Here is a 115,203-nt window from a genome sequence, read left to right as displayed (position 1 = left end):
CGAGGCACCGGGCGCCCGGCCGGAGGCGCCGCCCCGGGGCCGGACGGCCGCGTACCGGACTCCGGTCGGCGAGTTCCGTGCCCTGCTGGCGCACGCCGACACCGTTCTGGCCGCCGTACGGGGGGAGTTGACCGGCGGGCCGTACGACCCCCTGGACGCGCTACGGCGGATCGCGCGGGCCGTCGAGCCGGTCGGCGCGGGGCGCTTCGGCGCCGTACCGCTCGCCGGATTTCTCGCCGCCCGCAGCGCCACCGCCGCCGCCGAGGACTTCGTGACCACGCACCGGGCGGCGGTGGGCGCCGAGGCCCGCACCCTGCTGGCGGAGGCGGTACGGCTGCTCGCCCAGGGCGGGACCCGGGACGCGGACGAACTCGCCCGCAAGGCAAGGGAGTTGGCCGAACTGGACGTGCGCACACACGGAAACCCGTACACCGGCGAGGCCGGGTACGCGGTCGGCCTCGCCGGTGCCGTCCTCGGCGGCGTCCTGCTCGGCGAGGCCCCCGACGGGGGCCCTCCCGCCGGCTTCGGCGGGCCACACACCCGGGGCCGCCACGGGCCCGCGCGGGACTAGGCCCCGGGCGGCGCGGTCAGAACAGGCTGAGCAGCGCCTCCGCCGGGTCCGCCAGGGCGTTCTGCCCGTCGGGGAGCGGGAGTTCGAACCAGACGGTCTTGCCGCGGGGCGTCCGCCGGGAACCCCACGCCGCGCTGAGCAGGCCGACGAGTTGCAGCCCCCGGCCGCCCTCGTCGGTGTCCCGGGCCCGCCGACGGCGCGGCTGGACCAGGCCGGAGTCCCAGACCTCGCAGACCAGGGTGCGGTCCAGCAGCAGACGGAGCCTGATCTCCCCCTCGCCGTACCGCAGCGCGTTCGTCACCAGCTCGCTGACCAGCAGCTCCGTGGTGTCGACCAGCGGTTCCAGGTGCCAGCCGAGCAGTTGACGGCGCGCGTACTCACGGGCCCGGCCCACGCTGCGCGGCTCACGCGGCAGCGTCCAGTCGCCGACGGACTCCGCGGGCAGCCCCTGCACCCGTGCCATCAGCAGCGCGATGTCGTCCTCGCCGTGATGCGTGTCGAGGGTGTTGAGAACGTGGTCGCAGACGTCCTCCAGTGCGCTGCTCGGGTCCGTCAGCGCGCCCACGAACGCCTGGAGTCCCTCGTCGAGCGGATGGTCGCGGGATTCCACAAGGCCGTCCGTGTAGAGGGCCAGCAGGGCGCCCTCGGGCAGTTCGACCGTCACCTCCTCGAAGGGCTCGCCGCCCACGCCGAGCGGCATGCCCGGCGGCACGTCCAGCATCAGCGCCGCCTCGCCCGGCTCCACCAGCACCGGCGGCAGATGACCGGCGTTGGCGAACGTGCAGCGCCTGGTCACCGAGTCGTACACCGCGTATACGCACGTCGCCAGGTAGACCTCGGACAGGTCGGCGTCCCGGGGCTGGCGGGCCGTGCGGGTGGCCTGCTGGACGCCGCCCGGTGTGCCGAGGCCCCGGGCGATCTCGTCCAGCGCGGACAGCACCTCGGCCGGTTCCAGGTCGAGCAGCGCCAACGTGCGTACCGCCGTGCGCAGTTCACCCATGGCCACCGCAGCGCGCAGCCCGCGGCCCATCACATCGCCGACCACCAGCGCCGTGCGGTGGCCGGGGAGTTCGATGACGTCGAACCAGTCGCCGCCGACCTCCGTGGCCGCGTTGCCGGGCAGATAGCGGCAGGCGATGTCCAGGCCGGACGCCTCCGGGTCGCCGGGCGGCAGCAGGGACCGTTGCAGTATCAGCGCGCGCTCGTGCTCGCGCCGGTACAGACGGGCGTTGTCGATACAGACCGCGGCGCGCGCGGCCAGCTCCACGGCGAGCTCCCGGTCGCGGTCGCCGAACGGCTCGCTGCCCTTCGTACGGGAGAACTGCGCGAGGCCGACGACCGTGTCGTGGGCCATCATCGGAACGGCCAGCGTGGACTGGACGAGGCCGCCCTCCTCGGCGGGGACCCGCTGCGGGCGGGCGGTGCGCAGGGCGTCCGCGCAGGGCGAGTTGAAGGGGTAGTGGTGGACCGCGCCGACCTCGACCGGAGAGCCGCCGCCGACGATCGGCGCGCCGGAGACCGCGCTGGCGAAGGCGACGCGGCGCAGTTCGGCGCTGCCGTCGGCGAGGCCCGGCGGGGTCTCGTCGCCGGCCAGCAGCCCCTGGTAGAGGTCGACGGAGGCGAGGTCGCAGAAACCGGGCACGACCACGTCGAGGAGTTCGCGGGCGGTGGTCTCCAGGTCGAGGGAGTTCCCTATCCGGGCGCCCGCCTCATTGAGTAGGGCGAGGTTCCGCCGGGCGGCCGCGGCCTCCCGGGCCGCCTCCCGGCGGGCCGTGATGTCCGTGCCGAGCCAGGCGATGCCGAGCGGGCGACCGCTGCCGCTCTGCACGCGGTAGAGGTTGACGGACCAGTGCCGACGCTCCTCGGAGCCCGGGACGAAGCCCGTGACATGCATGTCCGTGATGGACTCGCCGGTCGCCAGGACCCGGCGCAGGGTGGCCACGATCCGCTCCGCCTCGCCCCGTTGCAGATAGTCGTGGACCCCCCGGCCGCGATGGTCCTCGGGTACGCCGCCGAAGATCGAGGCGATCCGCGCGTTGACGCGGCGCACCCGCAGATCGGTGTCGATCAGGAAGAAGCCGAACGGAGATTGCCCGAAAATCGCCTGCGAGGCGGCGAGGTCCGTCTCGATGCTGCGCAGGGTACGGACGTCGACCACGATGCAGACGGCGGCCCGTTCGCCCTCGGCGGTCCGGGTCGGCATGACGTACACCTCGGCGAGGCCCTCCTCGCCGCGCCCGCCGGCCATTCCACCCGGCACCCGGAAGGGGACCACTCCGGTCCATTCCCGGCCGTCGAGGACCTCGGCCATCTTGCGCTGGCCGCGCTCACGCTGGTCGGGGTCGACGAACGCCTCGATGGGGTCCATGCCCACGGCGCGCTCGGCGGGGATCCCGAAGAGCTGCTCGGCCCGCAGGCTCCACTGGTCGACGAGCCCGCCGGGGCCGATCGAGAAGGACGCGACCTTGATGTAGTCGTAGATGGAGCCGGGCGGACTGCTCTGCCACATGGCGTCGCCGGGCGCCATGGCAGCCGCCACCCCGCGACCCCGCGCGCCGCCCGACGGGTCCTCCGACTCCGTGGCCTTCGCTGGTATCTCGCTCACGCGAACCGTCCCCTCCAGCTCACCGCGCCCGGCACCGGTCACCGGGGGCGGCTGCCCGCAGTATCCAGCACTACGGGGCCGCACGACACGGTGTTCACGATCACAGCCTGGTCCAGGCGCTGTTCGGACCGGGCCGTGACAACATTTCCAGTCTTCTAACCAGGGAACACGCCGTCGAATCACGTCCCGCGACAGCCGTCGCCGAACGGGCGCCGAGAGTGGACGGCACGGCGGGGTGTGTACACCCCTTACTCCCGCCTTCCGCACACCGCCACACCCCGTTCAGCACCCTGCCGCCCCACTCCCCGCCCGGCCCCAACGCCCCACTCCCTCGCACTCCGACGCCCCGTTTCTTTCGCACTCCAACGCCCCACTCCCCCGGCACTCCATCACGCCCCTTCCCATATACCGACGCCCGCCCTTCGCGCACCGGCGCCTTCTCTCGCGCCGACGCCTCACTCTCCGCGTCCCGCGCGCCGCGCGGGAGCGGGCGGCAGCGGCGGCGGCAGGTAGGTGTTTCAGTTCGGCACCGTCAGTTCGAACCAGACCGTCTTGCCCCTGTCGGCGGGCCGGGTGCCCCAGCGGTGCGAGGAGTTGGCGACCAGTTGGAGACCGCGGCCGCTCTCGTCGTCGGGGCGGGCTACGCGCTCGCGCGGCGGGTCGGGGAGCGGGTCGGAGACCTCCACCCGCAGGGTGGTGCCGAGGTCCGCGGAGCGGACCAGGCGGACCCCGATCGGGCCCGTCGCATACCGCAGGGAGTTGGTCACCAGCTCGCTCACCAGGAGTGCCGAGAGGTCGGCGAGACTGTCGAGCCCCCAGTCCCGCAACTGGTCGCGGACCACGCAGCGGGCGGTGCGCACGGCGCCGGGGTGCGCCGGAAACGCCCATTCGACGCAGTCACCTACGGTGTCGATCACGCCGATCACTTCCCAGGCCAGCCAACCCACCCCACGTCCGGTTTCATGGGGTTAATAGGCACATACCCGATATCCGGGACCCAGTACCGCTCGAGAAGGCGCACAGTGGCACAAACGGCTTACGGGATGCTCAGCGGGCTTCCGGGGCCAGTCGGCCCACTACCTCGCGCACCGCGGGGACGTCCTGGTCGAGCCAGTCCACCTGCCAGATCTCGCCGGGAGCGAGCAGGCGCAGCGCGTCATGGTCCTGGAGGGGTTCGGGGGCGGCGGAGCCGGGGCGCAGCCGGGCGGTCCACACCTGGAGCACATACGGGGACTTCAGGGGCCATTCCCCCGGGATGCGCGCGACGAGGTCGGCGTCGACGCCGAGTTCCTCGCGCAGTTCGCGCACCAGGGCGTCCTCGGGACGCTCGCCGGGTTCGACCTTGCCGCCGGGCAGTTCCCAGCGTCCGGCCAGCTCGGGGGGTGCGCTGCGGCGCGCGGCGAGCAGCCGGCCGTCGTCGAGCAGGGCGGCTCCCACCACCACGATCCGTTCCGTCATGCGCCGGAGCTTACGGGAGCGCACGCCGGGTGGGCTGAGAGCGCACGCCGGGTCAGGCGCGGGCGCCGTCTCCGAGCTGGCCGACGCGCTCGACCCAGTAGAGCTGTTTGTGTCCTCGGCCGTCGAGGCTGTCGGCGATCTTCTGGGCCTCGGCGCGGGTCGCGTATCTGCCCACGCGGTAGCGATTGCCGTTGTCGTCCTGTCGTATGACGAGCCAGGGGAGCCAGACCGTGCCGTCGCTCATTGCGCCCCTCCGCTGCCCGTCGACCCGCCCTCTAAGGAAACCGCAATCCGCATATGCCCGAGCGTACGCCTAACCTTCACTCAGCGAATACGGCTTTTCACAAGGAGGTATGCAACCGGCCAGAACACCGGGGCGCACGATGACGAGTGCGCCCTTGGTGCGTCCCGGTGCACGGGGCCGCGGGCATGTCGAGGACAGCGGGGGCCACCTGCGAAGACGACCGGATTCCAACGGCCCGCCGGCGCACGCCGATCCGAGCGTTGTGAGTCGGAACACCCAGGGGGTGTGCGCTACTTCACCGGCAGGTGGTACGAAACCCGGTAGCGGTCCGCGGGGATCACCACGTCGGCCGTCTCGACCGGCCGGCCCGAGGCGTAGAACGTGCGCTGGACGACCAGGACGACATGTCCGGGGACGCCGCCCAGGATGTGCAGTTCCTCGGCGAGCCCGGGACGGGCGCCGACCTCCTCGGTGACGTTGTCCACGATGACGTCGATGGCGCGCATGCGCTCGACGACGCCCATGCCGCCGAGCGGGCCCTCCTCGGGGAGCATCACCGGCGTGCGCCCGGTGACGGCGAGGGGTTCCCAGGAGGTGGAGAGCATCATCGGCTCCCCGGCGTCCCGGAAGAGGTACTTGGTGCACATCACGCGGTCGCCGGCCCGGATGCCGAGCCGCTCGGCGATGACACCGCTCGCCTCGGTCTGCTCGCTTCTGGACTCCCAGGTGCCGCGGGCGGTGTTGTCGGCCTGCTCCTGCCGGAACGGCGTGGCACCACCGTCCGGCCGGAACCCGGAGCGGGCCACGTGCCGGGGCACGGGCCGCTCGCGCACATACGTCCCCGAACCGGAGCGCCCCTCGACCAACCCCTCCGCCATCAGCACCTTGCGCGCCTCCAGCGCGACCGTGTCCGAGACGCCGTACTCCTGGCGGATCCGGGCCTGTGACGGGAGCCGGGTGTGGGGCGGCAGCGAACCTTCGACGATCTTCTTGCGGAGATCACCCGCGACACGCAGGTACGCCGGTTGCTCACCGAAAGTCACTGGCCGCTCCCATCAGGTTGTACAGACAGCAAGAGCCTGGCAACCGTGGGTTGGGACGTGCAAGCAAAGGCCAGAGAATCACTCGATGTGATTACTTACGGCCGGGGAAGGCCCGTGCCCAGGCATTTTTTCTCCCCGCTCCCGACGCGATCACACCTCCATGCCGGCGCCGCCTCCGCCGCCACCCGTACCGCCACCGCCGTCCGGCTCCGACGGCGGGGTCGCGGCCAGCCCCAGAGCCTTGCGCGCCGTGACCGACCCGCTCGGGTCGAGAAGGTCGTACCCCTTCTCGTAGTGCTCGTAGAAGGTGTCCACGTCGCCGGACCCGGCCGCCTTCGACCACTCCGCCCGGGCCTTGTCCAGATCGCCCGCCAGTGCCGTCACCGGCCCGCTCGCGCCCTTCGGCCAGTCGTGCCCGCGCAGCATCCCGGACTGCTTGCTCAGCGCCGTCGAGACACGCCGCGCCCATGCCCGGTGGCCCGGCAGGTCGTCCTCGACGTACTCCGCGTCGGGCGCGGTGTCGAGGGCCGCGTTCAGGACGTGTGCGGCCTTCAGATAGGCGACCTGGTCGGCGTCGAGAACCGTCTCGTCGTTGCGCAGCGAGCCGGTCAGCGGCTCGCCCTCGCTCGTGTTGCCGAACAGGCAGGTCACCGCGCGGTCACCGACCGCCCAGCTCTCCATGGTGGGCACGAGGTAGTACACGTCGACGTCGTCGAGCACGGCCCAGGCGTCCATCGCGTAGTCGTCCTGGAGTGCGTAGCAGCGGTCTCCGGCGGTCTCGTCCAGCGACTTCCGGCCCGGGTAGGAGCCGTCCGGCAGATCGAAGGAGGCGAACACCTCGGCGTCGTGCTTCTCCGCGCAGGCGACCTTGTCGAGGTCGTAGGTCTCGCCGCGCAGCGAGCCGCCCGGCGCGTTGAAGCACTCGCCCTTGGACAGCGTGAAGACCGCGTTGTCGCGCGCGCCCTCCTTGAACCCCTCCCAGAACTCGCCCGCCCCGCCCGTGGCGAGCATCAGCGTCCACAGCGCGAGCCCGATCCCGGACAGCACGGAGCCGCCGATCGCCAGCCCCTTGCCGCGCTCCCCGCGCCGTTTGATCTGCCGCAGCGCGACCAGCCCCAGCACCAGCCCCACGCCCGGCAGACAGCACAGGATGCCGAGCACGAGGGAGGAGATGGCGAGCCCGTTGACGGACGCCGGCTGCGGGTAGGGGTTGTAGCCCTGACCCCACCCCGGGTACGGCGGCTGCCCGTACGGACCTTGCGGATACGAACCCTGCGGATACGAACCCTGCTGATGCTGGCCCTGCGGATACTGCTGATACTCCGGATGTGGACTTGGCCGGTACGGATCCTGCGGATACGGCCCCTGCGCGTACGGACCGGGCCCGTCCGCGTACGGACCTGGCTGTTGCGGAGACGGACCGGGCCACGGAGAGTGCCCTTCGGGCTGGTGGGGGCCGGGGGGCGGGGGTATGGACACCGGTTACCGTGCTCCTGGGTTCGGACGGCGGCAGCGCTGAACTGACGTACGACTTCGCGCATGGTATGCGCGTTATGGGTGGGGGTGGAATGCGGGTCACACGTACGACGGTTCGCGCGGTGCACGGTCCGGCTCACGGGCCCCCGCCTCGCTTCGAGGACGAGTGGGAGAACGACGAGTGAGCGAGCTGACGCCCGAGACGGTCCGCGCGGTCAACGCGCTGACGGCGAGCTGGGCCGGGTCCTTTGACGAGGGCACCGTGCTCTCGGCCGCCGGAGTCTGGCCCCTGCTGGCCTTCCTTGTGGACGGGGCGGCGGGCCCGGCCCGTACCGAACTGGCCCGGGCCCTCGGCGTGCCCGCCGAACAAGCGGCAGGCGCGGCACGGGAGTTGCTCGCCGCGCTGAACGCCATGCCCGGCCTGGGCGCCGCCCTCGGCCTGTGGACCGGCCGCACGCTGGACGTACGGGACGAGTGGCGGTCCGGGCTGCCCGCGGACACCCACGGGGCGCTCGACGACGACCCGAAGGCCGCGCAGCGGATCCTCGACGCCTGGGCGGCGCAGCGCAGCGACGGGCTGATCGAGCGCATGCCCGTCACGCTGACGCGGGACGCCGGAATGGTGCTCGCCAGCGCCCTCACCCTGCGCACAGACTGGCCGCGCCCGTTCACGGAGGAACCGCGCCGACCGGACGTCGGGCCCTGGCGGGGGCGGACCCTGCTCGGACTCCACCGCAGGGGCGTACGGCCCGACCGGATCGGCGTGGTCAGCGCCCCCGAGGGTCTCGTGACCGCGCTGAAGGTCCCCGGGGACAACGGCATCGACGTCCATCTGCTGCTCGGCGAGGAGCGGATGACCCCCGGGCAGGTCCTGCGGGCCGGCATCGGAGCCCTGGAGCGCGCGCTGCCGGTGGTCGGGGGCGGCCGACTCCCCTACGGGCATGTGGGACCGGGTCTGAGCGTCGAACGGCAGCCGTCCGTCACCCCCGAGCCGGTCACCCTCGACGTCAGCACCGTCGCCTTCGACGTGACGGCCGACCACGATCTGCTCGCCCTGCACCACCTGTTCGGGCTCACCACCGCGCGGGACACCGGCCGGGGCCACTTCCCCGGCATCAGCGGCTCCCCGCTCGCCATCGGGGCGGCCGCGCAGTCCGCGGTCGCCCGGTTCGGCGCGCTCGGCTTCCGGTCCGCGGCCGTGACCGCCGTCCTGGCCGCGCCGGGCGGCATACCGCAGTACCGCCACGAAACCACCGTGGTCCGCGCCCTCTTCGACCGCCCCTTCGCTTTCCTGGCCACCCACCGCCCCACCCGGCTGACCCTGGTGGCGGGATGGGTGACGGAGGCGGTGGCGTACGCCCCGGGCCCGGGCCGGGCGTAAAGGGCGGGACTCGGCCTTTGACCTACGACGGCAGGGGGCGGCGCCGATGCGGTCCCTTGCCGGCCCCGCGTCCGCGGCTCACGGGCCCTCGCTCACACGGGACTTCCCCGGCCACGGTCGCTCCACCTTGATGCAGCCACTTGATACAGCCACGCCGGTCGGCGGGACGCGTACGCGACGCCTCGCGGGCCGTGCGCAGCATGGACCTCAAGCAGCTCCGCAATTCCACAGGCACTCACGAGGTAAGAGACCTCAAGGCACCACGGCTATTGGGGTTGCCACGCCCGTACCAGGTCCTCCGGGCCCCAGTTCGCGGTCAGCGGCAGTTCCTCGGCCACCCCGCAGCGGGAGACCGCGACCAGCGGAGTGTCCGGGGCAGTACCGGGGACAGCGAGCATGTCGCGTACCAAGGCGTCGTACTCATGACGGCCGAAGGGCTGGGTATCCAGCCACTTGATGGACCCGACGAAGTGCACCTGCCGAGCCGCAGACTCGCGGTCTGCACCGATGAGGTCGATCTCGGGGTTGTTCTGACGGTTCCACCAACCGCCGATGGCCTCGGTCTCGGGCCACTCGTCATTGGGCATCAGGCGCAGCAAGGACTCGCGGATCAGTGGCTCGACCGCTCGACCGCGCCAAGTGGTCCATGACCGCTCGATACGCTCCAGCGCCAAGTCACCCCGGCCACGCTCGATCAGTGGGATCGCGCGTGCCAGGAAGGCCAGCCAGAACCGTAGATACGGGTCGGCGATCCGGTAGCGCTTGTTCTTGCCATCCGGCTTGACGGACAAGGGGAGATCAGCGGCCAGGACTCGCTTGGCCTGCAGCATGGCCAGCAGCGGGGAGAGCGTACCGGACGGCAGCGCGCCGGCGCCGCCGGCCTGGGCTGCGATCGCGCTGAACGTGCGCTCACCGCTGCCGACCGCTTCCAGTACGGCCCGTGAGTGCGAAGCCTCGGGGAATTCGCCCAGCAGTGACAGCTCGCCGGCCACCAGCAGGGGCGAGAGCGGATTGGCGACCGAAGCCTGCAAGAACGCCGTACGTCCCATACCCGGCCGCCATGACTGCACGATCTCGGGGAACCCTCCAGTGATCAACTGGGCGTCGACGGCTCCTGCAGCGTCGAGTTCGGTCATGGCCTGCACGTCGGCCAAGTTCAGGGGACGGACGGTCATTCTCGCCGCCCGACCGAAGAACGGGCGCCCATACGACTGCAGTGCCTCCATGACCGATGTATCGCTGCCAACCAGCAGCAGAAGTACGGGCTTGGAAGACAGGTGGCGATCCCAGACAGTTTGGAGTGCGCCCTCGAATTCCTGATCCTGCTCCACCAGCCAGGGCACCTCGTCAATCACCGCGATGCTGGGTGAGTCATCGGGTACCGCGAGCGCCAGCGCGCGCAGGGCCTGGTTCCAGTCCTGCGCCTGGAGTCCGGCGACCAGCTCCGCCCCCGGCAGTGGCGACTGCGCGAGGGTCGCAGCGAAGTCGGCACGCTCCGTCACAGGGTTACGTCCCCGGGTGGCCTGGAACACCACGTACGGCGCCCCCGAGCGGTCGCAGAACTCCTGGACCAGTCGCGACTTCCCCACCCGGCGCCGGCCCGTCACGATCACAGCCCGCCCGCGAGTGGCTCCACCACCCTCTGCCACTGTCCGGTACTGCTCGGCCAGCAGTTCAAGATCTCCGACCCGACCTTGGAACTCCACAACACCTCCCGAGGGGAATTAACGTAGATAGATTATTACGTAGATTGAATCTTACTTCACCTGGGGGGCCTGGATGATGGTCCAGCACCTCCGAGCACAAGCGACGCGAGGCTCAGGCCGAGCTCCGCAAGGTCCCGCCAAGCGGTCATGACCGCGGCCAACGGACTGCTGGCCAAACAGGGACTGTGCCGCGTGCAGCGCAACGGCACTACCGCACGCCTTCCACACCTGCCGCTTTCCACAAAACTGACATATCAGCCGAAATCCCCTGCGGTTCTCCATGCTTCCGCTGATACTCCCACCCCGCAGGGGAATGGAATTAGTGACGGAAATTCCCCCCTGAAGCCGGTCGCGGGCGCTCGCGAGGATATCGTTGAGCGGCGCTTTGGAAACCTTCGATACGGGCAGCAGCACTTCGGTTACTTCAGTTATTTGGCGGCGTCATTCAGGCCGATTCCGGTGAATGCCCGGGGTCAGTTCTCCGTTCCCGCGGCCCAGAGCACGGTGTCGCCGGACTTGATCAGAACGTTTCCGTCGGCCTGGAACACAAGGACCGCTCCTTGGTGGACATTGGTCTGTGAGGCCCACAGGGGCTGCCCGCCGTTGTTGTAGACGACCAGATTGCCGTCTGTCTGGAAGCGGGCTGAGTTGCCCTCGCCCTCGGTCATCGCAGCCCAGCGCGGCTTGCCGTCCTGGTCGTAGATCACCAGGTTTCCGTCCTGCTGCATGACCAGAGTCCTGGCTCCGGCCACCACGGACTCTCCTGTGGCCAGCTCGAACGTGGCCTGTATGACCTTGAGTGCCGCGCTCTTCTCCTGCGGCTCCTGGGCCGAGGCGGACGGCGTCGCGTCCGCGCTCGCCGAGGCAGACGGTGTCCTGTCCGCGCTCGCCGAGGCGGCCGAGGCGGACGGCCGTCCCTGCGCGGACGGGGCGGACTCGGCCGAGGAACGCTGCGTACCGAAGTGGACGGCGGCCACCACGGCCACCACGACCGCGACCGCGGCGATGGCCGTGGTCAGCAGCCAGGCGGGCCGACGCCGCCGGCCGGGCTCGGCCGAGGCGTCGAGGACGGTGTCGGACCTCATCGTCCTCGGTACCGATTCCTGAACGGCAGGGGCCGTGCCGGAGCCGGTGTGGTGTGCAAGGTCGACCACGGTGCGCGCCGCGTGCTCGGCCTCGGTCAGTCTTCCGGCCAGGGCCGTGGGGCATTCCTCGGGCCAACGCCCGATCCGGCCGTCGGCCTCCGCCAACCGTCCGCCCAGCTGGGCCGCGGTCGGGCGCGCGGCCGGGTCCTTGGCCAGACACTCGGTGAGCAGCGGCACCAGCGAGGGGGCGACACCGGCAAGGTCGGGTTCCCCATGGACCACTCGGTACATCAGCGCGGCCGCGGGGAGCTGCTCCCCCGCGCGCGAGAAGGGGCCGCGGCCGGTCGCGGCGTAGACCAGCAGGGCGGCCAGCGAGAACACGTCCGCGGGTGCGGCGGCGACACCGCCGATGGCCTGGTCCGGTGCGAGAAAGCCGGGGGAGCCCACGGAGACACCGAGGCGGGTGTGCCGGTCGTCGTCGGCGGCCCGGGCGACACCGAAGTCGATCAGCCGTGGACGGTCGCGGGCCAGCAGGACGTTCCCGGGCTTGATGTCCCGGTGTGCGAGGCCGGCCTGGTGCACGGCCTGCACGGCCCCGCACAGTTCGGCGGCGAGTGAGAGCAGCGCGGGCTGCGGCAGCGGGCCGTGGGCCGTGACCCATTCGGCGAGCGACGGCGCGGGCACATACTCGGTGGCCAGCCACTGCGGGCGCCGGCCCGGGGCGCTGTAGTCCACGACGGTCACGGTCCACGGCGAACGGACGCGGTCGCTGTTGCGTATCTCGCGGGCGAACCGCTCCTCGAACCCGGGCTCGGAGCTGAGATCGTCACGGATCGTCTTCAGCGCGAGCAGCCGACCCGAAGCCGTACGGGATAAGAACACCTGCCCCATGCCGCCCGCACCGAGCCGGCCGAGCAACGGATAGCCGCCTATGGACGTCGGGTCCGAAGATTGAAGGTTATTCATGACGACTGTTCCCCGGAAGTGTACTGGAGTGCTCGAATTACGCGGTGGGCCTTGGCTTGCATACGGGCGAGCAGGACGGTCCGCGCCCGCAAGTATGCCGGATGGGTTCGCCCTACGCTTTTCCTTCCGGCTCATTGGCGAGGTCGGAAAGGGCTCAGTAGCTGAGTGGTCCCACAGATATCTGGGGCAGGACGGTGCCGTCGCCCACTTCGTACCACTCCGCGTCGGCCTGGTCGACATCCACTTCGACGCCCGCCGGTTCGAGCGCTTGGCGTATGCGCTGCCGGAGGGGCTCGCTGAGAAAGTTGTGGTGCAGGTCCAGCTTCTTGAGGTGGGTCAACGGCCGGCCACCGAGGAGGGCGGCGGCGCCCTCGTCGCTCAGGGTGCCCATGGACAGGTCGAGCACCTGGAGCCGGGCGGTCAGCGGGGCGGACGCCACGGCGGCGGCGACCTCGTCCTGGATCTCGCTGTTGCGCAGGGCCAGGTGCCGCAGCCGGGGCAACCGGGCACCGGACAGAATCGGCTCCAGGTCGGCCGCCGTACCGTCCGCACCGTCGTCCGAGCCGCCCAGCCACAGTTCGAGGTGCTCCAGCACGGGCAGTTCGCTCGTCCCCACACCGCGTACGACGTCAGCCGGCAGACCACTGCTTTGCACGGTCAGCTTGCGCAGCGCGTCGTGACGCAGGGCGGGGAACCTCAGTTTCAGGGTTTCACCCAGGCTGATGCCCTCGCCCGCGCGCACCCCGAATTCCTCCAGTGCGGGGAAGCCTGCCAGCAACGGTGTGACGTCGGTCTGACTGATCCGGGAGAGCTTGCACTCCTTGTCCGTGATGTCCCCGAGGAACACCGAGCGCAGGGCGGGCAGCCGGTCACGCACGGCCAACAGCGCTTCGATGACCTCGGAGGGATCGGTGTCTTCCACGTCGTCCCAGCTGCCGACGATCAGGGCGCGGACCCGTGCGATGTCAACTTCGGTGCAGAAGCGGTCGAATTCATCCGCCCATCCCCCGCTGGATGTCCCTCTCTCGTGGCCGATCCGCCAGGCCACGGCGTCGGGCTCAGCCGGCGTTGTCGTCTCGCCGGACCCGGGAAATGTGAAGGCGGGGAGACCGGCCAGCTCCTCAAGATGGCGGTCCTGGGTTCTCATTCGGACTGCTCCCGCCGTACGACGTGTCAGGGGCGATGCGCGCACCAGTTCTACCAGCGGCGACTGACAACACGCCGGTCGGACCGGTGACGGTTCATCAAGTTCCGAAACAGCATCCCTCAACGCCAGTTGATGCCGGGCAGGCGGACGTCGTAGAAGTCCAGCATCGTCAAGGTACGCGCCCGCGTCCGTTCCTGCATGTAGGGCCAGGCGGCCTCCACCAGGCCGCTGTCGATCAGGAGCTGATCCAGCACCTCGAAGTAGACGGCGCCGCTGACGTGCCGCGTGGAGTGGGCCACGATGCGCTCCACGAAGTCCCAGCACCGGGTGAGCAGTTGTGTGTCCGGGCCGTCGCTCCTCAACTGCGGCATCAGCACCGGTGTGGTGAAGCATCCGGCCAGCAGTTCGTACAGCATCACGGCCGCGTCCTCGGTGAGGACAGCCTCTTCCGCGGGCCGGTGGAACAGCTCGGCGATGGAGTCGGCGGATTCCGGGATCATACGCAGCAGCAGCGGGGCGATCTCCTCGGTGGGGACCTCCTGGTCCGGATTCTCCCCGGTGGGGACGTCGCTCATGTCTTCCTCAGCGGGTGTGCGGTGGTCGTGCTCATGGCCCTCAACGCCAGTTGATCCCGGGCAGGCGGACGTCGTAGAAGTCCAGCATCATCAGGGTCCGCGCCCGCGTCCGTTCCTTCATATAGGGCCAGGCAGCCTCCACCAGGCCATCGGCGTTCAGGAGTTGTTCGAGCACCTCGAAGTACACGGCGCCGCTGACATGTTCCGAGGAGTGGGCCACAATTCGCTCCACGAAGTCCCAGCACCGCTCCAGCAGTTCGACATCCGGGGTGTCGCTCTCCAGTTGCGGCATCAGCACCGGCGTCGTGAAGCACTCGGCCAGCAGCTTGTACAGCCGCACCACCGGTTTCTCGGTCACCACGGCCGATTCTGCGGGTTGGTGGAACACCTCGGCGATGGAGTCGGCAGTTTCCGGAATCAGGTGCAGCAGCAGCGGGGGGATCTCCTCGGTGGGGACCTCTTTGGACGGGAGTTCGCTCATGTCTTCCTGTCAGGTGTGCGGTGGTAGCGGTCATGAGCGCCAGGCCCGCCGTGCGAGATGCGCGACGGGCCCGTCCTCATCTTCAGGCTAGCTCTCGGGACTCGTACTCAGGCGCAGCTCTCAGGGGGGCAGATGCCTCCGCTCGTCCTGGGCGGCTCCACGGCCTCGTGAAACCCGAACGGGTCCACGACGTCCTTGAACAGCTCCCACCCGCCCTTCTTCCAGCCGTACTCGTGTACATAGGAGGGAGCCTCAGCGGCCGTCGCGACTCCGCCGACGACGCCAAGGGCTCTGGAGAATCCGCGCAGTCTGGTGGGCTGACCGACCGGCTGAGGGCCCTTGAACTGGGTCGGCTTGAACTCCGTGCCGGTGAGGTCCTTCACGGCGGGCGTCTTTGCCACCTCATCGAAGTTCGTCTTGATAGCCGACTTCATCTCAGCGTTTCCATCCATCCTCTTTTTGATGTTTCCGGTGACGTCGCGCGAGTTGAGGGCATCCCACAATTCTCGTGCCTCTGCCTTGGCGACCTTCAGATCGCTATCGGACAGGATATTTTTGGTTTTCTTCCCCGTCTCCCTGGCCTTGCGGTCGTTGTCCAGCACCTCTGAGAGCGCATTCATCGTCTCCCAACCCTTTTGGACATGCAGTTGAGTCTTACCCGGCAGGGACTTACCCGTGTTGAACTCGTGGATGATGGCCGTCGACATCTTGCCATTGCCGAAGACCTGCTTGGCCTTCGCCTTGGGGTAGATCTGCTGGAGCGCTCCGCGCAGCTTGCCGCTGCTCACCGCTGGAGCCTTCGCCCGGCGCTGCATAAAGCCCGGGTTCTTGTTGGGAATCTTGTTGAGGAGCAGGTCGATGGCCTTCTTCAGCAGCTTGAGCATGGCGAGGAAGCCGAAGAACTTGCCGTCCGGGTCGGCGTACACCAGCGGGTTGTTGTTGCCGTAGGTGTAGCCGTTCATCTGCTGAGGGTCGGCCAGGTCCATCACCGGGTCGACGGACAGGAACCGGCCGGTCCGGGGGTCGTACTCGCGGGCGCCCAGATGGGTGAAGCCGGTGTCCTTGGTCTCGTCGATGCCGCCGACGAAGCCCTTGGTTCCGGGCCATGCGGCCGGTGCCGTGCCGCGGGTCTCGCCGAAGGGCGTGACCCGGCGCTGGGTGAGGGCCAGGTCGGTGGCGGCGACGGCCAGCAGGCCGGTGCCGTGGTGGTCGGCGAGGGTGAAGGAGAAGCTGCCGTCGTCGGCGCGGACGGCCTGGTGACCGCTGCCGAGGTCGATGTAGCGGGTCGCCTTCGCCTTGGCCGCCCCCTTGTCGAGGGTGACGTCGGTGTGCCCGAGGTGCAGGGTGGTCCGGTCGCCCGTGCGGTCGATGAGCCGGTTGCCGTTGGCGTCGTACAGGTACTCGGTGACCTTGTCCGGCTTGCCGTCGACGGGTTCGGTGACCTTGGCCAGGAGCCCCTCTGCGTCCCAGTCCAGGTGCTGCGTGCCGCGGTCGGTGGTGTTGCCGGTCGCGTCGTAGCCGTAGTCGGTCCGGCTGGTGCCCGCAGGTCCCTGCGTGGTGAGCGAGGTCAGCTGATGGGCCTTGGGCTCGCCCGCAGGGGGGTATGCGTAGACGTGCCTGACGTCCTTGGCGGTGTCGCCTCCGATGTCGTGCCCGGTGTCGGTCAGCCGGTTGCCGGCCTTGTCATAGGTGTACGACTGCCAGTACGGGGCGGGGCCGCCCAGCTTGGCCGCGGACGGGGAGTCCGCGCAGGTCTGGTCGCCCTGGGCCCATGCCTCCGTCAGCCGGCGCAGGTAGTCGTAGGTGAAGCACTGGTTGTCGGTGCCGGTGCGGGAGACGTCGCGCAGGGAGAGGACGTTGCCGGCCTCGTCATAGCGGAAGGTGACGTTCTGGTCGACGCCCGCCTGGTCCTCGCGGTCCACGCGGGTGCTCGACAGCCGCTGGGTGCCGAACTCGTAGGTGTTGGTGACCTGGGTCTTCTTCCCGCCACTGGACAGGCCGAAGGTGTAGACGAGCGGTTTGCCGGTCTGGCTGTAGATGGCGGTCGAGGTCATGCCCTGGCCGAAGACCGAGATCGGCCGCAGGGTCTGGTCCTCGTAGGTGTAGTTGATCGATCCGCCCGGCAGGGAGCCGGCCGCGGAGTAGCTGAGCGACGCGACCAGGCCGGAGGGCCGGTAGGTGGTGCCGGACTGGTAGGTGCCGGCCAGCGCACCCTCGGACGCCGGGATCACGGTCGCCGTCCTGCTGGGCCGGTACAGCTTGTCGTAGGCGGTCACCGCGGTGGTGTACGCCTGGCCGTCGACGTAGCGGGTCGACTCGGCGAGCTGGCCCTTGGCGCCGGTGACGGTGTCGTAGGTCCACTTGACCCGGAGATCGCCGGTGGCGGAGCCCTCGCGCAGCTCGGTCTTGCGGCCCAGTCCGTCGTAGGTGTTGAACAGGGAGGTGCCGCGCTGGTCGGTGCTGGAGATCACCTGGCCGTGATCGTCGTACGCGGTGTCGGTGCGGCCTCGGTCCGGGTCGTTGAAGGAGATCTGGTGGCCTAGCTGGTCGTAGGTGTAGCTCCAGCTGTTGCCGGCCGGGTCGGTGACCTTCAGCAGGTCGCCCGAGGGGGTGTGGTCGTAGGTGGTGGTGTCGTAGGCCGACTGGGGGTCTCGGGTGTGGTGCTGGCGCAGTTCGGTGATGCTGCCGCGCGCGTCGACCAGGGAGGTGACGGTGGTGTCGCCGACCGGTGGTATCAGGGTGGTGCGGTCACCGCCGTAGATCGTCTTCGTGGTCGACAGGACGGTGCCGCCGTCGCCGTTGCCGGCGATCTGCCGTTCCTCGACCTGGCGGCCCAGACCGTCGTAGAAGGTGCGGGTCTGGCTCTCCACGCCCAACGCGTCGTCGGGCTTGAAGAGTTCGGTGACGGGGCTGCCGGTGGCGAAGTAGGGGGCGAAGGTCTTGGCGGTCAGGCCCCGCTCGTCGTAGAAGATGTCGGAGATGATCCGGCCGCCGTCCGGGCCGGGCGCCTGGGACTGCCGTTCCCGCAGAAACCCGTCGTACAGCTTGTACGACGTGATCTGGCCGCCCTCGTTGTTGAGCAGCTTGGTGGCCACGGTGACGGGCTTGCCCTCGGTGACCGAGTAGGCGTACTCGTACGTCGGCGTACTGCTCGTGGCGCGGTCGGCGAGCCACACCTTGGTGGAGCGGCCGAGGGCGTCGTAGGCGTAGTGGGTGAGGTTGCCGTTGGTGTCGGTCTGCTTCAGCAGCAGTCCGCGCAGCGGGTCGAGGTCCTTGGTGACGGTCTGGGCGCTCGCCGGGTCTTTCGGGTCGGCGGGCGGTGTGGTGGTCCTGGTCTGGGTGGGCAGACCGGTCGCCGGGAGGAAGGCCGTCGTGGTGGTACGGCCGTCGGTGCGGGCGGTGCGCACGGGGTCGGCGCTGCCGGACACGGTCACGTCGGCCGTCAGGTCGGTGACGGTGAGTTCGCGTCCGTAGTCGTCGTAGCCGGCGCCGGCCTCCAGGTAGGTCGCCTTCGTGCCGTTGTCGCTCTTGAGCGGCGCGGTGGCCGTCGGGTCGCCCTTGGTCGGGGCCGCACCGTAGGCGCCGCCGTCGTAGGCGGTGCGGACGTCGTCGATGACGTCCTCGGTCCGGTCGACCGTGGCGTCACACGCCTTGGCGACGGTTTCCACTCGTGCGGGCAGCAGGAGGATGTTCTTGTCGGCGTTGGTGGCGTAGGTCGTGCGGGTGCACTGGTCGTCGTCCGCCGTGGCGGTGTCCCCCAGGTCCTCCTCCTGGGTGACCCGTCCGGCGACGGTGTCGTAGCTGGTGGAGGTGGTGGTGGTGCGCCACTTGTCACCGGCGCCGTCGTCCAGGGAGGTGTAGTTCTTGGTCTCGGAGGTGCCGGTGAAGTTGGCGGTGACGGTGCCCCAGTCGCGGACCTTCTTGGCCGTCTCATGGTGCCAGGGCCGGTTCACGGTCCTTTCCAGGATCTTGCCGCCGGGCCGGTCGAAGGTGACGGTGCGGTACTGGAAGCCCGCGGCCGACTCGTGGTCGGTGAGCGGATCGCCCTCACCGGCGCCGAGCGCGACGGTCACGGACTTGGTGCCGCCCGTCGGTGTCTTGCGGTCGCCGTCCATGCCGCGCAGGAAGTAGTGGTCCTGCTGCGACTTCATGGCGGCGGCGCCGCCCTGGCCGCCGCCCTCGACCCGCACATGCCCGTAGCCGCGCCACTGCGACCAGGTCTTGTACTTCTCCTTGGTCAGGCCGTCGTCGTCATCGAAGTGCCAGGCGGCACCGTCGAGGTACTCGTACGCGGTCACCTCGTCCGGGGCCCCGCCCGTGCGGTCGGTGGCCGTCACGGAGGTGACGACGTACTTGTTGAACCACTCGCGGTCCGGGGCGTCACTGCTGTCACCGCCGATGAACTGCGGGAAGCAGCGGGTGGTGTTGGTCTCGGGGGTCGGCAGCGCGTCGGCGTCGCACGCCGGAGCGGAGTAGTTGACGTCGATCTGCCCGCCCGACTCGTCCGCGACGGTGGACAGCCGCTCCTTGACGAAGGGGGCATAGCCGTCGCCGATGCGGTCCAGTCGGTTGGCGAGCTGGGTGTAGGCGAAGGTGGTCCTGGGCAGCGTGAGCGACGGGGTGGCGGTGTGGCCGGTGTGCTGCACGCTGTCGAGGAGCAGTTGGTAGTCGGTGTCCGCCATGCCCCAACGGTGGCCGAGCTGCCAGGAGTCGACCTTGCCGTAGGTGCCGTCGGACCGCAGGAGCTGGGTGGTGACCGCGGTCAGCCGCTTGCGGGTCCAGAACGACGGCGTCAGCCGGCCGTTGTCGCACTTGGTGCCGGCCGTGCAGTTCAGGTCCCAGGGCGTGTCGTACCAGTAGAACGACTTGCTGTCGATGGTGTCGGCGGCGCAGGTGACGCCGTCCTGGGGCAGGCAGCGCTCGGCGCTGTCGAAGACGACCTGGGCGAGCGGCTTGTCGGCGAACATGCGTGAGGAACGCAGCCCGTAGTCGATGCGCCGCACGTAACCGGCGCGGGTGTAAGGGGTGTCGGCGTCGGCCTTGAGGTTGCGGCCGTAGGAGTTGGTCTCCTTGGCGTAGTGGTAGCCCATGGCGTTGCCGTGGGTGTCCACCACATAGTCGAGGTTCCACCGCCATGCCTGCTGGCACCAGGATCCGGCGAAGTCGGAGGCGTGACACGGCTCGCCCGTGTTGTTGCCGAAGACCGGCACGGTCCACGTCGAGTCGGTGGTCTCCTTGCCGTCCGTCCAGCCGGGCAGCCGGTGGTAGCCGAAGTAGTAGCGCGTACCGTCGGGGGTGGTCAGCCGCCAGTACTCGCCGTCGTCGTCGCCGTTGCCGCGCTCGGTGCTGGTCAGGTGGGCGACGCGGGTGCCGTCGTCCTGTTGCAGCTTGAACTCGTCGTTTCCGGCGGGGACCAGTTCGCCGCCCTTGCCGTTGAAGGTCAGGTAGGCGTTGTCGTACGACCAGCACAGGTCGCCCGGCTTGTTGCCGTCGGCGTTCTTCTCCCCGTCCTCGGCGCACGGCTTGTAACGGCGCTCGATGAAGCCGGGTGACAGCTCGAAGCCGTCGCCCACCCAGGAACCCTGGTTGTTGGTGGTGCCGGTGCGGCCGTCGATCGCTCCGGAGGAGTAGTCCAGGCCCACCTCCGGAGCGAGGTCACCGGGGACGTCCGGCACCGGCATGTCGTAGGACCAGGTGAAGTCGCCGGTGTTGAGTTCGGTGCTCCAGGTCGCCGACGGTGACAGGGAGGTGGCCTTGAAGTCGCCCTTCTCACCGCCGGTCTCAGGCACGGCGGCCAGGACGGTCACCGCGCCGGAGCGCAGGGTCACCGTGTTCGCCGTCAGGGTGTGGCGGTCGGTGTCGTTGCGCGTGGCGAGCGGGGTGCTCCTGCGGCAGGCGTCCTCGGCGGGGGTGGCAAGGGCGCAGGCGGGCAGTTCGACCAGGTGCAGCCGTGATGCGTAGCCGCCGCCGTATGCCTGGGCGAAGCCGGCGTAGTCGACGGTGACGGCGACCTCGCCTGGGCCGGCCGGGGCGGACACCTTCCCGGATCCGGCCACGGCTGCCTTCTGCGGACGGTCCTTGGCTTCGAGGGTGAACAACACTCCGTCGACGCCTGCGCGTTCGGCTTGTCCGCGGCTTTGCAGGCGGGCCTCGACGGCGCCTCGGGCGGCGTCCTTCGGTGTCTTCGGCGGGGCCAGGCGCAGCGGGAGGTCACCGGCCCGGCTGGAGCCGTGCTCGGGTATCTCCACGGTGGCGGTGCCGGGCTTCGGCCAGGCGCGCCGGGGCGGTTCGGCCGGTGTCCGCGGGCCCTTGGTGAGCTTGCGGGGCCGGGGCTTGAGGCCGTCGGCACCGGCCACGGGCTGGTCGGCCTTCGGTACGCCCGGCAGGGGGTGGCCGGTGGCGGCCGCGGCGGGTGAGGCGGCGGCCTGGATCAGTCCGCCGACCATAAGCGCGGACATGACCAGGGAGACCGGCTTGTACAGCGCTCTGGAGGAAAGACGTGGTGGTCTGCGTCTCATGCGTGATGCCGTCCAAGGCTGAGTGGCGTGCCGGTGCGCGCGTCGTGGAGCACCGGCGTCGCCGAGAAGGGGTGAGTTACGGAGGTGGACAGGACTGAGGTAGCCGGCCGCAGCCGTCTGACCGTGCGGATAAGGAGTGATCCGGGCATGACATTTCCGGTTCGGGCGCGCTGCGTGTTCGGCAACCGGGACGAACAGGAAGATCAGGAAAGACCGGGAAGATCAGGAAGGACCGGGTCCGGGGCAGCCGCCGCCCCGGACCCGGCGGGTCAGGAACCGGCAGGGACCTCGGTGGGGATGTCGAAGAAGGAGCCGGCCAGTTCGGTGATCTGGCTGTCGTTCAGTGCGCCTTGGAAGGTCCACACGTCGTCCACCAGGCCGGGGAAGTATCCCCCGGCGCTGCTGCCGGTGCCGCTGCGGCCGATCTGCAACGACGTGGCCTTGAACGACAACACGTTCTCCGCCCGGGAGACCTGATCCGTGCAGGTAGCACTGTCGCTGGTGCCGTCGCCGTCGGTGTCCGTGCAGGCGACTTCTGCCAGGCCGCCGTTGACGTAGAGACGGGCCTCCTTGGCGAAGCCGTCATAGACCAGGGCCAGATGGTTCCACTCGCGGGCGTCGTAGAACTCGCCGTTGTCGACCTGCACCACGGTGGCGTCCGTGTCGTTCTTGTCCGCCACGGCCAACTGCCAGCGCCCGGGGCTGTTCTCGGGGTCCTTGGCGTCGGGCACGAACCGGACCGTGAAGGCGCTGCGCGCGCTGCCCTCCGCACCGGCCAGGGCCACCGCACCGCCGGGCATCGCCGCGGCCTGCGCCCAGCCGGTCAGTGTGAAACTGCCCGAGGTATCCACCGGCATACTCTTGGCAGCGGCGTAGCCGGTGGTGCCGTCGAGTTGCAGGGCACCGAAGTCGATGAATCCCGCATCCGCCTTGCTTGCGCCGCCGTTCAGCGTGAGGGCGTTGCCGGTGCCCGCGCCGTCCGGGACGGTCACCGGAGCTGTGCCCGTGGTCTCCTCGAACGTCCAGCGGCTCTTGACCAGTGCACGCTGCTTGAACAACTGCTGCACCTCGTCGTCCGACACGGCACGGTCGTACAGCCGCACGTCGTCGATGTCACCCTTGAGCGGGGAGCTGACCGTGCCGTCCGGCTTGAGTCCGCTGCCGATGCTGAGAGTTCCCTCGGACGACCAGCGGCCGGCGAACGGCGTACTGGCTTGAAGGACACCGTTGACATAGAGCAGGAGCCGGGAGGTGTCGGCGTCGTAGACGCCCACCACATGGTTCCACTCGCCGAACCGTCCCGCGGCACAGTTGGTGTTGGCGGGGCAGACGGACTGGGTCGCGCGGATCAGGGTGGCGTCCGCGGTGTCGCTCTCGGGCCGGGTGAAGACCCAGCCGCCGAGGGCGGAGGAGTGGTACAGCTCGAAACTTCGCCGGGTGGAGCCGAGTTGGGAGACGGCAACGGTCGCGACGGGTTGTTTGTCCTCGGGCAGGCGCACCCACGCCGAGACCGCGAAACTCTGGAATGTGTCCAGCACGGGGCGTTGTGTCGTGACGTAGTCGTCGGTCCCGTCGAACGACAGGGCCCGGCCGTTGACACCGCTGGTTCCGGCCGAGGCGCCGCCCTTGAGTATGGCCTCGGCGCGCTGACCGCGTCCGACCACCTTCGAAGCTTCGGACTTCTCATCCAACGGCCAGACCAGCTTGGCGGGGCGGCCGGTGTCCACCGGCCGCCGGTCGGCCAATGTACCGACCTGGGCATCGGTGAGCTGGTAGTCGAAGAGCTGGACCTCGTCGAGCGAGCCGGGAAAGAAGTTGCCCATGGTTCCGAGGTGCTGGGCGGCACCCAGAATGGTGCCGCCCCGTGCGTCCCAGGGAGTGGTGAACTCGGCGGTGCCGGACAGCGTCCCATTCACGTACAGCTTGAGCTGGTGATTGGGGTTGTCGAAGACTCCCACCAGATGGGTCCAGGTGCCGAGGCGGGCTGCTTCGCATTCGGTGCCGCCCGAGGGGCAGGCTGGTTGCACGGCCCGGACGGCTGTGGCACCGCCGGCGGCGTCGGAGCCGTGTCGCAGGAACACCCAGCCGCCCAGTGCGGAGGAGTGGTAGATCTCGAAACCGCTGTTGTTCTGTCCCGCCTGGGCGAGCGCGACGGTCGGCCTGTTGGGCTTGTCCGTAGGCAGCTTGGCCCACAGTGACACGGAGTAGCTCTTGGCCGTGTTCAGCACGGGAGAGACGGTGGCGGCGTAGTCGTCGGTTCCGTCCAGTGCGAGACCGGTGCCGTCTTTGCCTTCCCCTCCAGGTGCGGCCCCTCCGTGGAGTTCGGCCGGCCAGTCCCCGCCCTGCCCGGTCACGCTGGTGGCGCCGGTGTTCTCGTCCATCTGCCAGGACAGCCGGTCAGGCTGCCCCGCACGTACCCGAAAGGCGTATGTGGTCGGCTCCGAGCCGTTGCCCGCGGCGTCGAACGCCTGGGCGGTGATGAAGTTCAGGCCCGGCCTGGTCGGCATGAACTTGATCGTCTTGACGCCGCCGCCGGTGGTGGTCAGCGTGTTGGCGCTGCTGGGCAAGGTGTTGATGCCGAACCAGTACTTGGTCACATCGGTGGACGTGGTGCCCACGGAGAAGGTGCCGTACCGTCCGACGCCGTCCCACCAGGGGTCGTTGGGGTTCTCGGAGTCGGACTCGCCGTACTGTGCGGAGCTGATCACCGGCCCGACCGGCACGCTGGTGTCGTACATGAAGTGGCAGCCGTGGGAACCGGTATAGCTCCAGGCCGACCACTGGGCCCCGTCGTAGGAGCGCGCGTGCCATTCGACGTGCTTGTCCTTGGGAATGCTGCCGGGCAGCACCATCGAGAAATCGGAACCGCTCTTCTTGCTCGTCGTCCTGGCCGAGGTCCAGCGGGCCTTCCAGCCGGCGCCGTCACCGGCGTCCCAGGACGCCTGGAACTGGACCGAGACCGTGTCCCCGTCCGGATCGGTGACGTCGTTCGCGCGGACCGTCGCAGTGGAACGGATGCGGACCATCTTCTCGGAGGCCACACAGGGACCGCCCGGGCTCATGGTGAGCTGCGACAGCTTGATCTGGGACGGCGGACGGTTGTACTTCACCCGCAGATACGCCTTGTCCGAGAACCGCTTCCAGCCGTACCCGTCGCTCTCGCTGGCCGCCTGCAGTCCGAAGGTCATCGTGGCGCTCTTGTTGTCGGCGGCCGTCTGCACCGCCGACTTCACGTTGAACTCCGCGTCCTTGGCCGCACAGCCCGAGTAGCCGTACGCAAATGACGCCGACGCCAACTGCTTGATCCAGAAGCCGGATGCGTTCTGACTGTTCCACGTGGTCGACGAGGAGATGTCCTTGGTCTGCCACAGCTCCACCGTGCGGGCGTCACACGACGCCGACCAGGTGTTGCGCACCACGAATTCCGCCGACAGGATCGACCGCCCCGCGAACGTGGACACCGGGATGCGGTAGAAGAGACGCTTGGTGTCGTTCGGCTGGCAGTAGGACCAGTTGCAGTAGCCAAGCCCGGCATCGGAGTCCCCGTTGAACTTCCACTGCGGTGACGACGCCCAGTACTTCGACGCCATCGTCCACGCCGACGCCCGGGGCGAATACCACTGCGGGTCGATGTAGACGGGATAGGTGGTGCCCCGGCCCTTCAGCACACCGGCATCCGGAGTCAGCACCAACTCCTTCTGCCCGGCGGGAACTTCCACCCCCACCGGCGCCAGCTTGCCCGACTCCCCCGCACCCGGCTCCTCCGCCGCGCCCGCAGCCGCCCTCGGCCCAGCGTTCTTGCCGGACGCCGCTGTCGACGACCGTGCCGTGCCCGCCGCATCCGTACCCGGGCTGGAGTCCCACATCATCGGCTTCGGCGCCTCGAAAACAGCACCCTGGGCCCCCGCGTCGAGCGCCTGCAGACCACCGTCCGGGGTCTCCTCAACGGACAGACCCTGCGCGGACAGCTTCAGCCGTAACTCGGCCAGTTCAGGACTCGCCGCAGCCGCGGCCGTCTTCACCACCAACAGCTGAGTGAAACCATCCGCCTGGGCCGTCATCCTCAGATCAACGTCCGGAAGCACCGACGGATAGGTCGCCACCGGCCCCGCGAGCCGAGGCTCAGGCAACCGCGTGGGCCACGACAGGCTCAGCTCCCGCCCCGCGCGCCACATCCGCACCAACGGGGCCGCGCCCCCACCGGAGAACTCCACGCCCACCGTCGACACCTTGGGAGCGACCATGCCCGACCCGGTCTCCACCAGGTCGGAGTCGACACGCTGCCAGCCACCCGCCGCGCGGGCCCACACCGGACGCAGATACTCCCGCGCCTCCAGATTGCCGTCCGGCATCGCGAAGACCTCACTGGACTCACCACGCAGCGCCGCAACCTCCGCCGGCTCACCGGTCTTTGCAGCTTTCGCCAACGCGTCAGCCTCCGACAGGCCACCGGCATCATCGGCCGGTGACCCGCTCCGCGTGGCCGGCGACGCCGTAGCGTCGGCCGACACATCGGTGGCCAACGCCGGCACTGACCCGACGGCCAAGGCCAGACCCAGCAGGACCCCGATCGTCCTGGGCCCAACCCTCCTCATCCGGCTCCACATTTCCGCTACACCCCGCCCACAGTGATCTCACAACTGCCTGCAGTAACTAACCCCGCACACCAACAACACGTCAACGGACGGGAAAACGACAATGACATGACAAGTCTGACTTTGCACTTGTGGTGATCATTACGTTTGCGAGGGGTTGTGCAGACTTTGATGATCATTCGGCAAAGAAGTGCGGCACACCTGCCCCATGATCGTCAATTTCTTCCCGTAACGGTCCAAAAATCCTTCAACGGTGTTGACCTGGGCATTGACCTGGGCCCTGTCCGCGGTCGGGCCCCGCACACTTCGAACAGGCCACCGGCGCTCCGACGGCCACCGTCGGCAAGGACGCGTCGGCCTCGGCTCAGTCCGCCGCGACCTGTGCGCGGACCCGGTCGCGGATGTCGCGCACCACACCGGAGTGGGTGAACGCCCGCGCGACACGCACCAGCCAGGCCGCCTCGTCCTCGACGGTCTCCAGGCGCGCCGAGGACGTCGGCCCGGCCTGGCCGGGTGTGCCGCCGTACAGCCGTCCGGCCCGTTTGTTCTCCAGTGCCGCGGCGATGAGCGCGGCTTCGAGGACCGCCTCGCGGTCGCCGGCCGCGGGGCCGGTACGGTCCAGTGCCCGCACGGCCCAGTCGAGGGGTTCCGTCCGCTGGTACGGCCGCAGCGCCAGGATGCCGTCCCGGATCTCGATCACCCGGCGGTACCGGGCGAACTCCGCCTGGCGCAGGCCGGGACGGCGACGTGCGGCATCCGGATCCAGCGCGATCTCAGGTAGCTCGGCATGAAGCGCCGACCACAGGGGTTCCAGGTCGCTGTGGGCACGGAGGGCATGCAGCCGACGCAGCGGGGCGGTGAGGTGTTCGCCCCAGAAGGTGGCGGTCGCGCCGGAGGCAAGCAGGACGGCGGTGACCATACCGAGAGTCGTGGACAGAAGGTCCTCGCCCAGCCCCTGGCCCCCGTCGGTGAGATTGGCGGCGGCATCGTCGAGGGCCCACAACGTCCACACCACCGCTGTTGCTGTGGCCAGCGCGGTCAGTCGCAGCCCGGTGCGCAACGGGCCCGGCGGGGTCCGGAACGCGTGACGGATCAGGGCGCGCGCCAGGGCGTACAGACACCAGCAGAGGTAAGCGGCGAAGAGCACGTTGTACGCGGCCAGAACCCAGCCCCGGCCGGGCGCAGCCACGGCCCGCTCGCCGTCCTCGGTGACTCCGGCGGCGAGAAACAGGCCCAGGGCGACCGCCTGGACGACGACAGCGGCACCGATCCGGCGACGGCGCCGGATCCGCACCGGTCTGGACCCCGGCGGATCGAGAGCCAGTGCGACCAACGCGAGGAAAGTGCCCGCGGCCGCCTTCAGTTCGGACGTGAGCAGCAGTTCGGCATCGGGCGAGGGGACGAACCGGTCCAGCGTGTCCAGCACAGCCGGGGCGTTGAGGAGCATCGCCGTTCCCATGAACAGCGCGAACCCGGCCACGTCACGCTGAACCGGATCCGCTCCCCCGCCGCGGGCGATCACCAGCCGATGCCCGGCGAACACCAGGAAGACCAGGGCGGCGAGACACGCGGTCAGGTTCTCCACGAACGCCGCCGAGCGTCGGGCCGACCCGGGTTCTGCCGCTCGGGCGAGCCGAAGAGGGACCGCAGTCGGACCTCTTCCGGCCCGGCCGGTGCGGGTACGGCGGCGTCGGCCCGGTCGAGCTGTGCGGCACGGTTCAGGATGAGGGAGGCCACGAGTTCGGCCTCCTCCTCCTGCGGCTCGGTGTAGACGGTACGGCCCAGGACCCGCTGGACCAGTGACGCCGGGAGGTGCGGCAGCAGGACCTGGGCCGCGGAGGACGCGGCGGGTGAGGTCTCGTGGTGACCGCACAGCAGGTGCGCGATCTCGTGCAGTTGAATGTGCTGCTGGTGCAGGGGCGTGGTGTCGGCGGGGTAGAGGATGCGGTCGGCGTGATCGGTGGTGACGAGCAGTCCGCACGGGAGGTGGGGTCGGGCGGCGACCGGCACGAGCTCGATCGGCCGGCCCCGGGTCCGCGCCAGCACGTCGATGAACCGGGCCGTGTCGAAGGGGGTCGGCAGATCGAGGTCGTCCACCAGGCGCCGACATCGCTGCCACAGGCGCTTGTCGCTCCGCACGCGCTGTACCTCTTCCCCGTGGTCGCTGTGCGTCCACCGCCGTGCCAGGTCAGCCGTCGGCCCGGGTGTCGCCCGTCGCCGTACGGCCCTGCGCGCCGCCGCCCGCGCCTTCCCGCCGGGCAAGGACGTCGATCATGTCGCTGATCGTACTCACCCCCTCGGGCGAGAGGTTCACCGCACGCAGCGCCACACTCCGGACGTCGGCGTCCCGCAGGGCTCCCAGCAGTTCCAGCTCCCTGGCGATGACGGCACCCTTGTCGTCGTCGAAGAAGTAGGCGACCGGTACGTCGAAGAACTGGGCGAGCGCTTCGAGGTGCCGCTTCGTCGGGTTGTCCCGGCGGCCCGTGCGCAGCTGCCACAGGTAGGTGGCGGAGAAGCTCTCCCCGGTGGCCTCCCGGCACGCCCGGGCGACCTCCTCATGGCTGAACTGCTCACGGCTGGGACGCCGTACGATGCGGAACAGCGCGTCGATCTTGTCCGCGAGGGTGGTCGGCGAGGACGCGTCGGCGGTGCTCACGTGCGGGCCTCCCCTCTGGTACTGCCTCAACTTTGGCGGAACCATCCTAGGTTTTCCGTCCTAGGTTTTCCGCCCCAGGTTTTCCGATCCCAGAGTTTCCATCCGCCTCATCCGCCTTGGCTTACGCCCGCGGTGACGGTCCGCCGGTGTCAGGACGAGCGGGTCAGCCTGGAGGGGTCTCCCGAGGTTCCGATGCCGTCCTCCCGGAGGGTCAGCGTGTCGGCACCCTTCTTGGTCAGGGTGTAGATGTTGCCCCGAATGCACAGCACGGTGACAGAAGGGTCCGTCGCGGTGCTCGTCACCGCCTCGAAGACCATGGTCGTTCCGTGCGTCTCCCGCAGGCGCAGCGCTTCGGTGCACCCGATGTCCTCGCCGGTTGTGGCGTCGGTGACATGGCTGACCTGCCTGCCGGCGATATCACCCCGAGCCGCGGCGTGGAGGGTGAGAGTCACGGACGACGCGGTCGTATGTGCGTCGAGGATGCCGTCCCCGGAGATGCTGCCGGGCCCTGTGCCCTGCCAAGTGCCCACCCAGGACGCGGGTAGGGCGGCCCCGGCCGTGTTGCGGGACCGAGAAGGGGAGGGCGGCGGAGACGTACGGTCACCGCCGTTCGGGGCTTTGTCGGTGCCGCCCGGCCACACCAGTGCCGTGACGACGGCTGCCGCCGCCACCGCGCCCGCGACCCCGCCGGCCGCGAGGACCCGCGCCGACCATCGTCCGGTTGCGGGGCCGGCAGCCGGGCCGGGCGGGGCGAGGGACACGGGCCCGGTACCGGCCGGGACGGCGGGGGGATGGAGGTACGCGGCCGGTGGCCCGTACGGGCCGGACAGTTCATGCCCGGTCCCGGGCACCGTCCCGCTGAGATCGACCGGTGGCCCGAATCCCGCCGTCGGCACCGTCCGGTCGAATCCCACCGGTGGCCCGAACCCCGCCCCGGGCACCGGGCTCACCGGCAGACGGAGGGCATCCGGCCGTTCCAGCAGCACCCCTGCCTCGGCTTCCCGCGCCGCGATGTCCGCCTCCAGGCCCGGGGTCAGCGCCGGGTCCCAGCCGTCGGGCCCGGCGGCGAGCCGCTCCAGCAACTCGTCCGCGGTGGGACGGGCATCCGGCGACTTGTGCAGGCAGGCGGCCAGCAAGGGCGCGAGCGATTCCGGTACTCCGTCGAGCACCGGCCTGTCGTGGACGACGCGGTAGAGCAGTTGTGCCGCCGACGACTCCTCGTCCGGGCGCAGGAACGGCCCCGTTCCACACGCCGCGTACACCAGAACCGCCGCCAGGGAGAAGATGTCTCCGGGTTCGCCGGAGATCCCTCCGGTGGCCTGCTCCGGCGCCATATAACCGGGCGAGCCGATGACTCCCCCGGTATGGGTGTGCCGGGTGGCGTCGGCGGCCCTGGCGATACCGAAGTCGATGAGCAGGGGGTGCCGCCGGGCCAGCAGCACATTGGACGGCTTCACGTCGCGGTGTGCGAGGCCCGCCCGGTGCACGGCCCGCAGCCCCTCGCCGAGTTCCGCCGCCAGGGCCCGGACCGCGGGCTCAGGCAGCGAACCGTACCGTTCCACCCAGTCGGTGAGGGAAGGGGCGGCAACGTACTCCGTGGCCAGCCACTGCGGCCGGTGTCCCGCGGGACTGTAGTCGACGACCGAAACCGTCCACGCGGAGCGCACCCGGTCACTGCTCGCGATCTCCCGGGCGAACCGCTGCTCGAAGCCGGGATCCAGGCCGAACTCGGTGCGTACGGTCTTCAGCGCGAGTGGGCGGCCGGACGGAGTGCGGGACAGAAACACCTGTCCCATGCCGCCGGCCCCAAGTCGCGCCAGCAGGGGATAACCACCTATGACCGAGGGATCCCCGGGATCCAGACTCCTCATGAACCTCTCCGGGCATCACTCGGGCCGCAGGAAGTCGGAGTCGGAGCATGCGGCACGCGGGCACGCCACACCACTCGCGATTCATCTAGGCTCACATTGCGCACAGAGCATTCATATCAGCATCGGCTCCTCGTGGGCTTCGAACAGGAGGGCGCGACCGTCGCACTCCCTCACCATCCGCCAGAAGGCACCCTGGCCGGCCGTCGGCGACTTCCGCTTCTCAATGCCCGGCAGCAGCATCGAGCCGTGACGGACCCGGATCCACCCGGCCGACACCGCCTCGGACCAATCGACGGGGCGCCAGCCCCCGAAGCGACCGCCACGGGGGCCGGTGCGCGCCATTCCAGCGATTCGGACGGCACGGCCTGGCGCTCGCGAGCGACCCGCAACTCGCAACCCGCAACCCGCAACCCGGGGAACGGCAGCGCCATCCGCAGGCCCTGGCCCACCCATCGAGGCACGCGCCGGCACGGCATGCGGCGTTCCCAGCTCAGTCGGCGGTGCCAGGCTCCACGACCCACTCGGCTTGCAGCCCGCTCACCGAGGCGATCACGTCGAAGTCGCCGTCGTAGTGCAGGACCGTGGCCCGGTGCCGTTCGGCGGTGGCCGCGATGAGGACGTCGGCCAGCGACAGCGCCCGGTGAAAGCCGGCGTTCAGCGCCAGCGCCTGGATCGCGAGTGCCCGCTCGAACTCCTCGTCATTGCAGGGCAGGTAGTCGAAACCGCGGAGCAGACTACCCAGGCGCAGCGCCTCGGGCTTTCCGCGCGCCGCGTACAGAACCTCGTACTCGGTCGGGGCGCACACCGCTCGGAGCCCGTCGCGGTCCAGCGCATCCAGCCGCGCCCGCACCGCCGGCTCGCCCCGGCTCGCCCCGGCGGGCCAGCGCGGACTTGTCGATGAGGTAGCGCCCCTTCACACCGCCGAGGCCCCGCCTTCACGGCCTTCACGCTTCAGCGAGCCGTCCGGATTCCGCGGCCCCGTCTGCGACCGGATCTCCGCGAACGCGTCCTCGAACTCACCCTCGTCAATAGCATCGAACAGCTCCCGGCGCAGCCGCAGCCGCACCCCCTCCTCCATGGCCGCCCGCACTGCGGCGGCCTTCGTCTTCACCCCGTACACCCGCATCGCCTGCTCGACGATCTCCTCGTCCAGATCGATCACAGTCCTGGCCATCAGTTATCCCTCCTCAGCCCGACGACCCACCAGCGATATCAATTCAGGCTTAGAAATGACATCAGGATGCTGGGGCGCCCCGAGGGCACCTCGATCAGGGGCAGGGGTACGGCGCCGGAGATGGATCACCAGCCGGAGCGTTCGTTGCTGCGCCGAGTCGTGCAGGGGGCAGGCCCATATCGCGCGAGAGCCGCGACCTCACGGTGCCGACCGGGATACCCAGCGCCTCGGCGGCCTGCTGGTAGTCCAGCCCGGCACCGACGCACAGAGCGATCACCTCACGGTCTGGGCGACTCAGTTGACGCAGGGCGTCGTAAACCAGCCCGAGACGGCGCGCATCGTCGATCCGGCCGGCCGTCTCGTCCGCGAAGTCCGCCACCGGCCGGGGCTCCGGACTGCGAGTCAGGAAGGCGAGCCGCCCGCGCAGCCCGCGGTTGGCGTTGTGCGCCTTGTGCGTCGCGATGCCGAGCAGCCACGGTGTGAGTGAACCACCCTCCGGATCCACCGCCCCCCGGGGTGCAGACAGCCACAACACAGCCGGGCATGGTGGAGGACTGCAGCCTGCTCACCGGGCAGAGCAACCCGCCGGCCCGGACGGACAAAGTTCCCGGGGTCCGCCGGATCGGATTCCACCAGGTAGCCCACCTCCGCTCTGACTGACCGTCACCGATCTTCAGGGCCCGACGATCTGACGGTCGCCGAGCCCTCAGCAAACCGCCCTCGTCAGGCAGACGGCAGGGCTGTCTCGGGCTTACCCGCCACACCGGCGACCGCGCGATGCAAGGGGAGCACGGACGCGACGACGGGCACTCCGAAGATCGTGAGGGGCAGCAGCCGCATCAGCTGTGAAGGATCGTCGCGAAGCCAGTGCCAGTTGCCCCACCCGTTGCCGCACATGTCCAGCACCATCACGGCGCCCGCCAGTGGCGATGACGCCGATGCGGGCTCGACCTTGGCTGCGGCGGTGGTGTAGTAGCGGCCGCGCGGAAGAGGAAATTCGACCCTCGCCTTCCGCCCGAGCGTCTTCGCCATCACCCGCTACGACGCCGAGATCCCGCTTGAACTCGCCGGGATACCGGGCGGCACCCACCACGATGAGCCAAGAACCGCGCCCGTCTTCGACTCGCCACATCGGCTGGATGACGGCAAGGTACGGGGGCGCGACGCCTGCCCGGCCGCTCATGGGCAGCCGGGCAGACGTCGCGCTATTGGTGCGAGAGGTTTACTACCACCCGCCGGCGCCGGAGTCGCCGAAGCTGGCGCCGGCGTCCCAGCCGGAGCTGTCGCCCCAGCCGGAGGTGTCGCCCCAGCTGGCGCTGGTGTCCTGGGTGCTGGCGCTGGTGTCCCAGCCGGAGGTGTCGCCCCAGCCAGTGCTGGTGTCCCCGGTGCTGGCGCTGGTGTCCCAGCCAGAGGTGTCGCCCCAGCCAGTGCTGGAATCCCCGGCGCTGGCACTGGTGTCCCCGGCGCTGGCATCCCAGCCAGAGCCCCAGTCCCAGCCCGTGCTGGAATCCGAGGCGCTGGCACTGGAGTCCCCGGTGCTGGCGCTGGTGTCCCAGCCGGAGGTGTCGCCCCAGCCGGTGCTGGAATCCCCGGCGCTGGCACTGGAGTCCCCGGCGCTGGCACTGGTGTCCCAGCCGGAGGTATCGCCCCAGCCAGTGCTGGAATCCCCGGCGCTGGCACTGGAGTCCCCGGCGCTGGCACTGGCATCCCAGCCGGAGGTATCGCCCCAGCCAGTGCTGGAATCCCCGGCGCTGGCACTGGAGTCCCCGGCGCTGGCACTGGTGTCCCCGGTGCTGGCATCCCAGCCAGAGCCCCAGTCCCAGCCCGTGCTGGAATCCGAGGCGCTGGCACTGGAGTCCCCGGCGCTGGCACTGGCATCCCAGCCAGAGCTGTCGCCCCAGCCAGTGCTGGAATCCCCGGCGCTGGCACTGGCGTCCCCGGTGCTGGCACTGGCGTCCCAGCCAGAGCTGTCGCCCCAGCCCCAGTCAGCGCTGGAGTCCCCGGTGCTAGCGCTGGAGTCCGAGCCGGAGTCGTCGCCCCAGCCCCAGCCGGTGCTGGTGTCCCCGGCGTTGGTGCTGGAGTCCCCGGCGTTGGCGCTGGAGTCCGAGCCGGAGTCGTCGCCCCAGCCCCAGCCGGTGCTGGAGTCCCCGGCACTGGCGCTGGAGTCCCCGGCGTTGGCGCTGGAGTCCCCGGCGTTGGCGCTGGAGTCCGAGCCGGAGTCGTCGCCCCAGCCCCAGCCGGTGCTGGAGTCCCCGGCGCTGGCGCTGGAGTCCCCGGCACTGGTGCTGGAGTCCCAGCCGGAGTTGGAGTCCCCGGTGCTGGAATCCGAGGCGGAGCTGCCATCGCCGTCGTCCGAAGAGGTGTCGGCCGACGAAGACGTGTCCTCTCCACCGGCGGGGGTGGAGGAGGCCGAGTGGTCCTCCCCTCCCGTGCCGGTGCCTGCCCCTTGCTTACTACCGACCAGCGCGCCCCAGGTTTCCGGGCCCACCTCACCGTCGACCGTCAACCCGTGGGCGCGCTGGAAGTCCTTCACCGCCGCCTTGGTGGCGGGGCCGAATTCGCCGTCGACCGTGAGGCTGCTCCCCTGGCCGTTGAGCAGATCCTGGACGGTTTTGACACTGGTGCCCGTGCTGCCGAAGCTCAACTCCGGCTGCGACGAGGTGGTCGGACCCTGCGACGAGGTGGACGGGCCCTGCGACGAGGCGCTCGGGGCCTGCGACGAGGTGCCGGAGCCGCTGACGTTCACCGGGTGGTACGGCTTGTACTCACTGCCGGCGTTCAGCCCGTAGGTGAGCACACGGTGGTCGGTCCCGTGATGGCCGCGCTGCTCGTACGCGCGATACGCGGTGTGCGTGGAGTCCGTCCACCCATCGAAGATCACCACGTGGCGCGTGTTGTTGTTGCCCTGGGCGTCGATCAGGAGATCGCCGGGCTGCAGGTCCTTGAGGCTGATCGGCGTGGTGAGGCTCCGATCGTTCGCCAGCCCCACGGTGTTGGGAGAACCCTTTAGCCCGAGAGCCATGGAGGCGAAGCCGGAGCAGTCCTGGCGGTAGCCGTCGGACCAGTTCTTGGCCTGGCTGTAGGGCACCTGGGAACCGTGGTTGGCGGTGAGCCAGCTGGCCGCGCGGTTCAGGACCTCGGAGCTGCTGATGGGGGCTGCGGCGGCTGTGGCCGGGGCGGCGGTGAGGGCCGTGATACCGGTCAGGGCGATGCTACCGGCGGCCGCCGAGGCCAGGACTAAGCGTGTTCTGCGACTCGTTCGTGAGCGCAGCGACATGTGATGCCTCCTGCAATTGTGGGGGATTTGTGGTGGGGCAGCCGGTGAGCGCGTTCAGCAACGGCAGATATCCCTCGCAGGGCTCCTGGCTCCCACCACGATTAGTCGGTGCAGAATCCGATTGCGGGTGTGGGGGGTTGGGCGCTAGTTCGGCGAAACATACTCGGAGTGACGCGTACACGTCAACCGCACCAGCTGTTGAATCCCGGATAAGATTCAGGAACTTGCGCCGGGGTGACGCTTCTCGCAATTCCGCCGGATCGGATCCGATGATCGGCTGCAAGGTAGCGTCGACCTGGAGGGGGCTTCTTCTCTATGGGTTTCGGGACCAGTCCGAGGGGGGTGATTGTATGGCAAGGGACCGTTACGCAAGGAGGGGCGACCGTCTATGTATCGCGCGCGTCAAAGGGCATGAAGGGCGATGAATGCGAATTCATGTGAATCACGAAAGCGCATTCATACGTGGGCACTCCGGGCGAACCAGGGCGTTGTGAAGGGATGACGTCAATTAACCTGTCCGCGACACGATGGGCCCTTTCCCATCCGATGGTGGCGCTGTCGAGGCGGGCTGCTGCACAACGCGACGAAGCTCCTGGTAGACGGGTTCACGACCAAGATCCCCCGCGTCCACCCGGAGCATCGCGCGCTTGTCCACCGATCGTCAATTGATCTATCCAGCCACACTCTGCGCTACCTGACGGGACGGCAACATCCCCGCCGACGCGAGACCGCACGCGATGACAGCGATTGCCGGTGGGCCGACAGGCCCTGCCCGCCCTACAGCACCCACGCCAAGATCCGCCGCCTGGGCGAACAAGCCATGGCCACCCTGAAGGTCTGGCCTCTCCTCCGGAAATTCCGCTGCCACACCAACCGGATCACCGACAACGTGAAGGCCATCGTCACCCTTGATCACACCTCAACCCGATGTTGAAAAAGGCTCAGTTGTGTCTTGAACCAGTCATCCCAGTTGTCAGTGATCAAGTACGCCTGGGAGTTGGCCCCTTGCGGCAGCCGAGCGCCAACAGGCAAAACCACGAACTGTATCTAGCCTCAATACCGGTAATAGTGTGCTTTTGTTCGCTTGACCCGTTTGGGTGTGGTGGCATTGATGATGGTGATGAACTGGGGCGAGTGGGTGGTCTGCAACGCGGTGGGCTGCGCTTTTGAGAGGCCGGCCGGCGATTTTGCGTTTGATGACGCGGGGGTTGGATCGACGGCGTCGTGGCGGCAGGAGGCGTTCGAGGAGTTCAGCATGGGTGGCTTTGATTGCGTAGGTGAGTCTGCCGGGCGGGAAACGCCGCCTGGTCGGTGACCTGGCGGCGCACGACGCGCAGTGAGCGGGTGAAGGAGATCCGGTCGGGATCACGATCGCCTTGTCGCGCGGCCTGGTCCACCGCGTGTGCACCCATGCCGCACACCCTCGGCTCGCCAACGCCATGCTCATGGACACGCAGGGCGAGACGGCGTGGTCCCCGCAGCGACAGACTCGGCGGTCACCTCTTGAGGGATGCGGCGGCCGGAGTGACCACCGGCGGAATCAATACGACGGAGAGCGCGCCGCCGAAGGCCCGCGCCGGTCACGGTCACCACCAGGACGACCGCGCCTGCCAGACCGCCGCTGATCAGGTAGCCGGCCGACCGCCAGGGCCAGGAGGACAGCGGACAGCGGCTGCCCTCGGGAGTGGCTCGCTCCCGGGGCCTGTTGTGCGGTCAGCGGTTGAACGACGATCCCAGCGTCGCGGCCGTTCCGACGGTGCCCAGCGTTCCGTGGCCGAAGGTGAACGAGCCCTTGGCCGTCACGCCCGTCGCCGTGGTCGGGAAGACCCACAGGGAGCCGACGTTCGTGTTCTCGCCGGGTGCGCCGACAGCCAGTTCACTGCGGCCGTCGTGGTCGGCGTCGACCAGCTTGGCGGCGGCGCCGAACCGATCATCGGCCTCGGCCGCCCCGGGGACGTCCGCCGTGTCCTGGTTGAAGCCGATGGTGCCGGTCCCGGTGGGGCCGGAGGCGGTGCCGGGGAGGACCAGGACCGAGCCCGCGTCCTTCTTCGTGCCGATGTCCTCGTTGGGGACGCCGACGGCGATGTCGCCGTAGCCGTCACCGTTCATGTCACCGACCGACAACGAGGCGCCGAATCCGTCGTGCACCTCGGCGGCACCGGGGACACCGGCGCTGTCCTGGTTGAAGACCTTGGCCCGGTCGCCCCGCGGGCCGATGGCGCTGCCCGGTACGTAGGTGATCATGCCGCCAAGGGCGAGCGGGTAGTCCAGGTCGCTGTCGTAGCCCTCGACCGTGCGGCCCACGACGAGGTCGGCGTATTTGTCCCCGTTGACGTGACCGGCCGTGATGGTTTCGCCGCCCTGGAGGCGGTAGCCGTTGGGCCGGTTGACAGTGCTGTAGTCCTCGGCGAGGCCGGTGGCGCCGCCGTTGCGGATGAGGATGCGGCGGGCGTCGTACTCGTCGCCGTCGTGCACGACAGCGGCCAGGTCGTCGCGGCCGTCGCCGTCGAAGTCGCCCGCGGCGATGTCCATGTAGCGCAGATCGTCCATGTCGGGGATCTTCCGGGCGGGGGCCGCCGCGCTGCCGTCGCGCTTGAACGAGCCGGACAGGACACGGATGTTGTCCACCCCGAGCGTGACGACGTCCATGGCGCCGTCGCCGTCGAAGTCGCCCACGGCGGTCTCGGCGCCGACCCCGTCGTACGGCTGATCGCCCATCAGGAGGGTCGCGCCGCCGGACAGTCCCTTCTCACCGCCCCAGATGACGGTGAGCGAACCGGCCTCCTTGAACGTGCCGATCTGCTCGTTGCCCGCGCCGACCACGAGGTCGCTGTAGCCGTCCTTGTCGAGGTCGGCGGAGACCATGGAGCTGCCGAACGCGTCTCCGCTCTCGGCGGAGTCCGGTATTCCGGGCGAGTTCTGGGTGAAGACCTGCTTGGTGGAGGTCTGCGGTCCGTTCTTGGAGCCGTACACCACACCCACGTATCCGGCCTTGGTCCTGCCGTCGACCGTAGCGCCCGGCGCGGTGAACGCCAGGTCCGGGTAGCCGTCCCCGTTGAAGTCGTCGCGTCGCGGGGCCGGTGCGGGCACCGCCCCGTTCGCGGACGCCGACACCGAGGACCCGGCGCGGGCGGGAGTCGCGGCCTGGGCGGTGGGGAAGGTGGTCACGGCGGTCGCCACGGTGATGGCGAGGACCACGGTGGTTCCTAGGGCACGGGATGCCACGTGGACTCCTTCGTTCAGGTTTCGGACGGTTCGGGTGGGCAGTGCGGTGTGTCGGTGGAGCACCGCGCTGTGCAGACTCAGACCGGCCGCGGCGGGCGACGGTTGCCTCCCCGAAACGACTGTCACAGCTCTTCCACTCGAACGACCGGCGAACAGAGGGTGACGAAAACCGTTCGCCGCAGCCCGAGTCGGGCGTCAGGACGTACGCCCTGACGGCGCCGGCGGGCTGTCGAGCCCGGCCCGCCCCATGCCATGGTCGGCCCCATGAACGCTTCCGGATCGCAGCCGCCCCGCGATGTCGTCTTCGGCAAGCCGACCGTCTTCGACCGTAGGAACATCGAATCGCGACTTGCCCACCCGGCGCCGACCACGCAACATCACGCACCGACCGGGCCGGTCGCGCAAAGCTGGGCCGGGGCCGGGCATCCCGGACGAACGCGACGTCACCGAAGGTCATGCCGACGCCGTAGGCGACATTCACACCGGACGAAGAACAACGGAGAACAGAAGAGGCAACAGGCAACCCCGCCGAACCCCGATCCCCAAGGCACGCCTCGTGCCAAACTCGCTCTCGGATGCGAAGCGAAACGACTCCGTCACGATAAGTGTTCGCCGTCGGTCTTCGTGTCGGCCAGTGAGCGTTGAACGAAATTCCCCGTGAGGGCGCACGACTCTCACGGTCACTGTTCAAGGGGAGGTCAATGATGAGTGCACTTTTACGTTTCGGCCCGGAACTTCGCCGTCTGCGACAGGAAGCGGGGCTTACTCTGACCGAGTTCTCCGTGGCGCTCAACTACGACAAGGGGTACCTCAGCAAGGTCGAGCGCGGGGAGCGTTCCGCGTCCCCCGAACTGGCCCGGCGGTGCGACGCCTTCCTCGGCGCGAACGGTGAGCTGCAGCGCTTGGTGGTCCGCCCCGAGACCGACTCGGACACCACCGAACCCCCCGCCACCCCGAGCCTCTGGCGCGTCGGGCGCCGGGCGGTCCTCGCGGCGGGTACGGGGTCGCTGATCGACCTCGGCCTGAAACTCGGCGGTCGGGTGCCCGCTGCCGCCGATCCCCTTCTTCCCTCCTTCCGCATGCAGTTCGACCAGCTACGACAGCTCGGCCAGTCCACCGCGCCGAAGGTCCTGCTTCCCCTGCTGGAGACGCAAACGCGCACGGTCGCCGGGCTGGCCGCCGACACCCCGTCCGCCACTCGGGCCCCCGCACTCCTGCTCGCATCGCGGTTCGCGGAGTTCACCGGCTGGATGGCCCAGGAGGCCGGAGACAGCGGTGCGGCGCTCAGCTGGACGGGGGAGGCCGCCGAACTGGCGCGGGCCGGGGGCGATCCGTACCTCGGTTCCTACGCGCTCGTGCGACGCGCCCTGGTCACGCTCTACGGCGGGGACGCCGCGGGCACCGTCGCCCTGGCCCGCCGGGCCCAGAGCGACGAACTCCCGCCGCGCATCCGGGGACTCGCGGCCCAGCGGGAGGCACAGGGACACGCGCTCGTCGGCGACGAACGCGACTGCCTCCGCAGCCTCGACAGGGCGCGGGAGCTGCTCGACAGCGACGACGCCCGTAGCGGCTCCGAGCCCGTGATCGGCACCACCCACGTGAGCGATCCAGCGGCGATGACGACCGGCTGGTGCCTGCACGACCTCGGTCGCCCCAAGGCCGCCGCCGAGGTCCTCGACCAGGAGTACCGCCGCCTCCCGCCGCACGCGCTGCGCACCCGTGCGCGGTACGGCTTCCGCAGGTCCTTGGCCCACGCCGCCTCCGGAGAAGTCGAGCACGCGTGCACGATCGCCGGGGAGCTCCTGGCGGTGATGCCGGCCGTGCCCTCGGCGACGGTGAACAGCGATGTCCGGCGTCTCGCGCGGGAACTCTCCCGGTTCCGGAGCAGCCGGGCCGTACGCGATCTGCAGCCGGCGCTGGCCGGGGTACTCGCCCCCGCGCACGACTGACACCGGCTCCACGACCGGCACCGGCTCGAACCGCCCGGTTCGCCGGACCACCCGGTCCCTCCAGCCCTCCGGATCCCACGATCCCCGGCGGAACCTCTGATCCCCATCCGCTGCGTCGTACCGCGCCCCGGCTTCTTCGGGCTGCCCGCGACCAGTGACGCGCCGGACGGCGCCCTCCATCCGTACGCCCTCCCGTGGACGCGCCATGCCGTCACACGGTCGGGACCTCTTGGCTCGGGCGGACCGGGGCCTCGGAGCCCAGGTCCACAGCCTCCGAGCCGACGCCCATTCACCGGCCCCCGAGCTGGTACCCATTCACCCCGCCTTCCGTCTTCCTCTCACGAAGGGAACCTTCATGCCCGACGTCTTCGTCAACTACCGCACAGGCGACGAGGAATCCGCCGCGACCATGATCGCTCGGGAGCTCACCCGGCGGTTCGGCACCGAGCGGATCTTCTTCGCCGGCAACTCGATCGAGCCCGGACACCGCTTCCCGGTGGAACTGGTCAGGGCGGTGGAGGAGTGCGAGGCGCTCCTCGCCGTGATCGGCCCGCGCTGGGCGGAGGTACGGGGGGCCGACGGCCGCCCCGCCCTCGAAGCCGAGCAGGACTGGACCCGACGTGAGATCAAGACCGCGCTCGACCGCGGGGTCCTGGTGATCCCCGTGCTCGTCGGAAAGGCCACGCGGATCGACCACGCCGTCCTCCCGGACGACCTGCGGGAGCTGGCGGACTGCCAGTACAGGCGGTTCGACCACCGCAATGCCGAATCGGACCTGACGGCGCTCGGCGACGCCCTCGCCCGGCTGCTGCCCGACCTGGGCGCGGTGGACCGCGACGCCCGTGCGGCGCGCGAGCGGGCGGAGGCGAAGCCCCGCAAGAAGTCGGCCCAGGATGCCGGGCACATCAGGATGCGGACGCGCGACGTCGAGCAGCGCGTGCGCGGCGGCATCGGAAACCTCAACGGAGACCTGTCCGGCTCCTTCGTCAACGAGCCGCAGGGGCCCGTGAACACCGGTCGGGGGCACCAGTACAACGCCCCCCACTTCGAGGGCGACAACACCGGGGTCCAATTCACCGCGGGTGACAACAGCGGTACGGTCCACCAGCGCTTCGAGCGCGAGCCCCGGCGCTCGGACGACGGACGATGACCGAGCAGGACCACGTCACCGTCAACGATCCGCGTGGCCCGGTGAACAACGGCGCGGGGCCCCAGTACGTCTTTTACAGCGCCGGCGCGGATTGGATGATCCGCAAAGGGGTCGAGTCTCTCCGGATCGTCCGCGAGGACCGGATACGCCTGGCCGACCGGTTCGTTCCGCCAGCGGGCTACCGCGTCGCCGCCGACCGCCTGGAAAAGCCCGGATCAACGGTGCTGCTGGAGGCTCCGCCCGGCAGCGGCCGCCGCGCCGCGGCGATCATGCTGCTGCACGAGCTCGGTGCGGACGGGGGCGCCGACGACGAGGGGGTCCGGTTCGAGGAGCGTTCCGCCACGGACAAGGACGAGGCACCGCTCGCCCCCGGTGAAGGGGACCGCTTCCTCCTCGACCTCTCCGGGATCACCGACGAGGAGGCGTACGCCAAGGCCCAGCGCCACCTGGCCGTACGCCGGTCACAGGTCCAGGAGGCGGGGGCCCACATGGTCGTCGTCCTGCCGTCGGGCATGGAGCACGCCCGCGCGCCGGACCTCGAACCGCACACGGTGACGCTGGGGCGCCCCCGGGGCGTCGCCGTCGTCACCCGGTACCTCCGCATGGACCGGATGGCCTTCCGCCCCGCGGACCTGGGGAGCCCCGACCTCCAGCAACTGTGCGCCGGCTCCCCCATGCGGGAGCTGGCGCGGTTCGCGGGGCTGGTGAGGACCGCTCGCGACAGCGGCCGGTTCGGCGCCGACTTCGCGGGATGGCTCGACCAGGCGATGCACGCGGTGACCGACCGGGCCGATGAGGTGGGCCGACAGGTGGCCACGGTCCGCACCGCACCCGAGCGGGCCCTGCTGCTCGCGACGGCGGTGTTCGAGGAGGTCCGCGCCGACACCGTCTACGAGGCATGGCACGGCCTGATGAGGACGGTGCGGCACGAGGAAGAGGCGACGACCGAGCTTGCGCGGACGGATTTCAGGACGCGGTTGGCGGACCTTGAGATCGAGCGGGACCCGGACGGACGGCTCCGCTTCGGGCGGCTGGCCTACGCCGACGCGGTACGGACGTACTTCTGGGCGAACTTCCCCGGGGTGCGCGACGATCTCAGGGACTGGATCGGCCATGCCGCCGGGCTCCGCGGTCTGACCACCGACGACCGGGTGAACGTCGTCATCCGCTTCGGCGAGCGGTCCCTGGCCGTCGGGCGGCCCGACCACCTCTTCGACCTTGTGGTCCGCTGGGCGGACAGCGCGACCGGGGCGTCCTGCGACCCGCGAGCCGTGGCGGCCCTCGAACTCGGTCTCAGCCACGAGAGGTTCGGGGGATGGTTCCGCAGGCGGGTGTACGAGTGCGTGAGGTCCGGCGCCTTGTCGGACGGCCTCGTCCGCGTCCTGACCCTCGCATGCCGACAGAGCCTTGGCGCGACACACCCGAATCAGGCGATGGTGCGACTCCACTACCTCGCCGTACGGAAGGGGGAGGCGGCGCGCGAAGCCCGGGAGGCCCTTCTCGACCTCGGCGGTCACGACCGTCGGCTCTACCGGCCGCTGATCGACCGCCTGCGGGACCGGACGCGTCGGGAGCCGCACGGGGCGGAGCCCCATCTCCGGCTGCTCACGGAGCTGTTGAGGACCGACCGGGCACCGGACCCGCCGCCGTGGCCGGACCTGTTCCTGGGCTGGGAGACGGTTTTCTCCCAGCCGCCGACGGAACTCTGGAAGCCGCTGGTGAGCAGTTGGCTGACCGCCGCGGCGGTCAACAGCACGCGGGAGATGGCGCTGGGCGTGATGGTCGGTGCGACGCGCGGCCGCGCGGCCGCTCTCCACCGCCTCTACGCCATCGCCTGCGACTGGGCGGGGACCGCGCGCCGCCCCTCCCGGGCCGCGGCCGTCGCCGCCCTCTTCTGGCAGCACATCGACCACGCGCAGTACGCCCGCACGGAAAGCACGGAAAGCACGGAGCGTGCGGGCGCCGGACCACGGACCACGGAAGAGGCACGATGAAACACCGCTTTCACAGCCTGCTGTCAGTCGCCCTCTGCGGCCTCGCACCGGCTGTTCTCGGAAACCTCCTGCACTGGTCGGCGTGGCTGTGGGGCTTCATGTCCATGGTCACGGCCTCTGGCTCCCTGCTGCTCGTGATGACGATCCTCAGCGGTGGCCGCGCGTCGGCCGACCCGTACGAGCCCGGGGACCCCGAGCCGCCCGCGGCGCCGACGGAGCAGCCGTACCAGGAGACGCGGGTGGTCGACGCGGCACTGCCGAGCGCGGCGGACGGCTACGACTTCCTCTTCTCCGCCACCGTGTGGTGGAGGCCGGCCCTCGACCACGCCGAACGGTCCAACGGCGCCTCCCCGGCCCTCGCCGTGTCCTCGATCGTCAGCCGGGCCCTGGAACTCGTTGGCCGCGAAGAGCCCGGCCGGGCGAGCTTCGCGCGGTATCTCCTGGAGGGGGAGCTGGGCGTCCCGCTCCCGGACCGGAGCGGACGGGTGAAGGCCCTGGCGGCCGATGTGACCCTGACCCTCGCCCCCGCCGACCGTGAGCGCCTGCGGAAGTTGAACGACCTTCGCAAGGACGAGGAGATCTGGGAGTACGAGCGTCAGCACGAGCGCAACAAGCGGCGCTACCTCGGTGACGACGTGCTCAAGAGCGCGGGCAGCGCGGTGGTGTGGTGGCTGGCCCGTCACGAGAACGAAATCGAGAAGGCGGTCGACATGATCGGCCCGCTCGCCCAGATCACGGCGGCGGCCAACGACGAGGAGGTGCCCGAGCTCTTCCGCCACCTGCTCGTCCCGCCCGTGGGCGCGCGGAGCGAAGCGACCGTCGGGGGCCCGCTGTGGGACGGTCACGGCCAGGGAGGAGGGACGTTCGACCGCGAAGAGGAGGTAGGGGTTTCGGATCGGCTGCTCCTGTTGCTGACGGCGGTGGGCCTGAAGCCGGACATGGACGAGTACACAGTGTTTGTGCACCGTGTGGTGCGGAGCCTGGAAGCGGCCGGGCTGGACGAGGCCGCCGAGGAGATCCGGCGGGACCTTCTCCAGGCACCCGACGAGTACGGGGGTGAGGGGACGGAGGGTGGCCCTTCCGGCGAGGGGGGCACCACGGGGCCTTGGCCGGCGGACTTCCCAGCCCCCGAGGACTCGCCGTTCAGCGAAGCGGCCGCGGACCCGGATGCCGACGCGGGCGCGGGCACGTTCAGGCCGGGGGCGGCGGAGAGCGGCGCGGGCGAACAGAACCAAGGCTGGTGGGAGACAGGCGAGGACGGCATGACACCTCCGCACCTCTGGGACGCCCCGCACCGGCCCACCGCACCTCGCGCAAGTGACGAGGACGGGAGCTGATCCGGTAGACGGTCGGCTCACCGGGGCTCCCCTCACCACACACCGCGGCCGGGGGAGCCCTTTCCTGTCCCGAGACCTGGGCAAGGGCGGGGAGAAGGGGAGCGGGAGACGAACGAACCCAGCACGGTGGGGCTGAGCAGGGGTGATGACAGGTGATGACAGGTCAGGTTTCCCAACACCATCCCAGCCCGGGAAAAAACCAGGGGCCCGACCCCGAAGAGCCAGACCCCTCCTGACCTGCATGTTTACCAGATCAGCGAAGTGGTGCCATGCCACCCGCTACACATTGAACCGGAACTCCACCACATCCCCGTCCTGCATCACGTAGTCCTTGCCCTCCATCCGGGCCTTGCCCTTGGCGCGGGCCTCCGGGACCGAGCCGGTTTCCACCAGGTCCGTGAAGGAGATGACCTCGGCCTTGATGAAGCCCTTCTGGAAGTCGGTGTGGATCACGCCGGCCGCCTCGGGGGCCGTGGCGCCCTTCTTGATGGTCCAGGCGCGGGCCTCCTTGGGGCCGGCCGTGAGGTACGTCTGCAGGCCGAGGGTGTCGAAGCCGACGCGGGCGAGGGTGGCCAGGCCGGGCTCCTCGGCGCCCACGGACTCCAGGAGTTCCAGCGCGTCCGCCTCGTCCAGCTCGGCGAGGTCCGCCTCCAGCTTGGCGTTGAGGAAGATCGCCTCGGCGGGGGCGACCAGGGCACGCTGCTCGCCCTTGAAGTCGTCGTCGGTCAGCTCGTCCTCGTCGACATTGAAGACGTAGAGGAACGGTTTGGTGGTGAGCAGGTGCAGGTCGTGCAGCGGCTCGGCGCGCTCGCCGCCCTGGACGACGCCCTGCGAGAAGAGGGTGTCGCCCCGCTCCAGGATCTCCTTGGCCTCCTCGACCGCCTTGACCTTGGGTGCGACGTCCTTCTTGATCCGCGACTCCTTCTGCAGGCGCGGCAGGACCTTCTCGATGGTCTGGAGGTCGGCGAGGATCAGCTCCGTGTTGATCGTCTCGATGTCGTCCTTGGGCGAGACCTTGCCGTCGACGTGGACGACGTTCTCGTCCTTGAAAGCGCGGATGACCTGGCAGATCGCGTCGGACTCACGGATGTTCGCGAGGAACTTGTTGCCCAGCCCTTCGCCCTCGGAGGCGCCGCGGACGATGCCCGCGATATCGACGAAGTCGACGGTCGCCGGGAGGATGCGCTGCGAGCCGAAGATCTCGGCCAGCTTCGTCAGGCGCGCGTCCGGGACACCGACCACGCCGACGTTCGGCTCGATCGTGGCGAACGGGTAGTTGGCCGCCAGCACGTCGTTCTTGGTCAGGGCGTTGAACAGGGTCGACTTGCCGACATTCGGCAGGCCGACGATTCCGATCGTGAGCGACACGTTGCGACTTCCCGTACATGAGGAGGAGGGCCAGGGGGCCAGCAGACCGGCCGATCCCCCAGTTTACGGCGTGCCGGACACCGCCCCCGCTGAAGCGTCGAACACCTGGATACGCTCGCGACGGCGTGTCTCTAGGGCCATTCGGCACATAAGCCGACCTAGGTTGGTCCAGTGGAGCAACACAGGACGCGACCCCCGCAGCACGGACCGCGACGCGGTACGCCACCGGCGCCCCTTCCGCCGCAGGCCAGGCGCCAGCCGGGGGACATCCGGGCGCCCGCCCGGCAGCCGGTTCGTGCGCGTCCGGCACATCCGCCGCGGCGGATGCCGGGTCCCCGGCTCACCGGGCTCGGCGGTGGCCTGTTCTGCGGGGCGCTGATGTTCCTGCTCGGCCTGGTCGACCAGCTGCTGTTCGGGGCGTCCCTCACCGTGTACGGGGTGCTGTTCCTGCCCGTGTGCGTGCTGACCGCGCTGTGGGTGCGCGGCGGCGATCTGCTGACGGCGCCCGTCGTGGTGCCGATCGCCTACGCGGTGGGGCTGCTGCCCGTCGCCGACGACGGCGGCGGGCTGGCGGGCCGGCTGATGGGGCTGGTCACCGCGCTCGCCACCCAGGCCGGATGGCTGTACGGGGGGACGCTGATCGCGAGCGTGACCGTGATCGTACGGCGGATCCGGCTGGTCAGGCACCGGCGGCAGGGCGGACCTGCCGGACCCGCGGGACGGGCCTGACCACGTCGGCCAGGCCCGCACGGTCAGCCCCGCACGTCCAGGCCCACATCGGTCGGGCCCGGGGCACTGATCGCTAGCCGTGCGTGGACGCATGCATCGCCGCGCCCACGATCCCCGCATTGTTCTGCAGTTGCGCGGGAACGATCTCCGCCCTGACGCCCTCGATGAGGTGCAGGAACCTGTCCGCCTTGCGGCTGACGCCGCCGCCGACGATGAACAGCTCCGGGGAGAACAGCATCTCGACGTGCGCGAGGTACTTCTGCACGCGGCGTGCCCATTGCTCCCAGGTCAGCTGGTGGTCCTCCTTGGTCTTGCTGGAGGCCCGCTTCTCCGCCTCGTGACCGTCCAGCTCCAGATGGCCCAGCTCGGTGTTGGGGACCAGGGCGCCGTCGATGAACAGGGCGCTGCCGATGCCCGTACCGAAGGTGAGCAGGATGACCGTGCCGCCGCGGCCGCGGCCCGCGCCGAAGCCCATCTCGGCGACGCCGGCCGCGTCCGCGTCGTTGACGACCGTGACGTCATGGCCGCCCAGGCGCTCGCTGAACAACGCCCGCGCGTCCGTGTCGATCCAGCTCTTGTCCACGTTGGCGGCGGTACGGATGGTGGTCCCGCCGGTGACCACGCCCGGGAAGGTGAGCCCGACCGGGCCCGTCCAGCCGAAGTGTTCGACGACCTCCTTCACGCCGTCGGCCACCCCGTCGGGCGTCGCCGGGTGCGGGGTGAGCACCTTGAAGCGCTCCTGCGCGAGGTCGCCCCGCTCCAGGTCCACGGGTGCGCCCTTGATCCCGGATCCGCCGATGTCCACACCGAAGATCTGCATGGCCCCACGTTACGACGGACGGCTGACAGTCACGCGCCGGGCGATCCGCAGCCCACGCATCCGCCGCACTCGAACCGCAGCTCACACGTCCGCCGCACTCGAACCGCAGCCCACGCATCCGCCGCACTCGAACCGCAGCTCACACGTCCGCCGCACCCGATCCGCAGCCCACGCATCCGCCGCACTCGAACCGCAGCTCACACGTCCGCCGCACCCGATCCGCAGCCCACGCATCCGCCGCACCCGATCCGCAGCTCACGCGTCCGCCGTACCCGAACCCCCGCGCTCGGCGACCAGGGCGGCCGCCTCCTCGCGCAGATCGCGGCGCAGCTCCTTGGGGAGCGAGAAGGTGATGGACTCCTCGGCCGCCTTGACGATCTCGACGTCCGCGTAGCCGCGCTCGGTGAGCCATTCCAGGACCTGCTCGACCAGGATCTCCGGAACGGAGGCGCCGGAGGTCACGCCGACCGTGGTCACGCCCTCCAGCCAGGTCTCGTCGATCTCGTCGGCGAAGTCCACCAGGTACGCCGCGCGTGCGCCGGCCAGCTTGGCGACCTCCACGAGCCGCTTGGAGTTGGAGGAGTTGCGGGAGCCGACCACGATGACCAGGTCGGCCTCCTCGCCCATCTGCTTCACGGCGAGCTGGCGGTTCTGCGTGGCGTAGCAGATGTCGTCGCTGGGCGGGGAGAGCAGCTGCGGGAACTTCTCCTTCAGCGCGTCCACGGTCTCCATGGTCTCGTCCACGGAGAGCGTGGTCTGGGACAGCCAGACCACCTTGGCCGGGTCGCGGACCTCGACCTTGGCGACATCCTCGGGGCCGTCGACGAGCTGGATGTGGTCCGGGGCCTCGCCGGAGGTACCGATGACCTCCTCGTGGCCCTCGTGGCCGATCAGCAGGATGTCGTAGTCCTCGTTGGCGAACCGGACCGCTTCCTTGTGGACCTTGGTGACCAGCGGGCAGGTGGCGTCGATGGTGGCGAGCCGGCCGCGCTCGGCCTCCTCGTGGACGACGGGGGCCACGCCGTGCGCCGAGAACATCACGATGCTGCCCGGCGGCACCTCTTCGGTGCGCTCTACGAAGACGGCGCCCTTCTTCTCCAGGGTCTGGACGACGTACTTGTTGTGGACGATCTCGTGCCGGACATAGATCGGGGCCCCGTACTGCTCCAGGGCCTTCTCGACGGCGATCACGGCGCGGTCCACGCCCGCGCAGTAGCCCCGGGGGGCGGCGAGCAGGACACGGCGGCCAGGCAGGGCAGTCATGGCACCCATCGTAAGGCCGCCTGCGGCGGCCCGGAGATCGCGTTCGCGTACCGTTCACGGGAAGACCGGGCGATCGGCCGGGTGGGGCCGGGCAGGGCCGAAGGGGGCAGGGGGCGGCTCGACACGCGGAGGAACTGATGACCGAGACCGGCACGGCCGCACCACGGACCGACGAAGGGCACCGGCTGCGGCGCAGCCTCGGCTTCCGTGACCTCGTCGTCTACGGACTGCTGTTCATCGCGCCCATGGCACCGGTGGGGGTCTTCGGCACGCTGGACGCGAAGTCGCACGGCGCGGTGGCACTCGTGTACGTGGTCGCCACGGTGGCGATGGCGTTCACCGCGTACAGCTACGCGCAGATGGTGCGGGTGGTGCCGCTGGCGGGGTCGGTGTTCGCCTACGCGCGCGCGGGGCTCGGCGAGGGCGCCGGCTTCATCGCGGGTTGGATGGCGATGCTGGACTATCTGCTGATCCCCGCGGTGGCCTACCTGTTCTCCGGGATCGCGATGAACGCACTGGTCCCCGAGGTGTCGCGGTGGGTGTGGACGGCGCTCGCGGTGGTCGTGACGACGCTGCTCAACCTGTGGGGCGTACGGGCCGCCGCGCGCGTGGGTTTTCTGGTGCTGGCTTCGGAGATCGTCGTCCTGCTGGTGTTCCTGGTGTCGGCGGTCGTGGTGCTGGCGCGGGACGGGGCCGCGCGCGGATGGCTTTCGCCGCTGTCCGGGGACGGTACGCAGGGGGCGTTCGCGCTGTCGGCGGTGATCGGCGCGGTGTCCGTCGCCGTGCTGTCGTACCTGGGCTTCGACGCGATCGCCGCGTTCGCGGAGGAGGTCACCGGCGGGTCGGAGAAGGTGGCGCGGGCGCTGCTGTTCTGTCTGGTGCTGGCGGGCGTGCTGTTCGTCGCGCAGACGTATCTAGTGGCGCTGCTGGAGCCGGCGACGTCCGCACAGCTCGCGGCGGATCCGGGGCGGCAGGGCACGGCCTTCTACGACGCCGTGGACGCGTCGGTGGGGACGTGGCTGCACGACCTGGTGGCCGCGAGCAAGGCGATCGGGGCGGCGTTCGCGGCGCTGGCCGGGCAGGCCGCGGCGGGGCGGCTGCTGTTCGCGATGGGACGGGACCGCCGGCTGCCGCGGGCGCTTGCGAAGACGGATTCCGGGGTGCCGCGGGCGGCCCTGCTGTGCGCGGCCGTGATCACCCTGGTCGCCGCGGTGTGGGCGGCCCGGCGGGACGACGGGATGGACCGTCTGGTCTCCGTGGTGGACATCGGGGCGCTCACGGCGTTCACGCTGCTGCACGCGAGCGTGGTGGGGTGGTTCGCGGTGCGGCGCAGGGGCGGGCCGGTGAGCTGGTGGCGGCATGGGGCGGTCCCGGTGGTGGGCGCGGTGATCACGGTGGCGGTGATCGTGGAGGCGTCGGCGGCGGCCCGGGTGGTGGGCACGGTGTGGCTGGCGGCAGGCCTGGTGGTGCTGGCCGCGCAGCGAGGGCGCGGGATTGTCGGAGGGGCCCGTTAGTCTCGCGGCATGGCTGTGAACACGTCCGCGCAGACCCCGCTGCCCGTCGGCGAGGTGTCGCGGCTCATCGGGGGATGGATCGACCGGCTCGGGGCGGTCTGGGTCGAGGGGCAGATCACGCAGTTGTCGCGGCGGCCGGGCGCGGGCGTCGTCTTTCTGACGCTGCGCGACCCGTCGTACGACATCTCGGTGAGCGTGACCTGCTACCGACAGGTGTTCGACGCGGTCGCCGATGTCGTCGGCGAGGGCGCCCGCGTCGTCGTGCACGCCAAACCGGAGTGGTACGCGCCGCGCGGGCAGCTGTCGCTGCGGGCCGCCGAGATACGGCCCGTGGGGGTCGGTGAGCTGCTCGCGCGGCTGGAGCAGCTGAAGAAGGCGCTGGCGGCGGAGGGGCTGTTCGCGCCCGAGCGCAAGCGCCCGCTGCCCTTTCTGCCGCAGCTCATCGGCCTCGTCTGCGGCCGTGCCTCCGCCGCGGAGCGGGATGTGCTGGAGAACGCCCGGCACCGCTGGCCCGCCGTCCGCTTCGAGGTGCGCAATGTGCCCGTGCAGGGCGTGCACGCGGTGCCCCAGGTCGTGCAGGCGGTCAAGGAGCTGGACGAGACCGACGCGGTGGACGTGATCATCGTCGCCCGCGGCGGCGGCAGCGTGGAGGATCTGCTGCCGTTCTCCGACGAGCAGCTCGTCCGCGCGGTCGCCGCCTGTCGTACGCCCGTCGTGTCCGCGATCGGTCACGAGCCGGACCATCCGCTCCTGGACTTCGTGGCCGACCTGCGCGCCTCCACCCCGACCGACGCGGCGAAGAAGGTCGTACCGGACGTGGGTGAGGAGCTGGAGCGGGTGCGGATGCTGCGGGGCCGGGCGCGGCGGTGTGTTCAGGCGCTGGTCGAGCGGGAGGAGCGGGGGCTGGCGCACGCGCTGGCCCGGCCGTCGATGGAGGACCCGCACCGGATGGTCGACGAGCGGGCGGACCATGTCGCCGCGCTGCTCGACCGGAGTCGTCGCACACTGGGCCACCTCCTCGACCGCGCCGACTCCGAGCTGACGCACACGCACGCGCGCGTGGTGGCCCTCTCCCCCGCGGCGACGCTGAAGCGCGGGTACGCGGTGCTGCAGCGGGCCGACGGGCATGTGGTGCGGGATCCGGCGGAGGTGACCGCGGCCGAGGTGCTGCGGGCGCGGGTCGCCGAGGGCGAATTCACGGTACGAGTCGACGCTTAGGGTGAACGGATGACCGGCAAGGCGGAAGAGGCGCTCTCGTACGAGCAGGCGCGGGACGAACTGATCGAAGTCGTACGGCGGCTGGAGGCGGGCGGGACGAGCCTGGAGGAGTCCCTCGCGCTCTGGGAGCGCGGCGAGGAGCTGGCCAAGGTGTGCCGACGCTGGCTGGAGGGCGCGCGGGCCCGGCTGGACGCCGCCCTGGCCGAGGAGGAAGAAGGGCAAGCGGAGGCGGCGGACGCGGAGGGCACGGGGAAGAGCGGCGCGTAGCGACCGGCCGGACGGATGGGGCCTGCCGGACGGGGCCCCGGCGGACGGATGGGGCCTGCCGGACGGCGGTGGCCGACGGTGCCCGGACACAGCCACAGACCACGGCGGGCGACCGCACGCTTCCGGATCTGTGAAGCGGATCACCACACCCCAGTTTTTGTTGAATCTTGAAACTTCCCTCGCGTACGGTCATGCCCGTCAGCCGGTCCGGCATCCGGACCCGGACGCGCATCTGAGGAAGATCACGCATGTCTCTCGTTCTTGACCCCACCGCCCAGGACCTCCTGTTCCGCGAGGCCCGCACCGCGAACACCTTCACCTCCGAGCCGGTCACCGATGAGCAGGTGCAGGCGATCTACGACCTGGTCAAGTACGGCCCCACCGCCTTCAACCAGACCCCGCTGCGCATCACCCTGGTGCGCTCCCCCGAGGCCCGTGAGCGCCTGGTGCGGCACATGTCCGAGGGCAACCGGCCCAAGACGGCCACCGCCCCGCTGGTGGCGATCCTCTCCGCGGACAACGAGTTCCACGAGGAGCTGCCGACCCTGTTCCCGGCCTTCCCGCAGGCCAAGGACTTCTTCGTCGAGCGTCCGGTGCGCAAGGGCTCCGCGGCGCTGAACGCCGCCCTCCAGGCCGCGTACTTCATCGTGGGCGTGCGCGCCGCCGGGCTGGCCGCCGGCCCGATGACCGGCTTCGACGCCGAGGGCGTGCGCAAGGAGTTCCTCGACGACGACCACACCCCGCTGATGGTCGTCAACATCGGCAAGCCGGGCGAGAACGCCTCCTACCCGCGCTCGCCGCGGCTGGCGTACGACGAGGTCGTCACCACCGTCTGAGCCGACCCCGAAGCCGTGAGGGACCGTCGCGACGGCCCCTCACGCTCGTGCGTGGCCCCACCCGCGCTCGTCCGGGGCACCACACGCGGGTCACAACGGCTTCAGTTTCAGCGAGCCCGCCATCCTCGCCAGCCCCTCGAACGACGCCGTGCCCGCGACCATCGTGGTGGAGCCGGGCGTGTCCTCCAGCACCAGGGCGTCGTAGCGGCCACCGCTGTAGCGCGTCCAGGTGCGGTCGCCGATCTTCTCGGTGACGTCGGTGGCCTTCGCTCCCTGGCTGGCCTGGTCGATGAACTCGGCGCGACGCTGAGTCGACTGCTCGATCTGCACATACTGGCCGTCGGGATCCTGGAAGCCCAGATGCCAGTGTGCGGAGTCCCCTCCCTGGAAGCGGACCGAGGTCGCCTTCCAGGAGTCCGGCAGGCCCTCGGGCGTGGCCACCGGGTAGGGCGCGACGCGCTGCGCCGTGAGCAGCTCGACACGGTAGTCGACCCGCTTGAGCTCGGGAGCGTGGTCGTCATGCGGGATGAAGACGTAGATGACGGCCGCTGCCATCCCGATCAGGCCCAGGGAGAGGATCATGTCCCGGACCGTTTTCTGCTTGCCGTTCGAACCTGCCACGCACCCCATCGTCGCAGGTGCTCTGCGCGCTCATCCGTGGGGGCCCCTGCTCATTCTGTACCCCTGGCGGTAGAGTCGGGACGAACACCCTCATCCGGCCGTCGTCGTATCAGAAAGGTGCGCTCCGATGACCGAGCATCATCACTTGCCGTCCGAGCTGGACGTCCCCTCCGAGGCTCCCGACCGGAACCTGGCCCTGGAACTCGTCCGGGTGACCGAGGCCGCGGCGATGGCCGCCGGCCGCTGGGTCGGGCGCGGTGACAAGAACGGCGCCGACGGTGCCGCGGTCCGCGCCATGCGCAGCCTCGTCTCCACCGTCTCGATGAACGGCGTGGTCGTCATCGGCGAGGGCGAGAAGGACGAGGCCCCGATGCTCTTCAACGGGGAGCGCGTCGGCGACGGCACCGGGCCCGAGTGCGACATCGCCGTCGACCCGATCGACGGCACCACGCTGACCGCCAAGGGCATGCCGAACGCGATCGCGGTCCTCGCGGCGGCCGAGCGCGGCTCCATGTTCGACCCGTCCGCCGTGTTCTACATGGACAAGCTGGTCACGGGGCCGGAGGCGGCCGACTTCGTCGACATCGACGCGCCCGTGTCGGTGAACATCCGCCGGGTCGCCAAGGCGAAGCGGTCCACGCCCGAGGACGTCACGGTCGTCATCCTGGACCGGCCGCGGCACGAGGGCCTCATCAAGGAGGTTCGGGAGACCGGCGCGCGCATCAAACTGATCACCGACGGCGATGTGGCCGGCTCGATCCTCGCCCTGCGCGAGGGCACCGGCATCGATCTGCTGCTCGGCATCGGAGGCACCCCCGAGGGGATCATCTCGGCGTGCGCCGTGAAGTGCCTGGGCGGCACCATCCAGGGCAAGTTGTGGCCGAAGGACGACGACGAACGGCAGCGGGCGCTGGACGCCGGGCACGACCTGGACCGCGTGCTGACCACGGAGGACCTGGTCACCGGCGAGAACGTCTTCTTCGTCGCCACCGGCATCACGGACGGCGAGCTGCTGCGCGGGGTGCGCTATCGCTCCGAGACGGCCACGACCGACTCGATCGTGATGCGTTCGCGATCCGGAACGGTCCGCCGGATCGACTCCGAGCACCGGCTGAGCAAGCTGCGCGCCTACAGCGCGATCGACTTCGACCGGGCGAAGTAGCGCAAGGTTCACAACGCAAGGGTCAAAGAACTCGGACCAGGTGGCGCCCCCGGTGCGGAGGGGGCGCCACCGGCGTTGGCAGAGCCCGGCCGTGGGCCGTGACGGTCCCGCCCGCCGGTGCGCGGTGCGACGTACGAGGTACGACGTAGGGGGCACGGGGCACCGGGTACGGGGTTCGTGGCGAGCGCCGTCGCGAGGACTCGGGCGGGCCCGAGGCTGGCCCGGAGCGTGCGGAGTCGGCACGAAGGCCCGGCGCTGGATGAGTCCATGGCCACGCAAGACCCAGGGCTGGAGTTCAGGGCACAGACACGGCCAACGCAAAGGCCAGGGCGACGGCTCGGGGCGCGGCGCATGGCACGCAGCACCAGCCCAAGAGCGCGGGCCCGGCACGACGCGGGGAATCGGGGCGAAGCCCACGGCACGCGGCACCAGGACATGGGCCCGGCGCGACGCGACGCTTCGGGGCGAAACCCACAACACGCAACAGGGCGCGGGCCCCGTGCGGTGCGCGGGTTCGTTGTGGAGTTCGGGCCGCGTGGAGTCCGCGCGTGGGCTCGGAATCGGGGCTCAGAGTCGAGGCTCGGAATCTGGGCTCGGAATCTGGGCGGTGGGGCGGGTTCGGGGTTGGGGGGGCGGTCAGCCCGCCGCTGCTATGCGGCCCGCCGCCCCCGCCGTCTTCTTCAGCTCCATGTCGCGACGTCGGCGCCGGGCCAGTACCACGCGGCGCTCCGCGGCGGTGAGGCCGCCCCAGACGCCGTACGGCTCGGGCTGGAGCAGCGCGTGTTCGCGACACTCGACCATCACCGGACAGCGCGCGCAGACCCGCTTGGCCGCCTCCTCGCGGGACAGCCTGGCGGCGGTGGGCTCCTTCGAAGGGGCGAAGAACAGGCCGGCCTCGTCCCGCCGGCACACCGCCTCGGTGTGCCAGGGGGCGTCCTGGGCCCGCTCCCGCGCTGGCACCCGCTGGGCCGGAACGGCAGCTACCTGCAGGGACGAATGCGGCGGTTGCAGCACGGTCTACTCCTGACGACGGCTTCGCGAGCGAGACACGATGCAGCAAGCCCTACCCGCTGTGCGCGCGCCTATGCACTGCGTTCCGATCCACGGGGAGCCCGACGGCCGGTTCACGACCCCCGCGCCGGGCGTGGCGGAACCGCTTCCGTTCAGGATCCGGCCCGGTGCGCGGCCGTCAATGTCCGAGATGCTTGCGCAAAGTCCTGTCGACCTTGTGGTGAACGCGGTCGAGAATGTCCGCGACGAGTTTCCCGCGTTTCGGCCGCGCCTCGACGTTGCCCAGCACCGCCCACCCGTCCACATAGACCACGGGCGCCTCGGACTCGGCCGAATCCAGCGTGTGCACCTCGAAGTTGCCGAGCACGCCGCCGCCAGTGCCGCGCAGCGACACGTTCTCCGGCACTCGGATCGTGACGTCTCCGAACACCGATACCGCCTTGATCACGACCTGCTGATACTCGAAGATCGCCTCGCTGAGGTCGATCTCGACGCTGCCGAAGATCGCGTACGCATGCATTCGGCGCCCGGCGCGCCAGCGGCCCTTGCGCACGGCGCTGCTGAACACGGCGACGATGTTGGCGTCCGCCTCGGCCGGTATCGCGCCGGGGGCCGGGCGGGGCGGCGCGTACGCCGAGGCGGCCGGGCGGCCGTGGGCGGCGGGCAGGTCCCGGATGAAGACCTCCAACTCGCCGACCGTCTTGGCGTTCAGCACCCCCTCCACGCGCTCCGCGTGTTCGTCGGCGGTCAGGCGCCCCTCGGCGAGGGCCTCGCGCAGGATGTCGGCGATTCGGTCCCGGTCCGCGTCCGAGGCGCGCAGTTCGGTGACGCGCGGCGCCGCGTCCTGCCGCTGGGCGTGCTTCTGAAGGTCCACGACAGCAGCGTACCCAAACGCGATAGATCGCGACCAGGGGTGTGGACAACTCGGGCGTGGCGCACCGAGCCCAGGTAGGACGGACCGACCCCTGACATGGCGCACCGAACCCGAGCATGGCCGACTGAGCCCGACCTCACAGCCTCGCCGTCGCCGCCAGGTTCTACGCTGGTGAGGCCCGCCGACGCCGGTGGGCCACAGGCGCCCCCCTCGGCCAGCGCGCCCAGGAGGCGAGGCGCCTGGACACGCTGCCTGTCGAGTGAGGAATGGGCGAAGATGCCGCATAGTTCCCCCCCAACCCACCCTGCGTTCGCATACGCCGATCTGCTCCCCCAGGGCGAGGACACCACCCCGTACCGGCTGGTGACCTCCGAAGGTGTCTCCACCTTCGAGGCCGACGGGCGGACGTTCCTCAAGGTCGAGCCGGAGGCGCTGCGCAAGCTGGCCGAGGAGGCCATCCACGACATCCAGCACTATCTCCGCCCGGCCCACCTCGCGCAGCTGCGCCGGATCATCGACGATCCCGAGGCATCCAGCAACGACAAGTTCGTCGCGCTGGACCTGCTGAAGAACGCGAACATCGCGGCGGCGGGCGTGCTTCCGATGTGCCAGGACACCGGCACGGCGATCGTCATGGGCAAGCGCGGGCAGCACGTGCTCACCGAGGGCGAGGACGAGAAGGCCCTCTCGCACGGCATCTACGACGCGTACACCAAGCTCAACCTCCGGTACTCGCAGATGGCGCCGCTGACCATGTGGGAGGAGAAGAACACCGGCTCGAACCTCCCGGCGCAGATCGAGCTGTACGCGACCGACGGCGGCGCCTACAAGTTCCTCTTCATGGCGAAGGGCGGTGGCAGCGCCAACAAGTCGTTCCTGTACCAGGAGACGAAGGCCGTCCTGAACGAAGCCTCCATGATGAAGTTCCTGGAGGAGAAGATCCGCTCGCTGGGCACGGCCGCCTGCCCGCCGTACCACCTGGCGATCGTGGTCGGCGGCACCAGCGCCGAGTACGCGCTGAAGACCGCGAAGTACGCCTCCGCGCACTACCTGGACGGCCTGCCCGCCGAGGGCTCGCCGCTCGGCCATGGCTTCCGGGACAAGGAGCTGGAGCAGAAGGTCTTCGAGCTGACCCAGCGGATCGGCATCGGCGCGCAGTTCGGCGGCAAGTACTTCTGCCACGACGTCCGTGTGGTCCGCCTCCCCCGGCACGGCGCGTCCTGCCCGGTCGCCATCGCGGTCTCCTGCTCGGCAGACCGCCAGGCGCTCGCCAAGATCACCCCCGAGGGCGTCTTCCTGGAGCGGCTGGAGACGGACCCGGCGCGGTTCCTGCCGGAGACGACGGACGAGCACCTGGACGACTCCTCCGACGTCGTCAGGATCGACCTCAACCAGCCGATGGACGCGATCCTCGCCGAGCTGACCAAGTACCCGGTCAAGACCCGGCTGTCCCTCACCGGCCCGCTGGTGGTGGCCCGCGACATCGCGCACGCGAAGATCAAGGAGCGGCTCGACGCGGGCGAGGAGATGCCGCAGTACCTGAAGGACCACCCGGTGTACTACGCGGGCCCGGCGAAGACCCCCGAGGGCTACGCGTCCGGCTCGTTCGGCCCCACCACGGCCGGCCGTATGGACTCCTACGTCGAGCAGTTCCAGGCCGCGGGCGGCTCCAAGGTGATGCTCGCCAAGGGCAACCGCAGCAAACAGGTCACGGACGCGTGCGGTACGCACGGCGGCTTCTACCTCGGCTCCATCGGCGGCCCGGCCGCCCGGCTCGCCCAGGACTGCATCAAGAAGGTCGAGGTCGTCGAGTACGAGGAACTCGGCATGGAGGCCGTCTGGAAGATCGAGGTCGAGGACTTCCCGGCGTTCATCGTCGTCGACGACAAGGGCAACGACTTCTTCACCGCACCGGAACCTGCCCAGCCGACCTTCACCAGCATCCCCGTCCGGGGGCCGGGTCTGGGCTGACCTAGCCGCGTAGACACTCGCTGAGAGCCTCTGGCCGTCGGCTGGGGGCTTTGTCGTTGCCGCTTTCCTGTTCTGGAAAGCCGAGAGTCTTGACCTTGATCACGGCCACTCGGAACCATCGAACCTGACAAGGGCTGTCGAACTGAGGGGGAAGCCATGAGCGGACCGCTGCGGAAGCTGTCGGACGGCCCGGAGTGCAAGAACGGCACATGCCCGACGCTGTGGGGCACCGAGGACGGTAAAGGTTTCGTCGTCCAGGGTTACGTGATCATCGATCCGGAACGACTGGCGCAGCTCGATCTACCCGAGGGTGAGAGCGCCGTCATGGTTCCGGCCGCAGTGCTGGAGGAGTACTTCCGTGCTCAGCGGTGAAGAGTTCGGCCGGATCTTCGAAACCTTCGAGCGGACGGCGTTCCGTCTGGAGACGTTGGACGAGTACGACGTAGAAGAGGAGCGCGACGAAATCGCGCGGTTCCTCGCAGGTGAGGACATGGGTCTGGAGTGGGACGACAACCCTTGGGTGCGGTCCATGACCGACGAGGGTAAACAGGTTTCCCGCGTTCATGTCCTGAGTTCTCCCCTGACCGACTATCTGAGGTACGAACTGGCCGCATACCCCGGCAACATCAAGGCCGGGGAGTCCATCGGGATCATCGACCTGGCCGAGCAGACCGTGACCGGTCTTCCTGATCACGATTTCTGGTTGATGGATGACCGTGACGTCTACCGCATGCACTACACCGCTGAGGGCAAGTTCACGGGGGCAGAACTTCTGCCTCCGGACAGGCTCACGGAGTACCAGGGTTACCGCGAACGTGCCCTGATTGCTGCTACGCCCTTCGCTAGTTACTGGGAGCGGCACCACTGACCAGCGACTCACTTGGGACAGCCCTGCGGGCGCTACGGGAAACATCGGGGCTCACCGGTGACGTAGTGGCCCGTAGGGCTTCCATGTCTGCTGGGAAGCTCTCCAAGATTGAGAACGGGAGAGTGAGGCCGACGATCCAAGACGGCGGGGCACTGACCTCACCCCGCCGCCCCCACCCGTCCCGTCCCCAGGGGCTCATTGCGACGCAGGTGCGTCCGTGCCGTGATCGTGCGTGACCGGGAGGCCTGATCAGCGAGGTGGCAACAGGCCCCCAACCGCGGCCCTGGCTCGCGCGGTTGGGGGCGTTGCCCGTCCCGTCGGGGGTAGCGGGACGGGGTCATGGTCCCCAGGGTCTTTCACGGCCCAGCGCTGGGGGGCGCACTCCGCCTGCTCGGGGTCGAGCCCGTTTCGGGCGGCACTCCGGAACGGCGCGTCATCGGGTGTGGTGCCGGTCTTGCCGCGGCATACGCCGGGTCAGGCTTTCGGCTGCATTTTCGCTGCCCAGATCCGGAGCGTGATCCGCAAGAGGGTCGGATCGATGATCTCCACCATGTCGACGTGTTCCGCGTGCGCGTACACATTCCGCCCCGGGCCGCTGTTGCCCATTTCGTGCCACAGGAGAACAGCGTCTTCCGGATCGGTGATCAGTCCGTCGCACGCCCGACAGACGTGCAAGGGCGGGGTTGTCACGACTGCCCACCCCCGAGATTCACGTAATGGTCCGCCAAGGCACGGACCGAACGGGCCAACCGCTTTGCGTGCGCCACACGTTGGGGCAGGTAGCTGCCTGGTTCCAGCCGTAGCCGCATGTGTGCTTCGCCGATGCACGCGCGTGCGCACGCGCGGGGAACGTCGTCTTCGGGAAGTTTTCCGGCGGCTTCCTCGACTTCGGGGATGAGCAGCATCATGTGCCCCCGCAAAAGCAGGGTCAGCGTGTCGAGTTCCTCGGCGCTGGGAAGTTCCGCGTCCTCATCGAGCAGACGGGCCACGTTTTCACGCAGGAGGGCCATATCGATCGGTGACTGAGTGGCTGCGCGTCCGGCGCTTTCCTGGGCGCTCATCCGGCCGCCTCCCAGGGGTGCGCCTGGACGCCCGCGCGGGCCGCCCCGGGTACCCCGCCCAGGTGCGCGACGTAGGGGCGGACCATGGCGCCCGCGTGTTCCCAGGCTTCCTCTGCCTCCCAGTCACGAGGCACGCGAGGCTGCGCCTGTGGGGGCGCCGGGTGCTGTTCCCTACGGGCCCTGCGGACCGTGACCGGTCGGGCGCCCCACACTTCCGGCGAGAGGCCCGAGGGAGACGCCTGGAGCGATTCCCGGACCGCTGCCGGTCGGCTGTGCCTGCCTGGGGTGCACGGTCCGAACAGAACCGTTCTCATCCATTCGAGTGCACGTGATAGGAACTCCATGTCAGCGCTCCTCCGAAGCGTTGGCCGTGCCCCGGGGCCGTTCGCGCGGTCGCCGGGGTCTGTCGTCATCAGTCAACGCCCGTACCGGCACAACGACTTGCACACTCCTTGCACAGATGGCAGGTGCGTTGCACGCAGGCTTTGGGACCATGGGTCGTAAGGACGTCGCCGAGCGGGGAAGACGCAAGGTATGAGCGCGAACCACGTACCCGGACCGGGCGCCAACGTCGCTGCGCGCCGGAAGGAACTCGGGCTGAGTCAGGTGACCCTGGCCCGCAGGGCGGGGGTGTCGGTTTCCCTGCTCAGCAAGATCGAGGTGGGGGATCGGGCACTCACGCAGGGGGTAGGCGCTTCCCTTGCCCGCGCGATGAACCTCACCCTTGATGAACTCCTGGGCAGTGCGCCGGAAGCGAACTTGAATGAACTCAACTGGGCTCTCCGGAGATTCGATATCCCAGGAGAACCCCCAGAGCATCCCGAGAGGCTTCAACAGGAAGTCGACGAACTGAACCAACTCCGATGGAATACGGCGCTGTCCAAGGTTCTCCAGAAACTACCTGGAGTGCTCACCAGGGTCACCAATCATGCCCATCTCACGGAAGAGCCAACAGCATGGGGATTGGTTGCGGACGTATACGGGGTCATTTATTGGCTGGCCGCTCGGCACAGGTGGACGCACCTTGCCGAATTGGCGACACTCAAACAACGCATGGCAGCCGAGAGGGCTGACCCGATTGCGGCTGTCGTCGCAGCACGGGACGACGCCGGTACGTTCCTCAACTCCGGTGATTTCGTGGGCGGCTTGGCCATTGTTGACCGCGCCATCGCCCAAGCGGAATCCACACTGACGGGACAGGACCGCGTATTCGGGCTTGGAATTCTTCACCTGCGAGGCTTGACCCTTGCGGGACGACTGAAAGACAAGCAGACCACCCAAAAGCACATTGACGCCGCCTGGCGAATGACCGAGGAAATCCCGGAAGAAATGGCGAAGCATGGGATGCAATTCGGCCCCGAGCAGACGGCAACGCACGTAATCTCTACGGCGTCCGACATGGAACAGCACCGCAGGGCACTGGAAACCGCCGAAGATCTGATTCGGGCAGGCATGACACTTCCGGCTAATCGGGTCGCTCCCGTCTTCATGAACCTTGGCCGTTCCCAGCTGGCGCTGGGCGACCAGGACGGCACCCTTGAAAGCCTCGAAAAGGCTTGGGCTACGTCTCCGGAAATGGCAGCAGTTCACCCAACCACGTTGGAACTCACCCGAGTCCTGATCTCCAAGCACAAGCGAAGCAACGAGCGGCTCACCAGGATCGCCCGCAGGGCCGGGATCGCTCTCTAGCCAGAAACAGGTAAAACGCCGCCGAAACGCTGAAAGTAGATGAGGAAATGCTTTGGCCCCAGGTAGTGAAGGACCGCGTAAAGACGGGCGGAGACCTGGAGATCGTGCGGACTTACCCCTACCGGTCGGCCTGTCCATCGACGGTTTGGGGTGAGCTTGTAGCCAGCACGAAAGAAGACCTGTTTTTCGCTGGATACACGAACTACTTCTTGTTCATCGACCAGCCGAACTTTGTTGTCACGCTGCGCAGCAAACTGGAGAGCGGCTGCCGGATCCGCTTCCTACTGGGCGACCCTGAAAGCGACATCACGCGCCAGCGTGAGGCTGTCGAGGACGTAACCCTGTCCGTCTCCACACGCATTCGCATCACGCTGGAAAACTTGCGAAAGCTGGACGGCGCTGAAGGGTTGGAAGTGCGGTACAGCGCTCCGGAAGACGCAACGAATCACGTGAGTCTTTCGGTGTTCCGGTTCGATGCTCAGGCACTTCTGACGCCTCACCTTGCACGACTTGTGGGCCACGATTCCCCGCTGTTGCACCTGCGTCGGCGCGACGAGGGCGGCCTGTTCGACCGCTTCACCGAGCACGCGGAAGAACTATGGGCCCGCGCAACGCCCGTCAGCGCTTGACCCCTTGACCGTTGCACGCCATACAACGCGAAAAGGCCCCGGTAACGGGGTGCTGGGGTAGCTGACGGGCTCTTCCCGCGTGCGGGCGTCGCACTCCACGCGCGCGTGGGGCCGTCCGCGTTCGGCGCCCTCGTCCCGCCCGCCACGCGCGCGTGGGGCCGTCCGGTGGTGTGCTGGGCGAACCCTTGCGGATCACCCGTCGGGACGGGAACAGCTGTCACGTCCGGAGTGCTGTGACTGACGGAGGTGATCGGCAGTGGCCGACAAGGAGCAGGGGTACCGGATCGAGCACGACTCCATGGGTGAGGTGCGGGTTCCCGTCGCTGCGAAGTGGCGGGCGCAGACACAGCGCGCCGTGGAGAACTTCCCGGTCTCCGGGCAGCGCATCGAGCGCGCCCATATCGAGGCGCTCGCCCGGATCAAGGCGGCGGCGGCGAAGGTGAACGCCGAGCTGGGAGTGCTGGACCAGGACGTCGCCGAGGCGATCCAGGGCGCGGCCCGGGAGGTCGCCGAGGGCGGGTGGGACGCGCACTTCCCCGTCGACGTGTTCCAGACCGGGTCCGGGACCTCGTCCAACATGAACGCCAACGAGGTCATCGCGACCCTGGCGAGCGAGCGGCTCGGCCGGGACGTGCATCCCAACGACCACGTCAACGCCTCGCAGTCGTCCAACGACGTCTTTCCCTCCAGCATCCACATCGCGGCCACCGCGGCCGTCACACACGACCTGATCCCCGCCCTGGAGCACCTCGCGGACGCGCTGGCCCGCAAGTCCGCGGACTTCGCCGACGTGGTGAAGTCCGGGCGTACGCATCTGATGGACGCCACCCCGGTGACCCTGGGCCAGGAGTTCGGCGGGTACGCGGCCCAGGTGCGTTACGGGGTCGAGCGGCTGCGCGCCACCCTGCCCCGGCTCGCCGAGCTGCCGCTGGGCGGCACCGCCGTCGGGACCGGCATCAACACCCCGCCGGGCTTCTCCGCCGCCGTCATCGAGGAGGTCGCCCAGGCCACCGGGCTGCCGCTCACCGAGGCCCGGGACCACTTCGAGGCGCAGGGCGCCCGGGACGGGATCGTGGAGGCCAGCGGCCAGCTGCGGACCATCGCCGTGGGCCTGACGAAGATCGCGAACGATCTGCGTTGGATGGCGTCCGGGCCGCGGACCGGGCTCGCCGAGATCCGGCTCCCCGACCTCCAGCCGGGGTCCTCGATCATGCCCGGGAAGGTCAACCCGGTCGTCCCGGAGGCCGTTCTCATGGTCTGCGCGCAGGTCATCGGCAACGACACGACCATCACCACGGCCGGCGCCGCCGGGAACTTCGAGCTGAACGTCATGCTGCCGGTGCTGGCCAAGAACGTGCTGGAGTCGGTCCGGCTGCTCGCCAACGTCTCCCGGCTGCTCGCCGACCGGACGGTCGACGGCATCGTCGCCGACCGGGAACGGACCCGCGAGTACGCCGAGTCGTCACCCTCCGTGGTCACACCGCTGAACCGGTACATCGGCTACGAGGAGGCCGCGAAGGTGGCCAAACGGGCCCTGGCCGAACGGAAGACGATCCGTCAGGCCGTCCTGGAGGGCGGGTATGTGGAGCGCGGCGAGCTGACGGTCGAACAACTCGACGAAGCGTTGGATGTCCTGCGGATGACTCATCCGTAACCGAAGGTTTCGGGTGTGAGAACCGTGCTGCCCGACGCAGCGTCGTATGCCCCGGGCACCTAATATCTGTGCATGGCAGACGGCGGAGCGGTGAGACGCGTGACAGGCGGAGGAGCGAGCGGTTCGGCGGGCTTCTGGGCGCCGGGCAGTCACATCCTGTGGCGGTACCGGGAGAACGGCGGTGAGCACTTCCACATCGCCCGCCCCGTCACCGTCGTACAGGACGACGCGGAACTGCTCGCGGTGTGGCTGGCGCCCGGCACCGAGTGTGTGAAGCCGGTGCTGGCCGACGGCACGCCCGTGCACGTCGAGCCGCTGGAGTCCCGGTACACCAAGCCCCGTACCGTGCAGCGCGACCGCTGGTTCGGCACGGGCGTGCTGAAGCTGGCCCGGCCCGGCGAGCCCTGGTCGGTGTGGCTGTTCTGGGAACCGGGCTGGCAGTTCAAGAACTGGTACGTCAACCTCGAAGAGCCGCTGGTCCGTTGGCGGGGCGGGGTGGACTCCGAGGACCATTTCCTGGACATCTCCGTGCACCCGGACCGGAGTTGGCACTGGCGCGACGAGGACGAGTTCGCGCAGGCCCAGCGGGACGGGCTGATGGACCCCGGCCCGGCGGAACGGGTGCGGCGGGCGGGGCGGTCCGCGGTGGAGCTGATCCACGCCTGGGGTCCGCCGTTCTCGGAAGCCTGGCAGCACTGGCGCCCGGATCCATCCTGGGCGGTACCGTCACTGCCGGAGGACTGGAACCGTACGCCCGCGCATGTGTCCTCATGAGACTCTTGATGCGCCCCGGGGCCACAACCGTAGGATCGTCCTCCGCAAGGGCGCACAGCAGCAACTCCGGGTACAGACGCCGAGTCTGACCGAACGTCACCGAGGGGCGGCAGGACGTGAGCGAGGGGTACGAGGGGAACACCGGTGCGGACCGGAAACGGTTCGCCGGTGACATAGGAACAACCTCTGACCACGCGGCAATTCCGTTCCCGGGGCACATATTCCGGGTATCGGGATTTCTGCGGGACGAACCGCGCGCGCTGTGCGCGGCCCCGGACGGATGGATGCGACAAGCGTGACGGAGCACCCCACCTCCTGCGAACGCCCCCAGCCGGGCGCCGACCCCGCGGATCCCCGCGGGGCGCTCCTGCGTTCCCAGAAGCCCTACGGCGCCACCGCCCTGCCCGCACAGGCCCGCACCGGCGAGACGCCCTCCTCGCCGGGTGCCGCGACATCCCGCGGCAAGGAGAAGGAGCCCCCAGTCAACGGCCCCGAGCACGCACAACCCACCGCCGCCGAGAGCGACCCGCACCGGCCGCGTCCCGCCCCGGCGCCCGAGGGCATCCCGCCCCAGCCGGGCGCCGAGCAGGAGCGGGCGGCCGACGGCCAGGAGCGACGCAGCGGACGCGGGCTGCCGCCCGGACGGCCCATGCCGATGCGGCGGGACGGGGACCGGCTGCGGTTCGTGGGCGCCGCGACCCGGCGGATCGCCCGCGGCATCGATCTGGACGAGATCGTGATGGGGCTGTGCCGGGCCACCGTGCCGACCTTCTCGGACGCGATCCTGGTGTATCTGCGCGACCCGCTGCCCGTCGGCGACGAACGGCCCACCGGCCCGGTGGTGTTGCGGCTGCGCCGCACCGACCGGATCCCGGAGGAGCGCGACACCGAGGGCGGTTTCCTGCCCGTGCCGCCGGAGCTGGAGCCGCCCGAGCTGTCGGGGCTGTCCACGCTGACGGCCGAGCTGTGCGAGGTGCGGCCCGGCGGCGCGCTCAACGAGGTGCTGCGCGGCGTCCGGCCGGTGTTCGCGGACGCGCCGGGCGCCCGCGCCGCACTGCCCGAACTGCTCGGCGAGAGCGGCGAGTCGGTGGTGCCCGGCGGCCGGCACGCCATCCTCGCCCCGCTGCGCGGCCGCCGCCGCGTCATCGGCGCCGCGCTCTTCCTCCGCCGCCCGGAACGCCCGGCCTTCGAAGCCGACGACCTGCTGGTCGCCGCCCAGTTGGCCACGCACAGCGCCCTGGGCATCGACAAGGCGGTCCTGTACGGCCGCGAGGCGTACATCGCCGACGAGCTCCAGCGCACCATGCTGCCCGAGACCCTGCCCCGGCCCACCGGCGTCCGGCTCGCCTCCCGCTATCTGCCCGCCGCCGAGACCGCCCGCGTAGGCGGCGACTGGTACGACGCCATTCCGCTGCCCGGCAGCCGGGTCGCCCTCGTCGTCGGCGACGTCATGGGCCACTCCATGACCTCCGCGGCGATCATGGGCCAGCTGCGCACCACCGCACAGACCCTCGCCGGACTTGACCTGCCACCCCAGGAGGTACTGCACCACCTGGACGAACAGGCCCAACGGCTCGGCACCGACCGCATGGCCACCTGCCTGTACGCGGTCTACGACCCCGTCTCGCACCGCATCACCATCGCCAACGCGGGCCACCCGCCACCGGTCCTGCTGCACCTGGGCGGACGGGCCGAAGTGCTGCGGGTACCGGCGGGCGCGCCCATCGGCGTCGGCGGAGTGGACTTCGAGGCGGTCGAGCTGGAAGCACCCGCCGGGGCCACGCTGCTGCTCTACACCGACGGCCTGGTCGAGTCCCGGCTCCGCGATGTGTGGACCGGCATAGAACAGCTGCGGGAGCGGCTCGCCGCGACCGCTCAGCTGACCGGAGCCGATCACCCGCCGCCGCTGGAGGCGCTGTGCGACGAGGTGCTCGACATGCTCGGCCCGGGCGACCGGGACGACGACATCGCGCTGCTCGCCGCCCGCTTCGACGGAATCGCCCCGAATGATGTGGCCTACTGGCTCCTCGAACCGGAGGACGCCGCGCCCGGCCGGGCCCGCAGACTCGCCCGGCGCGCGCTGTCCCGCTGGGGCCTGGAAGAGCTGAGCGACTCGGTCGAGCTGCTGGTCAGCGAGGTGGTGACCAATGCCGTGCGGTATGCGTCACGCCCGGTCACGCTCCGTCTGCTCCGCACCGACGTGCTGCGCTGCGAGGTCGGCGACGATGTGCCGCAGCTGCCACGGCTGCGGCAGGCACGGGCCACGGACGAGGGCGGGCGCGGCCTGTACCTGGTGAACAGGATGGCCCGGCGCTGGGGCGCGACCCGGCTGAGCACCGGAAAGGTGGTCTGGTTCGAACTGAACCGATCTTAGACCCGGTCCAGAAGTTGCCGATGTCATGGTGACGGAGTTGACTGGCTGAGGTGAGCGAAGCGACCTGACGGAATCCCCATGCGCGACGGGAGGACGCTCGTGACGCAGGCACCTCGGCAGGCACCTCAGCAGACTCCGTACACCACGAACAACGCCGGCATCCCCGTGGAGAGCGACGAACACTCGCTCACCGTCGGATCCGACGGTCCGGTCCTGCTCCAGGACCACTACCTCATCGAGAAGATGGCCCAGTTCAACCGGGAACGGGTCCCCGAGCGGGTGGTCCACGCGAAGGGCTCGGGGGCGTACGGCGTCTTCGATGTCACCAACGACGTCAGCCAGTTCACCAAGGCCGATCTGTTCCAGCCCGGGAAGCGCACGGAGATGCTGGCGCGGTTCTCGACGGTCGCGGGTGAGCAGGGCTCCCCCGACACCTGGCGCGATCCGCGGGGCTTCGCGCTCAAGTTCTACACGGAGTACGGCAATTACGACCTGGTCGGCAACAACACGCCGGTCTTCTTCGTGCGGGACGCGCAGAAGTTCCAGGACTTCATCCGCTCCCAGAAGCGCCGGCCCGACAGCGGGCTGCGCGACAACGACATGCAGTGGGACTTCTGGACGCTGTCCCCCGAGTCCGCGCACATGGTGACCTGGCTGATGGGCGACCGCGGCATCCCGAAGACATACCGCCACATGAACGGGTACTCCTCGCACACCTATATGTGGGTCAACGGCGGCGGCGAGCGGTTCTGGGTGAAGTACCACATCAAGACGGACCAGGGCATCGGGTTCCTCACCCAGGCCGAGGCGGACGAACTGGCCGGCACCGACGGCGATGTGCACCGCCGCGACCTGTTCGACTCGATCGCGTCGGGCAACGCGCCGAGCTGGACCATGTACGTCCAGGTCATGCCGTTCGAGGACGCCCCGGACTACCGGTTCAATCCGTTCGACCTGACCAAGGTGTGGCCGCACGGCGACTACCCGCTGATCGAGGTCGGCCGGATGACGCTGAACCGGAACCCGGACAACTACTTCGTCCACATCGAGCAGGCCGCCTTCGAGCCGTCCAACATGGTGCCGGGCATCGGCCCGTCGCCGGACAAGATGCTGCTCGGCCGCCTCTTCTCCTATCCGGACACGCACCGCTACCGGATCGGCCCCAACTACGCCCAGCTGCCGCCGAACCGGCCGCACTCCCCGGTCCGCTCGTACGCCAAGGACGGGCCGATGCGGTACGAGGCCGCCGGCACCGGTGCCGTGTACGCGCCGAACTCGTACGGCGGGCCGGCCGCGGACGTCGCCCGGTTCGGCGACATCGCCGGCTGGCGGACGGCGGGTGAGATGGTGCGCGAGGCGTACGCGCTGCACCGCGAGGACGACGACTGGGGGCAGCCCGGCACGCTGGTCCGCACCGTCCTCGACGACGCGGCCCGGGACCGACTGGTCGCCAACGTCAGCGGTCATCTGAAGCAGGGGGTCAGCCGGCCGGTGCTCGACCGTGCGCTGCGGTATTGGCGCAGCATCGACAAGGAGATCGGCGACCGGATCGCTGCGCTGGCTTGAGCCGAACCAGCGTCGCGTCGGCTGGGGCCGGTGGTGGACTGCGCGTCCACTGTGGCTGGTCGCTCCCCCAAGTTCTCGGCTTCGCTCGAACAGGGGGGACCCCCATCGCGGCGGAGCCGCATATCAGGCACAGCCCCGCGCCCCTATCGGGGCGCGTCCGCCTTGGCCGTCAGGGTGTTGCTGTTACTGCTGGTCGGCGGGGTTCAGAGGGTCGGGGGACGTGGGGGTTGTGGGGGTTCCTGATGAGGAAGTGGGGGGTTGGGGGGTTGTGGGGGTTGGTGCGGACAGGGTCGGGGAGGGGGGTGGCGAGGATGGGGTCTCGGACGGGGTGTTGGACGGCGTCGGGGTGGAGGACGGGGTCTCGGACGGGGTCTCGGACGGCGTCGGGGTGTAGGTCGGGGTGGGCGGCGGCTCGACGGCCGCGCCCTGCGTGGTGTCGAGGTCGAACTTCGCCTTGTCCGTGACGCCGAACGTGTAGGCCGCCCAGATCTCGGCCGGATAGCCACCACCGTTGATACGGCCGCTGCCCGGTATCAGCCCGGTCGCGCCCGTCAGCGTGGTGTGCTTGCCGGTCTTGGCCTCCTCGCCGAACAGACCGACCGAGGTGACCAGGTCGGGCGTGTAGCCGGTGAACCAGGCGGACTTGTTCTCGTCGGAGGTACCGGTCTTGCCGGCCACCTGCTGGCCCTTGCGCAGCGGGTTGTCCGCCACCGATGTCTTGGCCGTACCGTCGTCGACCACGCCGGTCAGCACCGAGGTCACCGTGTCGGCGGCCGTCCGGCTGATCACCTGGTCGCCGATCGGGTCGGGCATCTCGACCGTGCGGTTCCGCTTCTCCGCCGACTTGACGATCGACGGCGTCACCTTCTTGCCGTGGTTGTTGAGGGTGGCGTAGATCCCGGCCATCTCCAGCGGGCTGGCGCCCATGGAGCCCAGCGTCTGCGCCGGCACCGCCTGCATGCCCTGGGTGTCCATGCCGAGTTCCTTGGCGGTGCTCATCACCTTGTCCATGCCCACGTCGACGCCCATCTGTGCGAAGACCGAGTTCACGGACTTGTTCATCGCCGTCTGGACCGTGACGTCGTGGTAGCTCTGGTTGTCCTCGTTGGGCGGGGCGAAGCCGACCTTGGCGCCGTTGTCCGTGACCTGGTGGCGGCTGGTGCCGTCGTAGACCGTGTCGGCGTCGATCTGCTTGCCGTCCTGGGTCTTGGCGTCGTTCTCCAGCGCGGCGGCGAGGATCACCGGCTTGAACGTCGACGCGGGCTGGTAGTCGCGGCGGCTGGCGTTGCTGAGGTAGTGCTTGTAGTAGTCCTTGCCGCCGTACAACGCGACGATCCCGCCGGTCTTGGGGTCGACGGAGACGGCGCCTGCCTGGACGTCCCCGTCGACCTTGCGCTTCTTCGCGTCCAGCTTGCCGGTCAGTTCGGACTTGACCGCGTTCTCCAGCTCGGCCTGCTTCTTCTTGTCGATGTTCAGGGTGATGGTCCAGCCCTGGTCGACGACCGCGCTCTCCGCCTGGGACTGGGTGAGCCCCTCCTGGTCCATCAGCTGCTGCTCCAGCTGCTTGTTGGCCAGTTCGACGAGATAGCCCTTCTGCCCGTCGAGTCCGGGGGCGCCCTTGGGGGCGTCGGGCACCGGGAACTTCATGGCCTCGCGCTCGGTCTTGCCGAGCCAGCCCTCCTCGACCATGTTGTTCAGGACATAGTTCCAGCGCTCCTTCACCAACTTCTTACCGGTCTCCGAAGCGACCGCCCAGTCGTACTGGCTCGGCGCCTGGAGCAGCGAGGCCAGATACGCGCCCTGCTCGACCGTGAGGTCCTGGGCGTCGACCCGGTAGTAAGCCTGGGCCGCGGCCTGGATGCCGTAGGCGTTGCGGCCGTAGTAGCTGGTGTTGATGTAGCCCGCGAGGATGTAGTCCTTGGACTTCTGGCGGTCCACCTTCAAGGAGATGACCAGTTCCTTCAGCTTGCGCGTGACGGTCTGGTCCTGGTTCAGGTAGTAGTTCTTGACGTACTGCTGGGTGATCGTCGAACCGCCCTGCTTGCCCTTGCCGGACAGGGTGTTGAGCACACCGCGGGCGGTGCCCCTGAAGTCGACGCCGGAGTCCTTGTAGAAGCTCTTGTTCTCGGCCGCGACAAAGGTCAGCTGGACCTTCTTCGGCACCTTCGACAGGTCGACGATCTCACGGTTGACCTCGCCCTTGCGGGCCAGGATGGTGCCGTCGCTGTACTTGTAGACGTTGCTCTGGCGCTGCGCCGCCGCGTTGCCCGCGGGGACGTCCACCATCAGGTACAGCACGATGAAGGAGCCGATGCCGAGCAGGCACAGTCCGAGGAACGTGCCGAGGATCTTCTTCCAGGTGAACAGCCTGCGTATGCCGCTCCTGCCGGACCCGCCGGCCGCTCCCGACGAACGGCGCCTGGGCGCCGCGCGGCGGCCACCGCGCTGTCGCGCTCGTCTTTCTTCCGCTCGTCCCATGGATCAGCTCGCTCCGCTTCCGTCTCGGTCAGCTCAGAAAGCTAACACCCGTCCTTCTGACCAAGAGCCTTCGATCCGCGCTTTCGCGGACGTGACAATCAGCACCGGCCCTACCGGAACCGACGGCCGAGGGGCGTGGAGGGTTGCTCAATTGGGTAATGTGTTATCAGTTTGCTAGGACACTGCAAGCACACGAGAACGGGGAGACCATCTATGTCTGTACATGACACGTCCGCCACCGCCGACATCCCGGAGATGCCGGCCCCACGGGTGCGGGAGTTCGCGGCGCACTGCATCGGCGGCGGGCTCGCCCTGCTGCTCGGCCTGGTCGGCCTGCTGCTCGGCGTCGGGATGACCGTGAGCGCGACCGCGGTCGACGGGGCCGGACCCAAGGCCGCCCTGATAGTCGTCGGCATCCTGGTGGCGCTCGGCGCCTTCCTCGCCATGTGCGGTCTGAACATGGTCGCGCCGGGCGAGGCCCGGGTCGTCCAGCTCTTCGGCCGGTACCGGGGGACGATCCGGCGGGACGGGCTGCGCTGGGTGAACCCCTTCACCTCGCGCACGAAGATCTCGACGCGCGTCCGCAACCACGAGACCGCGGTCCTCAAGGTGAACGACGCCTATGGCAACCCGATCGAACTGGCCGCGGTCGTGGTCTGGAAGGTCCGGGACACCGCCCAGGCCGTGTTCGAGGTGGACGACTACAGCGAGTTCGTCGCCACGCAGACCGAGACGGCCGTACGGCACATCGCCATCGAGTACCCCTACGACGCACACGACGAGGACGGGCTCTCGCTGCGCGGCAACGCCGAGGAGATCACCGAGAAGCTCGCGGTCGAACTGCACGCACGCGTGGAGGCGGCCGGAGTGCACATCATCGAATCGCGCTTCACACATCTCGCCTACGCCCCCGAGATCGCCTCGGCGATGCTCCAGCGGCAGCAGGCCGGCGCGGTCGTCGCGGCCCGGCGGCAGATCGTCGACGGGGCCGTGGGCATGGTGGAGGCGGCGCTCTCCCGGATCGCGGAGCGCGACATCATGGAGCTGGACGAGGAACGGAAGGCGGCGATGGTGTCCAACCTGATGGTGGTGCTGTGCGGGGACAGGGCACCGCAGCCCGTCCTGAACACCGGGACCCTCTACCAGTGACGGACTCCGCCGAGACGCCGGGGCGTCGGCCGCCGCAGCGCAAGCAGGTGCTGCTGCGGCTCGACCCGCATGTCTACGAGGCGCTCGCCCGGTGGGCCGGGGACGAACTGCGTTCCGCCAACGCCCAGATCGAGTTCCTGCTGCGCCGGGCGCTGGCGGACGCGGGACGGCTGCCGAAGGAGACCGGGCCGCTCCCCCGGCGGGGCCGTCCGCCTGTAGCGGAACCGTGACAATCGGCTCCCACCTGCGCACGCATACACCTCGCCACGATCACTGCACTCCGCGTATACATGCGGCGTATACACCGTGTGTAGAGTGCCTGGCATGTCCATCGGTCACACCCTTCTAGGGCTCCTGGAGTCCGGCCCCCGACACGGCTACGACCTGAAGCGGGCCTTCGACGAGAAGTTCGGTCACGATCGGCCGCTGCACTACGGCCAGGTCTACTCGACGATGTCCCGGCTTCTGAAGCACGGGCTCGTCGAGGTCGACGGGATCGAGTCGGGCGGCGGTCCCGAACGCAAGCGGTACGCCATCACGGACGCCGGGATCACCGACATGGAGCGGTGGCTGGCGACACCGGAGAAACCGGCGGAGTACCTCCAGTCGACCCTCTACACCAAGGTCGTCCTCGCGCTGCTGACGCACCGTGACGCCGCCGTCGTCCTCGACACCCAGCGTGCCGAGCACCTGCGCAGCATGCGGATCCTGACCGACCGCAAGCGCAAGGGCGACCTCGCCGACCAACTGATCTGCGATCACGCGCTGTTCCATCTGGAGGCCGATCTGCGCTGGCTCGAACTGACCACCGCGCGGCTCGACAAGCTCCGTGAGGTGGTGGTCCGATGACCCCGCCCCCCGGTTCCCTGCTCGCCGCCGAGGACCTGCGCAAGGCGTACGGGCCGACCCTCGCGCTGGACGGCGCCTCGTTCTCCATCCACCCCGGCGAGGTCGTCGCCGTCATGGGCCCCTCCGGGTCCGGCAAGTCGACGCTGCTGCACTGCCTCGCCGGGATCGTGCCGCCCGACTCCGGTTCGATCACCTACGCCGGCCGGGAACTCGCGACGATGAACGACGCCGAGCGCAGCCTGCTGCGCCGCTCCGAGTTCGGGTTCGTCTTCCAGTTCGGCCAGCTCGTACCGGAGTTGACCTGCGTGGAGAACGTGGCGCTCCCGCTGCGGCTGAACGGCACGCCGCGCAAGGCGGCCGAGCGGGTCGCGCTCGGCTGGATGGAGCGGCTGGAGGTCGACGAGCTGCGGGGCAAGCGGCCCGGCGAGGTCTCCGGCGGCCAGGGGCAGCGGGTCGCCGTGGCCCGGTCCCTGGTCACCGACCCGCGTGTGCTGTTCGCCGACGAGCCGACCGGCGCGCTCGACTCGCTCAACGGCGAGCGGGTGATGGAACTGCTGACGGAGGCGGCCAGATCCACCAACGCCGCCGTCGTCCTCGTCACCCACGAGGCGCGGGTGGCCGCCTACTCCGACCGCGAGATCGTCGTACGGGACGGTAAGTCGCGGAACATGGAGCGCGCCGTATGAGCGCCCCGCCGGAGCAGCCGCCCGGCGGCGCGCAGCCGAGGCGCCGGGGCGGGCTCAGGGAGCTGGCCCTGGGGTTCCGCTTCGCCGTCGCCGGCGGACGCGAGGGCTGGGTCCGGCTGCTGCTGACGGCCGTCGGCGTCGGGCTCGGCGTGGCCCTGCTGCTGCTGACGACCGCGGTACCGAACGCGCTGGCGGTACGGCACGACCGCGAAGAGGCCCGCCTGGACTACACCTGGGACAGCACCGTCCGGCCCCGGGCCGACGACACCCTCGTCATCGCCGACGTCGACACGACGTACCGGGGCAAGGAGGTGCGCGGGCGGCTGGTGGAACCGGAAGGGCCGCGGGCGCCGCTGGCGCCCGGAGTGGCCAGGTACCCGGCCAAGGGCGACATGGTCGTCTCCCCCGCGCTGCGGGATCTGCTCGCCTCCGACGACGCCCGGCTGCTGCGGGAGCGGCTGCCGTACCGGATCGTCGGCACCATCGAGGAGAGCGGGCTCATCGGCTCGCGCGAACTCGCCTACTACGCGGGCGCCGACGGGCTCGCGGGCCAGATCGACGGCTCCCGGGTGAGCCGCATCGCCGCCTTCGGCAACCCCAGGCCGACGGAACAGCCGACCGACCCGGTGCTGGTCCTGCTCGTCCTCGTCGTCTTCGTGATCCTGCTGACGCCGGTGGCGGTGTTCATCACCGCGGCCGTACGGTTCGGCGGCGAGCGGCGCGACCGCAGGCTGGCCGCGCTGCGGCTGGTGGGCTCCGACAGCCGGATGACCCGGCGGATCGCCGCGGGCGAGGCGCTGGCCGGTGCGGTGTTCGGCCTCGTCCTCGGCGCGGTCTTCTTCCTGATCGGCCGGCAGATAGCGGGTTCGGTCGAGATCCTCGGCATCAGCGTGTTCCCGAGCTATCTGAACCCGTCCCCCGTGCTGGCCGCGCTCGTCGCGGTCGTGGTCCCGGCCGCCGCGGTCCTGGTCACCGTGCTCGCCCTGCGCGGTGTCGTGATCGAGCCGCTCGGCGTGGTCCGCACGGCATCGCCCGCGCGCCGACGCCTGTGGTGGCGGCTGCTGCTGCCGCTGGGCGGCCTTGCGCTGCTCTACCCGATGATCGGCCAGGGCCGGGAACACGGGCACTTCAACAAGTACCTGGTCACCGGCGGTGTCATGCTGCTGCTGGTCGGCATCACCGCGCTGCTGCCATGGATCGTGGAAGCGGTGGTGGCCCGGCTCGGCTCCGGGCCGGTGGCCTGGCAACTGGCCGTCCGAAGGCTCCAGTTGAGCAGCGGCGGCGCGGCCCGCATGGTCAACGGCATCGCCGTGGCGGTGGCCGGCGCCATCGCCCTGCAGATGCTGTTCGCCGGCGTGGAGGGCGACTACACCAAGGAGTCCGGCAAGGACCTCACCCGGGCGCAGATGCAGGTGCTCGTGCCGAGGGAAGTCGACCTCTCCGCGGCGGCCCAACAGTTGGCGGCGACCCGGGGCGTGCACAGCGCAACGGCGCTGGCCGCTTCCATGCTCGGCGACACGTCGTGGCGCAAGAACCCGGAGCGCATGGCCGAGCTGACCGTCGGCGACTGTGCCGCGCTGCGCGAGGTAGCGGCGCTGCCCTCGTGCCGGGACGGCGACGCGTTCTCCGTGCGCGGCGTGGAGTACGACACCGATACCCCGAAGCTGTCCAAGCCCGGCACCAAGCTCTACCTCGATCCCTCGTACGCCGACCGGCCGAGCGAGAAGGACATCCTGCTGACCGTGCCCGCGGGCCTGAAGCAGGCACGGGCGATCGAGCGTCCGAACGGCGCCCTCACCGGCGGCTTCCTGATGACCCCGGGCGCGGTGCCCGCGCAGGCCGCGGGCATGATGAGCGGCACGGTCTATCTGTCCTTCGACGCGTCCGTGCCCGACGTCAAGGAGTACATCCGCAACACGACCGCACGGATCGACCCGCGGAGTGATCCGATCGTCTGGTCGGCCACCGAGGAGTCCCGGAGGTTCACCTCCATCCGTACCGGACTGTTCGTCGGCGCCGCCTGTGTGCTCGCGCTGATCGGGGCCAGCCTGCTGGTCTCCCAGCTGGAGCAGTTGCGCGAGCGCAGAAAGCTGCTGTCGTCCCTGGTCGCCTTCGGCACCCGGCGCCGCACGCTGGGCCTGTCGGTGCTGTGGCAGACGGCGGTCCCGATCGCGCTCGGCCTGCTGCTGGCCTCGGTGGTGGGCCTGGCCCTGGGCGCGGTGCTGCTCCGGATGACCGACACCGCGGTCAGCGTGGACTGGGCGAGCATGCTGTCGCTGACCGGCATCGGCGCCGCGGTCGTCCTCGGTGTGACGCTGCTCAGCCTGCCGCCGCTGCTGCGGCTGATGCGCCCGGAGGGGCTGCGCACCGAGTAGCGGGCAGCTCGCCGGACCGGGCCCCTTCCCGTGGGAAGGGGCCCTCAGCCTGGGGCCCTCAGCCAGGGGCGAGCAGCCGCACGGGCAGCGGTCGCAGCGCCTCCCGCAGGACGGTCGCGAGCTCCCGGTACTCGGCGCCGCGGGCCGCGCCGGTGCGCATGGCAAGGGCGATCCGGCGGCTCGGGGCGGGGTCGGCGAAGTAACCGGTGCGGAGCCGGCCGGTGCGGGCCGTCTCGACCTTGACGGCGGTGCGCGGCAGCAGGGTGCAGCCGAGCCCGCCGGCCACGAGTTGGACGAGGGTCGAAAGACCCGCGGCCGTGGTCGCCACCGGGGCGTCCGCGCGGCCGGCCTCCCGGCAGATGTCCAGGGCCTGGTCGCGCAGGCAGTGGCCCTCGTCGAGGAGCAGCAGGTTCAGCTCCTTCAGCGCCTCGCGAGGAATGCCCTCCCGGCCGCCGAGCCGGTGGTCCGGAGGCATGACGAGCACGAAGTCCTCGTCGAAGAGCGGCAGTTCGGTGATGCCGGGGATGCCGAGGGGGACGGCGAGCAGCAGCAGGTCGAGCCGGCCGGTGGCCAGTCCGTCGGTGAGACTGGCGGTCTGCTCCTCGTACACCCGCAGGTCGAGGTCCGGATACCGGTCGTGGACCATGCGCAGTACGGTCGGCAGCAGATAGGGCGCGACGGTCGGGATCACCCCGAGCCGCAGCGCGCCGGTGAACGGCGCCCGCACCGCCTCCGCCTCCTCCAGCAGCGCGCCGACCTCGGCGAGCACCGCCTTCGCCCGTACCGCGAGCCGCTCACCGGCGGGCGAGAGCAGCACCTTGCGGGTCGTACGCTCCAGGAGGGTGACGCCGAGGGTCTCCTCCAGCGTCGAGACGGCTCCGGACAGGGCGGGTTGGCTCATGCCTATGGCGGTGGCCGCGTCCCGGAAGTGCAGATGCTCGGCGACGGCGGCGAAGGCACGCAACTGGGACAGGCTGGGCTGCCTTCGCTTTCCTGCGGCCACTGATAACTACCTCCGATCAACACGACCGAGTGTAGCTATTTCCCGGATCAATGCCGTCTGTGTCACGATCAACTCCGTCCAACCCATGGGAAACGCCCGCGACCGGGACGTTTCCGCGCTGCTAGGAGAGCACGTGCTCACTGTCGGTGACAAGTTCCCCGAGTTCGACCTCACGGCCTGCGTCTCGCTGGAGAAGGGCAAGGAGTTCGAGAAGATCGACCACAAGACCTACGAAGGCAAGTGGAAGGTGATCTTCGCCTGGCCCAAGGACTTCACCTTCGTGTGCCCGACCGAGATCGCCGCCTTCGGCAAGCTGAACGACGAGTTCGCCGACCGTGACGCCCAGGTCCTCGGCTTCTCCGGCGACTCCGAGTTCGTCCACCACGCCTGGCGCAAGGACCACGACGACCTGCGCGACCTGCCGTTCCCGATGATGGCCGACTCCAAGCACGAGCTGATGCGCGACCTCGGCATCGAGGACGCGGACGGCTTCGCCAAGCGCGCGGTCTTCGTCGTCGACCAGAACAACGAGATCCAGTTCTCGATGGTGACCGCGGGCTCGGTCGGCCGCAACCCGAAGGAGGTTCTGCGGGTCCTGGACGCCCTCCAGACGGACGAGCTGTGCCCCTGCAACTGGACCAAGGGCGACGAGACGCTGGACCCGGTCGCGCTGCTCGCCGGAGAGTGACGCCATGTCCCTCGACTCCCTCAAGTCCCGCGTACCGGACTACGCCAAGGACCTGAAGCTCAATCTGGGCTCGGTCATCGGCAACTCCGACCTACCCGCGCAGCAGTTGTGGGGCACGGTGCTGGCGACGGCGATCGCCGCCCGCTCCCCCATCGTCCTGCGGGAGCTGGAGCCGGAGGCGAAGGCGAACCTCTCGCCGGAGGCGTACACGGCCGCCAAGGCGGCCGCCGCCGTGATGGCGATGAACAACGTCTTCTACCGCACCCGCCATCTGCTCTCCGACCATGAGTACGGCACCCTGCGCGCGGGCCTGCGGATGAACGTCATCGGCAACCCCGGGGTCGACAAGGTCGACTTCGAGCTGTGGTCGTTCGCGGTGTCCGCGATCAACGGCTGCGGCATGTGCCTGGACTCGCACGAGCAGGTGCTGCGCAAGGCCGGACTGGCACGCGAGGTCGTCCAGGAGGCGTTCAAGATCGCCGCGGTGGTCCAGGCGGTGGCCACCACCCTGGACGCCGAGGCGGTGCTCGCCGAGTAACTCGGCGCAGGGCAACTCGGCGCAGGCCGCCGCGAGTACGACGGTTCCCCGCGCTCCGGGCCCCGTTCACCCTGGGTGGGCGGGGCCCTCCGCGTCCGCCGGCACCGGCTCCCGCTGGACCGCGGGCCTGGCCTGGCGCCCCCGGCCGGCGCTGCGCAGGGCCTGCTCCTCGGAGTACGCCCGCAGATAGCCGACCACCGTGTTGGTCACCGCCACCAGCGGTACGGCGACCACGGCACCGCCGATGCCGGCCACCATGCCGCCCGCGGTGACGGACAGGACGACGGCCAGCGGATGCACCCGCACCGCGCGGCCCAGGATGAAGGGCTGCAGGATGTGCCCCTCGATCTGCTGGACCGCCAGGATCACCACCAGCGTCATACCGGCGGTGAACACGCCCTGCGTGACCAGGGCGACCACCACGGCCAGCGCGCCCGAGGCGACCGCGCCCACGAGCGGGATGAACGAGAACAGGAAGATGAAAACGGCCAGCGGGACGGCCATCGGGACGTTCAGGAAGTAGATGCCCAGGCCGATGAAGATCGCGTCGATCAGGGCGACCAGCACCGTGCCGCGGACGTAGGCCGTCAGCGTGCGCCAGGCGCGCGGGCCCGCGCCGGCCACGCCGGGCCGGGCCGCGCCCGGCACCAGCTTCAGCGCCCACTGCCAGATCCGGTCGCCGTCGTAGAGCAGGAAAAGCGTCGAGAAGAACACCAGCAGAATGCCGGTCAGCGCCTCGACGACGACCTGAACGCCCTCAAGTCCGGCCGACGTTATCTGGTCGGTGTTGGCGCCGATCGCCTCCCGCAGGCTCTTGGCGATCTGGTTGATCTGCTTGTCCGTGACATGGAACGGGCTCTGCAGCAGCCATCGGCGCAGATCGTCGATGCCGCTCTGGACCTGGTCGGAGAGCGTGTCGATGTTCTCCATGACCTGCCAGGTCACGAACCAGCCGATCAGCCCCATCACGATGAAGCCGAGGATCGCGGTCAGCGCGGTGGCCGGGCCGCGCGGCACACCGCGCCGTTTCAGCCGGGCCACCGTGGGCTGGAGCAGCGCGGTGACCAGCAGCGCTATCACGAAGGCGAACACGACGAGTTGCACGGAACTGATGACGCGCATCAGCACCCACACCGTGCCGGCCAGCACCAGCAGCCGCCAGCCCGCCTCGGCCGCGACCCTGACGCCCCAGGGCACCGCCAGCGCGGGGTCGGGGCGGACGATCCGGACCTCGGCCGGATCCCGGTGGCCGTCGGGCAGCGGCTCCTCGGCCGGCGCCTCCGGCTCCTCCTCGATGTGCTGCTTCTGCGCCGCCACCCGCCGCTCGTCCAACCGCTCGCCCATCTGCGTCAGTCCGGCTCCGAGCCGGCCGAGCCATCCTGGCACTCGCGACATGATTCGTCCTTCTCCCGCATGTCCCCGGGTGCGGCCCACCACTCCTCCCAGGATTCGTCCGTCCGACCGTACATGGCAACAGCCCCTCCCCGTAGGACGGGAAGGGGCTGTGCGGGGTTGAGAGGGGGGCGGCGAACCGCCGTTCGTCTCAGTACCAGTGGTTGGCCTGCCAGAACGCCCAGGCGTCGCACGGGCTGCCGTAGCGGCTGTCCATGTAGTTGAGGCCCCACTTGATCTGGGTGGCGGGGTTGGTCTGCCAGTCGGCGCCCACGGAGGACATCTTGGAGCCCGGCAGCGCCTGGAAGAGGCCGTAGGCGCCGGAGGAGGCGTTGACGGCGCGGTAGTTCCAGCTGGACTCGTGGTCCACGATGTTGCTGAAGCACTGGAACTGGCCGCCCGCGACCATCTGCCGCGCCATCGCCTGGATCTGCGCGACCGAGTAGGAACTCTGGACGGGGAAGCTGGCGGTGCCGGCGCTGGCACTGGCGCTCTTGCTGCGACTGGCGGCCTTCGCGGCCTCCTCGCGCTCCTTGGCGGCCTTCTTCGCTGCCTCCGCCGCCTTCTCGGCGGCCTCCTTCTTGGCGATCGCCGTCTCGGCGGCCGCCTTGCGGGCCGCCTCCTCGGCGTCCTTCTTGGCGCTCGCGTCCGCGGCGATGGCCTGTGCGTCCGCCTGCTGTGTCAGGGACGCGGTCTGTACCTGGGCCTGCTGACCCGCGGGTATGTCCGCGAGAAGCGTCGCGTCGGTTGCCGTCGCCTCGGCGTCGTTGTTCTGCGCGACGCTGCCCGAGGCAACTCCGACGACGCTTCCGACGGCGGTGACCGCGGTGGCCGAGGCCACTGCGAATCCCCGGACCGAAATCCGGCTCACACGGTTTCCTTCCAGCGTCGCCCGCTTCGGTGACCCTGGCGGACGCAATCGTGCCCCTGACGCTGGCCTCCCCACTGCGGGGTCACGGAGGCACGGGCCCGGTGGGCAACTCCCGGCAAAGGAGCGCCACATGATGCTCGGGCGGCATACGACGACGCTATGGAGTTGACCGTGGCACCTATGTGATGCCGTATCTCCCCCACAGCCTCAAGAGCGCGGGAGGTGCCCCCAGGGGGAACAGTTGTGTCGTATGCGGAGCCTGACAGGACTGAGACTCTGCCGTAACCCGACACCGGTCGGCAATTCTGAGTTGCGTGTGAAAGCTCACATCACTTTTGGCCCAGATGCTTTCAAGAAACGCTCACACTTCGCGACGCCGCCCGGCTAGGCTCAAGCCTTTGCCGGGCGGCGCCAACCAGCGAGTAACCGACCCAAGTTGAACAGTCGGGTCAGATGTGTCCGTCCTCCAGCATTTCGGTCACAAGCGCGGCGATCTGGGACCTCTCGGACCGGGTCAGCGTGACATGCGCGAAGAGCGGATGCCCCTTCAACTTCTCCACCACGGCGACGACACCGTCGTACCGGCCGACCCGCAGATTGTCCCGCTGCGCCACGTCATGCGTCAGAACCACCCGCGAATTCGCGCCGATCCGGGACAGAACGGTCAGGAGGACGTTCCGTTCGAGTGACTGCGCCTCGTCCACGATCACGAACGCGTCGTGCAGGGAACGGCCCCGGATGTGGGTCAGCGGCAGGACCTCCAGCATCCCGCGCGCGGTGACCTCCTCGATGACCTCACGGCTGGTGACCGCGGAGAGCGTGTCGAACACCGCCTGCGCCCACGGGCTCATCTTCTCGGCCTCGGTGCCCGGCAGATAACCCAGTTCCTGCCCGCCGACCGCGTACAGCGGACGGAAGACCATCACCTTCTGGTGCTGACGGCGCTCCAACACCGCCTCCAGGCCCGCGCACAGCGCCAGCGCCGACTTGCCGGTGCCGGCCCGGCCACCCATGGACACGATGCCCACGTCCGGGTCGAGGAGCAGATCGAGGGCGATCCGCTGCTCGGCGCTGCGGCCCTTGATGCCGAACACCTCCCGGTCGCCGCGCACCAGGCGGACGGTGCCCTCCGCCGTCACCCGGCCGAGCGCCTTGCCCCGCTCCGACTGGATCGTCAGGCCCGTGTGCACCGGAAGGTCGGCGGCCTCGGGCACCTGGGCGTGCCCCTCCTCGAAGAGGATGTCCACCTGCTCGGCGGAGAGCGCCAGTTCGGACATTCCGGTCCAGCCCGAGGAGTCCGTGATGGCCAGCTCGGCGCGGTACTCCTCGGCGAGGAGACCGACGGACGATGCCTTGATCCGCAGGGGCAGGTCCTTCGAGACGACGGTGACGTCGAACCCCTCGGCCTGCAGATTACGGGCGACGGCGAGGATGCGCGAGTCGTTGTCCCCCAGGCGGTAGCCGGTGGGCAGCGCGCTGGGGTCCGAGTGGTTGAGCTCGACACGGATGCTGCCGCCGAGGTCCCCGATCGGGATGGGGGCGTCGAGACGGCCGTACCGGACCCGGTAGTCGTCGAGCAGACGCAGCGCCTGCCTGGCGAAATAGCCGAGTTCGGGATGGTGCCGCTTGGCCTCCAGCTCCGTGACCACCACGATCGGCAGCACGACCTCGTGCTCCTCGAAGCGGGTCAGGGCGTTCGGGTCGGCCAGCAGGACGCTGGTGTCGACTACATAGGTGCGCCGGTCGGGCTTGTGGCGCTTTGTGCTGGTCACCACGGAAGGACGTACCCCCTCGGATGAGGTCGGGGAGCGACGAGATGGAAGCGGGGCCGGGAGCGTGGGGAAAACCAGGCCGGTCGTCGGCCGCGATACAGACGCGCGGGCCGAGAACCGGCCCTCCGCGGCTGCTTCCGTGCGGTGACGGCACGGTCGGGCTGGTGCAAAGGGCCTCCCGGGCGAGCGGCCCCGTGCCGCCCGCTGAGATCCGACACCCGTGGTTCGGGTGTCGACCTGCTTGGCTTATGCCCTGGAAGATGCATTGCCATGCAAATGCATGGGACGGCGGGCGGATGAACTCCTCACCGCTTCCACCCCAACGGGGGCGTACGGACTGTCTGCCCTGCGACGCGGGTGCCCGGGGGTCTGGTACGGCGCTGGTTCAGCCGCCGTAACGCCGGTGTCGCGCCGCGTAGTCACGCAGCGCACGCAGGAAGTCGACCTTGCGGAAGGCCGGCCAGAAGACGTCACAGAAGTAGTACTCGGAGTGGGCCGTCTGCCACAGCATGAAACCGGACAGCCGCTGCTCGCCGCTGGTCCTGATCACCAGGTCCGGGTCGGGCTGAGCGCTCGTGTAGAGGTGGCGGCCGATCATGTCGATGTCGACGGACTCGGCGAGGTCCTCCATGGCGACGCCCTTGTCGTGGGCGTCCAGGAGCATGGAGCGCACGGCGTCGGCGATCTCCTGCCGGCCGCCGTAGCCGATGGCGACGTTGACCAGTATCCCGTCGACGTTAGCCGTGGCCTCCGCGGCCTCCTTCAGCGCCAGTTGCATAGGGGAGGGCAGCAGGTCCGGGGTGCCGACGTGGTGCACCCGCCAGCGGCCGTCGGCGGCCAGAGTGCGCACGACGTCCTCGATGATGCCGAGGAGCGGGACCAGTTCTTCCTGGGCGCGGTCGAAGTTGTCGGTGGACAGCAGCCACAGGGTGACGACCTCGACGTCCGTCTCGGAGCACCAGCCGAGGAATTCGCCGATCTTGTCCGCGCCGGCCCGGTGGCCGTGCACGGTGCTGGATCCCGCGGCCTTCGCCCAGCGGCGGTTGCCGTCCATGATGACGCCGATGTGCTTGGGCACCTGAGCGTGGTCCAGGTGGCCTTCCACCCGGTGCGCGTACAACCTGACCAGGAGGCCGCGCAGTTTGTCGCGCAGGTTCACGTGATGTCAGCCCCTCAGTACGGTGCGGGTGCGTTCCCCGCGGGCCCGAAGCCTACTCCTGCGGGACCCGGCACGGTTTCCGGGTGCGCGGCGCGGTGGGTCGCACGCACTCGTGCGATCAGGCGCACGCACTTCATACAGGGAGACGGCGTGCGACCACCGAACGGTTCCACTCGGGGAGGCGTCGCGCAGGCGCATGGCGGGCGCAACAAAAAAACGGGCCGGTCCGTGGGGGGGGAGACGGACCGGCCCGAGGGGGGGTTTCCACCATAACCCTTCGTGAGGGATCCCGCGCGCATCGGCGTGCCACAACTACTCTCCGGAGTCGCCCGACGACGCCCCGATGGCTGCGGAATCCCTTGTTCAGGGGCTTTTCCTGGCCGATTCGCAGCGGATTCCCAGGCGATCGGGCCGCGTAGGAAATGATCAACAGGTGCGGGGCGTCTCGGCGCCGATACAGACAGTCGCCGCACTGTCCCTCTGATGGGCTACCCCCGCAGCGAACGGTGGCTTGACGGGCGCACCGGCGCATTCCGGCACCGCGCAGCCCCCTCCACCGCGCGGTGCCGACCGCGCAGCTTTGCTCACGCGAATTACCTTGGTCTGAACTTACGTGAGGTGCCCCCGCAGATGCGAGCCGCTCGCGATAACGATGTGGAAACCTCGCCGGCCTGCGCGTTCCCGCGCGGAGGGTGCGGTCGCATGCGAGGACGGCTCGGTCGCGTACGGAGCCCCGCCCCGACTCCGCTTTCCAGCGCCCTGAGCGGCGGTTCCCGGCCAATTCTGCCGCCGGGGTCCGCACCCGCGCGGACCGGGCGGTCAGCGGACCGCTCTGCGGTCCGGTCAGCGGTCCGCTCTGCGGGCGTCGAAGAGGTGTCGGGTGCTGTGCGCGACGAAGGGTCCCTCGGCCTCGATCCGCTCGTGCAGGACCCGGAGCCGCGGCTCGTACGACTCGACGGTGAAGCCCGGGACCATCCAGACGACCTTGCGCAGGAAGTGCACGACGGCGGCGATGTCGTGGAACTCCATGCGCAGCCGCTCGGCCCGCAGGTCGACGATCTGAAGCCCGGCCCGCTCGGCGTCGGCGCGCTCATGGTCGGGGTGGCGGGCGTGGCGGCTGTGCTCCGGCTGCGGCCCGAGGAAGTACTCGACCAGTTCGAAGACGCTGGCCGGGCCGACATGCTGGGCGAAGTAGGTTCCCCCCGGGCTCAGTACGCGGGCGATCTCGTCCCAGTGCGGGCGCACCGGGTGCCGGCTGAGCACCAGGTCGAAGGCCCCGTCGGCAAAAGGCAGCGGCGCGTCGTCCGCCGCGGAGACGACCACGGCGCCGCGCGGGCGCAGCAGTGCGGTCGCCTGGGCCACGTTGGGCGGCCAGCCCTCGGTGGCGGCGACCAGCGCCGGCCGGTCCAAAGCCGCCGCGCCCAGCGCGAAGTCGAGGACCTCACCGCCCCCGGTCTGGATGTCCAGCGCCGCGGTGGCGCGGGCCAGCCGGCCGGCCGCCGAGCGGGCGTACCCCCAGGACGGCCGTTCCTCGCTGGCGCGCCCCTCGAACCAGGAGAAGTCCCAGCCCTCGGTCGGCACGGCGGCGCCCTCGGCGATCAGCTCTTCGAAGGAACGGGGTTCCCGCGCGTCTGTCCGGTCCATGAGGGGATCCTCGCAGGACTCCGCCGGTCGGCGCCGCCGGTTTTCTCATGGCACGACATCGTCCGCGTCCGCCGCGGTCGGGGTTGCGGTCGAGGCCGGGGTCAGTAGGACGAGGAGGATGTGCTCGTCGTCGCCGTCGCGGACGGTGTCGGCGTCCTCGAAGCCGTGCCGCCGCAGCAGGCGGACGGAGGCCGTGTTGCCGGAGAACGGGTCGGCGTACAGCGGCCGGGTGTGCTCCTCGTGGAGGAAGAGGCCAAGGGCACGGGACCCGATGCCGCGCCCCCAGTACGCGCGTCCCAGCCAGTAGCCGATGAACCGCTGCTCGCCCTGCGACCAGGAGACGATGTTCCCGGCGATCTCGCCGCCCGCGGTGACGGTCCGCACCAGGCAGTCGGGGTCGGGCAGCACCCTCTTTCTCCAGTGCGTCAGGAAGGCGTCCCGCTCCCGCGGTGGGAACCTCGACCGGCGGACCGCCTCCGGATCGTGCTCGTAGGCGAGGAAGGTCTCCAGGTCGGTGTCGACCACCTCGCGCAGCCTCACGGCGCCGGGCTCGGCACCCCGCGCAGCCCCTTCACTCATCTCCGGCCCCTCCGCACTCGTACTCCGCCCTGTACTCCGTCATGGGGAAGGAGTGTGGCAGGGCCCACTGACAATCCCGGGCCGCCGACGCCTACGGGCCGCCGACGCCTACGGCACGAGCGGCCGGACCTCCTCGGCGGCGAACCGTACGAAACCCTCGGGGTCCGGCTCGTCACCCGTCGGTTGCAGCACCACGGTGTCGGCACCGGCCGCCACGAGCCGCCGCACGGCCTCGGCCACGTCCCCGGCGTCCCCGGCGACTCCGAGATCCGGCACCGATTCCAGTCCCTCGGCGGCCAGTTCGGCACGCAGCCGGGCGGCGGCGTCGGCCCCGGTGGCGGTGAGGAGGTAGACCACGACATGGTGCGACCCGCCGCGTCCGGCCGCGGCCCGTCCCTCGTCGATGAGCCGCCGAGCCCGGCGGACGCCGTCGGGCGGCGTGGCCGACGTGAGGATCGTGCCGTCGGCCGCCTCGCCGGCCAGCCGCAGCGTGCGGGGGCCGGTGGCGCCGACGAGCACCTCCACGGCCGACTCCGGGGGCCAGTCGAGTGCGACGTCGTCCAGCTTGACGTACCGCCCCTCGACGCTGAGGCGCTCTCCGCGCAGCAGGGCGCGCAGCGCCTCCAGATGCTCCCGCAGCAGCGTCAGCGGGGACTCGGCGCGGGCCCCGACCTGCCCCATCCAGTCCTGCACCCCGTGCCCGACGGCGAGGACGGCCCGCCCAGGGAACATCCGGTGCAGCGCGGCGGCCTCCATCGCGGTGACGGCGACGTTCCGCAGCGGCACGGGCAGCAGACCGACACCGACCCGCGTCCGCTCGGTCCAGGCGAGCGCGGCGGCGGCCGTCGAGATCCCGCCCTCCCGGAAGCAGTCCTCCCACAGCCACAGCTCGTCCAGCCCCGCGTCGTCCGCCGCCCGGGCCACGCCCCGAAGCCGCTCGGGAGCCAGCTGAGGCCGAAAAACAGCACCAAGTCGAGTCATCTCCCCTTCCTAACGGGACCCACCGCCCACGACAACCCCACACCCCACACCGGCGCACCCCGAGCCGACGCACGGCGGTTGGGTCTCTTGAGGGGGTCGGGTGCGGTCGGGTGGGTACGGTTCTCGGGGAGGTGGGGCCGGGATGGGTCGTTGGCGGGACGGTCGTGGGGAGTTGACGGTGTACGGGCTGCGCGGCGGGCGGGTGTCGGTTCCCCTGGAGATCGCGGCGTCCTATCGCGCCCGTACCAAAGGGCTGTTGGGGCGTGATGCGGTGGACGGGGCGATGCTGCTCTCCCCCGCCGCCGGCGTGCACACCTTCCGTATGCGGATGCCCATCGACGTCGCCCATCTCGACCGCGATCTCACCGTGATCGCCGTACGCACCATGCGGCCGGGACGGCTTGGCCTGCCCCGGCCGCGTGCCCGGCATGTGCTGGAGGCCGCGGCCGGGGCCATGGCCGGGTGGGGGGTCGAGGCGGGGGCGCGGGTGAGTGTGGAGGTGGGGCCGGGAGCCGGTGAGGCCGGTGAGGCCGGTGAGGCCGGTGAGGCCGGTGAGGCCGGTGAGGCCGGTGAGGCCGGTGAGGCCGGGCCTGCCTGAGTTCGGGTCAGTTCTCCGAGCGGGGGAAGGAGACCTCGACCCTTCGGTTCTTCTTCCGGCCCGCCTCGGTGGAGTTGTCCGCGATCGGGTACTGCTCGCCGTAGCCCCGTACCTCGAAGGTGACGTTCGCGTCGTTCAGGTCCTGGTCCAGTACCGCCTGTACGGCGTTGGCCCGCTGCTTGGACAGGACGTCGCCGTGGGCCGAGGAGCCCAGGTCGTCCGTGAAGCCGAACACCCGCACCCGGGTCGCGTGCTGGTTCCCGATCTCCTGCGCGATCGAGGCGATACGGGCCTTCGCCTCCGCGCTCAGCCTGGCGCTGTCCTTGCCGAACAGCACCTCGGCCTGGAGGGCGAACTTCACGTCCGCGTTGGTGTCCTCGCGGCGTTCGTCGCCGCTCTGGTCCTCCACCACGGACTTGATGTCGAGCACCTTGGGGGAGGCGAGCGTCGCGCCCTCGGGGAGCTTCAGATCCGGATCGCTGGGGTCGACCTCGACCGGCGCGGAGGCAGTTGCCTCGGTGCCCGGCGGAACACTGGGGTCGGACTCGTCGGCCCGGGCCGCGGTGACGCCGCAGAGGGTCGAGGCGAGGAGAACAGCGGCCGTGGTCGCGGCCAGCGGAAGCCGGGGTGTGGTGGTCACTTGTGCCTCACCCGGAGATCTGGAGGGTGGCGGTGGGGAACGTGGGAAGTTGGAAGGTCACCTCGGTCGTGTTCGCGGGCGGTGCCGGGAACTGCATGAAGACGGGGACGGTGTCACCCGCCTTGACCGTCTGGACCCCGGTGGTGGTGAGGGGCCGGCCGTCGGTGTCACGCAGGACGTAGTAGCGCTTCCTGCTCTTGGAGTCCACAAGTGTGGCTCCGCCGAACGACTGACCGTTCTTCATGATCTCGGTCTCGTTGCCCGTGAGTTGTGACGAGAGCACGGCGTCCTTGCCGCCGTCGTTCTTGAGCTCCGCGTTCACGGTGACGAATCCGCCGGAGTCCCTCTGGGCCGACGTGATCTTCAGATTCAAACCGTCAGGTCCGGTGAGTTCGGCCAAAGGCTGTTCCGACTGGCCTTCCTGAGCGCTCGGCTCGGATACGCCGTCCGGTGCGGCGGACGCCGACTTCTCCGGCTTCTTGTCGTCACCGCCGCCCCCTCCGCCGCAGCCGCCCGCGCAGACGGCCAGCCCGACCGCGACGGCCAAGGCGGCCGTCCCCCTGCGAGCCTTCGCAGTGAACCGAATGCTCATCGCTCCGCTTCCTTTTGACTCGTCGATCGCTTGTCAGTCGGCCAGGTGCACGTCGAAGAGGTCCTCGGGCCCCGGGAGATCAGCGAGATCATCCGGGTTCAGGTCCCAGTTTCGATCATCTTTGCAGGTGAGCTGTGGCAGTGCGGCGTCCTCGGCATCTTCCTTCAGCGGCTCGAAGCCGCAGAGCGGCTCGATCACCGCCGTCGCGGATGCCGTCGACTTCATGTCCTCCGTGCCGGGTACGACGGAGTGCCCGACGGACTTGTCGGTCCGGACCTCGACGCGGTAGGTGAACGGATCGGGCCGATCGCAGTTCCCCAGCGTCGCATCGTTCTGGGCGGCGAGTTGGCCGGCCCGCCAGCAGGAGAGATTCACCGGCACCTTGCCGTCGAAGACGTCCTGCCACTTGGTGGGATCGAGCACGTCCCGCAGCCATATGTCCGCTAGTTGGTGACGGTCGTTCTGGGCCGCCGCGAGCGCCGCCGCGTCCGCCGCCGTCTGGGCGCCGTTCCGGTTGGCCGCGGCCTGGCCGACCGCGAGATAGGCGAACGCGAGAAAGAGCAGACCCGCCACCACCGTGATGTAGATGGGGAAAGCCTGCCCTGCGTCCCTGGACCCGCGCGGCCGGGTCAGGTGACCTCGGCGATCTTGGCCTTGATCTTGTCGAGGATCGTCTTGCCGATGTCCGTGCCGGTGATCGCCAGGACGATGGCCACCACGACGGCGATGATGCCCAGGTACTCGACCGCGGTCTGCCCTCGGTCGCCGGCGCGCCGCCGAACGGCTTCGACCGTCGTGTTCTTCCAACCGCTCACACGAACCTTCGCCGCCACGGCCGTCCTCAGCATCAGGTCGCTCATCGTGCTCCCCTCCGGGTTCGCCTTCGATCCGCTGAACGTACGATGCCGTGCCGCCCCGCCCACAGGGCCCCAGGGCCCATTGCCGGGCCCAACCTCCGTCAAGATCCGTCATGTCAGGCCACCCCCAGCCATTTGGCGGCTGCCTGGGCGCGGCTGGTGCTGTGGAGTTTGGCGAAGATCCGGTTGATGTGGTTCTTGACCGTCTTCTCGCTGATGAAGCACACGGCGGCGATCTGCTGGTTGTTCAGACCGGACGCGACCAGGTCCATGATCTCCGCCTCCCTCGCGCTGAGTTGGAACCGCGACCGCAATGACTGTCCCATGTCTGATTGCATGTGCGAAAGGTTTTGTGGAGAAGTGTGGCGAGAATTATGGGGGAGTTCAGGTTCCGTGTGTGCAGTTGCATGCGTTTGGTGGCGTAGGGGTGCCATCAGGGCCCCGGCCGCCGCGGGCGTCAGGTGCGGGCGGCCCCGTGTGATGTCCCTTATCGCGGTGACCAGTTGGTCCACGGTGAACTCGCCGTGCACCAGATAGCCGCCCGCGCCCAGCCGCACCGCCTCCTGGACCGTCTCCGTCTCATGGCTGTAGGTGAGCATCATGACCGGGGCCAGCCGCACCAGGTGCGGCAGCGCCGACAGTCCGTCGACGCCGGGCATGCGGACGTCCAGGAGGACGACGTCCGGGCGGTGCTCCAGGGCCGCTTCGTACGCTGCGCGGCCGTCCGCGGCCTCGGCCACGACCGTGGTGTCCTCCCGGCCGGTGAGGAGGACGGTCAGGCCCGCCCGGACCACCGGGTTGTCGTCGGCGACCACGATCCGCAGCGGCGCGGCGGGAGCGGTCGGCGGGCGGTTCTCGAAGGGGTTCACCGGCATCGGGGTGCCTCCTCTCATGCGTCTCGGGCCTCCTGGGCCGGTACGGGGGTCGGGGATGTCGGCGCCGTCAGCGGCAGTTCCAGCAGGACCTCGGTGCCCTGGGGGTGCTCGCCCCGTCCGATCCGCAGGCGGGCACCGACCGTCGCGGCGCGTTCGACCATGCCGACCAGGCCGAAGTGGCCGGTGCGGCGCAGCCGTTCGAGGGTGGTGCCGGAGGGCAGGCCCCGGCCGTCGTCATGCACGCTCAGGCGCAGCAGCTCGCCCCGGACGTCCGCCCGTACGTCCACGACGGCCGGCGCGCCGTGGCGGTGGGCGTTCTCCATGGCCTCCGAGACGATGGAGAGGACGTGGCGGGCGACCGCCGGGGGGACGGGGGGCAGGGGCCGGTCGCCGGTCCGGTGGAACGCGGTGCGCAGGCCGGTGCGGGTGCGGAACTCGGCGGTGAGCGCGGCCAGTTCCGGCAGCAGTTCGGTGTCGCGCGCCCGGTCGGGCTCGCGGCGCAGGTCGGTGAGGAGTTCCCGGGCCTCCGCCGCCGCCCTGCGGGCCGAGCGGGACACCAGTTCCGCCTGCTGTTCGATCAGGGCGGGGTCCGTGCGGGTGGCCGCGGCGGCGGAGGCCGCGAGGCCGTCGGCCGCGAGGGCGACGCCGTACAGGGTCTTGGCCACCGAGTCGTGCATCTCCCGGGCCAGCCGGGCGCGTTCGGCGCTCACCGCCTCCGTGACGGCGAGCCGGGCCTGCACGGTGGTCAGGGCCTGGGTCGCGGCGCCGAAGCGGAGCATCAGGTTGCGCAGGGTCGAGCCCATGGCCCCGGCGATGACGCACAGGCCGGGCAGCAGCAGCGACTCGGCGACATCGGCCCGGTGGCCCTGCTCCAGGGTCGCGTGCACCAGGAGCAGGATCAGGGCCTGGAGCGAGGCGAAGCAGGCCGCGCCGCGCCAGCTGTAGACGAGGCCGGCGAGGAGGGGGGTGCAGACGCTGACGTAGGCGAGGGTCGTGTCCGGGCCCGCCGAGACGAGGAGGAGGGAGCCTATGAGGGTGTCCGCCGCCAGCAGGGTGGGGTGGCGCAGGAGGAGCGGGCCGAAGCGTTCCCAGTCGCGGAACAGGACGTAGGACGCCATGAACGTGATGACGACCGCCCCGCCCACCAGGCGGGCGCCGAGGCCCGGGGACGCGTTGACCAGGGCGGCGGGGGCGGCCAGCGCGATCATCGCCAGGCGGAAGCCGAACACCTGACGGCACATCGCCTGGAGGGCGCGTAGTTGCAGTTTCTCGGGGGCGGTGCCCGGTCGGGCCACGTCTCCGGGGGCATGGGCGGGGGCATGGCCGCATTCACAGCCAGGCTCATGGCCGGGTTCATGTCCGGGGCCGCGGCCTTCACAGCTGGGGTCATGGCCGGGTTCACGGCCGAGTTCGTGACTGGGGCCGCAGCCGCATTCACAGCCGGGCTCATGGCCGCATTCACAGCCGGGTGCATGACCGGGTCTACGGCCGCATCCATGGCCGGGCTCACGGCCGGGTCCACAGCCGCCTTCGCAGCCGCGTTCGTGACCCGGTCTACGGCCGCATCCACGGCCGGGCTCACGGCCGGGTCCGCAGTCGTATTCACGGCCGAGTTCATGGCCGCGCTCAGGGCCGAGTTCATGGTCCGGTTCGTATGCGGGCGTCGGCTCGGGTCCGGTTGGGTTTGTGGTGCTTTGCGCCGGGGTCCGTCTCGCCCATCCCGGCAGGCGGGCGCGGCGGCGGCCGGTCGCGCCGTCTCTCGTCGCCGTCACCGCCATCACCCCCCGTCCCGCTCGCTTCCCCGTCTACTTGCCCGTGATGGTGCCGAAGTCCACCCCGGAGCCCAGCAGGAGTCCGGCGCCGAGCAGGAGCATCGTGGCCGGGACCATGAACGTGGTGATCATCAGCGTGGCCTTGGGCACCGCTCGGGCGGCCTTGCGGCGGGCGTTCTGCGCGTCGGTGCGGCGCATGTCCTTGGCCAGGGCCACCAGGGTGTCGACGATGGGCGCGCCCAGTTCCTCGCCCTGCTGCAACGCCGTGACGAACATGGCCACCTGCTCGGAGTCGTTGCGGCGGCGCAGTTCCGTGAACGCCTGGCGGCGGCTCATGCCGAGGTCCATCTGGCGCAGCGTGATGCGCAGTTCGTCGGCCCAGGGTCCCTCGTACTTGGCGGCGACCCGGTCCAGGGCCTGCCTGAAGCCCAGCCCCGCGCTCACCACCACCGCGAGGACGTCCAGGAAGTCGGGCAGCGTCCGCTCGATGACGTCCCTGCGGATGCGGATCGCCGACCAGATGCCGACCTCGGTCCAGAACGCACCGAAGGCGAGCAGGAGCAGCGCGACGACGTACTGGTCGCGCATCAGCATCACCAGGAAGCCGACGCCGCCGAGCGCGCCGTAGACCGCCCGCCGTGCCGCGTACCGGTCGATGGTCAGACCGCCCGGGTTGCCCGCGAGGTCGATCCTGCGGCGGTACTTGGCAACCCGTTCGGGTCCCATCAGGCGCAGCACCGCGGGGGCGTAGCGCATGCCCATGCGGTCGATCAGCGAGTCGACGGCGCCGGTGCGGGTGGCGCCCACCTCCAGGGCCACGGCCAGGTCGCGGGGCAGCTTGGCCTCCGCCCGGTACATGCGGATCCCGGCGAACGCGCCCCAGACGCCGAGGCCCATCACCACCGCCAGCAGAAGTCCCATAGAGATCCCCTCCTTCCGTTCCTTTCCGGCTCGGTCCTCAGACGTCGATACGGCTCATCCGGCGGATGAGGACGAACCCGACCGCGTACATCGCGAACGCGATCACCACGCATGCCTGGCCGATCGGTGAGCCGGTCATCCGGTCGAGGGCGCCGTCCTTGACGCCGTTCATGAGGAACAGCGCGCCCACACCGAGCGCGGGGACGGCGTACGACGTCATGGTCACCTGGGAGAGCTGGGTGCGGATCTCGCGCCGGGTCTCCTTGCGTTCCTCCAGCGTCTCGGTCAGATTGCGCAGCGCGCCGACCACCTGGCCGCCCGCGCGGTTCGACAGCACAAGGGTGGTGACGAGCACGACCAGCTCGCGCGACGGCAGCCGATCGGCCAGTTCGCTCAGGGCGTCGTCCATGGAGTGGCCGATCGCCAACTGGTCAGAAACCTTGGCCAGTTCCTCACCCGCGGGGGCCTCCAGCTCCTCCGCGGCCAGGCCGATCGCGGTGCGCAGGGCGAGGCCGGCCTGGGTGGCGTTGGCCAGGATGCGGGCGAGTTCCGGGAGTTGGTTGATGAAGCGTTCGATGCGTTTCTGCCGCTGCCAGTTGAGGAACAGCAGGGCCGCCCACACGCCGGCCAGCCCGGCGATCGGGCCGAAGAAGGGGGCGAGGACGGCCTGCCCGATCAGCCACAGCGCGACGACCACGGCGAGCATGTACGCGAAGAACTCGCCCGGTGTGACGTCCAGTCCGGTCGCCAGGAGACGCAGTTCCAGCCGTCGGCCGAGCCGGGTGCGACGCAGTCGGCGGTCGAGGGTGCGAAAGCGGCGCCGGCGGCCGGTGGCCGGGATCTGGCCGGCGTGGCTGAGGCGTTCGACGAGGGCGGCGCGCTGGGCCCGGCCCGAGGCGTAGGTGTGCACGCCGACGACGGCCAGGGCACAGGCCAGCAGGGTGACGCCGGTAGTAAGCATGACGAGCGTGTGCAGTTCCATGGGTGCCTACCTACCTGGCCTCTCGGGTGGCGAGCTGGTCCGCGCTCTGGGCGACGCCGAACGCCTGCGGCAGAGGCTGGCTCGCCATGTAGAGGCGGTCGGCGGTGCGGCGCGGGAGCGGAAAGTACCGGAAGGTGCCGTGGACGCGGCCGTCGGGGGTCATGGGCCGGGCGTCGAAGCGGGCCGCGGTGGCCAGCCGGTACGGCTCGCTGCCGTGGCTGTCGAGCAGGGCGATCTCGGTGATGCGGCGGGCGCCGTCGGCGAACCGGGTGAGCTGGACGAGGACGTCCACGGCGCTGTTGATCTGGTCGTGCAGGGCGACGAAGGGGACCTCGACGTCGGACATGGAGGCGAGGGTCTGCAGCCGGGTGAGGGCGTCCTCGGCGCTGTTCGCGTGCACGGTCGCCAGGGAGCCGTCGTGGCCCGTGGACATCGCCTGGAGCATGTCCAGGGACTCGCCGCCGCGGACCTCACCGACCACGATGCGGTCGGGGCGCATACGGAGCGAGTTGCGCACCAGGTCGCGGATGGTGACCTGGCCCTTGCCCTCGACGTTCGGCGGGCGGGACTCCAGGCGGACGACGTGGGTCTGCTGGAGCTGGAGTTCGGCCGAGTCCTCGATGGTGATGATCCGCTCGTGCGCCGGGATGAGTCCGGACAGGGCGTTGAGCAGGGTCGTCTTGCCGGTGCCGGTGGCCCCGGAGACGATGATGTTGAACTTCGCCTGCACCAGGCCCGCGAGCAGGAACAGCATGTGCTCGTCCAGTGAGCCGAAGCCGATCAGCTCCTGGAGGGTGAAGGAGCGCGGAAAGCGGCGGATGGTGAGAATGGGGCCGGTGAGGGACAGCGGCGGGATGATGACGTTGACGCGCTCGCCGGACGGGAGGCGGGCGTCGACCATCGGGTTGGACTCGTCCACCCGGCGGTTGACCGTCGAGACGATCCGCTCGATCGTCTGCATCAGCTGGTCCGCGGAGCCGAAGCGCAGCGGCAACTGCTCGACCCGGCCGCCGCGTTCCACGAAGATCGCGTCGGCGCCGTTCACCATGATCTCGGTGATGGACGGGTCCTCCAGCAGGGGTTCCAGGATGCCGAGGCCGAGCGCCTCGTCCACGACGCGCCGGATCAGCTGGGAGCGTTCGACGGTCGACAGGACCGGGCCCTCGCGGCTGATGATGTGGCCGAGCACCCGCTCAAGGCGGGCCCGGCGCTCGGCCGCCGCGAGCGAACTCATCTCCGCGAGGTCGATCTCCTCCAGGAGCTTGGCCCGGTAGGAGGCGACCAGGTGGCCGTCCTCGCCCCGGTTGCCTTGCTCCTCGGGGGAGTTGATGCGTGCCCGCAGGCTCATGGCTGGGCTGCTCCTCGTTCAGTGGTCGAGCGGCATGGTCGCGGACTTGCGGGCGTCCCCGAAGTCCCAGCCGAAGGCGACCGAGGGGATGTGGACGGTGGCGGTGACCTCGACCGAGTCGCCCAGCTCGGCGGTCGCACACCGGGTGCCGTCGGCGAGCCAGTCGCTGACCGCGCCCGTGCATGCCTGGGCGGCGTCCTGCCGCAACGAGGCGGCCCGGGCCCCCGCGCGCGCCGCCGTCCCCGCCTGCTGTGCGGTGTACGCGACGAGCCCGATCTGGATACCGGCGAGAGCGACGAGAAGCAGGATCGGGATGAACCCCAGGTATTCGATGGCGACTTGCCCGCGATCCCGACGCGGAACACGCGGGGCGGACCGGCGGACCCGTACGACCCGCTCCGGGCCCCGGCCACCGGGGACGCTGGCGCGGCGCGGGCCACCGAAACGACGAACGCCGCGGAGACGGGCACGAAGCCCACGGGGGCGAGCACGAAGCCCACCGGGGCGAGCACGAAGCCCACGGAGACGGGCACGAAGCCCACCGGGGCGAGCACGAAGCCCACGGAGACGGGCACGAAGCCCACCGGGGCGAGCACGAAGCCCACGGAGACGGGCTCGAAGCCCACCGGGGCGGGGGCGAAGCTCACCGGGGCGGGCTGGAAGCTCACTGAGACGGGGGCGGGGCCCGCCGGGGCGTTGGCGAAGCCGACTGAGACGCGAGCGAAGGCCGAGGCCGGGACCGACGTCCCGGGGAGTGCCTCCCAAGCGGCGAGCGCGCACGGCACCATCCCCACGCCAAGCACCCAGATCACGAAGACGAGTACGGGAACGGCCGAGGCCGACGCGAGACCCGATGCCCACCCCGACCACCCGAAGCCCCCGGCCGACACGGCGGGCGCCGAGGCCACCAGCCGAACTCCGGGCGTCCGGGTCACCACCCCGGCTCGGGACACCGAAGCCGCCCTGCCGGACACCGAGGTCGCGGTCCCGACGCCAGAAGCGCACCCCTCCACCCCGCCCCCGACCGTCCAAGCCACCACCCCGACGCCGCAGGCGCACCGCTCCGCCCCGCCGCCGACCGTCCAAGTCGTCGTCCCGGCGCCGCAAGCGCACCCCATTGACCAGATGCCAGGCTCCCAAGCCGCCTCCCCGGCTCAGGCCCCCGAAACCACCCTCCCCCCACCGGACACCAAGGTCACCACCCCGGCGCCGCAAGCGCACCCCTCCGACCAGACGCCAGGCACCCAAGCCGCCGTCCAGGCGCCCGGTGTACGCCTGGCCATCCGGGCGTCGGGTGCCCGAGTCGGTCTTTCCGCGCCGGGCGGCCATGTCACCGTCCAGGCTGCGGATCGCGGATTCGCGGTCATGGCGCATCTCAGTGTTTCGCCTCCTCCACCGCGCCCGCGTGGCCGTGGACGGTGACCGGGAAGGCGACGGTCCCCGGGAAGAGGACGGGCACCTTGAGGGACACGTCGGCGGTCACATAGCCGCTCCCCCCGCACGTCACCGTGGCATTCCCCTTCCACGCCTCCGACAGGTGCCGGAGTCCCGCCTCCTGGCAGGCGGCCTGCCGCTCGCCCGGCGCCGCGGCCGTCGCGGCCCGTACCGCCTCGTCGGCAGCGTTCCCCGCGAGCGTGTAGGTGTACCCCACGAGGACGCACTGCCACATCAGCACCAGGGTCAACAGGATCAGCGGGGTCATGCCGAGGAGTTCGATGCTGACCTGACCCCGGTCACGGGCCGGCCGGTCCATGCCGTTCACTCCTTCCGGCGCCGGAAGCTCATCGCGCCCCGGTCGCCGCGTGGCCGATCGCCGCGTGGCCGATCGCCGCGTGGCCGGCCGCCGCGGTGCGCCGGTCCGTCGGGCGCGCCGGCCAGGCCGAGTTCGCCCGCGAGCGCCCACAGGGCCTGTTTCACCGCGCTCCGGCCGTCGAGTTCGTGGACCCGCCCGGCGTCCACGACGCCCTGGAGTTCCTTGAAGCCCGCGGGGACCGTCGTACGGGCCAGCGCGGTGCCGGTGATGCGCTGGATCAGCTGCGGCTGGATCTCCGTGCTCCTGGTGTGGCGGTTGACGACGACGGTGGTCTCCTCCGCCTTGCGGATCTGGAGCCGGTCCCACATGCGCACGGTGCGCTTGGCGGCCCGTACGGCGACCACGTCCGGGGTGGTCAGCAGCAGCGCCGTCTCGGCCATCTCCACGGCGGTCGCGCCGGCCCCGCTGAGCTGGGCGCCGCAGTCCACGACGACCACCTCGTAGCGGGAGCGCAGGGCGCCGATGATCTGCCGGGCGGCGCGGTCGGTGACCTCCTCGCCGCGTTCGCCCTCGCCGGGAGCGAGCAGCAGGGCGAGGCCGGTGTCATGGCGGAAGACGGCGTCGGCAAGGACGCGCGGGGAGATGTCGGTGATGGCGGCCAGGTCGACGACGGAGCGGCGGAACTGGATGTCCAGGTAGGAGGCGATGTCGCCGGTCTGCAGATCCATGTCGACCAGGACGGTGGACCGGCCGGACGCCTGGGCGGCGAGGGCGAGCTGGACGGCGGCGAAGGTGGTGCCGACGCCGCCCTTGGCGCCGCTGACGGTGACGACGGTGCCACCGGCGCCGCCGGTGCCGTCGAACACGTCGGCGCCGTGGCCGAGATGCCGGCGTACGCCCTGTGACCACTGGGCCACCGCGTGCACCCGGCTGGCCAGTTCGTCGTAGCTCAGCGGGAGGGCGACCAGGCCGCGGGCGCCGGAGTCCATGGCGGCGGCGAACAGGCCCGGGCCGGCGTCGGTGGTGACGAGGATGACGCCGGCGGCGGGGAAGCGCAGGGCGATCTCGCGGACGAGTTCGAGCGCGGGTACGGGTCCGATCCGCTCGTGCACGACGACGACCTCGGGCAGTTCGTCGACGGACTCGGCGGCGAGCCGGGTGAGGGTGTCGACGAGCTGGGTGGAGTCGCCGACCGGGGGGAGCGGTTCGGCGTCCGGCAGTTGGCTGAGCAGGGTGATGAGGGAGCGTACGGCGTCCGGGTCACCGACGGCCGGGAGGATTCTGGTGGGCATGCGGACCGCCTCTCACTTGTCCGTCGCGAGTTCGTAGGTGCGGTCCTTGTCCGGGACGGTGGTCTCGCCGCCGGGTGCCACCAGGGCGAGCCTGACCCGCTGGGCGAACGACTCGGCGTACGTGATGCGCTGGGCGTCGATGGTGGACAGCGCGAAGGTGATCGGGACGGCGTCGGTCGGCTGCTGGTTCTTGTTGTCCGGCTCCAGGGAGGTCAGCTTGCCGACGTCGAGGACCCGGGCGTTGGTCACGATGATCTTGGACTGGTCGGGGTCGCCCTCCCGCCTGCCCTCGAAGGTGGCGTAGACGTTGACCCGGGAGCCCGGGGTGATCTTGCCGGCCACGCCGGTGGCCGCGTCGATCATGATGGCGACCTCCTGCTCCCCCGACTGGAGGGCGGGCTGCTCGACGATCATGTCGGTCTGCAGCAGGGAGCCCTCGCGCAGGGTGGTCACGGCGATCTTGCCCCGGATCTGCCGCAGATCGGTGACGGCATTGGCCGACAACCAGCGCTCAGGCATCCGGATCTTCTCGAACTGGCCCGTGTTCAGTGGCGTGTACGGCGCCACGTTCGACGTGAGCCGGTACGCGGTGACCTCGGGGCCGACCTTGGACTTCACGTCGTCGATGACGAAGAGCACGCCGGTGAACGCGCCGAGGGCGCAGACGACCGACAGGATCAGGAGTATCACGCCGCGGCGCTGACGGGAGTTCATGAACCGTGCAACCTCATTGGGGGAATCGGTCGTGCGCAGTCGTATGGGTGAGCGGTGTCGCGGTGCCGGACGGTCAGGCGGGCGTCCGTTGTTCGAGGGCCCGTGGGGCGGATGGCTCCTGGCCCGGCGGGGTCGCGGAGCAGAAGACACAACGGTCGCCGATGACGTCGATGCCGCACCAGTGGCAGGTGCTCTGCCGTACGGAGGTGACCAGTTGGTAGAGGACGGAGAGGTCGCCGAGATAGCCGCAGAACTCGACGATCCGGCCCGTCCCCCACCAGCTCGCGGACTCGGCCGGCAGCGGGGCCTCACGCACCCCGTGCGCACCCCATGCCGTGCCGAGCGTGCCGATCCACTCGGACTGCAGATGCCCCTTGGCGACCAGCATCCAGGTGCTGAACTCGGGTCCGGACAGGGTCGCTTCGGGGCCGATCCGCACGAGCTGGGGTTGCGGATGGGCGACCACCGCGAACTGGCTGCCCGGCACCCAGGACTTGGCGTGCGCCTTCAGCCCCACGGGCACCCGGTCCAGCTTGGCGACCGAACCGAGGACCGCGCCGGCGTGGATGTAGTGGGTGAGCAGACGGCCCGCGGAGGCGAGCACGCCCGGGCTGAGGTCGCAGGAGGCGAGCTGACGCAACTGGCGGGCCAGGACGGCGATTCCGAGGGGCGGCAGGGCGGGCCGGAACAGGGCGATCCGGTCGCTCTCCATGAGCGACCGGAGGGTGTGCAGCCGCTGGATCAGCGCCGCGGGAGCGGCCTGCGAGCCGACGACGATCAGATGCCCGTGCTGCTCGACGAGCGCGTGCAGCTCGGCGAGCGCCTGGTCGAGCGGCCGCTTGTCGAGGTCCCGCAGGACGACGGCGGGCATGGTCCGTTCGTCCTGCGCGGACAGCGCCATGTCGGCGCTGGTCACGGCGATGGCAGTTGGCACGCGCGACTCCCCGCTCTTCACATCCGTGGGCGCACCGGGGGATGACTCCGGTGCGCCGGGACGACTTCACTGCGTGACTACGTGAGCACTGTATCCACGCCTCTGTGACCGGAGAACACCGTTTGTGTAGCCGAACGGGATCCACCCTCACACAACTCACTTCAAACCAGGACAGGTTGAACGTCTCGCGAACGTCTCGCGCACACAGACTTCTGGTCCGGACCTCTTGAGAGCGGGTTGGTCCGGACCGACTGGGGAGGGTGCGGTGTGGGAAGACCCGGGGGCGGCGGCTTCGGCCGCCGCCCCCGTCCGCGTCACTACTCCTCGAAGTAGGCGTCGAGCACCGTGTCCAGTTGCTCCTCCCACTCCTTGAACCGCGTCCTGGCCGACGCCTCGATCTCGATCGGGTACCAGCGGCGGTCAGGGGTGTGCACCGTGATGGTGAACCGCTTTCCGAAGCGGGGCGACTCCGTCTCGACCGCGCCGATCTCGTCCCAGCGGAACTCGCAGGACTCCTCGTCGAGGCGGAGCCGGACGCCCTTGCGGTCGGCCACTATCCGGGCACGGCGGTCGGCGGCCTCGAAGACCGGGCCGTCCGGCCCTGCGCCGTCCTCGCCCCGCTCGGGCTCGCTCTCGGCGGCCTCCTCGGTCTTCGCGGCGGGCGCTTCCGTCTCCTCGACCGAGGCCGTCTCCTTGGCCGAAACCGCGTCCTCGGCCGAGTCCGTGTCCTTGGCCGAAACCGCGTCCTTGGCCGAGACCGTCTCCTCGGGCTCGACGGCGTCCTCGGGCTCGGTGTCCTGCCGCTCCGCCGACACGGGCGCGGTGATCCCGGGAATGAAGGCCGGGTCGAATCCGGCGCCCTCGATGGGCTGGCTGCTCGATCCTATGCGCTGCTCCACGCGGGCAGTATGGACGACGTTCCTGTGCCGGAACCAGTCAGCCCACCCTTCACTCCGGTTCACCCTGGTGACGCCGCCCCCACGCGAGGCCGGTCAACTCGCCGTACGAACAGGCACAACAGGGCCGCGACCGCGAAGCCCCGCGACCGACGGGACCGATAGGGCTGATCGGGCCTAACAGTCCTGTCAGCCCTATCAGTCCTATCGGTCCGACTCCAGGACGGTCCCTGGTGCGGTGGGGGGCGGTCAGTCGAGTACGGCGAGCGCGTCGATCTCGATGAGGAGTCCTGCGGGCAGGCCGACATAGACGGTGGTGCGCGCGGCGGGCGGCTGGGTGAGGCCCTGCTCCTCGAAGTAGGTGTTGTAGATCTCGTTCATCTCGGCGAAGTGGTCGACGTCGGTGAGATAGACGCGGATCATCATCACGTCGTCCCAGCTCGCGCCGCCCTCCGCCAGGATCGACTTGACGTTGGCGAGGGTCTGGAGGGTCTGCTCGCGCAGGGTGGGGCCGGCGGGTGTGGGGGGCTTGCCCGGCTCGGCGGGGAGGAAACCGACCTGGCCGGCGACCTGGAGGAAGTTGCCCTTCCTGACCCCGTGCGAGAACTTCGCGGGCGGGGTGGTGTGGGTCGTGGGGGTGAGCGCGATCTTCTCGGTCATGCGGGGGTTTCCTTCACTGGAGTTCTGCTGGAGGAACGGGAGTTCTGCCGGAGTACTCGCCGCTGATGGCGTCGGCGGTGCGGCGCACCTGCGGGAGCAGGGTGAGGAGTTGGTCGGCGGTGACGACCACGTTCGGCGCGGACACGGACATCGCGGCGACCACCCGGCCGTCGGTGCCGCGGACGGGGGCGGCGACACAGTTGATGGACTCCTCGTGGCCGCCGAGGTCGGCGGCCCAGCCCTGTTCCCGGACCTTGTCCAACTCCCGTAGGAAGGCGGTGGCATTGGGGGTGGAACGGGCCGTGTACATGGGGTAGTCGAGCCGCTCCGCGAGCGCGCGGCGTTCGGCCTCGGGCAGGTCGGCGAGGAGCAGTTTGGCGACGGCGGCGACGGTGAGGGCGACGGGCCTGCCGATCCGCGAGTACATGCGCACCGGGTAGCGGCTGTCCACCTTGTCGATGTAGAGCACCTCGTGCTCCTCGTACACGGCGAGGTGGACGGTGTGTCCGCAGCTCTCGTTGAGGCGGACGAGGTGGGGGTGGGCGATCTCGCGGATGTCGAGGTTCTCCATCGCCTCCTGGGCGAGGGCGAAGAGGCGGGCGCCGAGCCGGTAGCGATGGTCGGCCTGGCGGTAGACGAGGCCGTGTTCGTGCAGGGTGCGCAGCAGGCGCAGCGCGGTGGACTTGTGCACGCCGAGCCGGTCGGCGACCCGGCCGAGGTCGGCGGGGCCCTCGGCGAGCAGCGGCAGGATGCTCAGCGCGCGGTCGACGGTCTGGCTCATGGTCCGGGTACCTCCTCGTCGGCCCGGCCTGCGGTACGTGTCCAGCCGGGGCCGAGTCGAAGTCTCCCCCACGCCGCGTCGTCCAGGGCGATCAGCCGGTCGGCGTGGTCCCTGGCGGGGGGCAGGGCGAGGTCGCCGGGCACGGTGAGCGCGGCGGCGGCCATGAGATGCCCGGACCGGAGCCGCTCCCGCGCGGGCAGCCCGCGCAGCGTCGCCGACAGAAACCCGGCGGCGAAGGCGTCACCGGCGCCGACGGGCGCGACGACGTCGACGCACAGCGCGGGCACGGAGGTACGGGTGACCGGGCCGGGACCGGGCCGCGCCCCTCGGTCCGGTCCCCGCCCGCCCCCGGTACGGCCGGAGTCGGTACGGCCGGAGTCGGTACGGCCGGGGTCAGCGCGGCCGGACCCGGTACGGCCGGGGCCGGTGCGCACTGGCCGGGCGTCCCCGGCATCATCAACGTCGTACGTACCCCCCGTACCGCGCACCGCGTCGGCACCGGTCGCACCGCCCATGGCGCTCGCATCGCCCCCGTCGGGCACGGCGGGCCCACCAGGCACGGCAGGCGCACCGGACGTGCCAGACGTACCGGACATGCCAGGCGCACCAGGCGCGGCGGCGCGCTCGAAGACCGTCGCCCCCCGGGCGCCCTCCTTCACCACCAGGACCCGGGGCTCCGGCAGGAGGGTGCGGATCGCGTCCGGGTCGGCCGCGACGCCCCAGGCCGCCTCCGCCTCGTCGGTGCCCACGAAGACCAGGTCGCAGCCGCGGGCCAGGTCGAGCAGCACCCGGGGGGCGGCGGCGTCGCGCCACAGGCCGGGGCGGAGGTTCACGTCAAAGGAGACGAGGGGGCGGCGGCCGGGCCAAGGCGCGGTGAGTGCGCGCAGCAGGTCGAGGCAGCCGTCGGAGAGCGCGGCCGTGATCCCGGACAGATGCAGGATGCGTGCGGCCTGCAGCGCCGCCAGGTCCATATTGTCGACGGTCATCGCGGAGGCCGCCGAACCGGCCCGGTAGTAGGCCACTTCGTGGTCGTCGTCCGCCCGGTCGCCGGCGGTGCGGAAGTAGATCCCGGTGGACCGCGCCGGGTCCCGCCGCACCGAGGCGACGTCGACGCCGTATCCCCCGATCGCCCCGACGAGATGGTCGCCGAAGCCATCGGCGCCGACCCGGCTGACCCAGCGCGTGGAGTGCCCGGCGGCGGCCAGGACGCAGACCACGTTGGACTCGGCGCCGCCGATGGCACGGTCGAAGGAGGGCACGTCGGCGAGGCGGCCGGTGCGAGTGGGCAGGAACGTGACCATGGACTCGCCGAGCGCGACGACGTCCACGACATCCACGACGTCGGGGTCGGTGCGGGGTCCGGTGTCGGTCACGGTCGTCATGGCTCCTCGGTGCGGACGCGGGTCACGGCGGCTCCGTTGACCCCGCGTTGGCCGAGATGTTAGACAGCAGTGAGCGATATACGCAACGGTCGTTGCAGATAGCGCAACGCACCTGATCAGGGAGGTTCCATGAGCATCGAGGCGCTCGCCCGCCTGGCCGAGGAACGCGTCGACCACCGGTTCAAGGGCCTCCCGCCGGACGCCACCGGGCTGACCGTCGGCGAACTGGCCGCCCAGCGCCGCAACCTCTTCACCGACGGCTTCGCCACCCCCGTGCTCACGCTGTCCGCCGAGCGCCTTGAGCACAACCTGAAGCTCATGGAGACATACGCGGCCCGGCACGGCCTCGCCTTCGCCCCGCACGGCAAGACGTCCATGGCCCCGCAGCTCTTCCACCGTCAGCTCGCGCACGGCGCCTGGGGCATCACGCTGGCGGTGCCGCACCAGGTGCGGGTGGCGCGGGCGTTCGGCGTCGAGCGGGTCTTCCTCGCCAACGAACTGGTGGACGCTGCGGCCCTGCGCTGGATCGCCGCCGAACTCGCCGCGGACCCGTCCTTCCGCTTCGTCTGCTACGTCGACTCGGTGCGCGGCGTGGCGCTGATGGACGCGGCACTGCGCGGGGCCGCCCGCCCGGTGGACGTGGTGGTCGAACTGGCCGCCGGCGAGGGCGCCCGCACCGGCGTGCGGACGGAGGCGGAGTGCGCGGCGGTCGCGGACGCGGTGGCGGCCGCGGGGACGCTGCGGCTGGTCGGTGTCGCCGGGTACGAGGGCGAGGTGCCGCGGGCCGACCCGGAGCGGGTGCACGCGTGGCTGCGCCGGCTGGTCGCGCTCGCCGCGGACTTCGACCGGGCGGGCCGGTTCGCGGACGCCGGGGAGGTCGTCGTCAGCGCGGGCGGCAGCGCCTGGTTCGACGCGGTGGCCGATGTGTTCGCCGAACTCCCGCCGCTGTCCCGCCCCGTCCTGAAGCTGCTCCGCTCCGGCGCCTATGTCTCGCACGACGACGGCCACTACCGCGGGCTGACCCCCTTCCACCGGATTCCGCGGGAGGGCGCCCTGGAGCCCGCCTTCCGGCTGTGGGCGCAGATCGTCTCGCGCCCCTCGGCCGAGCAGGCGTTCGCCAACGCGGGCAAGCGGGACGCGGCCCACGACCTCGGCCTGCCCTGCGCCCTGGTGGTACGCAGGAACGGCACGCAGCGGCCGGCGACCGGGGTCTCGGTGACCGGCCTGTCCGACCAGCACGCCTGGCTGCGCACCGAACCGGAGGCGGACCTGGAGGTCGGCGACTGGATCGGGCTCGGCCTGTCCCACCCGTGCACGTCCTTCGACAAGTGGCAGCTGATCCCGCTGACCGAGGCGGACGGCACGGTCGTCGAATACATCCGCACGTTCTTCTAGGAGGCAGCGCGTGGCAGAGCTGGTCATCAGGGACGCGGACGTCGTGGACGGCAGCGGGCGTCCGTCGTACCGCGCCGACGTGGTGGTGGACGGCGGCCGGATCGTCTCGATCGTCCAGGAGGCCGCCCAGGCGGGCTGCGGGCGGCCCGAGGCCCGCCGCGAGTTGGACGCCGAGGGGCTGGTGCTCTCCCCCGGCTTCATCGACATGCACGCCCACAGCGATCTCGCCCTGCTGCGCGATCCCGACCACAGCGCGAAGGCCGCGCAGGGCGTGACCCTGGAGGTCATCGGGCAGGACGGGCTGTCGTACGCCCCGGTCGACGACCGCACGCTCGACGAGGTGCGCCGGGCGATCACCGGCTGGAACGGGTACGGCGACGACATCGACTTCGACTGGCGGTCCGTCGGCGAGTACCTGGACCGGCTGGATGGGGGCATCGCCGTCAACGCCGCCTATCTGATCCCGCAGGGCACGGTGCGCGCGCTCGCCGTCGGCTGGGAGGACCGTCCGGCCTCGCCCGCAGAGCTGGACCGGATGCGGCGGCTGGTCGCCGAGGGCATGGAGCAGGGCGCGGTCGGCATGTCGTCGGGGCTCACCTACACGCCCGGCATGTACGCAAAGGACGCGGAACTCACCGAGCTGTGCCGGGTGGTGGCCCGGTACGGCGGCTATTACTGCCCGCACCACCGTTCCTACGGGGCGGGCGCACTGGCGGCGTACGCGGAGATGGTGGAGCTGACCCGCACGGCGGGCTGCGCCCTGCACCTCGCGCACGCCACCCTCAACTTCGGTGTGAACAAGGGCCGCGCGCCCGAGCTGCTGGCCCTCCTGGACGACGCGCTCGCCGCCGGCGGCGACATCAGCCTCGACACCTACCCCTACACCCCGGGCTGTACGACGCTCGCGGCGCTGCTGCCCGGCTGGGCGAGCGAGGGCGGCCCGGAGGAGATCCTCGGGCGGCTCACCGACGAGGCGACCGCCGAGCGGATCCGGCACCACCTGGAGGCCGTCGGCTCCGACGGCTGCCACGGCGTGCCCGTCGAGTGGGACACGATCGAGATCTCCGGGGTGACCGACCCGGCCCTCGCCGACCATGTCGGCCGCACGGTCCTGGAGTCGGCGCGGCGGCGCGGCGAGGCGCCCTGGACGACGGCCCGCAGGCTGCTGGTCGAGGACCGGCTGGGGTCCACGATCCTCCAGCATGTGGGCCACGAGGAGAACGTCCGCGCGATCATGCGGCACGGCGTGCACACCGGCGGTTCGGACGGCATCCTGCGGGGCGCCAAGCCGCATCCGCGCGCGTACGGCACCTTTCCGCACTATCTGGGCCGGTACGTACGGGAGTTGGGGGTGCTGACCCTGGAGGAGTGCGTCGCGCACCTCACCTCGCGCCCCGCGGCCCGGCTGCGTCTGCCGGACCGCGGGCTCGTCCGCGAGTGGTACCGCGCCGACCTGGTCCTGTTCGACCCCCGTACGGTCGCGGCGGGGTCCACCTATGAACAGCCGCGCACGCTGCCCACCGGCATCCCGTACGTCCTGGTCGACGGCCGGTTCGTGATCGAGAACGGCCGCCGCACGGACGTACTGGCGGGACGAGCGATCCGCCGAACCCCCGCCTGACAGCGCCCCAAAGGGGCGCGGGGCTGTGTCATTATGCGGCTCCGCCGCGCGGGCGCGACCAGCCACAACACCGCCGCAGCCGACCGACAACACGACGCATCACGGCCCCACCGAACGGATGAGCTGGCCGGACCGGCGATCCGCCGGACCCCCGCCTGACCGCCGAAGGCAGCGGCTGAATGGACCGAGCGCACTGCCGTCGGCAGCGCCCCAAACGGGCCCCAAAGGGGCGCGGGGAACTGCGCGACCAGCCACAATGCCGCCGCAGCCGACCGACGGCGCAGCCCGACTACGACGCATCCCGGCCCCACCGAGCGGAGCGCTACGGCTTGGGCAGGGTGCAGTCGCCAGCGCTCAGGTCCAGCTTGTTGCCGGTCGTGAAGCAGGCCGGGATCTGGTAGGTCTCCTCGGCGTAGTTGATGCCCTGGCGGACGGTGACGGTGCCGTCCTCGGCGACCTCACAGGGGTTGTTCTCGGTGCACTGGGCACCGTCCTCGTTGCCGGTGTTGTTGACGGCGACGACCTTTCCGGTGGCGTCGTCGATCACCGGGGAGCCCGAGGTGCCGCCGATGGTGTCGCAGTCCGAGGTGTAGCGGACGGAGTCCTTCCAGGTCCAGTCGCCCTCCTTCAGGCGGTAGACGAAGCCGTCGATGGAGCAGGCGTAGGTCCGCTTCCAGTAGCCGGAGACGACCGTGATGGCGGTGCCGGCGGTCGGGTGTGTTTCCTGCACCGTCAGGGCGTCGATCCCGTACTCGCTCTTGATCTGCTCGTACGTGGTGGTCAGCTGGTAGATCGTGACGTCCGTGTCGGTCATCGTCGCGTAGGCGATCTTGTCGGCGTGCAGCGTGCCGACCTCGGTGGCCGAGGCGTCGAGCAGGCCGAAGGTGCGGCTGGACGCCTGGTCGACGATGACCTGGCCGGCGGCCGGGAAGCCGGTCTCCAGGCAGTGCCCGTTGGTGAGCACCAGGGCCGGGTCGGTGTCGGCGGAGTCCGGGAAGCGGACGACGGAGCCGGAGCAGTTGCTGAGCGCGACGGTGCCGGCGAAGTCGACGGCCTGGATCGCGGGCGCGGCGGACTTCGCGACGGCGGACTTCGCCGCCGTGCCGGTGGCGTCCGTCGCCGTGGCGGCGGCTGCGGGCGCCATGCCCGCCCCGGTGATCACCAGGGTCGCGAGCGCGGCAAGGAGAGGCTTGTTCATGTGGGGGTCCCCTCTGCAGACGTAAGCGACCGGAGATCTTCCGGCCGCCACAGTCTTGTCATGCGCATTGTGAAGCCATCGAGGGCCGACAGCAAGAAGCCGTACACATCCCCACGCAGGGCACCGGCCACCCCGACTCCCCGACATCCGGCCCCAGTTGGACCACCAGACGGGTCACTCGCCCGGCCGAACACAGTCGCCCCACCCGTACGGCGCGCCCGCCCCCGAGCCGTCGGCAATGCCCGCGGGTCACTCGTCCTGGTGGATGCGAGACGACGAATTCCCGTCGCGGGCCGGCGCGGGTTCCGGGCCGCCACGGCCGCCTGTTTTCGCGGGTTCCGCGGGCCGCCCGCCGGGGCGGTGGCCCGCGGTCGGGCGTCTCACGTGGCAGAGAACACCATCCAAGGGGCGTTACCTGGTCGTAAGCTCGCGGACATGCAGGTGATCCAGTCGACCAAGCTCGCCAACGTCTGTTACGAGATCCGCGGCCCGGTGCTCGAGGAGGCGATGCGGCTGGAGGCGGCCGGGCACCGGATCCTCAAGCTGAACACCGGCAACCCGGCCGCGTTCGGCTTCGAGTGCCCGCCCGAGATCCTGGAGGACATCCTCCGCAATATGTCGTCGGCGCACGGCTACGGCGACGCCAAGGGCCTGCTCGCGGCGCGCCGCGCGGTCGTCATGCACAACCAGACCCTCGGCATCGAGACCGACGTCGAGCACGTCTACATCGGCAACGGCGTCTCCGAGCTGATCGTGATGGCGATGCAGGGGCTCCTCGACGACGGGGACGAGGTCCTCGTACCGGCCCCCGACTACCCGCTGTGGACGGCCGCCGTCTCGCTCTCCGGCGGCACCGCCGTCCACTACCGCTGCGACGAGCAGTCCGACTGGATGCCCGACCTCGCCGATGTGGAGCGCAAGGTCACCGACCGCACCAAGGCGATCGTGATCATCAACCCGAACAACCCGACGGGCGCGGTGTACGACCAGGCGGTGCTGAAGGGCCTCACGGACATCGCCCGCCGGCACAACCTGCTGGTCTGCTCGGACGAGATCTACGACAAGATCCTTTACGACGACGCCACCCACACCCCGACGGCCGCGGTCGCTCCGGACCTGCTGACGCTGACCTTCAACGGCATGTCCAAGGCGTACCGGGTGGCCGGCTACCGGGTGGGCTGGATGTCGATCTCCGGGCCGCGGGCGCACGCCGACTCCTATATCGAGGGCCTGACGATCCTGGCGAACATGCGCCTGTGCGCGAACATGCCGGGCCAGCACGGCGTCGTGGCCGCCCTGAGCGGACGCCAGACGATCAACGAGCTGGTGCTGCCGGGCGGGCGGCTGAAGGAGCAGCTGGACGTCGCCTACGAGCTGCTGACGCAGATCCCGGGCGTGACCTGTGTGCGACCCAGGGGCGCGCTGTACCTCTTCCCGCGCCTGGACCCGAACGTCTTCAAGATCAAGGACGACCGCCAGATGGTCCTCGATCTGCTGCGCCGCGAGAAGATCATGGTCGTCCAGGGCACGGGCTTCAACTGGCCGGAACCGGACCACTTCCGCGTGGTGACGCTGCCCTCGGTGGGGGACCTGCGGGACGCGGTGACCCGGATCGGCACGTTCCTGGACGGCTACGCGCAGCTCTAGCCCAGCTCCAGCCCCAAACTGCGCGGGAGTCGGCCGGGCGCCGTGGCTCACGCCGGGTAACCACCCGACCCGCTTACGCGATCAGGGTCAACTTTAGACGAATTCCAAGCTAGGATGGCTTCCTGTCAGAGCACAGGAGGCCATCTCCCATGTACGAACCGACTCGCCCCGGACCGTCGCACCGGTCCCCCCACGGCACCCCGATGGCCGGCACCCCCTCCGACTTCCCCCACCGGTCGCGCGAGGAGGAGCTGGACATCCAGCTCGCCGGACATCTCGCGGCCCTGCTCGCCGTCACGGACGAGCTGCGCGCCCTCACGCCCTCCGACGAGCTGGACGCGGCGTCCGCACGGCTCGCCGAGCAGGTGACCCGGCTGCGGGGAGGGTGCGCCCCGGTCCGCGCGTCCGGCGCCGCGGCCGACCTCCGCCCGGCAGACCTCCGCCCAGCCGACGTCCGACAGGCCGCCCTGCACCACCGGGCGCACACGCTGGCCGGGCGCGCCCTGGTCGTCGCGGCGTCCCGCGCCGACACCACGGCGGCGATCCTGTCCGCCGAGCGCATGGACGCCCACGCCGCCGCCCTGAGCGACCTGCCGGAACTCAGCGCAACCCACTGACCCGGACAGGGCCTCCCGGACGGCCCCGGTCCGCGCGCACCCGCAGCGACGCGCGGACCGGGCGCCCTCGACCCGCCAGACGGAATGGCTTATTCCTGTTGCATAACGGGATCGGCCCGACACCCTCCGTTCACCATCCCCTCCGCGGAACGTTGAATTCCGGGAGCAGTCTGCCTCGCGTGAGACGTATCGCGGGAATAGTCCTCGCGGTGCTGCTGATCGGCGGCGTGGTGGCTGCCGTCATCGCAGGCCGACAAGGCGAGGACAAGGGCACGGCAACGAAGACCGTGCAGGGAGTGATCGGATCGGAGAAGGCCGAGTTCTTCGCCGATCCCGACGTGGTGAAGGCCCTGGCCGCCAAGGGCTTCGCCGTGAAGACCGAGTCATCGGGGTCCTGGGCGATGGAGGGCCTCGACCTCAAGGGGTACGACTTCGCCTTCCCGTCCAGCCAGGCCCCGGCCGACCAACTGGCCGCCAAATACCAGGTGCGCCAGCCCCTGCCGCGCCCCTTCTATTCACCGCTCGTCGTGGTGGCGCACCGCAGCGCGGCCGATGTGCTCGCCGCCAACGGGCTGGCCAAGCTCGACGGCAAGAGCCGCGGCACCCTGAAGATGGCCGCCTATCTCGACGCCGCCCGCCACGACCGGACCTGGCAGCAGCTCAAGGGGGCCGACCGGCACGGGGAGTTGACCGGCACCCTCTACATCGCCAGCACCGACCCGGAGTCCTCCAACTCCGGCGCCCTCTATCTGGCCGCGGCCTCCTATGTCGCGGGCGGCGGCAAGGTCGCCGCGAGCACGGCCGACGTCGACCGCACCGCGCCCCTGCTGCACAAGCTGATCTCCGTCCAGGGCGCCCAGCAGTCCAGCTCGGACGGTCCGTTCCGGGACTTCATCAGCGGGGCCGGCAATCCGCTGGTGCTGGTGTACGAGTCGCAGGTCGCCACGCTCCTCGGCGAACAGAAGTCGGTCGACGACCTCGTCGTCCTCTACCCCGACACGACCGTCAACAGCGACCACACCGTCGTACCGCTCACCGACGAGGGCCGCGCGCTCGGGGAGTTGCTCAGCACCGACCCGACGCTGCGCAAGCTGGCCGTCAAGCACGGCTTCCGCCCGCAGGGCGACACCGCCGAGTTCATCGCGGCCACGGCCGACCGTGCCGCCTACCTCAACCAGCAGCTGACCGGTGTCCGGCAGGCGCCCGTGCCCACCTCCGAGGTGCTGCACGAGATGGCCCGCCGGGCACGCGGCTGATCCGGGGGATACCTATGAGCAGCTTCAATCACATCATCCCGAGCGGCCATGAGCCGACGCTCAGCGGCGACGACGTCCTCACGCTCACCCCGCCCGAAGCCGTGGCGCCCGTGCCCCGAGAGAAGGCCGGCGGCCTGGTGCCCGTCGACGCGGAAGTCCGCGACGACATGGCCCGCAAGGCCGCCGCGTACATAGCGGGGCTCGCCGGCCTCGACTCCCGCTCGCCCGAGTTCGCGGGCAAGGTCGGCGAGATCACCGCGCTCGGCTCCGGTGAGATGCGCAGCGCCGCCGCACAGTCCAACCGCATGCTGGATCGCGCCGTCCGCAGTCTGCCCGGCAAGGGCGGCGACGCCCAGTCCCAGGTGGCCGGGTCCCTCGTCGAACTCCGCCGGGTCGTCGACGACCTCGACCCGCGCGATCTGCCCGCGAGCAAGGGCCGCAAGTTCCTGTCCCGGCTGCCCGGCGGCAACAAGCTGCGTGACCACGTCGCCAAGTACGCCTCCGCACAGGGCACCCTGAACAAGATCGTCGGCTCGCTGCGCGGCGGCCAGGACGAACTGCGCCGCGACAACGCCGCGTTGCAGACCGAGCGGGTGCGGCTGTGGGAGACCATGGGCAAGCTCCAGGAGTACGTCGTGCTCACCGAAGCGCTCGACACCGCCGTCGAGGGGCACATCGGCGGCGTGGCCGTGAGCGAGCCGGAGCGGGCCGACAACCTCCGCGCGGACGTGCTCTTCCCGGTCCGGCAGAAGCACCAGGACCTGCTCACCCAGCTCGCGGTGTGCGCGCAGGGCTACCTCGCCATGGACGTCGTACGCCGCAACAACGAGGAACTGATCAAGGGCGTCGAACGCGCGGCCACCACGACCGTCTCGGCGCTGCGCATCTCCGTGATGCTGGCCTCCGCCCTGGACAACCAGAAGAAGGTCATCGAGCAGGTCAACGCGTTGCGCGGGACGACCGAGGAGCTGATCCGCGGCAATGCCGAGATGCTGAGCACACAGAGCGGGGAGATCCAGCGCATCGCCGCCGACCCGGCCGTCGGCGCCGAGACCCTGCGCTCCGCCTTCCAGCAGATCTACCGCACCCTGGACGCGATCGACACCTACAAGGTCCAGGCCACGGAGGCGATGGCGACGACGGTCGAGAGCCTCACCGCCGAACTCCAGCACGCCAGCTCCTACTTGGAGCGCAGCCGGACGCAGGGCGCCCTGGACGGGGGTAAGGCGTGAGACGTCGCCTGGCCGTCCTCGCGGCTGCCGCCGCCCTGCTGACCGCCTGTACCCCCGAGTCGCACCCGGAGCCCGACGACACCGCGCCCCGGCCCGGCACCCTGCGCGTCCTCGCCTCCAGTGAACTCACCGACATGAAGCCGGTGTTGGAGCAGATCAGCAAGGAAACCGGCATCACCGTCCGCCCCACCTACATCGGCACCCTCGACGCGGTCGACATGGTGGCGAAGGGCACGACCGACGGGGCGTACGACGCGCTGTGGCTGTCGTCCAACGACTATCTGCGGCTGCGTCCGGACGCCGCGAAGAAGGTCGTCTCCGAGACGCCGATCATGTCGAGTCCGGTCGCGATCGGCGTCCGGCAGGAGGCGCTGGCCCGGCTGCACTGGAAGCCGGCGGACGTCACCTGGGGGCAGATCGAACAGGCCGTGCAGGACGGCAAGCTGACCTACGGCATGACCGACCCGGCCCGCTCCAACTCCGGTTTCTCCACGCTGGTCTCGGTCGCCTCCGCCCTGTCCGGCGCCCAGTCCGCGCTGACCGACGCGGATGTGGCGAAGGCGACGCCGAGGCTCAAGGAGTTCTTCAAGGGCCAGCAGCTGACCTCGGGTTCCTCGGGCTGGCTGGCGGGGGCGTACGCGCGGCGCGGCGATGTCGACGCCCTGCTCAACTACGAGTCGGTCCTCAAGGGAATCCCGGACCTCACCGTGATCCGGCCCACCGACGGCGTGATCACCGCCGACTACCCGCTCTCCTCGCTCGCCACCGCCGACTCCGACACCCGCCAGAACGTGCGCAAGCTCGCCGAGGCGCTGCGCACCGACTCCGCGCAGCGGCTGATCACCGAGGACACCCATCGCCGCCCGGTCGTCCCGTCGGTGAAGCCGGCCGCGGGCCTCGACACCGGCAGACGGCGCGAACTGCCCTTCCCCGGCAGCCGCTCCGTCGCCGACGGGCTGCTCGACTCGTACGAGAACGAACTGCGCCGCCCCTCGCGCACGGTGTACGTGCTCGACACCTCGGGTTCGATGCAGGGGGACCGGCTGGACCGGCTGAAGAAGGCCCTCACCGATCTCACCGGGGACTTCCGTCAGCGCGAGGAGGTCACCCTGATGCCGTTCGGCTCGGATGTGAAGAGCGTGCGCGCCCATGTGGTCAGCCCATCGGATCCGAGCAGCGGTCTCGACGCCATCCGCAAGGACACCGACGCCCTTTCCGCCGAGGGCGACACCGCCATCTACACCTCGCTGGAGAAGGCGTACGAGCACCTGGGCACGGGCGGCGACACGTTCACCTCGATCGTGCTGATGACGGACGGCGAGAACACCACCGGCGCCAAGGCCGAGGAGTTCGACTCGTTCTACCGCGGGCTCACCCGGACCGAGCGGGAGACCCCGGTCTTCCCCATTCTCTTCGGCGACTCCGACCAGGCGGAGTTGCAGCACATCGCCGATCTGACCGGCGGCCGTCTGTTCGACGCCCGCAACGGCTCGCTCGACGGCGCCTTCGAGGAGATCCGTGGCTACCAGTAGATTCGTCGGCTATCTGGAGTCCCGCAAGAACATCGCGGGCGGCTTCTGCGGCCTCGCCGGGCTCGCGCTGACCTTCACGGGGGTGGCGGGACCGTACTGGCCGGTCGTGGTGGCAGGGCTGTACGGGGCGGGCGCGCTGATCGCCCCGCCGGAGCGGCCCGCGCTGCCGGACTTCCCGGATCCGAGTGCCCAACTCGACGAGCTGCGCGACGATTTCGAGACCCTGCGCGGCTATCTCGCGGACGTCGACCTGCCGCCCGCGGCGGCCGGACGGCTCACCGAACTCACCGAGCTGCTGGCCGCCCTGCTGGACCCGGGGTGGGTCACCGAGGTGCTGGCGCAGGACCCGGAGGGCATGCACACGCTGTCGCGGACCGTGCGGCAGGACATCCCCGAGGCGGTCGACGCGTATGTGCGCACCCGGTGGTGGACGCGGCTGACGCCTGGCACCGAACCGCCGGAGCGGCACCTGGAGCGGCAGCTGACCCTGCTGTACGAGGAGGCCGAACGGCTGGCGACGGCACTCCGGGACGCCGAGACCCGCCGCCAGGAATCGCACACCCGATACCTGGAGGACCGCTCCAACTGAACCGGGCGGCCGGTGGCGAGGGCCTGTCGGCGTCCTCCCGCCGGGGCGGACGGGAGGACGCCGACAGGCCATGACCCCGCACGCCGTTGTACGGGGCCTCGCCGGTCCTAGGGCGTGTTTCGAAAGTAGCGTCGTCCGCCCGGAGGGCGGGGCCCGTGGCGTCTGGTGCGGTGCATCGCAAGGCGGAGGGTCGTCCGCGTAC

Annotated in this window: 97 protein-coding genes and 5 pseudogenes; 39 read left to right on the top strand and 63 right to left on the bottom strand. The window is 70.2% G+C overall.

What is annotated here, in order from left to right:
• Nucleotides 1-571 (top strand): annotated as a pseudogene (locus ACWEKM_RS07295) (hypothetical protein); the annotation flags it as partial.
• A 16-nt stretch (nt 572-587) separates the two neighbouring features.
• Here ACWEKM_RS07295 and ACWEKM_RS07290 read toward each other — a convergent pair.
• The 6 genes from ACWEKM_RS07290 to ACWEKM_RS07265 form a co-directional block, all read right to left on the bottom strand.
• Nucleotides 588-3,176: a SpoIIE family protein phosphatase gene (locus ACWEKM_RS07290; protein ID WP_451620180.1), complete on the bottom strand. Its 2,589-nt coding sequence runs from the start codon at nt 3,174-3,176 to the stop codon at nt 588-590.
• A 518-nt stretch (nt 3,177-3,694) separates the two neighbouring features.
• Entirely contained in the window at nt 3,695-4,123 is a 429-nt protein-coding gene (locus ACWEKM_RS07285; protein ID WP_451620179.1) for an ATP-binding protein, read from the bottom strand.
• A gap of 100 nt (nt 4,124-4,223) precedes the next feature.
• Nucleotides 4,224-4,634, bottom strand: coding sequence for a (deoxy)nucleoside triphosphate pyrophosphohydrolase (locus ACWEKM_RS07280; RefSeq protein ID WP_451620178.1), 411 nt, complete (start codon nt 4,632-4,634; stop codon nt 4,224-4,226).
• A gap of 52 nt (nt 4,635-4,686) precedes the next feature.
• Nucleotides 4,687-4,878 carry an SPOR domain-containing protein gene (locus ACWEKM_RS07275; protein WP_451620177.1) on the bottom strand — a complete coding sequence of 64 codons (192 nt, stop codon included), beginning with the start codon at nt 4,876-4,878 and terminating at the stop codon, nt 4,687-4,689.
• A 290-nt stretch (nt 4,879-5,168) separates the two neighbouring features.
• On the bottom strand, nt 5,169-5,921 hold the full coding sequence (locus ACWEKM_RS07270; RefSeq protein WP_451620176.1) for a GntR family transcriptional regulator: 753 nt from the start codon (nt 5,919-5,921) through the stop codon (nt 5,169-5,171).
• Nucleotides 5,922-6,071: 150 nt separating this feature from the next.
• Nucleotides 6,072-7,400: a DUF4190 domain-containing protein gene (locus tag ACWEKM_RS07265; protein WP_451620175.1), complete on the bottom strand. Its 1,329-nt coding sequence runs from the start codon at nt 7,398-7,400 to the stop codon at nt 6,072-6,074.
• 178 nt (nt 7,401-7,578) lie between these two features.
• On the opposite strand from ACWEKM_RS07265, the gene ACWEKM_RS07260 reads away from it, so the two are divergent.
• Entirely contained in the window at nt 7,579-8,778 is a 1,200-nt protein-coding gene (locus ACWEKM_RS07260) for a serpin family protein (RefSeq protein ID WP_451620174.1), read from the top strand.
• Nucleotides 8,779-9,044: 266 nt separating this feature from the next.
• On the opposite strand, the gene ACWEKM_RS07255 is transcribed toward ACWEKM_RS07260, so the two are convergent.
• The 17 genes and pseudogenes from ACWEKM_RS07255 to ACWEKM_RS07175 all read right to left on the bottom strand — a co-directional run bounded on the left by ACWEKM_RS07255 (nt 9,045) and on the right by ACWEKM_RS07175 (nt 34,829).
• A complete protein-coding gene (locus ACWEKM_RS07255) occupies nt 9,045-10,484 on the bottom strand; it encodes an ATP-binding protein (RefSeq protein WP_451620173.1) in 1,440 nt (479 codons plus the stop codon).
• Between the two features lie 473 nt (nt 10,485-10,957).
• The gene (locus ACWEKM_RS07250; RefSeq protein WP_451620172.1) at nt 10,958-12,535 is read right to left on the bottom strand and encodes a protein kinase domain-containing protein; all 1,578 of its coding nucleotides are present in this window, start codon (nt 12,533-12,535) and stop codon (nt 10,958-10,960) included.
• Nucleotides 12,536-12,689: 154 nt separating this feature from the next.
• Nucleotides 12,690-13,682, bottom strand: coding sequence for an STM4015 family protein (locus ACWEKM_RS07245; RefSeq protein WP_451620171.1), 993 nt, complete (start codon nt 13,680-13,682; stop codon nt 12,690-12,692).
• Nucleotides 13,683-13,801: 119 nt separating this feature from the next.
• On the bottom strand, nt 13,802-14,257 hold the full coding sequence (locus ACWEKM_RS07240) for a hypothetical protein (RefSeq protein ID WP_451620170.1): 456 nt from the start codon (nt 14,255-14,257) through the stop codon (nt 13,802-13,804).
• Between the two features lie 40 nt (nt 14,258-14,297).
• Nucleotides 14,298-14,738, bottom strand: a complete 441-nt coding sequence (locus ACWEKM_RS07235) for a hypothetical protein (protein WP_451620169.1) — start codon at nt 14,736-14,738, stop codon at nt 14,298-14,300.
• Nucleotides 14,739-14,845: 107 nt separating this feature from the next.
• A complete protein-coding gene (locus ACWEKM_RS07230; RefSeq protein WP_451620168.1) occupies nt 14,846-21,256 on the bottom strand; it encodes an RHS repeat-associated core domain-containing protein in 6,411 nt (2,136 codons plus the stop codon).
• 269 nt (nt 21,257-21,525) lie between these two features.
• Entirely contained in the window at nt 21,526-25,863 is a 4,338-nt protein-coding gene (locus tag ACWEKM_RS07225) for a LamG-like jellyroll fold domain-containing protein (RefSeq protein WP_451620167.1), read from the bottom strand.
• Between the two features lie 352 nt (nt 25,864-26,215).
• The gene (locus tag ACWEKM_RS07220; protein ID WP_451620166.1) at nt 26,216-27,436 is read right to left on the bottom strand and encodes an MAB_1171c family putative transporter; all 1,221 of its coding nucleotides are present in this window, start codon (nt 27,434-27,436) and stop codon (nt 26,216-26,218) included.
• Nucleotides 27,424-27,990 (bottom strand): ParH-like protein, encoded by a 567-nt coding sequence (locus ACWEKM_RS07215; RefSeq protein ID WP_451620165.1) that lies wholly within the window; start codon nt 27,988-27,990, stop codon nt 27,424-27,426. The genes ACWEKM_RS07220 and ACWEKM_RS07215 overlap by 13 nt, the downstream gene beginning before the upstream one ends.
• Nucleotides 27,991-28,039: 49 nt before the next feature.
• The gene (locus ACWEKM_RS07210) at nt 28,040-28,507 is read right to left on the bottom strand and encodes an XRE family transcriptional regulator (RefSeq protein WP_451620164.1); all 468 of its coding nucleotides are present in this window, start codon (nt 28,505-28,507) and stop codon (nt 28,040-28,042) included.
• Nucleotides 28,508-28,656: 149 nt separating this feature from the next.
• Entirely contained in the window at nt 28,657-30,378 is a 1,722-nt protein-coding gene (locus tag ACWEKM_RS07205) for a serine/threonine-protein kinase (protein ID WP_451620163.1), read from the bottom strand.
• A gap of 111 nt (nt 30,379-30,489) precedes the next feature.
• On the bottom strand, nt 30,490-30,720 hold the full coding sequence (locus ACWEKM_RS07200; RefSeq protein WP_451620162.1) for a hypothetical protein: 231 nt from the start codon (nt 30,718-30,720) through the stop codon (nt 30,490-30,492).
• Nucleotides 30,721-30,868: 148 nt separating this feature from the next.
• Nucleotides 30,869-31,228, bottom strand: a complete 360-nt coding sequence (locus ACWEKM_RS07195) for a PIN domain-containing protein (protein WP_451620161.1) — start codon at nt 31,226-31,228, stop codon at nt 30,869-30,871.
• Between the two features lie 63 nt (nt 31,229-31,291).
• The gene (locus ACWEKM_RS07190; protein WP_451620160.1) at nt 31,292-31,552 is read right to left on the bottom strand and encodes a type II toxin-antitoxin system VapB family antitoxin; all 261 of its coding nucleotides are present in this window, start codon (nt 31,550-31,552) and stop codon (nt 31,292-31,294) included.
• A gap of 94 nt (nt 31,553-31,646) precedes the next feature.
• Nucleotides 31,647-32,066 (bottom strand): annotated as a pseudogene (locus ACWEKM_RS07185) (RNA polymerase sigma factor); the annotation flags it as partial.
• 209 nt (nt 32,067-32,275) lie between these two features.
• On the bottom strand, nt 32,276-32,584 hold the full coding sequence (locus ACWEKM_RS07180) for a hypothetical protein (RefSeq protein WP_451620159.1): 309 nt from the start codon (nt 32,582-32,584) through the stop codon (nt 32,276-32,278).
• Nucleotides 32,585-32,777: 193 nt separating this feature from the next.
• Entirely contained in the window at nt 32,778-34,829 is a 2,052-nt protein-coding gene (locus ACWEKM_RS07175; protein WP_451620158.1) for a peptidoglycan-binding protein, read from the bottom strand.
• 751 nt (nt 34,830-35,580) lie between these two features.
• Here ACWEKM_RS07175 and ACWEKM_RS07170 point away from each other — a divergent pair.
• Nucleotides 35,581-35,763 (top strand): annotated as a pseudogene (locus ACWEKM_RS07170) (IS5/IS1182 family transposase); the annotation flags it as partial.
• 119 nt (nt 35,764-35,882) lie between these two features.
• On the opposite strand, the gene ACWEKM_RS07165 reads toward ACWEKM_RS07170, so the two are convergent.
• The 3 genes and pseudogenes from ACWEKM_RS07165 to ACWEKM_RS07155 all read right to left on the bottom strand — a co-directional run bounded on the left by ACWEKM_RS07165 (nt 35,883) and on the right by ACWEKM_RS07155 (nt 38,054).
• Nucleotides 35,883-36,086 (bottom strand): hypothetical protein, encoded by a 204-nt coding sequence (locus tag ACWEKM_RS07165; RefSeq protein ID WP_451620157.1) that lies wholly within the window; start codon nt 36,084-36,086, stop codon nt 35,883-35,885.
• A pseudogene (locus ACWEKM_RS07160) lies at nt 36,080-36,220 on the bottom strand (IS4 family transposase); the annotation flags it as partial. The gene ACWEKM_RS07165 and the pseudogene ACWEKM_RS07160, both read right to left, overlap by 7 nt.
• Before the next feature lie 322 nt (nt 36,221-36,542).
• A complete protein-coding gene (locus ACWEKM_RS07155; RefSeq protein ID WP_451620156.1) occupies nt 36,543-38,054 on the bottom strand; it encodes an FG-GAP and VCBS repeat-containing protein in 1,512 nt (503 codons plus the stop codon).
• Between the two features lie 704 nt (nt 38,055-38,758).
• Here ACWEKM_RS07155 and ACWEKM_RS07150 point away from each other — a divergent pair.
• The 4 genes from ACWEKM_RS07150 (at nt 38,759) to ACWEKM_RS07135 (ending at nt 44,484) form a co-directional block, all read left to right on the top strand.
• Complete coding sequence (locus ACWEKM_RS07150; protein WP_451620155.1) at nt 38,759-40,003, top strand: helix-turn-helix domain-containing protein; 1,245 nt, start codon at nt 38,759-38,761, stop codon at nt 40,001-40,003.
• Nucleotides 40,004-40,358: 355 nt separating this feature from the next.
• Complete coding sequence (locus tag ACWEKM_RS07145) at nt 40,359-41,153, top strand: toll/interleukin-1 receptor domain-containing protein (RefSeq protein ID WP_451620154.1); 795 nt, start codon at nt 40,359-40,361, stop codon at nt 41,151-41,153.
• Nucleotides 41,150-43,147: a hypothetical protein gene (locus tag ACWEKM_RS07140; protein WP_451620153.1), complete on the top strand. Its 1,998-nt coding sequence runs from the start codon at nt 41,150-41,152 to the stop codon at nt 43,145-43,147. The genes ACWEKM_RS07145 and ACWEKM_RS07140 overlap by 4 nt, the downstream gene beginning before the upstream one ends.
• Nucleotides 43,144-44,484, top strand: a complete 1,341-nt coding sequence (locus tag ACWEKM_RS07135; RefSeq protein ID WP_451620152.1) for a hypothetical protein — start codon at nt 43,144-43,146, stop codon at nt 44,482-44,484. Before ACWEKM_RS07140 ends, ACWEKM_RS07135 begins: the two co-directional genes overlap by 4 nt.
• 279 nt (nt 44,485-44,763) lie before the next feature.
• On the opposite strand, the gene ychF is transcribed toward ACWEKM_RS07135, so the two are convergent.
• Complete coding sequence (ychF, locus tag ACWEKM_RS07130; RefSeq protein WP_451620151.1) at nt 44,764-45,852, bottom strand: redox-regulated ATPase YchF; 1,089 nt, start codon at nt 45,850-45,852, stop codon at nt 44,764-44,766.
• A gap of 171 nt (nt 45,853-46,023) precedes the next feature.
• Between ychF and ACWEKM_RS07125 the strand changes: the two genes are divergently transcribed.
• The gene (locus tag ACWEKM_RS07125; protein ID WP_451620150.1) at nt 46,024-46,581 is read left to right on the top strand and encodes a DUF6542 domain-containing protein; all 558 of its coding nucleotides are present in this window, start codon (nt 46,024-46,026) and stop codon (nt 46,579-46,581) included.
• A 73-nt stretch (nt 46,582-46,654) separates the two neighbouring features.
• On the opposite strand, the gene ppgK is transcribed toward ACWEKM_RS07125, so the two are convergent.
• Both ppgK and ACWEKM_RS07115 read right to left on the bottom strand, forming a co-directional pair.
• Nucleotides 46,655-47,401, bottom strand: a complete 747-nt coding sequence (ppgK, locus tag ACWEKM_RS07120) for a polyphosphate--glucose phosphotransferase (RefSeq protein ID WP_451620149.1) — start codon at nt 47,399-47,401, stop codon at nt 46,655-46,657.
• Nucleotides 47,402-47,656: 255 nt separating this feature from the next.
• The gene (locus ACWEKM_RS07115) at nt 47,657-48,673 is read right to left on the bottom strand and encodes a 4-hydroxy-3-methylbut-2-enyl diphosphate reductase (RefSeq protein WP_451620148.1); all 1,017 of its coding nucleotides are present in this window, start codon (nt 48,671-48,673) and stop codon (nt 47,657-47,659) included.
• A gap of 128 nt (nt 48,674-48,801) precedes the next feature.
• Between ACWEKM_RS07115 and ACWEKM_RS07110 the strand changes: the two genes are divergently transcribed.
• From ACWEKM_RS07110 to ACWEKM_RS07095, 4 genes are all read left to right on the top strand, one after another.
• On the top strand, nt 48,802-50,178 hold the full coding sequence (locus ACWEKM_RS07110) for an APC family permease (protein ID WP_451620147.1): 1,377 nt from the start codon (nt 48,802-48,804) through the stop codon (nt 50,176-50,178).
• 9 nt (nt 50,179-50,187) lie between these two features.
• Complete coding sequence (xseA, locus tag ACWEKM_RS07105; RefSeq protein WP_451620146.1) at nt 50,188-51,396, top strand: exodeoxyribonuclease VII large subunit; 1,209 nt, start codon at nt 50,188-50,190, stop codon at nt 51,394-51,396.
• Between the two features lie 9 nt (nt 51,397-51,405).
• Nucleotides 51,406-51,663 (top strand): exodeoxyribonuclease VII small subunit, encoded by a 258-nt coding sequence (locus ACWEKM_RS07100; RefSeq protein ID WP_451620145.1) that lies wholly within the window; start codon nt 51,406-51,408, stop codon nt 51,661-51,663.
• 248 nt (nt 51,664-51,911) lie between these two features.
• Nucleotides 51,912-52,499, top strand: a complete 588-nt coding sequence (locus ACWEKM_RS07095; RefSeq protein ID WP_451620144.1) for a malonic semialdehyde reductase — start codon at nt 51,912-51,914, stop codon at nt 52,497-52,499.
• 90 nt (nt 52,500-52,589) lie between these two features.
• Here ACWEKM_RS07095 and ACWEKM_RS07090 read toward each other — a convergent pair whose 3' ends face one another.
• Nucleotides 52,590-53,120, bottom strand: a complete 531-nt coding sequence (locus tag ACWEKM_RS07090) for a DUF4245 domain-containing protein (RefSeq protein ID WP_451620143.1) — start codon at nt 53,118-53,120, stop codon at nt 52,590-52,592.
• A gap of 127 nt (nt 53,121-53,247) precedes the next feature.
• Here ACWEKM_RS07090 and glpX point away from each other — a divergent pair, with 127 nt between their 5' ends.
• On the top strand, nt 53,248-54,282 hold the full coding sequence (glpX, locus tag ACWEKM_RS07085) for a class II fructose-bisphosphatase (protein WP_451620142.1): 1,035 nt from the start codon (nt 53,248-53,250) through the stop codon (nt 54,280-54,282).
• A gap of 636 nt (nt 54,283-54,918) precedes the next feature.
• Here glpX and ACWEKM_RS07080 read toward each other — a convergent pair.
• Together ACWEKM_RS07080 and ACWEKM_RS07075 are read right to left on the bottom strand one after the other, a co-directional pair.
• Nucleotides 54,919-55,296, bottom strand: coding sequence for a WhiB family transcriptional regulator (locus ACWEKM_RS07080; protein ID WP_451620141.1), 378 nt, complete (start codon nt 55,294-55,296; stop codon nt 54,919-54,921).
• Nucleotides 55,297-55,471: 175 nt separating this feature from the next.
• A complete protein-coding gene (locus tag ACWEKM_RS07075) occupies nt 55,472-56,167 on the bottom strand; it encodes a DUF1707 SHOCT-like domain-containing protein (protein WP_451620140.1) in 696 nt (231 codons plus the stop codon).
• Nucleotides 56,168-56,443: 276 nt separating this feature from the next.
• Here ACWEKM_RS07075 and ACWEKM_RS07070 point away from each other — a divergent pair, with 276 nt between their 5' ends.
• From ACWEKM_RS07070 to ACWEKM_RS07055, 4 genes are all read left to right on the top strand, one after another.
• Complete coding sequence (locus ACWEKM_RS07070; RefSeq protein ID WP_451620139.1) at nt 56,444-58,138, top strand: fumarate hydratase; 1,695 nt, start codon at nt 56,444-56,446, stop codon at nt 58,136-58,138.
• 156 nt (nt 58,139-58,294) lie between these two features.
• Entirely contained in the window at nt 58,295-58,510 is a 216-nt protein-coding gene (locus ACWEKM_RS07065) for a hypothetical protein (protein WP_451620138.1), read from the top strand.
• The gene (locus tag ACWEKM_RS07060; RefSeq protein ID WP_451620137.1) at nt 58,497-59,006 is read left to right on the top strand and encodes a DUF6879 family protein; all 510 of its coding nucleotides are present in this window, start codon (nt 58,497-58,499) and stop codon (nt 59,004-59,006) included. The genes ACWEKM_RS07065 and ACWEKM_RS07060 overlap by 14 nt, the downstream gene beginning before the upstream one ends.
• Nucleotides 58,988-59,242 (top strand): helix-turn-helix domain-containing protein, encoded by a 255-nt coding sequence (locus ACWEKM_RS07055; protein ID WP_451620184.1) that lies wholly within the window; start codon nt 58,988-58,990, stop codon nt 59,240-59,242. Before ACWEKM_RS07060 ends, ACWEKM_RS07055 begins: the two co-directional genes overlap by 19 nt.
• Before the next feature lie 238 nt (nt 59,243-59,480).
• On the opposite strand, the gene ACWEKM_RS07050 is transcribed toward ACWEKM_RS07055, so the two are convergent.
• The 3 genes from ACWEKM_RS07050 to ACWEKM_RS07040 are packed head-to-tail and all read right to left on the bottom strand — an operon-like array spanning nt 59,481 to nt 60,201.
• A complete protein-coding gene (locus ACWEKM_RS07050) occupies nt 59,481-59,696 on the bottom strand; it encodes a hypothetical protein (RefSeq protein WP_451620136.1) in 216 nt (71 codons plus the stop codon).
• Nucleotides 59,693-60,067: a DUF6415 family natural product biosynthesis protein gene (locus tag ACWEKM_RS07045; RefSeq protein WP_451620135.1), complete on the bottom strand. Its 375-nt coding sequence runs from the start codon at nt 60,065-60,067 to the stop codon at nt 59,693-59,695. The genes ACWEKM_RS07050 and ACWEKM_RS07045 overlap by 4 nt, the downstream gene beginning before the upstream one ends.
• Nucleotides 60,064-60,201, bottom strand: coding sequence for a hypothetical protein (locus ACWEKM_RS07040; RefSeq protein ID WP_451620134.1), 138 nt, complete (start codon nt 60,199-60,201; stop codon nt 60,064-60,066). Before ACWEKM_RS07040 ends, ACWEKM_RS07045 begins: the two co-directional genes overlap by 4 nt.
• Nucleotides 60,202-60,601: 400 nt before the next feature.
• Between ACWEKM_RS07040 and ACWEKM_RS07035 the strand changes: the two genes are divergently transcribed.
• The 6 genes from ACWEKM_RS07035 (at nt 60,602) to ACWEKM_RS07010 (ending at nt 68,753) form a co-directional block, all read left to right on the top strand.
• Nucleotides 60,602-61,756, top strand: coding sequence for a helix-turn-helix domain-containing protein (locus ACWEKM_RS07035; RefSeq protein ID WP_451620133.1), 1,155 nt, complete (start codon nt 60,602-60,604; stop codon nt 61,754-61,756).
• A gap of 65 nt (nt 61,757-61,821) precedes the next feature.
• Nucleotides 61,822-62,385 (top strand): XRE family transcriptional regulator, encoded by a 564-nt coding sequence (locus ACWEKM_RS07030; protein ID WP_451620132.1) that lies wholly within the window; start codon nt 61,822-61,824, stop codon nt 62,383-62,385.
• A gap of 256 nt (nt 62,386-62,641) precedes the next feature.
• The gene (locus tag ACWEKM_RS07025; RefSeq protein ID WP_451620131.1) at nt 62,642-64,039 is read left to right on the top strand and encodes a class II fumarate hydratase; all 1,398 of its coding nucleotides are present in this window, start codon (nt 62,642-62,644) and stop codon (nt 64,037-64,039) included.
• A 72-nt stretch (nt 64,040-64,111) separates the two neighbouring features.
• The gene (gene fomD / locus ACWEKM_RS07020; RefSeq protein WP_451620130.1) at nt 64,112-64,813 is read left to right on the top strand and encodes a cytidylyl-2-hydroxypropylphosphonate hydrolase; all 702 of its coding nucleotides are present in this window, start codon (nt 64,112-64,114) and stop codon (nt 64,811-64,813) included.
• 280 nt (nt 64,814-65,093) lie between these two features.
• Nucleotides 65,094-67,187 carry a SpoIIE family protein phosphatase gene (locus tag ACWEKM_RS07015; RefSeq protein ID WP_451620129.1) on the top strand — a complete coding sequence of 698 codons (2,094 nt, stop codon included), beginning with the start codon at nt 65,094-65,096 and terminating at the stop codon, nt 67,185-67,187.
• A 99-nt stretch (nt 67,188-67,286) separates the two neighbouring features.
• Nucleotides 67,287-68,753, top strand: a complete 1,467-nt coding sequence (locus ACWEKM_RS07010; protein WP_451620128.1) for a catalase — start codon at nt 67,287-67,289, stop codon at nt 68,751-68,753.
• A 183-nt stretch (nt 68,754-68,936) separates the two neighbouring features.
• Here ACWEKM_RS07010 and ACWEKM_RS07005 read toward each other — a convergent pair whose 3' ends face one another.
• Nucleotides 68,937-71,231 (bottom strand): transglycosylase domain-containing protein, encoded by a 2,295-nt coding sequence (locus tag ACWEKM_RS07005; RefSeq protein WP_451620127.1) that lies wholly within the window; start codon nt 71,229-71,231, stop codon nt 68,937-68,939.
• Between the two features lie 213 nt (nt 71,232-71,444).
• On the opposite strand from ACWEKM_RS07005, the gene ACWEKM_RS07000 reads away from it, so the two are divergent.
• The 5 genes from ACWEKM_RS07000 (at nt 71,445) to ACWEKM_RS06980 (ending at nt 76,290) form a co-directional block, all read left to right on the top strand.
• Nucleotides 71,445-72,380: an SPFH domain-containing protein gene (locus ACWEKM_RS07000; RefSeq protein WP_451620126.1), complete on the top strand. Its 936-nt coding sequence runs from the start codon at nt 71,445-71,447 to the stop codon at nt 72,378-72,380.
• The gene (locus ACWEKM_RS06995; RefSeq protein ID WP_451620125.1) at nt 72,377-72,610 is read left to right on the top strand and encodes a hypothetical protein; all 234 of its coding nucleotides are present in this window, start codon (nt 72,377-72,379) and stop codon (nt 72,608-72,610) included. Before ACWEKM_RS07000 ends, ACWEKM_RS06995 begins: the two co-directional genes overlap by 4 nt.
• Before the next feature lie 94 nt (nt 72,611-72,704).
• Nucleotides 72,705-73,229 (top strand): PadR family transcriptional regulator, encoded by a 525-nt coding sequence (locus ACWEKM_RS06990; RefSeq protein WP_451620124.1) that lies wholly within the window; start codon nt 72,705-72,707, stop codon nt 73,227-73,229.
• Complete coding sequence (locus tag ACWEKM_RS06985) at nt 73,226-73,915, top strand: ABC transporter ATP-binding protein (protein WP_451620123.1); 690 nt, start codon at nt 73,226-73,228, stop codon at nt 73,913-73,915. The genes ACWEKM_RS06990 and ACWEKM_RS06985 overlap by 4 nt, the downstream gene beginning before the upstream one ends.
• A complete protein-coding gene (locus tag ACWEKM_RS06980) occupies nt 73,912-76,290 on the top strand; it encodes an ABC transporter permease (protein WP_451620122.1) in 2,379 nt (792 codons plus the stop codon). Before ACWEKM_RS06985 ends, ACWEKM_RS06980 begins: the two co-directional genes overlap by 4 nt.
• A 58-nt stretch (nt 76,291-76,348) precedes the next feature.
• Here ACWEKM_RS06980 and ACWEKM_RS06975 read toward each other — a convergent pair whose 3' ends face one another.
• Nucleotides 76,349-77,293, bottom strand: coding sequence for a LysR substrate-binding domain-containing protein (locus tag ACWEKM_RS06975; protein ID WP_451620121.1), 945 nt, complete (start codon nt 77,291-77,293; stop codon nt 76,349-76,351).
• A 133-nt stretch (nt 77,294-77,426) separates the two neighbouring features.
• Between ACWEKM_RS06975 and ACWEKM_RS06970 the strand changes: the two genes are divergently transcribed.
• Together ACWEKM_RS06970 and ACWEKM_RS06965 are read left to right on the top strand one after the other, a co-directional pair.
• A complete protein-coding gene (locus tag ACWEKM_RS06970; protein WP_451620120.1) occupies nt 77,427-77,981 on the top strand; it encodes a peroxiredoxin in 555 nt (184 codons plus the stop codon).
• A 4-nt stretch (nt 77,982-77,985) separates the two neighbouring features.
• Nucleotides 77,986-78,519 carry an alkyl hydroperoxide reductase gene (locus ACWEKM_RS06965; protein WP_451620119.1) on the top strand — a complete coding sequence of 178 codons (534 nt, stop codon included), beginning with the start codon at nt 77,986-77,988 and terminating at the stop codon, nt 78,517-78,519.
• Between the two features lie 66 nt (nt 78,520-78,585).
• Here the strand turns inward: ACWEKM_RS06965 and ACWEKM_RS06960 are convergent, their stop codons facing one another.
• From ACWEKM_RS06960 to ACWEKM_RS06930, 7 genes are all read right to left on the bottom strand, one after another.
• Nucleotides 78,586-79,914 (bottom strand): AI-2E family transporter, encoded by a 1,329-nt coding sequence (locus ACWEKM_RS06960; RefSeq protein WP_451620118.1) that lies wholly within the window; start codon nt 79,912-79,914, stop codon nt 78,586-78,588.
• A gap of 148 nt (nt 79,915-80,062) precedes the next feature.
• On the bottom strand, nt 80,063-80,782 hold the full coding sequence (locus tag ACWEKM_RS06955) for an aggregation-promoting factor C-terminal-like domain-containing protein (RefSeq protein WP_451620117.1): 720 nt from the start codon (nt 80,780-80,782) through the stop codon (nt 80,063-80,065).
• A gap of 449 nt (nt 80,783-81,231) precedes the next feature.
• Nucleotides 81,232-82,557 (bottom strand): PhoH family protein, encoded by a 1,326-nt coding sequence (locus tag ACWEKM_RS06950; RefSeq protein ID WP_451620116.1) that lies wholly within the window; start codon nt 82,555-82,557, stop codon nt 81,232-81,234.
• A 382-nt stretch (nt 82,558-82,939) separates the two neighbouring features.
• Complete coding sequence (locus tag ACWEKM_RS06945) at nt 82,940-83,713, bottom strand: isoprenyl transferase (RefSeq protein WP_451620115.1); 774 nt, start codon at nt 83,711-83,713, stop codon at nt 82,940-82,942.
• Nucleotides 83,714-84,556: 843 nt separating this feature from the next.
• The gene (locus ACWEKM_RS06940; protein WP_451620114.1) at nt 84,557-85,357 is read right to left on the bottom strand and encodes a class I SAM-dependent methyltransferase; all 801 of its coding nucleotides are present in this window, start codon (nt 85,355-85,357) and stop codon (nt 84,557-84,559) included.
• Between the two features lie 45 nt (nt 85,358-85,402).
• On the bottom strand, nt 85,403-85,936 hold the full coding sequence (locus ACWEKM_RS06935; protein WP_451620113.1) for a GNAT family N-acetyltransferase: 534 nt from the start codon (nt 85,934-85,936) through the stop codon (nt 85,403-85,405).
• Nucleotides 85,937-86,044: 108 nt separating this feature from the next.
• Nucleotides 86,045-86,917 carry an LLM class flavin-dependent oxidoreductase gene (locus tag ACWEKM_RS06930; protein WP_451620112.1) on the bottom strand — a complete coding sequence of 291 codons (873 nt, stop codon included), beginning with the start codon at nt 86,915-86,917 and terminating at the stop codon, nt 86,045-86,047.
• Nucleotides 86,918-87,059: 142 nt separating this feature from the next.
• Here ACWEKM_RS06930 and ACWEKM_RS06925 point away from each other — a divergent pair.
• A pseudogene (locus tag ACWEKM_RS06925) lies at nt 87,060-87,416 on the top strand (DUF192 domain-containing protein); the annotation flags it as partial.
• 106 nt (nt 87,417-87,522) lie between these two features.
• On the opposite strand, the gene ACWEKM_RS06920 reads toward ACWEKM_RS06925, so the two are convergent.
• The 18 genes from ACWEKM_RS06920 to ACWEKM_RS06835 form a co-directional block, all read right to left on the bottom strand.
• Nucleotides 87,523-88,155, bottom strand: coding sequence for an OmpA family protein (locus ACWEKM_RS06920; RefSeq protein WP_451620111.1), 633 nt, complete (start codon nt 88,153-88,155; stop codon nt 87,523-87,525).
• A gap of 7 nt (nt 88,156-88,162) precedes the next feature.
• On the bottom strand, nt 88,163-88,747 hold the full coding sequence (locus ACWEKM_RS06915; protein ID WP_451620110.1) for a hypothetical protein: 585 nt from the start codon (nt 88,745-88,747) through the stop codon (nt 88,163-88,165).
• Nucleotides 88,748-88,780: 33 nt separating this feature from the next.
• The gene (locus tag ACWEKM_RS06910) at nt 88,781-89,380 is read right to left on the bottom strand and encodes a pilus assembly protein TadG-related protein (protein ID WP_451620183.1); all 600 of its coding nucleotides are present in this window, start codon (nt 89,378-89,380) and stop codon (nt 88,781-88,783) included.
• Nucleotides 89,377-89,607, bottom strand: a complete 231-nt coding sequence (locus tag ACWEKM_RS06905; RefSeq protein WP_451620109.1) for a hypothetical protein — start codon at nt 89,605-89,607, stop codon at nt 89,377-89,379. The genes ACWEKM_RS06910 and ACWEKM_RS06905 overlap by 4 nt, the downstream gene beginning before the upstream one ends.
• Nucleotides 89,608-89,720: 113 nt before the next feature.
• Nucleotides 89,721-90,497, bottom strand: coding sequence for a response regulator (locus tag ACWEKM_RS06900; RefSeq protein WP_451620108.1), 777 nt, complete (start codon nt 90,495-90,497; stop codon nt 89,721-89,723).
• Nucleotides 90,494-91,774 carry a sensor histidine kinase gene (locus ACWEKM_RS06895; RefSeq protein WP_451620107.1) on the bottom strand — a complete coding sequence of 427 codons (1,281 nt, stop codon included), beginning with the start codon at nt 91,772-91,774 and terminating at the stop codon, nt 90,494-90,496. The genes ACWEKM_RS06900 and ACWEKM_RS06895 overlap by 4 nt, the downstream gene beginning before the upstream one ends.
• A gap of 510 nt (nt 91,775-92,284) precedes the next feature.
• Complete coding sequence (locus tag ACWEKM_RS06890; RefSeq protein ID WP_451620106.1) at nt 92,285-93,172, bottom strand: DUF5936 domain-containing protein; 888 nt, start codon at nt 93,170-93,172, stop codon at nt 92,285-92,287.
• A gap of 37 nt (nt 93,173-93,209) precedes the next feature.
• Nucleotides 93,210-94,154 (bottom strand): type II secretion system F family protein, encoded by a 945-nt coding sequence (locus tag ACWEKM_RS06885; protein ID WP_451620105.1) that lies wholly within the window; start codon nt 94,152-94,154, stop codon nt 93,210-93,212.
• Between the two features lie 10 nt (nt 94,155-94,164).
• Complete coding sequence (locus ACWEKM_RS06880) at nt 94,165-95,502, bottom strand: CpaF family protein (RefSeq protein ID WP_451620104.1); 1,338 nt, start codon at nt 95,500-95,502, stop codon at nt 94,165-94,167.
• A gap of 18 nt (nt 95,503-95,520) precedes the next feature.
• On the bottom strand, nt 95,521-95,835 hold the full coding sequence (locus ACWEKM_RS06875) for a TadE/TadG family type IV pilus assembly protein (protein ID WP_451620182.1): 315 nt from the start codon (nt 95,833-95,835) through the stop codon (nt 95,521-95,523).
• A gap of 1,042 nt (nt 95,836-96,877) precedes the next feature.
• Nucleotides 96,878-97,255, bottom strand: coding sequence for a TadE/TadG family type IV pilus assembly protein (locus tag ACWEKM_RS06870; RefSeq protein ID WP_451620103.1), 378 nt, complete (start codon nt 97,253-97,255; stop codon nt 96,878-96,880).
• 5 nt (nt 97,256-97,260) lie between these two features.
• Complete coding sequence (locus tag ACWEKM_RS06865; RefSeq protein ID WP_451620102.1) at nt 97,261-98,547, bottom strand: AAA family ATPase; 1,287 nt, start codon at nt 98,545-98,547, stop codon at nt 97,261-97,263.
• A 12-nt stretch (nt 98,548-98,559) separates the two neighbouring features.
• A complete protein-coding gene (gene cpaB, locus ACWEKM_RS06860; protein WP_451620101.1) occupies nt 98,560-99,261 on the bottom strand; it encodes a Flp pilus assembly protein CpaB in 702 nt (233 codons plus the stop codon).
• A gap of 73 nt (nt 99,262-99,334) precedes the next feature.
• Nucleotides 99,335-100,162, bottom strand: a complete 828-nt coding sequence (locus ACWEKM_RS06855) for a hypothetical protein (protein WP_451620181.1) — start codon at nt 100,160-100,162, stop codon at nt 99,335-99,337.
• A gap of 350 nt (nt 100,163-100,512) precedes the next feature.
• Entirely contained in the window at nt 100,513-101,094 is a 582-nt protein-coding gene (locus ACWEKM_RS06850) for a hypothetical protein (RefSeq protein WP_451620100.1), read from the bottom strand.
• 246 nt (nt 101,095-101,340) lie between these two features.
• Complete coding sequence (locus tag ACWEKM_RS06845) at nt 101,341-101,751, bottom strand: RidA family protein (RefSeq protein WP_451620099.1); 411 nt, start codon at nt 101,749-101,751, stop codon at nt 101,341-101,343.
• Nucleotides 101,752-101,764: 13 nt separating this feature from the next.
• A complete protein-coding gene (locus ACWEKM_RS06840; protein ID WP_451620098.1) occupies nt 101,765-102,532 on the bottom strand; it encodes an IclR family transcriptional regulator in 768 nt (255 codons plus the stop codon).
• Nucleotides 102,529-103,914 (bottom strand): PfkB family carbohydrate kinase, encoded by a 1,386-nt coding sequence (locus ACWEKM_RS06835; protein ID WP_451620097.1) that lies wholly within the window; start codon nt 103,912-103,914, stop codon nt 102,529-102,531. Before ACWEKM_RS06835 ends, ACWEKM_RS06840 begins: the two co-directional genes overlap by 4 nt.
• Before the next feature lie 129 nt (nt 103,915-104,043).
• Between ACWEKM_RS06835 and ACWEKM_RS06830 the strand changes: the two genes are divergently transcribed.
• Entirely contained in the window at nt 104,044-105,309 is a 1,266-nt protein-coding gene (locus tag ACWEKM_RS06830; protein ID WP_451620096.1) for an amino acid deaminase, read from the top strand.
• Between the two features lie 10 nt (nt 105,310-105,319).
• Nucleotides 105,320-106,930 carry an N-acyl-D-amino-acid deacylase family protein gene (locus ACWEKM_RS06825; RefSeq protein ID WP_451620095.1) on the top strand — a complete coding sequence of 537 codons (1,611 nt, stop codon included), beginning with the start codon at nt 105,320-105,322 and terminating at the stop codon, nt 106,928-106,930.
• Nucleotides 106,931-107,252: 322 nt separating this feature from the next.
• Here the strand turns inward: ACWEKM_RS06825 and ACWEKM_RS06820 are convergent, their stop codons facing one another.
• Nucleotides 107,253-108,128, bottom strand: a complete 876-nt coding sequence (locus ACWEKM_RS06820) for a S1 family peptidase (RefSeq protein ID WP_451620094.1) — start codon at nt 108,126-108,128, stop codon at nt 107,253-107,255.
• A 435-nt stretch (nt 108,129-108,563) separates the two neighbouring features.
• Here ACWEKM_RS06820 and ACWEKM_RS06815 point away from each other — a divergent pair, with 435 nt between their 5' ends.
• The 6 genes from ACWEKM_RS06815 to ACWEKM_RS06790 all read left to right on the top strand — a co-directional run bounded on the left by ACWEKM_RS06815 (nt 108,564) and on the right by ACWEKM_RS06790 (nt 115,001).
• The gene (locus ACWEKM_RS06815; RefSeq protein WP_451620093.1) at nt 108,564-109,775 is read left to right on the top strand and encodes a pyridoxal phosphate-dependent aminotransferase; all 1,212 of its coding nucleotides are present in this window, start codon (nt 108,564-108,566) and stop codon (nt 109,773-109,775) included.
• Between the two features lie 149 nt (nt 109,776-109,924).
• A complete protein-coding gene (locus ACWEKM_RS06810) occupies nt 109,925-110,392 on the top strand; it encodes an SCO4983 family protein (RefSeq protein ID WP_451620092.1) in 468 nt (155 codons plus the stop codon).
• A 179-nt stretch (nt 110,393-110,571) separates the two neighbouring features.
• On the top strand, nt 110,572-111,648 hold the full coding sequence (locus ACWEKM_RS06805) for a hypothetical protein (protein WP_451620091.1): 1,077 nt from the start codon (nt 110,572-110,574) through the stop codon (nt 111,646-111,648).
• 14 nt (nt 111,649-111,662) lie between these two features.
• Nucleotides 111,663-112,880: a toxic anion resistance protein gene (locus tag ACWEKM_RS06800; protein ID WP_451620090.1), complete on the top strand. Its 1,218-nt coding sequence runs from the start codon at nt 111,663-111,665 to the stop codon at nt 112,878-112,880.
• The gene (locus ACWEKM_RS06795; RefSeq protein WP_451620089.1) at nt 112,877-114,412 is read left to right on the top strand and encodes a substrate-binding and vWA domain-containing protein; all 1,536 of its coding nucleotides are present in this window, start codon (nt 112,877-112,879) and stop codon (nt 114,410-114,412) included. Before ACWEKM_RS06800 ends, ACWEKM_RS06795 begins: the two co-directional genes overlap by 4 nt.
• Complete coding sequence (locus tag ACWEKM_RS06790) at nt 114,399-115,001, top strand: hypothetical protein (protein WP_451620088.1); 603 nt, start codon at nt 114,399-114,401, stop codon at nt 114,999-115,001. Before ACWEKM_RS06795 ends, ACWEKM_RS06790 begins: the two co-directional genes overlap by 14 nt.
• The last annotated feature ends 202 nt before the right edge of the window (nt 115,002-115,203 follow it).

This window comes from Streptomyces sp. NPDC004752, from assembly GCF_053601275.1.
Note: the sequence above shows the minus strand (reverse complement) of the source record. Positions and strands in the feature narration are given on the sequence as shown.

Excerpts from the sequence above, each read along its gene's own strand:
- ACWEKM_RS07245 (WP_451620171.1), bottom strand. The coding sequence starts at position 13,682 with ATGAGAACCCAGGACCGCCATCTTGAGGAGCTGGCCGGTCTCCCCGCC.
- ACWEKM_RS06985 (WP_451620123.1), top strand. The coding sequence starts at position 73,226 with ATGACCCCGCCCCCCGGTTCCCTGCTCGCCGCCGAGGACCTGCGCAAG.
- ACWEKM_RS06940 (WP_451620114.1), bottom strand. The coding sequence starts at position 85,357 with ATGGACCGGACAGACGCGCGGGAACCCCGTTCCTTCGAAGAGCTGATC.
- ACWEKM_RS07140 (WP_451620153.1), top strand. The coding sequence starts at position 41,150 with ATGACCGAGCAGGACCACGTCACCGTCAACGATCCGCGTGGCCCGGTG.
- ACWEKM_RS07000 (WP_451620126.1), top strand. The coding sequence starts at position 71,445 with ATGTCTGTACATGACACGTCCGCCACCGCCGACATCCCGGAGATGCCG.
- ACWEKM_RS07240 (WP_451620170.1), bottom strand. The coding sequence starts at position 14,257 with ATGAGCGACGTCCCCACCGGGGAGAATCCGGACCAGGAGGTCCCCACC.
- ACWEKM_RS06835 (WP_451620097.1), bottom strand. The coding sequence starts at position 103,914 with ATGACGACCGTGACCGACACCGGACCCCGCACCGACCCCGACGTCGTG.
- ACWEKM_RS06885 (WP_451620105.1), bottom strand. The coding sequence starts at position 94,154 with ATGGAACTGCACACGCTCGTCATGCTTACTACCGGCGTCACCCTGCTG.
- ACWEKM_RS06965 (WP_451620119.1), top strand. The coding sequence starts at position 77,986 with ATGTCCCTCGACTCCCTCAAGTCCCGCGTACCGGACTACGCCAAGGAC.
- ACWEKM_RS07065 (WP_451620138.1), top strand. The coding sequence starts at position 58,295 with ATGAGCGGACCGCTGCGGAAGCTGTCGGACGGCCCGGAGTGCAAGAAC.
- ACWEKM_RS07100 (WP_451620145.1), top strand. The coding sequence starts at position 51,406 with ATGACCGGCAAGGCGGAAGAGGCGCTCTCGTACGAGCAGGCGCGGGAC.
- fomD (WP_451620130.1), top strand. The coding sequence starts at position 64,112 with ATGGCAGACGGCGGAGCGGTGAGACGCGTGACAGGCGGAGGAGCGAGC.
- ACWEKM_RS07035 (WP_451620133.1), top strand. The coding sequence starts at position 60,602 with ATGAGCGCGAACCACGTACCCGGACCGGGCGCCAACGTCGCTGCGCGC.
- ACWEKM_RS07005 (WP_451620127.1), bottom strand. The coding sequence starts at position 71,231 with ATGGGACGAGCGGAAGAAAGACGAGCGCGACAGCGCGGTGGCCGCCGC.
- ACWEKM_RS06900 (WP_451620108.1), bottom strand. The coding sequence starts at position 90,497 with ATGAGAGGAGGCACCCCGATGCCGGTGAACCCCTTCGAGAACCGCCCG.
- ACWEKM_RS07250 (WP_451620172.1), bottom strand. The coding sequence starts at position 12,535 with ATGAATAACCTTCAATCTTCGGACCCGACGTCCATAGGCGGCTATCCG.
- ACWEKM_RS06815 (WP_451620093.1), top strand. The coding sequence starts at position 108,564 with ATGCAGGTGATCCAGTCGACCAAGCTCGCCAACGTCTGTTACGAGATC.
- ACWEKM_RS06905 (WP_451620109.1), bottom strand. The coding sequence starts at position 89,607 with ATGAGCGACCTGATGCTGAGGACGGCCGTGGCGGCGAAGGTTCGTGTG.
- ACWEKM_RS07175 (WP_451620158.1), bottom strand. The coding sequence starts at position 34,829 with ATGTCGCTGCGCTCACGAACGAGTCGCAGAACACGCTTAGTCCTGGCC.
- ACWEKM_RS07235 (WP_451620169.1), bottom strand. The coding sequence starts at position 14,738 with ATGAGCGAACTCCCGTCCAAAGAGGTCCCCACCGAGGAGATCCCCCCG.
- ACWEKM_RS06980 (WP_451620122.1), top strand. The coding sequence starts at position 73,912 with ATGAGCGCCCCGCCGGAGCAGCCGCCCGGCGGCGCGCAGCCGAGGCGC.
- ACWEKM_RS06810 (WP_451620092.1), top strand. The coding sequence starts at position 109,925 with ATGTACGAACCGACTCGCCCCGGACCGTCGCACCGGTCCCCCCACGGC.
- ACWEKM_RS06845 (WP_451620099.1), bottom strand. The coding sequence starts at position 101,751 with ATGACCGAGAAGATCGCGCTCACCCCCACGACCCACACCACCCCGCCC.
- ACWEKM_RS06830 (WP_451620096.1), top strand. The coding sequence starts at position 104,044 with ATGAGCATCGAGGCGCTCGCCCGCCTGGCCGAGGAACGCGTCGACCAC.
- ACWEKM_RS07225 (WP_451620167.1), bottom strand. The coding sequence starts at position 25,863 with ATGTGGAGCCGGATGAGGAGGGTTGGGCCCAGGACGATCGGGGTCCTG.
- ACWEKM_RS06915 (WP_451620110.1), bottom strand. The coding sequence starts at position 88,747 with ATGAGCATTCGGTTCACTGCGAAGGCTCGCAGGGGGACGGCCGCCTTG.
- ACWEKM_RS07150 (WP_451620155.1), top strand. The coding sequence starts at position 38,759 with ATGAGTGCACTTTTACGTTTCGGCCCGGAACTTCGCCGTCTGCGACAG.
- ACWEKM_RS07135 (WP_451620152.1), top strand. The coding sequence starts at position 43,144 with ATGAAACACCGCTTTCACAGCCTGCTGTCAGTCGCCCTCTGCGGCCTC.
- ACWEKM_RS06930 (WP_451620112.1), bottom strand. The coding sequence starts at position 86,917 with ATGACTCGACTTGGTGCTGTTTTTCGGCCTCAGCTGGCTCCCGAGCGG.
- ACWEKM_RS06865 (WP_451620102.1), bottom strand. The coding sequence starts at position 98,547 with ATGCCCACCAGAATCCTCCCGGCCGTCGGTGACCCGGACGCCGTACGC.
- ACWEKM_RS07165 (WP_451620157.1), bottom strand. The coding sequence starts at position 36,086 with ATGCTGAACTCCTCGAACGCCTCCTGCCGCCACGACGCCGTCGATCCA.
- ACWEKM_RS06890 (WP_451620106.1), bottom strand. The coding sequence starts at position 93,172 with ATGGGACTTCTGCTGGCGGTGGTGATGGGCCTCGGCGTCTGGGGCGCG.
- ACWEKM_RS06870 (WP_451620103.1), bottom strand. The coding sequence starts at position 97,255 with ATGGACCGGCCGGCCCGTGACCGGGGTCAGGTCAGCATCGAACTCCTC.
- ACWEKM_RS07180 (WP_451620159.1), bottom strand. The coding sequence starts at position 32,584 with ATGGCGAAGACGCTCGGGCGGAAGGCGAGGGTCGAATTTCCTCTTCCG.
- ACWEKM_RS07280 (WP_451620178.1), bottom strand. The coding sequence starts at position 4,634 with ATGACGGAACGGATCGTGGTGGTGGGAGCCGCCCTGCTCGACGACGGC.
- ACWEKM_RS06840 (WP_451620098.1), bottom strand. The coding sequence starts at position 102,532 with ATGAGCCAGACCGTCGACCGCGCGCTGAGCATCCTGCCGCTGCTCGCC.
- ACWEKM_RS07205 (WP_451620163.1), bottom strand. The coding sequence starts at position 30,378 with ATGAGGAGTCTGGATCCCGGGGATCCCTCGGTCATAGGTGGTTATCCC.
- ACWEKM_RS07145 (WP_451620154.1), top strand. The coding sequence starts at position 40,359 with ATGCCCGACGTCTTCGTCAACTACCGCACAGGCGACGAGGAATCCGCC.
- ACWEKM_RS06935 (WP_451620113.1), bottom strand. The coding sequence starts at position 85,936 with ATGAGTGAAGGGGCTGCGCGGGGTGCCGAGCCCGGCGCCGTGAGGCTG.
- ppgK (WP_451620149.1), bottom strand. The coding sequence starts at position 47,401 with ATGCAGATCTTCGGTGTGGACATCGGCGGATCCGGGATCAAGGGCGCA.
- ACWEKM_RS06855 (WP_451620181.1), bottom strand. The coding sequence starts at position 100,162 with ATGGCGCTGTCCGCGCAGGACGAACGGACCATGCCCGCCGTCGTCCTG.
- ACWEKM_RS06800 (WP_451620090.1), top strand. The coding sequence starts at position 111,663 with ATGAGCAGCTTCAATCACATCATCCCGAGCGGCCATGAGCCGACGCTC.
- cpaB (WP_451620101.1), bottom strand. The coding sequence starts at position 99,261 with ATGAACTCCCGTCAGCGCCGCGGCGTGATACTCCTGATCCTGTCGGTC.
- ACWEKM_RS07045 (WP_451620135.1), bottom strand. The coding sequence starts at position 60,067 with ATGAGCGCCCAGGAAAGCGCCGGACGCGCAGCCACTCAGTCACCGATC.
- ACWEKM_RS07200 (WP_451620162.1), bottom strand. The coding sequence starts at position 30,720 with ATGGCGCGCACCGGCCCCCGTGGCGGTCGCTTCGGGGGCTGGCGCCCC.
- ACWEKM_RS07095 (WP_451620144.1), top strand. The coding sequence starts at position 51,912 with ATGTCTCTCGTTCTTGACCCCACCGCCCAGGACCTCCTGTTCCGCGAG.
- ACWEKM_RS06990 (WP_451620124.1), top strand. The coding sequence starts at position 72,705 with ATGTCCATCGGTCACACCCTTCTAGGGCTCCTGGAGTCCGGCCCCCGA.
- ACWEKM_RS06880 (WP_451620104.1), bottom strand. The coding sequence starts at position 95,502 with ATGAGCCTGCGGGCACGCATCAACTCCCCCGAGGAGCAAGGCAACCGG.
- ACWEKM_RS07190 (WP_451620160.1), bottom strand. The coding sequence starts at position 31,552 with ATGGCCAGGACTGTGATCGATCTGGACGAGGAGATCGTCGAGCAGGCG.
- ACWEKM_RS07110 (WP_451620147.1), top strand. The coding sequence starts at position 48,802 with ATGACCGAGACCGGCACGGCCGCACCACGGACCGACGAAGGGCACCGG.
- ACWEKM_RS06960 (WP_451620118.1), bottom strand. The coding sequence starts at position 79,914 with ATGTCGCGAGTGCCAGGATGGCTCGGCCGGCTCGGAGCCGGACTGACG.
- ACWEKM_RS07230 (WP_451620168.1), bottom strand. The coding sequence starts at position 21,256 with ATGAGACGCAGACCACCACGTCTTTCCTCCAGAGCGCTGTACAAGCCG.
- ACWEKM_RS07115 (WP_451620148.1), bottom strand. The coding sequence starts at position 48,673 with ATGGGTGCCATGACTGCCCTGCCTGGCCGCCGTGTCCTGCTCGCCGCC.
- xseA (WP_451620146.1), top strand. The coding sequence starts at position 50,188 with ATGGCTGTGAACACGTCCGCGCAGACCCCGCTGCCCGTCGGCGAGGTG.
- glpX (WP_451620142.1), top strand. The coding sequence starts at position 53,248 with ATGACCGAGCATCATCACTTGCCGTCCGAGCTGGACGTCCCCTCCGAG.
- ACWEKM_RS07275 (WP_451620177.1), bottom strand. The coding sequence starts at position 4,878 with ATGAGCGACGGCACGGTCTGGCTCCCCTGGCTCGTCATACGACAGGAC.
- ACWEKM_RS07015 (WP_451620129.1), top strand. The coding sequence starts at position 65,094 with ATGGATGCGACAAGCGTGACGGAGCACCCCACCTCCTGCGAACGCCCC.
- ACWEKM_RS06820 (WP_451620094.1), bottom strand. The coding sequence starts at position 108,128 with ATGAACAAGCCTCTCCTTGCCGCGCTCGCGACCCTGGTGATCACCGGG.
- ACWEKM_RS07070 (WP_451620139.1), top strand. The coding sequence starts at position 56,444 with ATGCCGCATAGTTCCCCCCCAACCCACCCTGCGTTCGCATACGCCGAT.